This is a genomic window from Pseudoalteromonas sp. MMG033 (assembly GCF_057197785.1).
Map to the genome: position 1 here is coordinate 865074 of NZ_JBXVAL010000002.1, position 115343 is coordinate 980416.

97 protein-coding genes and 1 riboswitch (2 of these 98 cut by a window edge) are annotated in these 115343 nt (G+C 40.9%); of the genes, 42 read left to right on the plus strand and 55 right to left on the minus strand.

Going from position 1 to position 115343, the window contains the following annotated elements:
- The 6 genes from AC2CZC_RS24860 to AC2CZC_RS24885 all read right to left on the minus strand — a co-directional run.
- Nucleotides 1-1232: the 5' portion of a PAS domain-containing hybrid sensor histidine kinase/response regulator gene (locus AC2CZC_RS24860; RefSeq protein ID WP_484585047.1), read on the minus strand. Its footprint begins 1195 nt before the window's first position; only the first 1232 of its 2427 coding nucleotides appear in the window; it begins with the start codon at nucleotides 1230-1232; its stop codon lies off the left edge, out of view.
- A gap of 121 nt (nucleotides 1233-1353) precedes the next feature.
- Nucleotides 1354-2682 carry an ATP-binding protein gene (locus tag AC2CZC_RS24865; RefSeq protein ID WP_484585048.1) on the minus strand — a complete coding sequence of 443 codons (1329 nt, stop codon included), beginning with the start codon at nucleotides 2680-2682 and terminating at the stop codon, nucleotides 1354-1356.
- A gap of 52 nt (nucleotides 2683-2734) precedes the next feature.
- Entirely contained in the window at nucleotides 2735-3316 is a 582-nt protein-coding gene (locus AC2CZC_RS24870; RefSeq protein WP_484585049.1) for a thymidine kinase, read from the minus strand.
- Between the two features lie 63 nt (nucleotides 3317-3379).
- Nucleotides 3380-4102 carry a substrate-binding periplasmic protein gene (locus tag AC2CZC_RS24875; RefSeq protein ID WP_484585050.1) on the minus strand — a complete coding sequence of 241 codons (723 nt, stop codon included), beginning with the start codon at nucleotides 4100-4102 and terminating at the stop codon, nucleotides 3380-3382.
- A 237-nt stretch (nucleotides 4103-4339) separates the two neighbouring features.
- Nucleotides 4340-4948 (minus strand): superoxide dismutase, encoded by a 609-nt coding sequence (locus AC2CZC_RS24880; protein ID WP_484585051.1) that lies wholly within the window; start codon nucleotides 4946-4948, stop codon nucleotides 4340-4342.
- Between the two features lie 18 nt (nucleotides 4949-4966).
- Nucleotides 4967-5473: a hypothetical protein gene (locus AC2CZC_RS24885; RefSeq protein WP_484585052.1), complete on the minus strand. Its 507-nt coding sequence runs from the start codon at nucleotides 5471-5473 to the stop codon at nucleotides 4967-4969.
- A gap of 297 nt (nucleotides 5474-5770) precedes the next feature.
- Between AC2CZC_RS24885 and bfr (AC2CZC_RS24890) the strand changes: the two genes are divergently transcribed.
- Nucleotides 5771-6241, plus strand: a complete 471-nt coding sequence (gene bfr, locus AC2CZC_RS24890) for a bacterioferritin (protein WP_484585053.1) — start codon at nucleotides 5771-5773, stop codon at nucleotides 6239-6241.
- A 12-nt stretch (nucleotides 6242-6253) separates the two neighbouring features.
- Nucleotides 6254-6718 (plus strand): bacterioferritin, encoded by a 465-nt coding sequence (gene bfr, locus AC2CZC_RS24895; protein WP_484585054.1) that lies wholly within the window; start codon nucleotides 6254-6256, stop codon nucleotides 6716-6718.
- A gap of 56 nt (nucleotides 6719-6774) precedes the next feature.
- Here bfr (AC2CZC_RS24895) and AC2CZC_RS24900 read toward each other — a convergent pair whose 3' ends face one another.
- From AC2CZC_RS24900 to AC2CZC_RS24925, 6 genes are all read right to left on the minus strand, one after another.
- On the minus strand, nucleotides 6775-6969 hold the full coding sequence (locus AC2CZC_RS24900; protein WP_023397915.1) for a (2Fe-2S)-binding protein: 195 nt from the start codon (nucleotides 6967-6969) through the stop codon (nucleotides 6775-6777).
- A 470-nt stretch (nucleotides 6970-7439) separates the two neighbouring features.
- Nucleotides 7440-10229: a response regulator gene (locus AC2CZC_RS24905; protein ID WP_484585055.1), complete on the minus strand. Its 2790-nt coding sequence runs from the start codon at nucleotides 10227-10229 to the stop codon at nucleotides 7440-7442.
- 58 nt (nucleotides 10230-10287) lie between these two features.
- Nucleotides 10288-11178, minus strand: a complete 891-nt coding sequence (locus AC2CZC_RS24910) for a cation diffusion facilitator family transporter (RefSeq protein ID WP_484585056.1) — start codon at nucleotides 11176-11178, stop codon at nucleotides 10288-10290.
- A 147-nt stretch (nucleotides 11179-11325) separates the two neighbouring features.
- Entirely contained in the window at nucleotides 11326-12495 is a 1170-nt protein-coding gene (locus AC2CZC_RS24915; RefSeq protein ID WP_484585057.1) for an NERD domain-containing protein, read from the minus strand.
- A gap of 51 nt (nucleotides 12496-12546) precedes the next feature.
- Entirely contained in the window at nucleotides 12547-13536 is a 990-nt protein-coding gene (locus tag AC2CZC_RS24920) for a WD40 repeat domain-containing protein (protein ID WP_484585058.1), read from the minus strand.
- 147 nt (nucleotides 13537-13683) lie between these two features.
- Complete coding sequence (locus AC2CZC_RS24925; RefSeq protein WP_484585059.1) at nucleotides 13684-14682, minus strand: WD40 repeat domain-containing protein; 999 nt, start codon at nucleotides 14680-14682, stop codon at nucleotides 13684-13686.
- Nucleotides 14683-14831: 149 nt separating this feature from the next.
- Here AC2CZC_RS24925 and AC2CZC_RS24930 point away from each other — a divergent pair, with 149 nt between their 5' ends.
- Nucleotides 14832-15188, plus strand: a complete 357-nt coding sequence (locus AC2CZC_RS24930; protein ID WP_484585060.1) for a hypothetical protein — start codon at nucleotides 14832-14834, stop codon at nucleotides 15186-15188.
- Nucleotides 15189-15485: 297 nt separating this feature from the next.
- Entirely contained in the window at nucleotides 15486-16850 is a 1365-nt protein-coding gene (locus AC2CZC_RS24935) for a hypothetical protein (protein WP_484585061.1), read from the plus strand.
- Between the two features lie 234 nt (nucleotides 16851-17084).
- Here AC2CZC_RS24935 and AC2CZC_RS24940 read toward each other — a convergent pair whose 3' ends face one another.
- The 3 genes from AC2CZC_RS24940 to AC2CZC_RS24950 form a co-directional block, all read right to left on the minus strand.
- The gene (locus AC2CZC_RS24940) at nucleotides 17085-18575 is read right to left on the minus strand and encodes a trehalase family glycosidase (RefSeq protein ID WP_484585062.1); all 1491 of its coding nucleotides are present in this window, start codon (nucleotides 18573-18575) and stop codon (nucleotides 17085-17087) included.
- A 14-nt stretch (nucleotides 18576-18589) separates the two neighbouring features.
- Entirely contained in the window at nucleotides 18590-19831 is a 1242-nt protein-coding gene (locus tag AC2CZC_RS24945) for an MFS transporter (protein ID WP_484585063.1), read from the minus strand.
- A gap of 148 nt (nucleotides 19832-19979) precedes the next feature.
- The gene (locus tag AC2CZC_RS24950) at nucleotides 19980-20987 is read right to left on the minus strand and encodes a LacI family DNA-binding transcriptional regulator (RefSeq protein WP_484585064.1); all 1008 of its coding nucleotides are present in this window, start codon (nucleotides 20985-20987) and stop codon (nucleotides 19980-19982) included.
- A gap of 480 nt (nucleotides 20988-21467) precedes the next feature.
- Here AC2CZC_RS24950 and AC2CZC_RS24955 point away from each other — a divergent pair, with 480 nt between their 5' ends.
- Nucleotides 21468-23687 carry a TonB-dependent receptor gene (locus AC2CZC_RS24955; RefSeq protein ID WP_484585776.1) on the plus strand — a complete coding sequence of 740 codons (2220 nt, stop codon included), beginning with the start codon at nucleotides 21468-21470 and terminating at the stop codon, nucleotides 23685-23687.
- 257 nt (nucleotides 23688-23944) lie between these two features.
- On the plus strand, nucleotides 23945-24136 hold the full coding sequence (locus AC2CZC_RS24960) for a hypothetical protein (RefSeq protein WP_284020572.1): 192 nt from the start codon (nucleotides 23945-23947) through the stop codon (nucleotides 24134-24136).
- Nucleotides 24137-24178: 42 nt separating this feature from the next.
- Here the strand turns inward: AC2CZC_RS24960 and AC2CZC_RS24965 are convergent, their stop codons facing one another.
- From AC2CZC_RS24965 to AC2CZC_RS25005, 9 genes are all read right to left on the minus strand, one after another.
- Nucleotides 24179-25873: a hemolysin D gene (locus AC2CZC_RS24965; RefSeq protein ID WP_484585065.1), complete on the minus strand. Its 1695-nt coding sequence runs from the start codon at nucleotides 25871-25873 to the stop codon at nucleotides 24179-24181.
- A 141-nt stretch (nucleotides 25874-26014) separates the two neighbouring features.
- A complete protein-coding gene (locus tag AC2CZC_RS24970) occupies nucleotides 26015-26710 on the minus strand; it encodes an aspartate/glutamate racemase family protein (RefSeq protein ID WP_484585066.1) in 696 nt (231 codons plus the stop codon).
- A gap of 198 nt (nucleotides 26711-26908) precedes the next feature.
- Nucleotides 26909-27379, minus strand: coding sequence for a hypothetical protein (locus AC2CZC_RS24975; protein ID WP_484585067.1), 471 nt, complete (start codon nucleotides 27377-27379; stop codon nucleotides 26909-26911).
- Nucleotides 27355-27501 carry a hypothetical protein gene (locus AC2CZC_RS24980; RefSeq protein WP_484585068.1) on the minus strand — a complete coding sequence of 49 codons (147 nt, stop codon included), beginning with the start codon at nucleotides 27499-27501 and terminating at the stop codon, nucleotides 27355-27357. Before AC2CZC_RS24980 ends, AC2CZC_RS24975 begins: the two co-directional genes overlap by 25 nt.
- A 192-nt stretch (nucleotides 27502-27693) precedes the next feature.
- Nucleotides 27694-28302, minus strand: a complete 609-nt coding sequence (locus AC2CZC_RS24985) for a hypothetical protein (RefSeq protein WP_484585069.1) — start codon at nucleotides 28300-28302, stop codon at nucleotides 27694-27696.
- Nucleotides 28303-28603: 301 nt separating this feature from the next.
- Nucleotides 28604-29623 carry a low-specificity L-threonine aldolase gene (gene ltaE / locus AC2CZC_RS24990; protein WP_484585070.1) on the minus strand — a complete coding sequence of 340 codons (1020 nt, stop codon included), beginning with the start codon at nucleotides 29621-29623 and terminating at the stop codon, nucleotides 28604-28606.
- 126 nt (nucleotides 29624-29749) lie between these two features.
- Entirely contained in the window at nucleotides 29750-30244 is a 495-nt protein-coding gene (locus AC2CZC_RS24995; protein ID WP_484585071.1) for a cupin domain-containing protein, read from the minus strand.
- A gap of 90 nt (nucleotides 30245-30334) precedes the next feature.
- Complete coding sequence (locus AC2CZC_RS25000) at nucleotides 30335-30844, minus strand: DUF2938 family protein (RefSeq protein WP_484585072.1); 510 nt, start codon at nucleotides 30842-30844, stop codon at nucleotides 30335-30337.
- Between the two features lie 153 nt (nucleotides 30845-30997).
- Nucleotides 30998-33238, minus strand: coding sequence for an ATP-binding protein (locus tag AC2CZC_RS25005; RefSeq protein WP_484585073.1), 2241 nt, complete (start codon nucleotides 33236-33238; stop codon nucleotides 30998-31000).
- A gap of 310 nt (nucleotides 33239-33548) precedes the next feature.
- On the opposite strand from AC2CZC_RS25005, the gene AC2CZC_RS25010 reads away from it, so the two are divergent.
- The 3 genes from AC2CZC_RS25010 (at nucleotide 33549) to AC2CZC_RS25020 (ending at nucleotide 36109) form a co-directional block, all read left to right on the plus strand.
- Nucleotides 33549-33983 (plus strand): hypothetical protein, encoded by a 435-nt coding sequence (locus AC2CZC_RS25010; RefSeq protein ID WP_484585074.1) that lies wholly within the window; start codon nucleotides 33549-33551, stop codon nucleotides 33981-33983.
- Nucleotides 33984-34096: 113 nt separating this feature from the next.
- Nucleotides 34097-34528 carry a BLUF domain-containing protein gene (locus AC2CZC_RS25015; protein WP_484585075.1) on the plus strand — a complete coding sequence of 144 codons (432 nt, stop codon included), beginning with the start codon at nucleotides 34097-34099 and terminating at the stop codon, nucleotides 34526-34528.
- Between the two features lie 162 nt (nucleotides 34529-34690).
- Nucleotides 34691-36109, plus strand: coding sequence for an EAL domain-containing protein (locus AC2CZC_RS25020; protein ID WP_484585076.1), 1419 nt, complete (start codon nucleotides 34691-34693; stop codon nucleotides 36107-36109).
- Between the two features lie 63 nt (nucleotides 36110-36172).
- On the opposite strand, the gene AC2CZC_RS25025 is transcribed toward AC2CZC_RS25020, so the two are convergent.
- From AC2CZC_RS25025 to AC2CZC_RS25035, 3 genes are all read right to left on the minus strand, one after another.
- The gene (locus AC2CZC_RS25025; RefSeq protein ID WP_484585077.1) at nucleotides 36173-37333 is read right to left on the minus strand and encodes a hypothetical protein; all 1161 of its coding nucleotides are present in this window, start codon (nucleotides 37331-37333) and stop codon (nucleotides 36173-36175) included.
- A gap of 378 nt (nucleotides 37334-37711) precedes the next feature.
- Nucleotides 37712-40501 carry a tetratricopeptide repeat protein gene (locus tag AC2CZC_RS25030; protein ID WP_484585078.1) on the minus strand — a complete coding sequence of 930 codons (2790 nt, stop codon included), beginning with the start codon at nucleotides 40499-40501 and terminating at the stop codon, nucleotides 37712-37714.
- Nucleotides 40502-40910: 409 nt separating this feature from the next.
- Entirely contained in the window at nucleotides 40911-41801 is an 891-nt protein-coding gene (locus AC2CZC_RS25035; protein ID WP_484585079.1) for a LysR substrate-binding domain-containing protein, read from the minus strand.
- 112 nt (nucleotides 41802-41913) lie between these two features.
- Between AC2CZC_RS25035 and AC2CZC_RS25040 the strand changes: the two genes are divergently transcribed.
- Complete coding sequence (locus AC2CZC_RS25040) at nucleotides 41914-42219, plus strand: hypothetical protein (protein WP_484585080.1); 306 nt, start codon at nucleotides 41914-41916, stop codon at nucleotides 42217-42219.
- Nucleotides 42220-42345: 126 nt separating this feature from the next.
- Here the strand turns inward: AC2CZC_RS25040 and AC2CZC_RS25045 are convergent, their stop codons facing one another.
- Nucleotides 42346-43464: a DUF1570 domain-containing protein gene (locus AC2CZC_RS25045; protein WP_484585081.1), complete on the minus strand. Its 1119-nt coding sequence runs from the start codon at nucleotides 43462-43464 to the stop codon at nucleotides 42346-42348.
- 319 nt (nucleotides 43465-43783) lie between these two features.
- Between AC2CZC_RS25045 and AC2CZC_RS25050 the strand changes: the two genes are divergently transcribed.
- On the plus strand, nucleotides 43784-43933 hold the full coding sequence (locus AC2CZC_RS25050; protein ID WP_155731811.1) for a hypothetical protein: 150 nt from the start codon (nucleotides 43784-43786) through the stop codon (nucleotides 43931-43933).
- A gap of 128 nt (nucleotides 43934-44061) precedes the next feature.
- The gene (locus AC2CZC_RS25055) at nucleotides 44062-44208 is read left to right on the plus strand and encodes a hypothetical protein (RefSeq protein WP_155731810.1); all 147 of its coding nucleotides are present in this window, start codon (nucleotides 44062-44064) and stop codon (nucleotides 44206-44208) included.
- Between the two features lie 331 nt (nucleotides 44209-44539).
- Here the strand turns inward: AC2CZC_RS25055 and AC2CZC_RS25060 are convergent, their stop codons facing one another.
- Entirely contained in the window at nucleotides 44540-44908 is a 369-nt protein-coding gene (locus tag AC2CZC_RS25060; RefSeq protein ID WP_484585082.1) for a hypothetical protein, read from the minus strand.
- 352 nt (nucleotides 44909-45260) lie between these two features.
- Here AC2CZC_RS25060 and AC2CZC_RS25065 point away from each other — a divergent pair, with 352 nt between their 5' ends.
- The 3 genes from AC2CZC_RS25065 (at nucleotide 45261) to AC2CZC_RS25075 (ending at nucleotide 52265) form a co-directional block, all read left to right on the plus strand.
- Nucleotides 45261-47171: a S9 family peptidase gene (locus AC2CZC_RS25065; protein WP_484585083.1), complete on the plus strand. Its 1911-nt coding sequence runs from the start codon at nucleotides 45261-45263 to the stop codon at nucleotides 47169-47171.
- A gap of 738 nt (nucleotides 47172-47909) precedes the next feature.
- Nucleotides 47910-48191, plus strand: coding sequence for a GIY-YIG nuclease family protein (locus tag AC2CZC_RS25070; RefSeq protein ID WP_484585084.1), 282 nt, complete (start codon nucleotides 47910-47912; stop codon nucleotides 48189-48191).
- Nucleotides 48192-49094: 903 nt separating this feature from the next.
- Nucleotides 49095-52265, plus strand: a complete 3171-nt coding sequence (locus AC2CZC_RS25075; protein WP_484585085.1) for a DUF3427 domain-containing protein — start codon at nucleotides 49095-49097, stop codon at nucleotides 52263-52265.
- A gap of 21 nt (nucleotides 52266-52286) precedes the next feature.
- Here the strand turns inward: AC2CZC_RS25075 and AC2CZC_RS25080 are convergent, their stop codons facing one another.
- From AC2CZC_RS25080 to AC2CZC_RS25100, 5 genes are all read right to left on the minus strand, one after another.
- Nucleotides 52287-54062, minus strand: a complete 1776-nt coding sequence (locus AC2CZC_RS25080) for an ORC-CDC6 family AAA ATPase (protein WP_484585086.1) — start codon at nucleotides 54060-54062, stop codon at nucleotides 52287-52289.
- Complete coding sequence (locus AC2CZC_RS25085) at nucleotides 54063-54758, minus strand: hypothetical protein (RefSeq protein ID WP_484585087.1); 696 nt, start codon at nucleotides 54756-54758, stop codon at nucleotides 54063-54065.
- 31 nt (nucleotides 54759-54789) lie between these two features.
- Nucleotides 54790-57837 carry a DEAD/DEAH box helicase family protein gene (locus tag AC2CZC_RS25090; RefSeq protein WP_484585088.1) on the minus strand — a complete coding sequence of 1016 codons (3048 nt, stop codon included), beginning with the start codon at nucleotides 57835-57837 and terminating at the stop codon, nucleotides 54790-54792.
- Nucleotides 57838-57841: 4 nt separating this feature from the next.
- Complete coding sequence (locus tag AC2CZC_RS25095; RefSeq protein WP_484585089.1) at nucleotides 57842-58444, minus strand: class I SAM-dependent DNA methyltransferase; 603 nt, start codon at nucleotides 58442-58444, stop codon at nucleotides 57842-57844.
- 622 nt (nucleotides 58445-59066) lie between these two features.
- Nucleotides 59067-60569: a calcium-binding protein gene (locus AC2CZC_RS25100; protein WP_484585090.1), complete on the minus strand. Its 1503-nt coding sequence runs from the start codon at nucleotides 60567-60569 to the stop codon at nucleotides 59067-59069.
- Between the two features lie 418 nt (nucleotides 60570-60987).
- Between AC2CZC_RS25100 and AC2CZC_RS25105 the strand changes: the two genes are divergently transcribed.
- The 5 genes from AC2CZC_RS25105 to AC2CZC_RS25125 all read left to right on the plus strand — a co-directional run bounded on the left by AC2CZC_RS25105 (nucleotide 60988) and on the right by AC2CZC_RS25125 (nucleotide 64625).
- Nucleotides 60988-61932, plus strand: coding sequence for a sensor histidine kinase (locus AC2CZC_RS25105; protein WP_063360454.1), 945 nt, complete (start codon nucleotides 60988-60990; stop codon nucleotides 61930-61932).
- Nucleotides 61932-62489, plus strand: a complete 558-nt coding sequence (locus tag AC2CZC_RS25110; RefSeq protein ID WP_484585091.1) for a heme NO-binding domain-containing protein — start codon at nucleotides 61932-61934, stop codon at nucleotides 62487-62489. The genes AC2CZC_RS25105 and AC2CZC_RS25110 overlap by 1 nt, the downstream gene beginning before the upstream one ends.
- Before the next feature lie 1136 nt (nucleotides 62490-63625).
- Nucleotides 63626-64030 carry a MerR family transcriptional regulator gene (locus AC2CZC_RS25115; RefSeq protein WP_484585092.1) on the plus strand — a complete coding sequence of 135 codons (405 nt, stop codon included), beginning with the start codon at nucleotides 63626-63628 and terminating at the stop codon, nucleotides 64028-64030.
- 50 nt (nucleotides 64031-64080) lie between these two features.
- Nucleotides 64081-64260: a hypothetical protein gene (locus AC2CZC_RS25120; protein ID WP_063360458.1), complete on the plus strand. Its 180-nt coding sequence runs from the start codon at nucleotides 64081-64083 to the stop codon at nucleotides 64258-64260.
- A 188-nt stretch (nucleotides 64261-64448) separates the two neighbouring features.
- Nucleotides 64449-64625: a hypothetical protein gene (locus AC2CZC_RS25125; protein WP_155731808.1), complete on the plus strand. Its 177-nt coding sequence runs from the start codon at nucleotides 64449-64451 to the stop codon at nucleotides 64623-64625.
- A 274-nt stretch (nucleotides 64626-64899) separates the two neighbouring features.
- Here the strand turns inward: AC2CZC_RS25125 and AC2CZC_RS25130 are convergent, their stop codons facing one another.
- The 9 genes from AC2CZC_RS25130 to AC2CZC_RS25170 all read right to left on the minus strand — a co-directional run bounded on the left by AC2CZC_RS25130 (nucleotide 64900) and on the right by AC2CZC_RS25170 (nucleotide 77271).
- Nucleotides 64900-67995 carry an efflux RND transporter permease subunit gene (locus AC2CZC_RS25130; RefSeq protein ID WP_211035437.1) on the minus strand — a complete coding sequence of 1032 codons (3096 nt, stop codon included), beginning with the start codon at nucleotides 67993-67995 and terminating at the stop codon, nucleotides 64900-64902.
- Nucleotides 67992-69062, minus strand: coding sequence for an efflux RND transporter periplasmic adaptor subunit (locus AC2CZC_RS25135; protein WP_484585093.1), 1071 nt, complete (start codon nucleotides 69060-69062; stop codon nucleotides 67992-67994). The genes AC2CZC_RS25130 and AC2CZC_RS25135 overlap by 4 nt, the downstream gene beginning before the upstream one ends.
- 266 nt (nucleotides 69063-69328) lie before the next feature.
- The gene (locus AC2CZC_RS25140) at nucleotides 69329-70153 is read right to left on the minus strand and encodes a formyltransferase family protein (protein WP_484585094.1); all 825 of its coding nucleotides are present in this window, start codon (nucleotides 70151-70153) and stop codon (nucleotides 69329-69331) included.
- Nucleotides 70153-71268, minus strand: coding sequence for a hypothetical protein (locus tag AC2CZC_RS25145; RefSeq protein WP_484585095.1), 1116 nt, complete (start codon nucleotides 71266-71268; stop codon nucleotides 70153-70155). The genes AC2CZC_RS25140 and AC2CZC_RS25145 overlap by 1 nt, the downstream gene beginning before the upstream one ends.
- Nucleotides 71265-71711, minus strand: coding sequence for a type II toxin-antitoxin system RatA family toxin (locus AC2CZC_RS25150; protein WP_484585096.1), 447 nt, complete (start codon nucleotides 71709-71711; stop codon nucleotides 71265-71267). The genes AC2CZC_RS25145 and AC2CZC_RS25150 overlap by 4 nt, the downstream gene beginning before the upstream one ends.
- A gap of 9 nt (nucleotides 71712-71720) precedes the next feature.
- Complete coding sequence (locus AC2CZC_RS25155) at nucleotides 71721-72944, minus strand: aspartate aminotransferase family protein (protein WP_484585097.1); 1224 nt, start codon at nucleotides 72942-72944, stop codon at nucleotides 71721-71723.
- Between the two features lies 1 nt (nucleotide 72945).
- On the minus strand, nucleotides 72946-73959 hold the full coding sequence (locus AC2CZC_RS25160; protein ID WP_484585098.1) for an SDR family oxidoreductase: 1014 nt from the start codon (nucleotides 73957-73959) through the stop codon (nucleotides 72946-72948).
- A 304-nt stretch (nucleotides 73960-74263) separates the two neighbouring features.
- Nucleotides 74264-76150: a M6 family metalloprotease domain-containing protein gene (locus tag AC2CZC_RS25165; RefSeq protein ID WP_484585099.1), complete on the minus strand. Its 1887-nt coding sequence runs from the start codon at nucleotides 76148-76150 to the stop codon at nucleotides 74264-74266.
- A 74-nt stretch (nucleotides 76151-76224) separates the two neighbouring features.
- Nucleotides 76225-77271 carry a tetratricopeptide repeat protein gene (locus AC2CZC_RS25170; RefSeq protein WP_484585100.1) on the minus strand — a complete coding sequence of 349 codons (1047 nt, stop codon included), beginning with the start codon at nucleotides 77269-77271 and terminating at the stop codon, nucleotides 76225-76227.
- 686 nt (nucleotides 77272-77957) lie between these two features.
- Between AC2CZC_RS25170 and nudB the strand changes: the two genes are divergently transcribed.
- Nucleotides 77958-78404, plus strand: coding sequence for a dihydroneopterin triphosphate diphosphatase (nudB, locus tag AC2CZC_RS25175; RefSeq protein ID WP_484585101.1), 447 nt, complete (start codon nucleotides 77958-77960; stop codon nucleotides 78402-78404).
- Between the two features lie 6 nt (nucleotides 78405-78410).
- Here nudB and AC2CZC_RS25180 read toward each other — a convergent pair whose 3' ends face one another.
- Nucleotides 78411-79031, minus strand: a complete 621-nt coding sequence (locus tag AC2CZC_RS25180; RefSeq protein ID WP_484585102.1) for a class I SAM-dependent methyltransferase — start codon at nucleotides 79029-79031, stop codon at nucleotides 78411-78413.
- Between the two features lie 200 nt (nucleotides 79032-79231).
- On the opposite strand from AC2CZC_RS25180, the gene AC2CZC_RS25185 reads away from it, so the two are divergent.
- Together AC2CZC_RS25185 and AC2CZC_RS25190 are read left to right on the plus strand one after the other, a co-directional pair.
- Complete coding sequence (locus AC2CZC_RS25185; RefSeq protein WP_063360469.1) at nucleotides 79232-80185, plus strand: SPFH domain-containing protein; 954 nt, start codon at nucleotides 79232-79234, stop codon at nucleotides 80183-80185.
- Nucleotides 80186-80188: 3 nt separating this feature from the next.
- A complete protein-coding gene (locus tag AC2CZC_RS25190; protein ID WP_484585103.1) occupies nucleotides 80189-80644 on the plus strand; it encodes an NfeD family protein in 456 nt (151 codons plus the stop codon).
- Nucleotides 80645-80873: 229 nt separating this feature from the next.
- Here AC2CZC_RS25190 and AC2CZC_RS25195 read toward each other — a convergent pair whose 3' ends face one another.
- Nucleotides 80874-81194 (minus strand): helix-turn-helix transcriptional regulator, encoded by a 321-nt coding sequence (locus AC2CZC_RS25195; RefSeq protein WP_247686792.1) that lies wholly within the window; start codon nucleotides 81192-81194, stop codon nucleotides 80874-80876.
- Nucleotides 81195-81359: 165 nt separating this feature from the next.
- On the opposite strand from AC2CZC_RS25195, the gene AC2CZC_RS25200 reads away from it, so the two are divergent.
- Together AC2CZC_RS25200 and AC2CZC_RS25205 are read left to right on the plus strand one after the other, a co-directional pair.
- Nucleotides 81360-81689, plus strand: coding sequence for a helix-turn-helix domain-containing protein (locus AC2CZC_RS25200; RefSeq protein ID WP_211035408.1), 330 nt, complete (start codon nucleotides 81360-81362; stop codon nucleotides 81687-81689).
- Nucleotides 81690-81816: 127 nt separating this feature from the next.
- Entirely contained in the window at nucleotides 81817-82431 is a 615-nt protein-coding gene (locus tag AC2CZC_RS25205; RefSeq protein ID WP_211035406.1) for a hypothetical protein, read from the plus strand.
- Between the two features lie 298 nt (nucleotides 82432-82729).
- On the opposite strand, the gene AC2CZC_RS25210 is transcribed toward AC2CZC_RS25205, so the two are convergent.
- The 4 genes from AC2CZC_RS25210 to AC2CZC_RS25225 all read right to left on the minus strand — a co-directional run bounded on the left by AC2CZC_RS25210 (nucleotide 82730) and on the right by AC2CZC_RS25225 (nucleotide 86406).
- Nucleotides 82730-83647, minus strand: a complete 918-nt coding sequence (locus AC2CZC_RS25210; RefSeq protein WP_484585104.1) for an SDR family NAD(P)-dependent oxidoreductase — start codon at nucleotides 83645-83647, stop codon at nucleotides 82730-82732.
- A 121-nt stretch (nucleotides 83648-83768) separates the two neighbouring features.
- Nucleotides 83769-84623, minus strand: a complete 855-nt coding sequence (locus AC2CZC_RS25215; RefSeq protein ID WP_484585105.1) for an AraC family transcriptional regulator — start codon at nucleotides 84621-84623, stop codon at nucleotides 83769-83771.
- 21 nt (nucleotides 84624-84644) lie between these two features.
- Nucleotides 84645-85142, minus strand: coding sequence for an SRPBCC family protein (locus tag AC2CZC_RS25220; protein WP_484585106.1), 498 nt, complete (start codon nucleotides 85140-85142; stop codon nucleotides 84645-84647).
- A gap of 157 nt (nucleotides 85143-85299) precedes the next feature.
- Nucleotides 85300-86406, minus strand: a complete 1107-nt coding sequence (locus tag AC2CZC_RS25225) for an SGNH/GDSL hydrolase family protein (protein WP_211035384.1) — start codon at nucleotides 86404-86406, stop codon at nucleotides 85300-85302.
- Nucleotides 86407-86647: 241 nt separating this feature from the next.
- On the opposite strand from AC2CZC_RS25225, the gene AC2CZC_RS25230 reads away from it, so the two are divergent.
- The 3 genes from AC2CZC_RS25230 to AC2CZC_RS25240 all read left to right on the plus strand — a co-directional run bounded on the left by AC2CZC_RS25230 (nucleotide 86648) and on the right by AC2CZC_RS25240 (nucleotide 90822).
- The gene (locus tag AC2CZC_RS25230; RefSeq protein ID WP_484585107.1) at nucleotides 86648-87343 is read left to right on the plus strand and encodes a response regulator transcription factor; all 696 of its coding nucleotides are present in this window, start codon (nucleotides 86648-86650) and stop codon (nucleotides 87341-87343) included.
- Nucleotides 87330-88667: a HAMP domain-containing sensor histidine kinase gene (locus AC2CZC_RS25235; RefSeq protein WP_484585108.1), complete on the plus strand. Its 1338-nt coding sequence runs from the start codon at nucleotides 87330-87332 to the stop codon at nucleotides 88665-88667. The genes AC2CZC_RS25230 and AC2CZC_RS25235 overlap by 14 nt, the downstream gene beginning before the upstream one ends.
- 139 nt (nucleotides 88668-88806) lie before the next feature.
- The gene (locus AC2CZC_RS25240; RefSeq protein ID WP_484585109.1) at nucleotides 88807-90822 is read left to right on the plus strand and encodes a TonB-dependent receptor domain-containing protein; all 2016 of its coding nucleotides are present in this window, start codon (nucleotides 88807-88809) and stop codon (nucleotides 90820-90822) included.
- Between the two features lie 70 nt (nucleotides 90823-90892).
- Here AC2CZC_RS25240 and AC2CZC_RS25245 read toward each other — a convergent pair whose 3' ends face one another.
- Nucleotides 90893-92833 (minus strand): RecQ family ATP-dependent DNA helicase, encoded by a 1941-nt coding sequence (locus tag AC2CZC_RS25245; protein ID WP_484585110.1) that lies wholly within the window; start codon nucleotides 92831-92833, stop codon nucleotides 90893-90895.
- A gap of 289 nt (nucleotides 92834-93122) precedes the next feature.
- On the opposite strand from AC2CZC_RS25245, the gene AC2CZC_RS25250 reads away from it, so the two are divergent.
- From AC2CZC_RS25250 to AC2CZC_RS25305, 12 genes are all read left to right on the plus strand, one after another.
- Nucleotides 93123-93548, plus strand: a complete 426-nt coding sequence (locus AC2CZC_RS25250) for a GNAT family N-acetyltransferase (protein WP_484585111.1) — start codon at nucleotides 93123-93125, stop codon at nucleotides 93546-93548.
- A 102-nt stretch (nucleotides 93549-93650) separates the two neighbouring features.
- A complete protein-coding gene (locus AC2CZC_RS25255) occupies nucleotides 93651-94286 on the plus strand; it encodes a hypothetical protein (protein ID WP_484585112.1) in 636 nt (211 codons plus the stop codon).
- Nucleotides 94287-94523: 237 nt separating this feature from the next.
- Nucleotides 94524-94757 (plus strand): hypothetical protein, encoded by a 234-nt coding sequence (locus tag AC2CZC_RS25260; protein ID WP_484585113.1) that lies wholly within the window; start codon nucleotides 94524-94526, stop codon nucleotides 94755-94757.
- 280 nt (nucleotides 94758-95037) lie between these two features.
- The gene (locus AC2CZC_RS25265) at nucleotides 95038-96096 is read left to right on the plus strand and encodes a GGDEF domain-containing protein (RefSeq protein WP_484585114.1); all 1059 of its coding nucleotides are present in this window, start codon (nucleotides 95038-95040) and stop codon (nucleotides 96094-96096) included.
- Between the two features lie 142 nt (nucleotides 96097-96238).
- Nucleotides 96239-96412 (plus strand): hypothetical protein, encoded by a 174-nt coding sequence (locus AC2CZC_RS25270; protein ID WP_155731804.1) that lies wholly within the window; start codon nucleotides 96239-96241, stop codon nucleotides 96410-96412.
- 255 nt (nucleotides 96413-96667) lie between these two features.
- The gene (locus tag AC2CZC_RS25275; protein WP_063360488.1) at nucleotides 96668-96862 is read left to right on the plus strand and encodes a hypothetical protein; all 195 of its coding nucleotides are present in this window, start codon (nucleotides 96668-96670) and stop codon (nucleotides 96860-96862) included.
- A 195-nt stretch (nucleotides 96863-97057) separates the two neighbouring features.
- A complete protein-coding gene (locus AC2CZC_RS25280) occupies nucleotides 97058-100357 on the plus strand; it encodes a sensor histidine kinase (RefSeq protein WP_484585115.1) in 3300 nt (1099 codons plus the stop codon).
- A 215-nt stretch (nucleotides 100358-100572) separates the two neighbouring features.
- Nucleotides 100573-102231 (plus strand): tannase/feruloyl esterase family alpha/beta hydrolase, encoded by a 1659-nt coding sequence (locus tag AC2CZC_RS25285; protein WP_484585116.1) that lies wholly within the window; start codon nucleotides 100573-100575, stop codon nucleotides 102229-102231.
- 404 nt (nucleotides 102232-102635) lie between these two features.
- Nucleotides 102636-103655, plus strand: a complete 1020-nt coding sequence (locus tag AC2CZC_RS25290; protein ID WP_484585117.1) for a fibrinogen-like YCDxxxxGGGW domain-containing protein — start codon at nucleotides 102636-102638, stop codon at nucleotides 103653-103655.
- A 483-nt stretch (nucleotides 103656-104138) separates the two neighbouring features.
- Nucleotides 104139-104294, plus strand: a complete 156-nt coding sequence (locus tag AC2CZC_RS25295; protein WP_155731803.1) for a hypothetical protein — start codon at nucleotides 104139-104141, stop codon at nucleotides 104292-104294.
- A gap of 105 nt (nucleotides 104295-104399) precedes the next feature.
- Nucleotides 104400-104555: a hypothetical protein gene (locus AC2CZC_RS25300; RefSeq protein ID WP_484585118.1), complete on the plus strand. Its 156-nt coding sequence runs from the start codon at nucleotides 104400-104402 to the stop codon at nucleotides 104553-104555.
- A 297-nt stretch (nucleotides 104556-104852) separates the two neighbouring features.
- A complete protein-coding gene (locus tag AC2CZC_RS25305) occupies nucleotides 104853-105209 on the plus strand; it encodes a ribosome recycling factor family protein (protein ID WP_484585119.1) in 357 nt (118 codons plus the stop codon).
- Nucleotides 105210-105288: 79 nt separating this feature from the next.
- Here AC2CZC_RS25305 and AC2CZC_RS25310 read toward each other — a convergent pair whose 3' ends face one another.
- The 5 genes from AC2CZC_RS25310 to AC2CZC_RS25330 all read right to left on the minus strand — a co-directional run bounded on the left by AC2CZC_RS25310 (nucleotide 105289) and on the right by AC2CZC_RS25330 (nucleotide 110117).
- A complete protein-coding gene (locus AC2CZC_RS25310; protein ID WP_484585120.1) occupies nucleotides 105289-105819 on the minus strand; it encodes a GNAT family N-acetyltransferase in 531 nt (176 codons plus the stop codon).
- A gap of 247 nt (nucleotides 105820-106066) precedes the next feature.
- Nucleotides 106067-106888 (minus strand): alpha/beta hydrolase, encoded by an 822-nt coding sequence (locus AC2CZC_RS25315; protein ID WP_484585777.1) that lies wholly within the window; start codon nucleotides 106886-106888, stop codon nucleotides 106067-106069.
- A gap of 212 nt (nucleotides 106889-107100) precedes the next feature.
- On the minus strand, nucleotides 107101-107904 hold the full coding sequence (locus AC2CZC_RS25320) for an alpha/beta hydrolase (RefSeq protein WP_484585121.1): 804 nt from the start codon (nucleotides 107902-107904) through the stop codon (nucleotides 107101-107103).
- Between the two features lie 530 nt (nucleotides 107905-108434).
- Nucleotides 108435-108836: a DUF4177 domain-containing protein gene (locus AC2CZC_RS25325; RefSeq protein WP_484585122.1), complete on the minus strand. Its 402-nt coding sequence runs from the start codon at nucleotides 108834-108836 to the stop codon at nucleotides 108435-108437.
- A 315-nt stretch (nucleotides 108837-109151) separates the two neighbouring features.
- On the minus strand, nucleotides 109152-110117 hold the full coding sequence (locus AC2CZC_RS25330; RefSeq protein ID WP_484585123.1) for a nucleoside hydrolase: 966 nt from the start codon (nucleotides 110115-110117) through the stop codon (nucleotides 109152-109154).
- 559 nt (nucleotides 110118-110676) lie between these two features.
- Nucleotides 110677-110759, plus strand: a riboswitch (cyclic di-GMP riboswitch).
- 231 nt (nucleotides 110760-110990) lie between these two features.
- Between AC2CZC_RS25330 and AC2CZC_RS25335 the strand changes: the two genes are divergently transcribed.
- Nucleotides 110991-112787, plus strand: a complete 1797-nt coding sequence (locus AC2CZC_RS25335) for a cellulose binding domain-containing protein (protein ID WP_484585124.1) — start codon at nucleotides 110991-110993, stop codon at nucleotides 112785-112787.
- Nucleotides 112788-112799: 12 nt separating this feature from the next.
- Nucleotides 112800-115343, plus strand: the 5' portion of a protein-coding gene (locus AC2CZC_RS25340; RefSeq protein ID WP_484585125.1) for a DUF1592 domain-containing protein. 627 nt of this gene lie beyond the right edge of the window; only the first 2544 of its 3171 coding nucleotides appear in the window; the start codon lies at nucleotides 112800-112802; its stop codon lies beyond the right edge, outside the window.

Genomic DNA, 115343 nt, shown 5'->3' on the forward strand with positions numbered 1-115343 from the left:
TTGACAGGATTGCCAGACTCGTCTTTGAGCACTTCCGCGCTCGCTTTCATGGTCCTTATATTGCCATTTGGATGCACAACTCTAAACTCAGGCTCATAAACCCCTTCACCTTTCACTGCCGCCTCTAATTTTGAGCGCGCATATTCAAGGTCTTGTGGGTGAACACTATTTTCCCAAGCTTCATAAACGCCTGAGAACTGCCCTTGGGAAACGCCATACAGTTTAAACATCCAATCATCCCAAATTAACTCATTGGAAATAAGATCCCACTCCCAAACCCCAATCTCTGCGGAGTCGTTAGCAAGTTGCATCCGAATAGCGAATGAATCTGCCTCTTCTTTTGCCCTTTGTATTTGCGCCTCAACCTTTTTTTGCTGTGTCGTGTCTTGAACAACAGACCAGATAAAGTCCTCATCATCACTGTCGGTAATTTTTATCCCTGACAATAGCACCGGAAATACATTTCCTGATTTATGAATATACTCCTTAGCATAAGGGCCGTAGCGCCCTTTCATTTTTAAATCATCAAGCTGTTTATACTCTTGTTGTTCATACTTTTTCGGTGTCAGTTGCCAGTAATCCATTTGGTTTAGCTCCTCCACTGAGTACCCCGTAATGTTACTGAATTCCTGATTTACATAGTCAAAACTGCCATCTTTCATAAAGTTTATGGCAATGCCTACTGGCGCCAAATTAACAAAATGCTCGAATTTTTCTTTTTCTCTTTGATATGCTTTTTTGTACCGCTTGATATCCGAATGGGCAGCATCAAGCTTTTGTTGCACCTGCACAATTTCACTGATATTTCGACCAATCGCCAGAATAAGATCCTCACCATTGAACTGCACTGCCGTGAGAGATACTAAGCATGGGAATGTTGAGCCATCAGGGCGAGAATGGGTCCATTGAAATAATTGCGCGCCTTCATTTTGAGTTTTACTGATATAGTAGTTAACTAAGTGTTCAGATGATTGGCCGCAAGGCTGGTACATGGGTGAAATATCAGCCGGTGTCAGTTGTAAAAACGCATGTTGGCTTCTAATGCCATGCATTTCGATCGCCGCGTCGTTACACTCTACGAATTTTCCTGAATTTAAATTGATAATTGAAAGTGCATCGCCAGATACATCAAACAGCTTTTTATATTTGTCGCGCTCAAACTTAACTTGCTCTAGCTCTTCTCTCAAGCCTTCAAGTTCACTTTCCAAATCTATATAAGTTTTTCCAGACATATCAGCTCCAGATATGCAGTGGCCATGTAAGTTTCCATCCACCAGCTATAAATATAGGAAGAAATAAGATTAAATACACCCGAAAACCCAAGCTGCAAAGTGTATTGTAAGAAGGAAAAACTTAGCTGCTTGTATTGTGAGGCAGTCGAACTTCAAAACAGCTACCAACACCTAACTGCGATGTCGCGATAAGCTCAGCACCTTGATTTTGTACTATCATTAACGCGATGGTTAAACCTAGCCCCACATTTGCTCCAACGGGTTTAGTTGTGTAAAAAGGATCAAAAATTTGGTTCAGCTTTTGCTCAGCGATCCCTGCCCCCTTATCCTCAAAGTAGACACTCATTGACTGCTCATGATTTCGTATACTTATTTTTATGTCACAAACTGCAGAGCCTGATTCTTTCGCATTTAAATATAAACTATTGAACACTTGTAATAATTGCTCACGACAACAGCTTAATTTAGGTAGCGGCTCATGCTTATTTTCAAATACGACTTGGCTATCTATCTCAGTACTGAAGCTCGTAACAATTTCATGTAAGTCATAAAGGTTAGCCTGCTCATCTGAAATACCATTAAAAACCGACAAGGCAGCCACAATGCGCTCAATTCTATTTAAATCAACCGCATTGTCTTCAAGTAATTCAAAAATGTCTTTGAAGTCATTGTCCAAATCTTCATCATGAGCCACATCTACTTTATTCAGTACCGCATTAATGTAATCTTGCAGCACTGAAAAATTACATTTTAGCGCACCAAGCGGATTATTAATCTCATGGGCCATTCCTGCGGCTAAGTAGCCTATTGAGGCCATTTTCTCTGACTGAAGCAAAGATGCCTGCTGAGCTAAGATTTGATCTTGTGCAGCTTGAAGTGAGGTATTTACACTTAATAACTCGGCTGTTCGCTCTGCGACCTTCACTTCTAAATTATCATTTAGGTCTTTTAAAGCACTCGCCAATTCTGACTGCTTCTTAATATCCTGAAAAGCTCTCAGCGCACTGGTCATCGTTATGTATAAACGAGATTTTGTTAGGTCGACTTTGTTCTTATAATCATTAATATCATACTTAAGCATGACCTCGTGTTCAGGTATGGTGCTGGGCTGGCCAGTTCTTAATATTATCCTTACATCATGATCGTTCAATTCATTTCGGATGTGATGAACACATTCAAGCCCAGCCTGATCCGTCTCCATAATTACATCTAGCAAGATCACGCTGATATCTTGCTCTGACTGCATACATTCTATCGCTTGTGCTTTTGAATATGCATGTAAAAAGGACAAGCCTCGATCTTGATAACTGAACTTTGATAAGGCCATTTTTGTCACTTCGTGCACTTCAGGCTCATCATCAACGACGAGTACTTTCCACGGAGGACGTTGTGGTTTTTGTTGTGCTTGCGAAGACTCGCTAGCTAGAAAAGAAAATGTGGAATTTGGCATGGCTACCAATTATGAGTATTGATAGCCTTAAGCATGGCAAAAAACGTTAAATTTACAACCTATTAAGCTCAGTTTTGTAGTGTTTTCTGCACACAGATACGTACCGGTCGTTCCCACCAATTTCTACTTGATCACCATCGGCAATGGCATTGCCCTGTTCGTCTAACCGCAATACGTGATTCGCTTTGCGGCCACAGTGACATACCGTTTTGAGTTCTATCAATTTGTCAGCCCAAGCCAATAAGTATTGCGCACCTTCAAATAGCTCACCTCTAAAGTCAGTTCTGAGCCCATAGCACAACACTGGGACGCCCAACATATCAACGACATCTGTTAATTCAGAGACTTGCTCTTTTGACAAGAACTGACTTTCATCCACTAGAATACAGTCGAGTTTATTCTTTTCGTGCTCAACCTTTACTAATTCAAATACATTTGTAGCCGGCTCGAAAGTGCTTGCATCGGCCTCAAGACCAATACGAGAAGCAACTTTGCCAACACCTGAGCGATTGTCTATGGCAGCGGTTAAAATAAATGGCGTCATACCGCGTTCACGGTAATTAAAAGCTGATTGCAATAACGTAGTCGATTTACCCGCATTCATTGCCGAGTAATAAAAATAAAGTTGTGCCATAGTTGCAAGTGTCTGGTTTCAAGTGCACGTAAGTTTACAGAAACTTGACTGAGCTGACCACAATCAATATCTAGGAATCTTATGATTCACTGGGTTATTTACATAGTCTAAGTAATATTCATGCAAGGGCATGGCGCCTAGCCCCTCCCACAAAGCCCGCGAAACTTCTGGATTTTGCGTCAAGAAATCTTTCGACAAGGCTAAATACCCATAACTAATATCGATCGGTGGAAACACTGGATCAAGTAAATCACTATATGGAAAGCCAGAGATCTGTTCATCGTAAATTTGGCATAAGCCCAGCGCACCATCGACTAAACCCTTCAGAACAAGTTGATAGGCATCATCTTGAGAGTCTGTTTGAATCACACGATACAAATCTTGTTGGAGTGATTTTAACACTGCATAACCTCGTGGCACCGCAAGACTAATTGGAAAGTTGTTGTTTGCGACGTCTTGCCCTAAGCCTTGCTTACCGACTAAGCAAGTACCTAACATGCTAATCGCCAATGTTTCGTCCACCTTGCCCTGCTCATTGATGGGAAAATTCAAAAAATTAGCTCGTTCAGCACGATAAGAGGCAACTACGGCATCCACTTTATTTTTTTGAACTTCATTCAAACATCGCTGCCATGGCTTACGAACAAATTTAAATCTTACATTACGTACCTTACTCTCTAGTCCGCGCAAAATCTCAATGGTCGCACCCGGGCGGTAGTTGGGCACTTCAAAACCGCTACCAAGAAAAAACGGGGGGATGTTTTTATCTTCATAACACAGAGTCATGAAGGTGGTTGCATGTGATAGTGAGGACCATGATATGAAAACAAAAAGTGCTAAAAAACGCATATAGCTCGCAACTAGTTGAAGGATTAAGTAATGCACAGGCATGCCTGACACTCTTTATACTATAGCCTACTCGTAGCGCTCTGCCTTTGGATCAGAAAATTCGTTTTGTATTTACGAGTACATAAACAAGTGCCTTGAGTAAAATGCTCAAGGCACAGAAAACTGAAGCTTAAATTACTTCGCGTCTAAATAACGCTTTTCAACTTCTGCCCAGTTAATAACATTGTAAAACGCCGCGATGTATTCAGGACGACGATTTTGATACTTAAGGTAATATGCATGTTCCCACACATCCAAACCTAAAATTGGTGTCTGATTGCTCATAAGCGGGCTATCTTGGTTTAGTGAGCTTGTCACTTTCAACGCACCATCAGCGTCAACAACTAACCACGCCCAGCCGCTACCAAAACGACTTACAGCAGCGGCTGTGAATAGCTCTTTGAATGCATCAAAACTGCCAAATGTGTCTGTAATTGCTTTAGACAACTCACCTTCATGTAATTCACCACCATCTGGAGACATTATGGTCCAGAAAAGGCTGTGGTTATGGTGACCGCCAACATGATCTCTTACCGCGCCTTTTAAGTTTTCAGGCAGTGATTCAATGTTTACAAGTAAGTCTTCAACACCACGGTCGGCAAACTCTGTCCCCTCTAAAGCAGCATTTGCTTTATTAACATAAGTCTGATGGTGAAGTGTATGGTGAATTTCCATTGTTCTTGTATCAATATGCGGCTCTAGCGCATCATACGCGTACGGTAGTTGTGGCAATGTAAAAGCCATGATTTTTCCTCATTTACTTTAATGGACGATATGTGGACGGTTAAAACCACCTTCCATTGCCATGTTAACTTGTTCAATTAACTCAGGAAGGTGGGGGTGACAGGACGCAAAGTTAATCAACTCCTGCCGTGTTTTATGTAAGTGGTGGCAAGCAATCTCAACGATTTCAATTGACGCGTTTTCGACTAAATGAAGGATCGCACTATGTACTTCTATTAACTGCTGGCACGCTCGCTCAGGCTTAGAAAGTGCTAAAAAGCAGTCAGCTAAATTATGAGCCGCAACGACTAGGGCTGGGCAGCAATGCTCTATCGCCGTCAATTGTTCATCACTCGCTTCGCTTTTTACAAAGCGTTCAAGTAAATGACCTGCCAGATTTAAAGCGCTTTGATATTTGTCTCTAGCTGAATCAAATTGACCATGCTGAAAAGCGTGGTTGCCCGTTTTTATCGCATATTGCCATGGTGCTAAGGCATACTCCAAAGGAGTATCAACTGAAGATTCTGGTTGCTCAATTAGGGCCATTACGCTCCCCTTAGATTGCTTTACACCTGACAACTATAAACAAAACCAACACCTTAATGCAAATTGTTTTTATTTGCATTATTACCATGATTTAATCGTGGTTATTACTTTATTTACAGCGCCTATCACACCCCAGCGATAAGAGTGTATAAATTACAAGCAGAGTTAAAAGCATAAAAGACAACGATAATGAGAATAAGAATCAATTGTTAAACCCATGATTTTAAAGGATTTTTATTGACAAGTAAGAACATATAGATAGAATGCTCCCCATAGTCAGAGTTTGAGGAACGTCCTATGAAGGGTAAACAAAAAATCATCGATGCATTTAATGCACTACTGGCAAATGAATTAGCTGCAATTGACCAGTATTTCATTCACTCTCGTATGTACGAAGACATGGGTCTTGATAAATTGTATGAGCGTTTGAACCACGAAATGGAAGAAGAAACAACGCATGCTGATTGGCTAATTAAACGCATTTTATTCCTTGAAGGCGTGCCAAACATGACCAAACGTCGCGATTTATTAATCGGTCAAGACGTGAAATCGATGATGGAAAACGACCTGACACTTGAGCTTGAAGTGGTTGCATGTGTTAAAAACGCAATCAAAGCCTGCGAAGAAGAGCAGGATTATCAATCTCGTGCAGTACTAGAAAAGCTACTATTCGACACTGAAGAAGATCACGTTTACTGGCTTGAACAGCAAATCGGTCTAATTGATAAGATCGGTATTCAAAACTACCTACAGTCTCAACTTGCATAGGAAGGCTAAAATATGAAAGGTAATAGAGAAGTTATTGTCGCGCTAAATAAGGTGCTTGCAAACGAGTTGGTTGGTATTAACCAGTATTTTCTTCATGCGCGTATGTTTAAAGACTTTGGCTTTATGAAATTAGATAAAGCAGATTACAAAGTATCAATCCAAAAAATGAAAAATGCTGACAGACTTATTGAGCGTATTTTATTTTTGGAAGGCCTACCAAACTTGCAAGATTTAGGTCGACTAAATATTGGTGAGAATGTGCCAGAAATGATTGCTGCCAACCATGCTTTTGAAGAAGTCTCTTTAAAAGATTTACAAGCAGCTATCGCTTTGTGTGAAGAAAAGCAAGACTATATCAGCCGTGAAGCTTTGGGCAACATCCAAAGCGAGCAAGAAGAGCAAATAGACTGGCTAGAGACACAACAGCAACTACTTAAAACAATGGGCCTAGAAAACTACTTACAATCACAAATGTAAGTTACACCCATTAAAAAAGGGCGCTTGATTAAGCGCCCTTTTTCGTATTCAACTCTTTATGCAACTTGCTCTGTCACATCAACAATATCGATAAGCTTTTCATTCAAAATCTTCTTCGTGCAGTTACAGCATTTGCCGCATTGCGTGCCAACACCTAGCTCTTTGCTTAGGTCTCTCATAGAGCGAGCACCGTCATCTATCGTCTGCGCTATTTTTTTGTCTGTTATTCCGTGGCAGATACAAATATACATGAATGAAAACCAATCTCAATTACATCAACTGAAGCTAGTTTAATCTAAACAAAAATAGTTATCAACTCACTTACGCATAAAAATGAGAATAGTTACTAATAGCATTGATCAATAAAGAGTTTTATTTCATTATTTGAAACAGTATAAGCCTACCTCTTCACAGCTTTTGTACAAAACGCAGTCAAAACATCATTTCTAAGATTTGCTCTACTTATTAACTTGATAAAAGCAGACATGTAATTCTCACTCTGATAACTAATAAAACATGCTTTATGTACATACAAAGATGTTGAGCGTTTTAAATTAATGATTCAAAAAGAGCATAATAAAACTAAACTCTAATATAGCCGCACCACAGCGATGGACCACGTCCTAAATTATTTGTCACTTGGGTTAGTCGACTAACTGTGACTGTCTTTAGCCTTCCTCTTCACAACTAATGATACAAAAATATTAAGAGAAGAGATTAGCTAAGCGTTCAGCTTACCCTGGAAATCCTGTGCTTGCCATTTAATCAAGCAATGATACAGCTCAGACGATTCAATAGGCTTAGCGACAAAGTCATCCATGCCCACTTGCAGGCACTTGGCTTTGTCTTCGCTGAATGCATTAGCGGTAATCGCAATGATGTAGGGTCTACCGTATTCTTCAGGCGTTGAACGAATAGCGCGGGTACACTCAAACCCGTCCATATTCGGCATTTGGCAATCCATGAGTACAATCTCATATTTTTGCGCTTTTAACGCTTCCAGTGCCTCTACACCATCCTGTGCTTTTACGACTTCGCCACCTGTTTTAGCCAGCATTTGCATCGCCACAATCTGGTTGATCGGATTATCTTCTACTAGTAAAAGTCGAATGCCTTCTAAATTGGGGATACCCACATTACCTTGCGCAGAGTGCTCTATTCGACCGCCTTGTTTTGCAGGGATCACAACAGAAAACTCACTGCCCTTGTGTTCTTGAGAAGTAAAAGTCAGCTCACCTTCCATCAGTGAGACCAAACGCTTACAAATCGTCAAACCAAGTCCGGTTCCACCGTATTTGCGTGTTGTAGACAAGTCAGCTTGCGTAAACTCATCAAATAAGTCTTTTTGCGCAGCTTCTGAAATGCCAACGCCAGTATCCTTAATACTGCAAGTTAATTGCTCGTTGTGATAATTAAGCTCAAAGCGAATAAAGCCTTCCTCGGTAAATTTACCAGCATTACTCAATAAGTTATTGATAACCTGCCCGACACGCAAGTCATCAATGACAAGTACGTCAGGAACTGTATCCGAAATCACATAAGTAAACTCAACCTTAGGATTTTTTATGGACTGTTCAAACGATGCCGAAAGATCCTTAACAAACTTATTAATATCAGTATCTTGTTTTGAGAGGTGCAATGCCCCTGCTTCAATTTTCGAGTAATCCAAAATGTCGTTCAGTATCAATAACAGTTTATGGGCTGATTGATAAATAATGTCTAATTGCTCTTTTGCTTTGGCATCTTGCTCTGACTGTATGAGAGCCTCTGACATGCCAATAATGCCGTTGAGCGGTGTTCTTATTTCATGGCTCATATTGGCCAGAAACTGGCTTTTTGCCGAGCTTGCTCTGTTAGCACTTTCTAGTGCGCTGATAAGCTCCTCCGTTTTTTGGCGCACTTCCAGCTCTAAAGTTTTATTAAAGTCTTGTAGTTTTCTATTGAGCTGCGCATTTTCATCATTGGCCGTATTTAATTTGGTAAAACTCATCGATAGCTTAAATGCCAACTGTGAAAACTGCTGCTGTAAAATAATGACCTCTAAGCAACTGCCATCGGTACTGTTGTTCACTTCAGACATTTTTTTACTGGGGTCAAATGAGTTAATGCTATGACTTAAATCTACAATAGGTTTAGTAAACACCCGAGTCATTCTATTCACTAAAAAGCTGCTAATCGCTATGATAAATAAAGCCAGAATAAACGATTGTATCCATGCAGACGCAACTGCTAAATTCACGTGCTTGCGCTCAATTAAGCTAATTACACGCCACTGGAAAATATCCGATTGCATACTTTGCTTGTAATACACATCTCGATTGTTGCTGATGAAGATTTGGTCTGTTGTTTCAGTCAGTTCTTGTAGCTGCTGATCTGCAATATTATCTAAAATGTTAAAGTCAGATTTTAAAGAGCTATAAACGATGTTGTTTTCATGATCAACAATCAATAAATGCCCTTTTTGCGCAAGCACTCTGGGAATAAACTGCTCAAAAGACTCAAAATAAAGGGAGCTCTCAACGATCCCTTGAAACTCTCCTTCCTCGTACAAGGGGGCAGATACAGCCACTACAGGGTCATTACCAAACCCTCGACCTTGGAAAATCCCAGACACATAACCATTAGGATAGTAAGGCGCTTGAAGGAAGTATTCACGGTCAGCAACTGATGGGACTTCGCCTATCAAACTGACTTGCAACGCTTTAGGGTAGAAGTGTGTCACCATCGCGCTGTGATCAGCCACAATAGCCGTTCTAAAATTAGGATAAGTCTCTACCAGTCGCCTGATCACCTGCTGTTTATCCACACCCGATTGAATATCCTGAGCCGCGACCATAATCGCGCGCCGATAGCTCTCAAGATAATCATCAATTTGCTTTAATGCACTGCCTGAAGCATCTTGTAGCTGAGCTGTCACTTCATACTCAATCCGCTTGTAATGACTGTTGGTCAGTACAATCGTTGTGATCAGCACCACCAATATAATCAACTGGCTGATCATGTAATTAAGAATTTGATAGAGAGACTTGGCTTGCCATACACGCTTGAATAAAAACAGCGATATTAAATCAACAATCGCAAGGTAGACCGCAGCATTTATCAAATACTTAGCAAGTGCGGTGAAAATAACTAATAACGTCAGCCCCAAGACAAATTTGCCGACAATAAACAAAATGGGCACACCAAATAGCACCCAATAGCCTAGTCCTCGAATGAACAAAGGCTTGTTAGCACGAATACAAAATATTTGTAACCATGCTATTTCGAACAGGAAGACAAGAGAAGCCCAGCAGTGTCCCCACCGATACAACAAAAAAAGTGCACCGATGGCAACAGCGACCATCGCATAGCGCCAGCCTAAAGCAAGTAAGCACAAGATAACAAACAGCTGTCCAAACAAAAACTCAGAGCTGTCTAGAAACCAGATTGGAAGCAAGTTAGCAACGCCGCCAACCACTCCTAAAAAAAGTGCAATAATTACCTTGGGTAATTTAATGAATTGATTAAGCAATACCAGCTCCTCTTTATATTCTATTAAAAAATAAAGGAAAGCTGGTTATTTGCCAAGTTTAATGGTGGGGACAATCGTGACTTTCTATTTGCAGCACACACTTTTCAACTGAAAATAGCTGCTTTAAGCGCGCTTCAACTTGAAAACGACATGCATCATCGTGCATTTCTATGGTGCAATGATGTTTTAAAACAATATGCGCACCCACTATCAACTCATCATCTGTGTTGGATACAGTCACATTATGTACGCTTTCAACATGTTCAGTATCAACAATCGCCTGTTCAAGTTTGTCTACATTAGGCAGTGCACTCTCTTTGCTAAGGAGTCCAATCAAGCATGTTTTAATCACCTTAAAACCGGTAAATAGCACAAAGCTTGAAATCAACATACTTGAAAGCACATCAATAATATTCAAACCCGTCAAATGAATAAGTATCCCTGCAACGAACGTAGAGACTGTTGATAATAAATCAAAAAAGGAGTGTAAAAATACCGCGTAGACATTAATGCTGTCTTTTCTGCCTTTATACAAAACCCAAGCAGCCACACCATGAAACAAGAAACCCACTCCTGCAATGGTCGACATCAAAAATGTATTCACTTCATGAACATGGCCTTGGCTATGTAATTCGATCCGCTCTGTCGCTTCAAGCAGAATAATCACAGCAATAGAAACATACAAAATACCATTGATGAGTCCACCAGTGTATTCTGCTTTTTTGTAACCTTCATTAAAGTTTTTAGCGAGTTTTACCGCAATACTCGATGCGATTAAAGCGATAAGCAACGAGCTGTTGTGGACAAATAGGTGTCCTGCGTCTGCGAGCACGGCTAGAGAATTGGCAAAATATGCACCAATTAGTTGGATAACCATAAACGTGCAAGTCAATGCAAGCGCAATAAGTAAGCGCTTCCGAGAAGCCTCATGAGTTGTAAGATCGGTCATTCGAAACTTGAGAAACCTTTGTAACTATAAATTAGAGGGTGCCTTATGATAAAGGCCGATAATTGTAACTCTATTTCATTTCAGACGCATCAAAAATAACAATATTTAGCAAATAAATAGACTATTTTTTTCATCTAAAAGCATGAGCTAACTAATCACTTCCTGCCCAGAGGTAACTACGTGGCTCGCCGAATACAAACGCTGCTCAAAATAACGAAGCTGTTCATAATTATATAAAAATTGCGTATAGCGCATGACTTCAAGTGCGACTTGCGAATTTTCAAAGCAATTGGCGGGACGACCTGGGTAAAAACGACATCCATTATTAAAAGCAACCATATGCCTCACACCACTTTTAGCGCCAATATATTTTGCAAGTTTACCCGCACGTACTTTTGATGAGTTGAGTGGATTTAAGAAAAATTGAGCACTGCCCTCTTTCGTCGCATGCCACATTTCACTGTGTAAGTTTGCTTCAATATCACCAACATGTTGAGAGCAAACAAACACAAATACTCCAAATGGCGATAGCACCACACCATCAATATCCAGCTCTTCAAGCAATGGACTCATATTTCGGTGCACTATGATGTATTTCTTTTTATCCAACTTACTACTCAGTACGTCATAGGTCTTTCTAAAACTTCTCTTTTTTGCTGAGTAACTGGTGCCATAGTCTTTACTGAGAAACCGTTTTGCAAGCTCTATTAAAATATAACCACACACGACAATACTTAACCAAAAGCCAAATCGGGTAAAGTGATCTGGCTCTTTTACTATTTCGTCGTTAAACCTGTTTTGAAGTGCCTGTACGGGGGGGTCAATAGAATTCGTTGAAGCAACAGATTCACTGATGACAGGCGATTTTGTCGAAATCTGTACTCGTGCAGCTTGCTCACTTAACTTATTTTGTTGCGCTAACTGCGCTTCAAAAGCCTGCTTTTGCTCTGCGACTAGCTCAGCACACCTTACTGCACTTTGAAAAGTCTGCTCCCCATCATGGCAGATAATCGGCCTTTCATAAAAAGCTTGCCACTTTGCATACACTAGAGGGTCACTGAATTGGCTAGCACCAAATACAGGAAGATTGATGTGGTTTTCAGTCACATTGACAATTTGAGTTGGAGACTGACAATACTGCTCTATTCGCTCTGTAAGGCGAAAAATGCGCGCCTGATCTGTATCGGACATTTTCTTAGAGCTTTGCAACAGCGCCAGCTCTGTGGCGTAGCGCTCACATTGACTGGCATCGAGCTGTGCTGGCATACCTTTCGCCCACCCCGAAAGTAAGAGTAAAAACAAAGTCCATCTGTTCATTTGACTGTACCTAATTTAAACCTAATTCAACTGACAAACCTCAAAACAGTGTTATTTTCGGTTTGCCAACATATTCAGCGCCCACTCTTCCAATAAGCCATCACTACTCAAAGTCACCAGCTTTTCTTTACTTGGCGCATACATATCAACAATAGTCGCCCCCGAATTAACCGTATTGATCTGCCATGTTCCCAGCTCATTGCCGCTTTTGGTATCCCAAATCGTCAGTTGAGATTTAGACGAAGATGTTGCCAACAAGCCACTTTTCTCGATAAATAACGCTTTTCTAAATACTTTGAAACGAGCCATATACTTAAGCTCGCTTTTATCCGCGCCATCAATCAAAGACGCTATTACTTGATTATCCAAGGCATCAGATACAAAAAATTCAGAGAAATCTTTTCTAACAGCCAAGCTGGTTACCCTATGATTGAATTCCTTAGTGAACACCGGATCTGGCGACCCAAAGCGCCAAAGCGCTAATTTGCCATCTTGCGCCGCAGTCATAAATAACTCACCTTTGTCATCCCACTCCACATGCATTACAGGTCGGGTGTGTGGCGCAAATTGGTTATTAACTTGAGTATGAAGGTGCGCCATATTGACGGTACCGTCAGACATAGCAACAATAATTTTGTCCATCGAGGGCGATAATGCGACTGACGTGATATGCGCGTACCCACTCACCCCGGAAAAATTCACTTTAGTAACCAGCTTTTTAGTGGCTAAAGACCAAAATTTAAGTTGATTATCCCCTACGACGATCAGCATATTGTTATCTTTAGATAGAACAACTTCTCTAGTGAGATCTGGCATTTTGTCTTGTGGCACAGTAAATAAAGCTTCCATGGAGCGACTGTCCCAAACAGTCAGCGCATTCGTACTATCTATAGTGACTAGTTTGCTGCCATCTTGTGAAAAGTGTCCAATCAGTACCCCTTTATCTCCCAGCTGGCTGATTGTTCCTTGACTGAGTTCTACTTCATCATCACACCCAACTAATAACAGCACAAGAAGCAACGGGATTAGTCTTAACAACATGGTTCTGGTTCTCTAAATTCAAGGGCAATAAATAATCTGTGCAAATAGTATAGCCTTTGTTCTATTTGTACAGTGTATTGTCCCTTATTGTTGATGCAGCATCCTGTGATGCGCAAATTCTAGGCAAAATAAGCAAAGTTTACGCCATCAATCAGGCGAGTCTATTAAGGTGTTGATTTCCCAATATTCAACAATTCCATCACTACTGAGTGTCATAAGTTTGTTTGCTCTATCTATGTGCATATCTAAGATCATTGCCGTAGACGTTACCGCCTGTATAGCAAAAGCGTCAATTTCTTGCCCAGTTTTTACATGCCATAATGTCCACCAAAACTTACTGGAACCGGTCGCCAAATACTGGCCATCTGGGGATATCGCAGAGGCCCGAAACCAGCGAAACCTTTCACGGTAGGAAAGCCTTACCGAATAGTCCTGTGCTGAAAATGGCTTAAGCACCCATTGCTCGTTCAGTGAATCTGAAATAAACATCAAATTTTGCTCTAAGTTATAAGCAAGGCTGGTTACACGCTTTGACAATTTATGCTCAAATTTAGGCTGCAATGTCCTTGCATCAGAAATATTAACCAAACCATCATGTCCAGCACTTAACAAAAGTTGACGTTGTGAACCAAGCGCTAGAAAGCTGACCTTAGCATCATGGTGTTTAACACGCTTAATCAGCTTGTTTTTAAAGTCAATAACATTAACACTGCCGTCAGTCATACCAACGAGCAAAGTCATTGGGTTATCGTAAATGGCCACTTTTGATGTTTTTGCATACTCTGACTCACCGACAACCTTGAATTGACCGAGCTGTTCTTGTTTAACCAAATCCCAAACGACCACGTACGTTGTATAGCTGGCTGCCAATAAACGGTTATCTACTGATAACGCGATATCTGTGACCTGTATATCACTGAGTGCAAACTGCGCCACAGCCCCCCCGCCTTGAGCATCTGCTACGATTATTTGATCTTGAGATACAAAAGCAAGAAAATCCCCCCGAGCTGAGAAGACACCGTGGTCTATTGGTGCTTGACTCACTTGATAAAAATCCGATTGGGGGTTTTTATCCACCTTGTCACACCCAACGAATACAACAAGCAATGCATATGCAACAAATATGTTGATAATATTCTTAAACATAAGTGCTCCCCTTATACTGCTTATTCCTTTTTTCGTCCAAACTCGCATCCTTTCTAAACATTAAGTTTTACCCTACTATTATATTATCGGACATAAATCTTATTTATTTAGAAAAATTAAACGACATTACAAGATGAAAGTACTATAATGTGAAAGTAGTAGTGAGTTGTTCAACCAAAGTGAAATACGGTTGTCATGGTTGTATTTATGGCTTTCAATCAGAGGTAGTCATGTGTAGTGCCCCAAGAGCAAGGGCAGCAAAAGGAAAGGTTGTTGATTATCAAGACTCAATGAATCAGAGTCTAAGCCCAAAGAAACGATCTGAATTTGCCAAAAAAGCGAATGCAGCCTATGAAAAGCGCCACCCCAACGAGGAATTAAATGTGACTTCTAAAGAGCAAAAGAAAAGTAAAAAAACAAAATCAATAGTACATAAAATTGAGGTTGTTCTTGTCATCGTCGTTTTTGTCGCTATTGCAATTAGAGTCCTATTTTTATCTGAATAATTACTTAATTTGGCACACTCGTGCTTTTCTCAACCTCTCTTCACATTAGTACATCCACTTTCACGCAATTTTAAACACTTAAAAAATGACTCTTTTGTCACTTATATCTCCGTTATTCAGCAGTCCATGCTTTAGTACCTCCTAAGGTACAAATTTAAGATTAATGCAAATTCTTCCTTGCGCACAGTTCACGTTATAGTATAACATAATCACAAATTGTTATTTTATAACATTCCATTTGCAGGCGTCTCTATTAAAATTTCCTGCTAATTTACTACTCTAATAATTGAAAGAAATATGAAACACACACACAAATTACTCTCAGTTGCGGTCGCAACAGCATTGCTAGCAGCTTGTGGTGACACAGAAACAACAATCGTAGAACATGCTCCTGTTGTAGAAACAGTCGAGCAAGACAAGGGTCATGACGATCACGGCCATGAAGGACACGATCATGATCATGGTTCAGTAAGTGAAGCCGGTCGCTTATTGATCACTTCTCCTGGCATAAACTCAGTACATGTTTTGGATATTGAGCACAAAGAAGTTGCTGGTGAACTTACATCAAGTAATTATGCAAACAGCGTCTATGCTACTGAAAATAGCCGTTATGCAGTGCTTGTTCAATCTGAGAAAGGCCGTGTGGAGTTCATTGATGGCGGTATTTGGCAAGAAGATCATGGCGACCACATACATCCTTATGAGGAAGAGCCAAAGCTTAGCGATGTTTCTTTCGATCATGTAAAACCTGCTCATGTAACAAATGGCGAAAGCAGCACTGCAATTTTCTTCGATGGTAGTGGTGAAGACGCGGTCAACGCAGAAGTGGTTGTATTTTCTGAGGCCTACATCGGTGGTGACAAAGACAAAGTAGCTGAAATTCACTACGAAACAAACATGCACGGTGCAGCGCAATCACGCGGTGAATATACTTTTAGTACAATTCGTGACCCACAAACAGAGTCAACTTTACCAACGCAAATTGGCCTTTATCATAAACATGATGACCATTTTGATCAGGAAAAAGTATTTGATGTAACGTGCCCTGCACTTCATGGTAGTGCGCAAAATCACGAGCATGTATCTTTTGCATGTGGTGACGGTGTTGTTGTTATCGCAGAAGAAAACGGTGAGTTTGTTGCTTCAAAAATTGCTAACCCAGAAAGCTTCGTTGAAAAACAGCGCATCGGTCGATTAATTGGACATGAGAATAGTCACCAGTTCATTGGTGTTGCGGGTACTGAATTAGTTGCTGTTGATGCAGAACACGGTGAAATTGAAAAGATTGAATGGTCAATCACTGAAAAGCATAAATTTGCCGCTGGTGGCTTCAACTATGACGGCTCTCATGCTGCAGTATTAGACACAGCAGGTGTACTTACAATTTTCGAACAGCATGAAGAAGGTGATGAGCACCATTGGGAAGTGGCACATTCAATAAAAGTACATGAGCATGAGCTTTCAGCTATCCCTGATAATACTGTTTTTAGTATTGCATTCTCAGGTGCAGAAAACATTGCTTATGTATCTGACTCAAATGCACAGCACGTATTAGGTTATGACCTTGAAACAGCTGAAGTAAAAGTTGAAATTGAACTAGATTTCACACCAGAAAAACTAGTTTGGTTAGGTATTGAAAAAGGAGGCGAACACACACACTAATACTCCCGAGTATAATGTGTATGTCTCTTGATTGTGAGCCAAAGCGCCTTTTTTAAGGCGCTTTTTTCTTTTTTGTGACCCATCCTAGCAGTTGGGTTAATCTATGCATATATTTTAGCGATATAAAGTGATGACGAAGCTGGCAGCATTTTCGAAATACAATAACCTAGTTAAGGCTAATGGTATTTTCAGGTAAACCCACAAACGGGGCTTACCTGAAGGAAGGATAAAAAACTACATATCTCCAAACAGCTTATACAATCGACAAGCAACGCCATTAGTCCAGCCAAAGCCTTGCTGTACAATATATTCTCCACCTTGTGCTGTTTTATTCAAATCAATGACATTGTATTTTTCTAGTAAACACTGGTTAATGGCAAAGTTGGATTCAAGCGTATTCAACCACCTTTTCCCAACTTGCTTTGCTTCACTCTCAAAGCCATAGTTTAATAAACCTTTTACACCAAACCACTGAAGCGGCGCCCACCCGTTTGGACTATCCCATTGCTGAGATGTTGCGTTAAGTGTGGTAACCAGCCCGCCAACCTTGCAAAAATCGGACATGATTTTCTTAGACATGCGCTGCGCATGACTTGCATCTTTAACTAAGTTAAAAAATAGTGCCGTAGCGCCAGCCATCGTGTGCACGTCTCGCTGACAGTTGCTGGCAATATCATAATCAGCATACCAGCTTGCTTGCTCATCCCACATATACTGACCAATCAAATCTGCGCGTGATTTCGCTTTTTTGTCCATTCTCTTAAATTCAGTATGGCGATTTAAAGCTAGATAACAACGGGCCAATTGCGACTCTAAAAAATAGAGCAAAGCATTTAAGTCGATCGGTACCATATCTGTTGTGGCGATGGTTTTTAAATCACTTGGCTCTCTCAACCAACGACTACTGAAATCCCATCCAGACTCACAAGCAGCACGTATATTTCGATAAAACGCGACTTTTTGCTCTGCTTTAAGATGTTTGGCATCTTCCAAATCCTCTCGATAAGACTCAGGCCTTGGCAGAGCTTCATTATCCCAATAGCGATTAAGTACACCGCCACAAGGCAACATCACAACACGGGCATGAGTATTCTCTCTAGAAGATAGCTTCTCTTGCCCTTTCATCCAAAATTCATACTCACGGCTCAACGCTGACGTCACTCTATTTAACCACTGTGGATCTGTGTGCTTTGTATCCCAAAGCAAATCAACCATTAATGCTGTCACAGGTGGTTGGGAGCGGGTTGCGTAGTAGCTGCGATTACCATTCGGTACATGCCCCAACGAATTAATTAAACTACAAAAATTATCCAGCATATTCTCAACAAGCGCTTCTCGACCCGAGTCCATCAGCCCAAGTGCTGTAAAATAACTATCCCAATAATATATTTCGTTAAATCGTCCACCTGGCACAACATATGGCTTAGGTAATGCCAGAAGCGAGCTCGCGTCTTTCTCACCAGCTTCCCTCGTTAACCGGCTCCAAAGTTGCTCGATGTAATCAGGGACAGACTCAACCATGTCGAGCATTTCTAGCTCTGGCGCTGGTGCAAACTCGAAATGAAGGTTAACAAAGGCCTTTAGGTCTTTGGGTTGTAACTCTTCATAAAAGTCACATACGGCCTGCCAAGATGGCTTTGGAATAGCATCAGCAAACGTTTTACTGTCAGTAAAAATGCCTGACAATTGTACGTCTTTAAACAAGCGACTATGCTCAAACTTCATTATTAATCCTCGACTTAAACTGCTGACGAGCACGCTACTTGTTGAGCACGCTTTTTAAATAGAAATAAGGTAACTGTGATAATTGCCATTGGAATTAAAGACATATAAAAGGCATGCTGACCGCTCATATATTCAAATACAAAACCTGTAATTAATGAGCCTGTCGTTCCACCAAGGGCTGAGAAAACCACAATAAGCCCTGTCATCGCGGCATGACGGTGTTTTTCAAGGCTACTTAGCATAATTGAATTGATCACCGGGTAAATAGGCGCCATTAGCAATCCTATTAATGGCATTAAATACGCGGCGGTAGGCGCATCAAATACGCTAGTGACTTGGTTTTGTGGCAAATCTTTGGTCATCGGTAAAGTCAATAAAACCAATACAGCCATACCTGCAAGGCAGATATTTAAAAAGAGATACCAATCTACTTTTTTCAGGATTTGGCCCGCAGCCAAACGGCCAATAGCTAAGCTCGCAGCAAAAATACTGCTTAGCTGAACGCTCACATCAACGGGTAAATTGAGTACTTGGTTATTAAAGGTTGGTAGCCATGTGCCCACACCTTGTTCAATCAACACATACAAAAACGCGCTGATCACAAATACCAAGACAAGTGGCTGATAAGTTAAGCGCAACATATCAAAAAAGTCGCTTTTCGCACTGTCTTGATTGAGTTTCAGATTTGTCGGTTTATCAATTTTGGCAAACCATACAAAGCACATAGTGATAATTGATAGCGCACCCAATAAGTAGTAAACATTCAACCAATTATTCGAGGCAATATCCTCACTCAAAAATGCAGCAAATACCCAATAACCACTCAGTACGCCCACCATGAATACACCTTCAATGGTGTTTAATAAACTTGAGTGTGACTTAGTAGAGTCGGTGACTTGGCCAATTAAGGCATAAACAGATACTTTGACAATCGCGAATGCACAGCCAACAGCTGCAAATAATGCTTTGAGCGCCCAGAAGCTACCAGCGATAGGCGTTATCAGGCACATGATAGTGACCAAAGATAAGCCACCTAAAAGTGCAAACTTATAGCCTATTCGAGGAATGAATGAAGCAACCAAAAAGGAGACAATTGCAATGGGTAAATCTTTAAACCCTTCTAAAGACGCCGCTTGCGCTTTAGACACACCAAACGTGTTGATTGCTTGCAAAATAACGGTACCAACGCTATTGAGCAATATTGCAAATAAAAAGTAGCAGGCTCCCATAGCCAAAATAGTTCGCATATTGTGCATTGAAAGACTCATAAATACTGTAAGTTTAAATCAGTCTAGCGCTCATATGCGAACAATGCAATCGTTTGCATTTTAAAATTTAATAACGGCTGTTAATGACCTCGACCACTCTTTATCTAGATTTTCACACTTGATTGACACCAATACACTAGCTAGATTGGCGTTCAATCAATGTGATTTCCAGTTGACTAGAAGCAACCTGCTCACCGTCTAACTGAGCAAGTAACTTGCTCACCAAGAGCTCACCGGCTTGCTTGGTATCCTGTCTAACCGTTGTCAGTGACGGAAAACTAATATCAGCCATTGCAATATCATCAAACCCAACGACGTGTACATCATTGGGAATACTCACGTACCGTTCTTTTAGTGCTTTCATCGCACCTAATGCGACCATATCACTACAAGCAAAAATACCATCAAAATCAAGGCCATCGTTACGTAACTTGTGATTTATCGCCTCATAAGCTGCTTGGCTGGTAATATCTATTTTCAATAGCTGGCTTTGCTCTGTTAGACCCGCACTCTTGATTACAGTACAAAAACCGCTATATCGCTCACCCAATTCAGCATGCTCAGGCTCACCTAAAAACAAAGGCGCTTTGCACCCTTTTGACATCAAATGTTCCGCTGCAATCTTTCCACCAAGGAAGTTATCACTGCCCACAATGACATAATCCGCCTTGGTTTTTGGGTCGCCCCACACAACCAATGGCATACCCGCTTTAGATGCGGCCTCAATTAACGCCTGCTGCTTGCCTTGACCGACCACAATGACTCCGTCTGCTCGGCGTCCGTCGATAAAGTATCCGTGCCAATCTTCTCCAGCCATAAATGAGTTAGACAATAACAGCTCGTACCCTTGACGATTAACCGCCAAATTAATATCACTCACCACTTTGAGTAAAAACGGGTCATCAATGGACTGCTCTGTTTCTGAATCAAGATTAATCAACACCGCGATAACTTTGGTTTTTTGCAATCGGAGCCGGCTCGCTGCGGCATTTAAACTAAAGTTATGCTCTTTTGCGAGCTGCTGAATGCGCTCACGTGTTTCTAACTTAATTAAAGGATTATCATTCAGGGCCCGTGACGCTGTCGACGTTGAAACACCAGCCAACTTAGCCAGATCTGCCAGTTTTAGTTTTTTTTGTTGCATAGCCCACCCACTACATCAAAGCGCATTTTACAATGCTTTGGCATGACTTTATGGGCTGATACCCACAATACTGTTCAAGCCATTAGATTAAACTAACCAAGCGCATTCATCCACAAAGAAAGGCTGGTCGCCTCAGTTATTTTCGTTTAAAGGTGTTTCTTTATTAACCCTTTGTTTTTGTTATCTCCATGTATAGCTCCTAAGTTATAAAAAAGCATGCACATGCGGCATAAGGTAAACCCAAGGTAAAAAAATATCGCAACACCCTATTGCAAACGTTTGCATAAAGTTCTATTTTAGAATAACGCCCAGTGCAAACCAATTAAAAATACGCTGAATTACAAAATAACTTAGTTCAGTTTTGTGGCGAAAAGCGATGCCGGCGCGCAAGTCGGCCATTATGACAACACATATGACACAACCAAGGGAGCAGCTCCTGTGAACTTAGGCAAGAAGTATTCTGCACTTGCAGCAGCGGTTATGGCCGCAATTACATATTCAAATGTAGCCAACGCTGAGCAACAAAATAAAGCCAAAGACAAGGTCGAGACCATTGTTATTTCTGGTACACCAGGTGGTATGGGGATCCGTAAAGTAGATGCCGCATATGCCGTTACTAATGTTGATGAATCTCTCATTGAGCGACTCGCTCCAAAAAGTACAGCTGATTTGTTCAAAGCCATCCCAGGTGTTTGGGTAGAAAGCTCTGGTGGTGAGTCTGGTGCTAACATCAATGTTCGAGGATTCACTTCAAGTGGAGACGCTCCATTTTTAACAGTCAGCCTTGATGGTTCACCGGTTTACCCAGCTCCAACGCTGTCATTTTTAGAAAACTCGTCTATTTTCCGCCTTGATGAAACCATCTCAATGATGGAAGGGCTTAGAGGCGGACCAAACCCAGTATTGTCTAACGGACAACCGGGATTAACCACTAACTTCCGACTTAAGCGTGGTCAAGCAGACACTGAAGGCACCTTCAAATACACCACTTCAGATTATGGCCTGCAGCGTATCGATGGCGTCTTAAGTGGCGAAGTCAGCGAAGACTTATACTACATGGTGGGCGGCTATATCAAACGCTCATCAGGGATCCGCGACGCGGGCTTCACTTCTGAAAAAGGCCACCAATTTACCATTAAACTCACCAAAGAGTTAGAGAATGGTGAAATCAACGTCTACACTCGACAAACAGATGATACGGGAGCTTGGTATCTTCCTACACCACTCAATGAAGCTGGAGTTGATGCTGAATATACGCAGCTAGGCACATTTAATCGTCAAGCTACTGTTTCTGCAGGAAACGGCCAAGTTGATATTGATTTAGCCGAAGGTCGAGGCTGGGACGGTCATGTCTCAGGCGGTAGTATTTCTCTTGAGCTTGGTAATGACTGGCTCTTTATCGACCGCTTTAGTTTAACCCAAGGTAAAGCAAATACTTATGGTCTAGTTCCTGCTGGTAATGCTATGAATTTATCAGAAGTTGCTGACAATGGCGTAAGCGCAATAGGTGTTGCAACGGGTAAAGAATATGGCGCCGACACGCGTATTCAGGACTATGGCCGTTGGGTGGTACTCAAAGATATTGAAGCCTTTACCAATGACTTAGCACTGAGCAAAGATTTTGGCGTCATTAGCAGTGCCTTTGGTATTTACACCGCAACGACCTCAGCCAAAGATTGGTGGAGCCTAGGCAATACCGCATACCATGTTTTAGAACAAGGCGGTGAAATGCTGACAGGCATTGCATGTAACGATTCATTTGAAGGGTGTGGTTTTAACTACGACATTAACAGCAATGGCGATGCAACGACCCTTGCCTTTTATACGACCCATAGTTACGAAGCCACTGATAGCTTAACTTTTGATTTAGGCCTTCGTAATGAACGCCACCAAGTAGATTATACCGTTGATGAAGGTCTTGACGGCATGATCACTAAATCGGTTGACTACAGCGCACGCAAAACATCATGGACTGTCGGTACTGATTACAAATTAGATGATCAAAGTGGCGTTTTTGTGCGTTTCAACAAAGGCTTTAAAATGCCTTACTTTGACGATTTCAGAGACAACTTTGATGATTATTCCGCAGGTGATGAGCTGATAAAAGAAGTGGCACAAAGTGAAGTCGGCTACAAGTTCATGGGTGAAAACATGGACTTCTTCGCAACGCTTTTTGCAAATGAAGTGAAGGGCGAGTCGTTCTCGATTCGTCCAGATTTACCTGCACAGCGCTTTACCACTGAAGCACATGGTATTGAAATAGATTTTAACTACAATCATGAGTCAGGTTTCAGCGTTAACTTAAATGGTACCTTGCAAAACAGTGAAGTCGCACAAAGCCCAGATGCCACACTGACGGGCAACAAGTCACAACGTATCCCTGATTGGCAATTGCGTATTACACCAAGTTATGAATTTGAACTTGGCGATATGTTCGCAACAGTTTACAGCACTATCTCAGCAGTTGAATCACGTTACAGCGACATTCAAAACACGCCAAGTGCTGTGTTAGATGGCTATGAAAAGATCGATATAGGTTTAACACTTGAGCCAATGGAACAAGTGCAGGTGCAAGTTGCCATCGATAACTTAACTGATGAACAAGGCCTAACTGAAGGTGATCCGCGTAACCCAGCGGCTGCCAATGGGCGTTATATTCTACCTCGCAGCATAAAGCTCAGCGTTGCCTATAACTTCTAATCCCAAATTAAGTCCATGTTGAGTGGACACACAGAAAACTAACGACCAAAGCCCAACGAGGATCACCTTTATGTTGGGCTTTTTTCTTTCTACTAACTACACTTAAAAGTACTTAATGCACTTTTTTACATAATGCATTCATTCATCTTGTAACAAAGTGGTAAGTAATACTCTTTGCAAATTTTAATGATGTTCACTTGTTAGCAATATTATAAAGATGCTCAATACTATGCTTCGCAAGTGCTGGAGTGAAATTAATGAATATTGAAGACATACAAAAAGGTGAATGGTTAGAATATCAAGACCACCCTGTTGAGGTTTTAATTGTCGATAGACGTAATCAAGTCGTGACGGTTTGGGATGAACGAAGTCAAAGGAAGATAGATTTACATGCTGATTTACTCAAAGACGATCCACAGTGCCACTGTGATTCATTTCTCTACTATTAATTAAATGCCCAAAGCTTAATCACTGCTTTGGGCTTACTCAAATTATTGTTTAACTAACAACCACTGCGCATTTTCGTCGCTTGCATTTCCCTTACGAGATAAATGCACTTGACCAGACTCAATATCGGCCCAGACATATTGCTGCCAAAAATCATTCTTCAAATTTACGCGGGAGCCATACGTTTCAATATTAAAAGAGGCTTTGTCAGGGGACGTCCAAAGCTTAGCATCACCGGTAAAGTTGTTTTTATAACTTAAAAACAACTCTGCATTTTGCCTTGTCCTAAAATAGGACTCATCTCCTTCACCTTTAACCAAAATAAAGTCAATTGGCGTTGCCTGCTCAACATATAAAAGCGCATTTTTCACTTCACTGCTTTGAGAACCGATGGCTTTACCGTTTCTGGCATTATGGATATGAACAACCTCACCAGTATCTGCGTCAAGCTGATTTGGCTGCCAATCCGCTGGTGGCGTTTTCCATGTTAAAGATTTCCACTTCCAATTATATGGCATATTAATCAATGGATCGTTGACATCACCGTAACCCGCTTCAGCTTCAATATTATACAAGCAGTGTCTTCGTTCTTCTTCGAGTTGTGCGACGCGGGCCAGCTGATCTGTGGTACCGACTTTAAGCTCAGTCATGCAGTCAATTAGAGACTTTCCTTTGCCCTGCTCGCCCGGTGCCAATACATAAGTATGGTCACGCTTTGCTTCATCATCATACCAATTAAGCATGGCTTGCTCATCAAATGATAGCCAATTGTCCACCAGCTGCTGCGCCTCCAACTGAGCTTTTGCTTTGCGCTCTTCTTGCGGTAAGGCCATGGTGCGGATAAATGCAGCCCAAAGATCTTTACTGGCTTCTAAAGACACCAAAGCAACCGGCTTTATATTGCTTGGCTTATAGACCTGCCAGCCGCTTTGCCCTCTTGACTCAGGCTTCCAGATTACATCACCGCTTTGGTAGTTAATTGCTTCTTTTGTATCATGAGTATGCTGTTCAGCCCCTTCAGAGCAAAGGTATGCTTTGACTTGCCAAATTTTTTCATAATTATCAACCGCTAAACGTACCGTATGCTCTGGACTGAATGAGTCTTGAAACAAGTGAACGGCTCGGCCGAATAAAAAGTAGTTGTGATCAACTTCAACCGCTTTAGCATAACCGCCGCCATCCCACACTCTGATATTTTTAGACTCGGCAGTAGCGGCATTAACAAAATGATTTATAAACCGGATTTGCGCGCGCTTTGCTGCGTTTACTCCACCAATACCACCAATGTCGTCATAACGGCGCATAAAGTGGTCTTGCTGCAAATCCGCAGGCTCTTGCGCGACGGCATTGAAGCAGTTTGGCCCTGTCGGATCAGCGCTGGCATTCGTGACATTAAAACCAGCAATATCAACCCATCTTTCACCCACAATGGCTGCAAAGATAGCATCATAACCAGACCAATAAGTCCCGTCATCGTTTGTGTTAGATAAGATCCTTTCAACTTCGTGTTGTGCTACGTTTAGCTCAATAGATTTCGCTAAGCCATTATCCCAATTTAACCTTGGATCTTGGCTATCGCTGACTCGCGTATCTTGCCCCATCAGCTCTAATGCAGAGGTGCGTGTTAGCCATTCATGACCAATTGGCATCGCGCCAGCACCACCTAATTGAGTAAATGCCAACGCTGAAGAACTCGTGACCATAGCAGCCACAACACATGAAAGATATTTTAATTTCATAATTACTCCTTTTAAAACGAGTAAATTTTTACACAAAATTAAAATAAAAGCTCTAATTTTTGAATTTTATATTGCTTAAAATTAATAGAGAAATATAAAACATTCCATATCGCACAGTGAATTTATATAAAGCAAGTATATTCATGATGTTAGTGAAGCAGAGACGGCACTACTTGCATGCAATATAGCCGTATCATAGAGTGGGATCTCTGTATCATTTTCGTTAACAAGCAAGGCAATTTCTGTACATCCCAAGATGATTGCCTCAGCCCCTTGTGACTGAAGTTTTGCAATAACATCTAAATACACTCGTTTAGAATCTGGCTTTATGTCACCTAAGCACAGTTCGTTATAAATGATATCGTGAACCACTTGTTGGTCATCCTCATCGGGCACAATCACATCAATATCAAATATATTTTTAAGCCTGTCCCTATAAAATGGCTCAGACATGGTAAATTGCGTGCCGAGCAGCCCAACCTTGCGCTTTCCATCTTGTTTTAATTGTTCTCCAGTTGGGTCCGCAATATGGATGAGGGGAATATTAATTCCAGACTGTACTTCATCAAAAATTAAATGCATTGTGTTTGTGCAAATAAGGATGAAATCAGCCCCTGCACGTTCAATGTCTTGGGCATCTTGGGTGAGCAATTCAGCCATCACGCTCCACTCATTAGCTTTTTGCAGCTCTGCGATAGGGGCAAAATCAATGCTTTTCATCACAATTTTAGCCGAATGCAAACCACCCAACTTTGATTTAATACTTTGATTAATATACTTATAATAGTTAGCTGTTGACTCCCAGCTCATACCACCCAGTAAACCAATTGTTTTCATGTTTTATCCTTCTGCATATGGCATATTGCGTACTTAGAAAAGCACATTAAAAATGCTAGTGCCATATGTATACATTGGATGGCAAACATTTCAACTATGAATAAAAAAACATAAATCAATGTTCAGAGTTTTATAGCGACCTTAGTTATACTAAAAAGCCGCATTCATGGAACACAGCTTCACCGCTGAACTGCTTTACTAAAAAGAATAGCGATATGTAACACCCAATTGATCCATATCCGCACTATCAAAATAGCTCAGCACAATACTTGAATCGCCATAATGTGCTTGCACACCAAGTTCAGCCCATGCACCGTCATTACTTTTTGCTCCTTTAGGGTCAAAGTACTCATACCCTAAACGGGCGTATCCAGAAAAATGTTGATTAAAGCGGTGCTCATACTCAGTAAAAAGGCGATAAAAATCACCTTCTAATTTCCTATGGCGCATATCCCAATCCATTTCTCCGATACCTGCACCGAACGAGAACCTACCCTTGTTTGTTTCATAGGCAATATAGCCAAGCTCAAATAAATTTTCGTCTAGGTCAAGATCAAACTTACTGACGCCCCCTTCTAACGTATCTCCTTGGCGTTTTACTGTGAGACTTGTGTATATACCATTCTCAAATTCATAGCCAAAACCTAACTGGATCCCATCAGGCTCCACTTTCGATTTATCTCCAAAGTCACTTTGTGTGTAACCAAACTCGATGAATGTCTGTTGAGTTCAGCCGCTTGTACATTTAACCCAACAACTGACAACACCATTATAAATAGCTTACTTTTCATTACTTTATTCCTTCATCTAACACTTGCAAAAATGGTATAGGAGATAAAGCAAAGGGTCTGTATCAAAATGTCTCAATCATTATCAAGCTATAGAATTGAACATCTTCTCGAATTGACGACAAGTACCGAAGTTGTTGAAATAGGAAATGGACCAGCTTTTTACACCAGTCCCAGAGAGAATCATTTTATTAATTAAAAAGAATAACGGTAGACAAAAGCGACTTGCTCAACAACTTCACCCTGAGAAAACTCCCATGAGAAGCTTGATGACTCCCAATGTGCTCTAATACCTATTTCTGTCCAAAGACCATTTTCACTGCTTGCGCCTTCACCATCGACAGACTCATAACCAAGCTTGGCAAAAGCAGAAAAATACTGGTTAAAACGGTGGTCATACTCAGTATAAACACGATACAGTTCTGCATCATTACTGTTATCTTCAACACTCAAGTCTAAAGCACCAATAAAAGCACCTATAGAGAAGCGACCACTTTGAGCTTCGTGCGCAACGTAACCCAGTTCAATTAGATTTTCATCAAGCTCTACGTCTTGGTCAAACAAGTCAACTAGAAATGTTTCTCGGTGTCTTTTAGTATGAAGTCCTGCATATATACCGTTTTCAAACTCATAGCTTAAACCCAGCTGATGACCCACTAAGTCGTAGTCAGTTTTATCAAAGTATTTTTCTTCTTTAAAATCTGACTTTGAGTATCCGATTTCTAGGTACGTTTTACTTAAATCTGTCGCTTGAACATTGAGACTCAAAGCCGCCAGTGCTGACAAGATAAATGCCTTTTTCATTATGTATGCCTCCATAAAACAATATGGAAATTTTAATTAAGCGCATACCGAAAAGCCGTTTTAAACTGTTGTAAAGCACATCAATATTCAGACAAAGATTGGCATTTTTCAGACACTGCATTTACATTCATTTACATAGCAATGAGGAGATAAAAGTCTAACAACACACAGAACTCTCAAACTTAATTTTAAGTATCATATGGTTAGCGAGATTTAAGAATAAAAAGCCTTATCAATTTACTAGACAAGGCTATGGAAGACACTTGAATATACGCAGCCTCACAGCCATTAACGCTGTAGATTAGCGTGCTAAAAGGTAGGTTTTTGCTGCATCAATAAAGACGTCTATTTTATCTTTATTGATGCCAGAGTGAGTCACAAAGCGCATACCTTGATAGCCTGGGGTAATATTAATTCCTTTACTGAACATCATCTCAGCAAACGCCTGCATATCCACACTGCTGTCTACGTCTAAAAATACAAGGTTAGTTTGCACCTCATATCCAGAGCTATTAAAGCCTGGTAGTTCGTTAATACGCTGTGCTAAATATCGCGCGTTTTCATGATCCTCTGCTAATCTAGCTACATTATTTTTAAGTGCAAAGATCGCCGCAGCAGCCAAGATCCCCGCTTGGCGCATCCCTCCACCTAACATTTTTCGCAAACGCCTCGCTTTTTCAATAAACTCTCTATCACCCAATAATAATGACCCAACAGGCGCCCCCAGCCCTTTTGATAAGCACACCGTCATAGAGTCAAAGTGCTGACTGATTTCTTTCACATCAACATCTAATGCAACTGCTGCGTTATACACTCTGGCACCATCTAGATGCAGTTTTAATGCGTACTTTTTCGTTAATGCTCTGGCTTCTTTTAGATAATCAAGGCTTAAAACTTTACCGCCTATGGTGTTTTCCAAGCTCAGCATTTTTGTCCGAGCAAAGTGGAAATCATTTGGCTTAATTGCAGCGACTACTTTATCTAAGCAAATACTCCCATCCGGCAAATTCTCAATAGGTTGAGGCTGTACCGAGCCAAGTACAGCAGCCCCACCCGCCTCATATTTATAGTTGTGTGCATTTTGGCCGCACACATATTCATCGCCTCTGTCACAATGCGCAAGAATTGCCAATAAATTCGCCTGCGTCCCCGAGCTTACAAATAAAGATGCTTCAAAACCATGTTTGACACAACTATATTGTTCCAACTCATTCACCGTGGGATCATCACCATATACATCATCACCAACCATGGCATTACTCATTAATCGCCTCATATCTTTACAAGGCTGTGTCACTGTATCTGAGCGAAAATCAATCATGCAGCTTCCTTAATTAGGGTCTAAGATTTGTGATATATTCAATGACGAATATACCACGCTAAGCTGACAAATAAATCGCAAAAAGACCTAACTGCCCAATAAGTAAAGCCATGTAACCTGTATCGTTTACATTGGACTTGGAAGTGGCTGTTTGTCTTCTACAATACCAAATTCTTGATTAAGAACTGGACAGGAAAGTGGCCCTTCTCTATTCGTCTGATAATCTTCAACCTGCTCTAACTCTTCCCCTTCAATCTTTATCATTTTTTCAATACCTGCAGGGGTGTATAAGATCAATACTTTTACTTCCTCCTCGGTATCATTTCTAAAACCCCGTGTCGTACCTGCAGGACATAAAACGAATGTACCAGGCGTTGCTTGATAACTTTGCTCGGCGTCAAATATAGTTAAAGTCCCACTGATCACTAAAAATGATTCCTGTTCATTGGCGTGCGTATGAAATGGGCCGCCTTGTCCCGGCTGTATCAGCGACTCAATTAGAGAAAACCGTCCCTCAGTTTGCTCTGCATCAATCATTATCCGATACAAATTACCCGCAGACGCAAGATAACGTCCGCTATGAGGGTAATTCACGATAATGTGATTTTTTTCTTTTTTCATTATGTAATCCTTTTTACTAAAAACGTATTTAAAAACAGATATGTATCGCCAAGCAGATTTACTATCTGCCCAATAAGCACCGCTTAACCGCTATTGATAGATCACGGTGATAAAAAATAACGAGAGGCTTAAACCAACACCAAATGACACATGAGCCATAAGACTTTTCAGGCGCACGCTATTTGGCTGTGGCGTTTTACTTGCCGCGATCCCCATGCCAAAGCAAGGCTGCATGATAAAATATGGAAAAATAACAGTGAGTGCCCCAAACAGAATAGCGCCTACAGAGCTGAGCAGGGACACGTGTATCCACAATGAAGAGAGAATGAAGATAAGCGAAAAAACGACACCAATTACATAATGTGCGGTCCATCCAATTACGCTTTCATGTTGCTTTGGCATGGCTTTTACGATATTCACATGCACCGCTTGACCGTATAACAAGTGCCCCAGCCACCGCCCTACCAATGCATAATTTAATGGTTGCACGTTAAAAACATGCTTTACAAACACACTCCAAATATCCATAAATAAAGTCGCGCCAACTCCCAAAAACAACGACAAACCAATAAGATGAAGTGCACTTTCTCCCATGTACATATGTATCTCCAAATAAACACAAAAATCAAAATGATTGGAAAACTATGCCACTTAAAGTCGACTTGAGGTCAAGAGGGAAAATTGAAAAATAATGAGAAATAAAAACAACTGTAGATTGTTAATAAAATAGATTGAAAGAAGTCAAAATATAATTCAAAGTGCCTTTTCAGGAGAGAGAAACTGAGACAATGACTGAGTTAAATCTTCAAGCAGTATGGGTTTGGTAATATAGTCATTCATACCTGCCTCAATACAGGCCTCTCTGTCCCCTTTCATGGCATTTGCCGTTAATGCCAAAACAGGGATTGCTCTAAATTTATTGCCTGCCTCTCCTTCTCTAATCAGCTTTGTTGCCTCAAACCCATCCATGTAAGGCATCTGACAATCCATCAAAACCAATTTATATGGGTTTTCACACACTACCAGCTTATCAATCGCTTCTTGACCATTATTTGCCATCTCCACTTTCAGCCCCAAAGTGGTCAGCATTTTTTTGGCAACTAGCTGATTAACTGGATTATCTTCAACAAGCAACACCCACTCACCCGAAAAAGCAGTGAGTGCCTCCTCCATACTTTGAACACTATCTTGCCCCTTCCTCAAAGACTGCAAAAAGTGCTCATAGTCATTTTGTGTAAAAGGCTTAGTGAAACGACGTGTAAACCCAAGGTCTTGATAGTGCTGACTACTTTTTAAATCATTGAGTAAAGTTAAAATAATTGCAGTGATCGGCCTATCAATTTTAAGCTTTTTCAGCCAGCGCTCAGCTTTTTTACCCGCTACTAAATGGCTGATCACAACAAGATCTGTCTCATCATTTACACTCAATTTTAGATCTTCAAAACTCGTTACCACTTCAACCGACTTTGCTTGTTTGCTCATCATGCTTTTCAAAATGTTGGCAGTCGTAACACAACTTTCAGCAATAATGACTGAATTAAATTGCACAGGCAGTGGCGTCGATTCACGCGGAGTCGGCTGTAATAGGACTTCAAAATGAAAAGTGCTTCCCACCCCTAGCTTGCTTTGGACTGAAACATTTCCTCCCATTAGCTGGCATAAGGTTTTAACAATCGCTAAACCAAGGCCTGTGCCACCAAAACGTCTGGTTGTAGTCGCATCAACCTGTGAAAATGACTGAAATAACTTCTGTTGCTTTTCTTGTTCAATACCTATGCCGGTGTCTGTCACTTCGCCTATCAACCTAACTTGCTCAGCTTTTGGCTCAGTTCTGAGCGTAACAACGACTTCACCTTCACTCGTAAACTTTAAAGCATTACCGATCAAATTGCCCAGCACTTGTTTAAATCTAACAGGGTCACCAACCAGCCAGCGATTATTGACATGCTCGGTCTCGAGAACCAATTCTATGCCTTTACTATGTGCCGCATGTGCATGCGTTTGCACTAAGGCAGCACTTTGCGTCACCACATCAAATTCGACCTTTTCAATCTCGAGTCGACCAGCTTCTATCTTAGAAAAGTCTAAAATATCGTTGATAACAACCATTAATGAATCTGCGCTCGACTTTGCTGTGATTACGTAGTTATGTTGAACTTCGCTAAGCCCCTCTTTTTCTATTAGGTCCAACATACCTATCACACCATTCATTGGTGTACGGATCTCATGGCTCATATTCGCTAAAAATTCAGACTTATGACGAGATGCCTCCTCTGCTCTTTTTTTCGCTATTGCCAATTCATGATTTGTATTTAACAGCGCTTGCTGCGCCTGCTTGTTTGCAAAGTTATGTAATTCACCGACCATAATCGCAAAGCCAAAATTAAATATTAATTGCGCCACCATGATCGTGATAAAAAACAACTGTATATAAACGCTAGTGTCCGTCAGAATATTCATCGCACCATCACTAATTGGCGCACTAATTCTAAATATCCCAGCGGTGTTTAAACAGCCTAACCCCAAAACAACGAGTGCCCCAGATACTTCAAACCTATTCCTGCGGTGCTCAAGCATCACCTTAACCATCCAAATAGATGTGCATAAAATAGTGAAAACAGCCAGCTTTAAACGGTATACATAAGAGTCGTGCCAAAAAGTAAAAATCGTTATCAACACAACAAAACCAAATAAATATGCGGCCAGTCTCTCCCATGGCGGTCGCTTATCAACAGCGTAATACAAACCAACTAGCATCATTATCAGCGAAAGCTGGCCACATAAATTGGAGGCTATATGTTTAAAAAAGTAAGGCAAGGCATTTTGCGCCGCAAACAAACCAAAATTAGCAACAAGCAACCATGGGCCAACAGCCCAAAATACGGTTGCTTTGATATCTCGGTTTGCCATCCATAAAAAGGTCAGCGCAGTCGCAGAGGCAACAATCCCCACAGCACACATCAATAGTATTGTCTGGGTAGATAGCACTAGCATTAACGCCCCACCTTTATATTTAGTCGAAGTTGTTACTACTCAAAAAGTAGGAGAAAGGCTTGTTAAAGTAAAGATGGAATACTATAAACTTCAATAAATTACTGCTTTATTCCGTCATGAAACTGATAACGCATTTATCCACTTAGACTACAGTTGTCGTCAAATATACCCACCTTAAAATGAAAACAAAAAGTTAAAATTAATTTAATGTAAAATAAATACATCCATGCTAGCCTAGCTTCTGTTTTTGGGAAAATTAATAAAATCATATTCACCATCCAAAAACATAAAACTAAAAGGAAATTTAATAATGAAATTTACAAAAATCATGCTGGTCATTGCTGCGTTTTCAGCAGCCTCTACTGCTTATGCAGACTCAAATTTGGGTGTTAGTGTTACCGAAAAGCCTCGCCCGGGTGTACCGCAAGCAAGGTGGACATACATTAATATCACTGATAGTTACGGACAAAACCGAAACGCTAAGTTTAATTACAGTATTTCAAACTACAACATCAATTTTGATTGGGTAACAAATGATGGATTAACAGGTGGTTGTCGCATCTATTATGATGTAAATAAAGACGCTTCAACTGTATGGGATGATCAAGTTGCGAAACGCCGCTATGACACTACTAAGTTAATATTATCTAACTTAAAACCTGGTGATCAACTATTCGTACAATCAGCATTTGGCCAAAACTCTGCACCGTGTGAAGTCACTGTTTCACACAAAATAGGCCTTTAGATAAAGTTGAGGGTTCGCCCTCAATTTTTTAAAACAATAAATCTCCCCAATTTTAGTGCGAACCGAGCAGTTTGTGACTATCTTTCAAATACCGCAACAAACTCAATCGTCTTATGGAATTAATTGAGCTTATCTATATTAGTACTGTTACAACTCCAATGAGTGAGCAAGAGTTGGAGTCTCTCAGAAAACAGTGCGCTTGTGCGAATCAGTTAAAAAGTATCTCTGGTATGCTGCTTTACGACACGCATCATTTTATGCAGGTCATTGAAGGTGAGAAGCTAAAAGTAGAACAGCTATTTGAGCATATAAAACAAGATAAAAGACACACAGCAGTAGAAGCACTTATTTGCAACCCAATTGAAAAGCGCAACTTTAGAAAATGGGCGATGGGGCTGATAGATCTAGACAAAAGCCCATCATATCGTAAGGTGAGAGAATCTCGCCCCCACCGCCGGCTGCCTTTGAGCTATAAGCTCCTAAAATCATTTCGCAACCACGAATTTGAAATAGAAGAGCACATCAAGCGTTCTTTTGGCAGCTAACGCCTTACAATATTGCAGTTTTAGCACAAATTTATCACGTTAAGACAGACCTTGTGTAATTGACTGTAATGTAAAAAGTTGTCAAATACCGGAAAAACACATATTTCGTCCATTTTTCTGTTTTTTAATCCGTAATGTACATTTCTCAACTATTTATCTTTTATGGACAATATATATTTAAGCATCGCAATCGTCATTGCCGTACTGAGCCTTATTGCGCTCACAAGAACAAATCAGCTGCGTAAGAAGGATTTAAAGGTCTTAAATGAACTCAAAAAAGCAAAAGACGCACTGAGCAAATCCGTTTTGTATCATGGCACAAGTGACATACCTAACTACCTATTCTTTATGCAAAAGCTCATGAAGGTAGATAGAAAGTTCTCTAAGTTTCATGTGTCATTAATCAAGCTAGGTAAAACGCCAGTCTTCGACTCCATAGAGAGCAACCAAGAAACTTTGCAGCAGCTATTCAAAGAGGTTGGAAAATCCTGCCAACCTTTTGCTTTGGCACTGCATGACTCAGATTTTATGGTGATGGCGTTTGTTACTCATGATACTGGTTCAGATCAACAAGAAGCTGAAGAAAAGCAAAAAGAGATCCTAGAAAAACTGCCAAAACAGGTATGGGTCAATAACACCCAAGTCCCCATTGATTACGCGATTTCTTCAATGAGCCTAACTGGGCAATCATCGCTATATGGTATAGATAAGGTGCAAAGAAGATTAACTTTTTCAATGAAGTACGCACTGGAGTCGCCAACAGGCACTTTTTTCCATAATGAGAAACTTTATCAAGCAGAAATGTACAGAAAACATGTGCTGTTAAAGCTTATGAACAGCATTTCTTTTAATCCGGATGACTTTTACCTTGTATTTCAGCCTATATTCAAAACAACAAACATAGATCAGCCAAGACGCTACGAAGCACTTGTTCGCTGGAGAAATACAAAAAATTTAGGCCCTAAAGCTTTCATGCCGATGATTGAAGACAAACCTGAATTACACAGTGAGCTTACAAAAATTGTAATTAACCAAATCTATACCATGCTCAAAATAAAGCTGGATGCCCATGAGAAGCTAAAGCCAATACATATGAATATTTCGGCCCAGCTTTTAGAAGATGACAGTTTGCTAGACTATTTAAAAACAGTGATTAGAGATACCCCTTCAATTGCAGCATTTATCACATTTGAGTTAATTGAGGGTGGGGAATTAAAACTCGGTCAAAACGCATTAAACACATTAAGAAAAATGTCAAATCTTGGCTTTAGTTTCGCGATAGATGACTTTGGCAAAGGGGAAAGTAGCCATGAACTATTAACAAGTCGCTATTTTAACTCTGTGAAAGTTGATAAAAACTTCATTGCTAATGTAAAAGACAAAACAGCTCAAGCACCAAGACTAGATGCCATTATAAAAACAGCTCAAGAAAGTAGAAAAACAGTGATTGTAGAAGGCGTAGAAAACCGCTTTCAATATGAATATATGAAAAGATTTCCGAATGTGTATATTCAAGGGTATTTTGCATCTGTTCCGCTCACAATGAACGAATTTTTATCACAAGAACAAGACGCTGCGTAAATTACAAGAATAAGTCCTAAAACAAAGCCAGTCGCCATCTCATGTTATGAGCGTATACTGGCTTTATTTTTCATCTGCCTTAAGCCAAAACAAGCTGCCCTCCACAGAGCGCCAAGCCTTTAAACCACCTTTATTGATATATTCTTTAAAAGCACCTGAACCATGGCTGCTATCACTAAGCGTACTACTCACCGCAAGATTTATGATTTCTGGAAATAACCTTTTTGTGTCTTGCTTTAAAGCAATCGAAACCGGGTTATTACCATGTTGAGCATAGTTACATAATAGACGCGTAGCACTAGCAGCGAAATCATCTTTGCCAAATTTAGATAAAACTCGATTTACGGCTTCCCAGTCTTTTTGCCTGATATAACAATTACATAATTGGTAGCGATTGTTATAATAATCACTTGGTGCCAATTGCAGTAGAGTCTCAAGCTCAATTTTTGCAGATTCAAAGTCATCTAAATTATAATGGACCTGTGCTTTTCTAGCTTTCAATATGAGATAAGGCTGTACTTCATCTAGGCACTCTAATTCACTCGCATATTGCTCGATAAAGCTAGCAGTGATTAATTCACGTTCAATTACAGTGATCAATTCATGAATGAATTTAAGTGTTGAAGGACTATCACTACTTAAAATATCATTAAGATGAGTCTCAATTTTCTTGCGGTCAAAATTAGGCTGCGTACTTATTTCATCGGCTTCAGCTATGCATTCCTCAGAGAAGCGCATTTCATATGCCGTCTTACTAATACAGGACTCTAAATTCTGAAAAGCAAATATAACCGAGTCAGCGAAATCATCACAGGTGTTGAATACACTCTGTGCGCTTAAGTAGCTTTTAAAGCCCATAAGTTTTTTGGTTAGCTCACTTAATTGATGACTTTGCTTATCACTTAATGCAATGTTTTCGATAAAACTGAGCGCTTGTAGCATACCCGAACAATAATTTGGCAACGGCTTGTCCGCGAGTAGATCCTGCCCAAGCCTGCCCTTTGTGAGGTTACACTCCTCAGGTAAAGAAAAATCCCCACGCAATACCCTGTCCATGCAGGCATGATAAAACCGCAATAAAGCACTATAGCGTAAAGTTAGATCGGTGTTTTCTTCACCTAAAAGTTTTGTGATCCATAAGCTGGGTAATACGGTTTGTGGCGTTAGACCCAAGCCAATAATATATCCCTCGATATAAAATGGGTCATGCTGTTCATCTGACAAAAAAGACAGCTCATCTATAACTTTATTAATGCTTTACAATCCTTAAAGCCACGTAACTTTATGTTTTTTTTAATATGATACATGACTGAATATCTTATTTACACAAAAAAATAACGCACCGTTACCAAAACGACAAAAAAAAGAAATATTTAACGAAAAAAAGTACAGTAAATGCATAATACGATATATTTATGAGATGCAAAAAAGTAATAGTTCAAGCTAATATAATTAACATGATAATTGCTGGTTCCGGTATTATCAGAAAGTGAAATTTGTCTATAGGCTTATATTTATAAACCAAATAAAAATAGCATCGTAATAAAAACCTTCGTGCCTATTTACAGCATTACCCTAATGTATTTTCGTATAGCCATATACTTACTTTATGTTACTTTCAAATGCTTTTAGCTCAGATGCAGCGCCTTGATGACCGGCTGATGCTGCTGCCCTTAGCCACTTTTTAGCTTCTGGTGAGTATATGTTCCTGTTCTGCTTTTTTAGTAACATTGCTAACTTATACATTCCATCAAGCTCAGATTCATTAGCAGCCAGCTTTAACCATTTAACCGCTAAACGAACTGACTCAACATTGCTTTCTCTTTTTGCATAATAGTCGCCAAGCAATAAATAACTTTTTACATACTGTTTATCCGCAGCACGCTGCAACCAAACAAGTCCTCGTTTTTCATGGTTTAATTGCAAGTTTAAAGCACCTAAATTATACATGGCATCTGCCAACCCAAGCATGGCGGAGCGTTTAAAATATCCAAGTGCTAAATCTGTATTGACCTCAACATCTAAACCATCTCGATAAATGACGCCTAATGCGTTCAGAGCAATATCGTCGTTTTGTTCAGCTGCCTGTGTAAAGTAATACCGAGCTTTACTAAAGTCATTACTCACATTCACGCCGTAGTAGAAATGCTCGCCTAAAAAGGATGCGACATTAAACTTTTTCGCTTTGGCTAAGCGAGATATTGCTTCTATGGCTTTGTGTTGACTTTTATCAACGCCTTTTCCCAGCCAATAGAATTCGGCAATTTTATTAAGTGCATCAATTTCTCCTAACATGACTGCCGTTTTATACCAATCAAAGGCTAGCAACATATTGGGAGGTTCGATAGTGCCATTTTCATAGAGTCTCGCTATTTCAAATGCAGCAACAGCATTACCATTCTTTACTGCTTTTTGTAACAAGGTGAGTGCATCTGACAAAGTCTTATCAGTTACTTTCTTAGTCAAAATCATCTCAGCTTGTTTGATCACACACAAATTACACGCGAGTCCTCTGTGTTCATCTAATAAATTATATGCGGCGTCAACATCTCCTTTTTGCTTAAGAATGCAGCGGCTATATTGTAATGCAGCCCTATCAGCACCAGATTCAACTGCACTTTTATACAAACTACACGCGTCATTGATAGCCTCATTTGTGCCTTGAGCAAAATATATGTCTCCAAGATTTATCATTGCCGATACATTGTTGTCTTTTGCAGCTTGCTCATACAGCTGTATCGCTTTATTTAGATCTTTTTTAACCACCACGCCATTTAAAAAAAATGTTGCTAGGTTATTTTTCCCCTCTCCTGATCCTATCTTAGCGGCCTGCTTGTATAGCGACATTGCCATACCTAAATCCTGCTCAGTAAGTTCGCCTTCTTCATATAAAAAGCCTAATTTTGCGAGGGCGTCACCAAGGCCGAGTCCACCCGCTTTTAAATAATACAACTTTGCTTTTTCAAAGCTCGCGGGCTCACCAAAATCACCATTTCGAGCAATATCCCCTAGCTGCTCATACGCAGCTTTGTTTCCTTTATATGCCAGCTTTTGGAGCATCGAAACAATAGGCAGGTCTTGCTCTTTATTGATACGCATACCGCGCACTAAGTTTGTGATACAACTGGCTTGACCAAGCTGCGCGCCCTGATAAAAATAAGGCTTAGCTACCGTCCAACTTTCATTAAGTGCAACTTCTGCAGCCTGACAAAATCCGGGCGCAAATCCTGCCTGCGCGGATTTTAAATAGAATTCAAAAGCCAGCTCGTTACTTTGCGTTTTTTGATCACCATAAAAATAGGCATTCGCAAGCTTATATGCCGAAAATCGATTCCCTAAATTGGCGGCCTGTTCAAATAAAGAGATTGCAAGGTCTCTGTTTTTATCAACACCAGTGCCCGACTCATACAAAGTGCCTAAATTATGCATAGACTGAGCATCCTGATGCTCGGCACCTTGTTGATACAAAGAGATAGCTTTAGAATAATCTTGTTTAACGCCATTACCCGATTCGTACAGACTTCCTAAGTTGCCAAAACTTAATTTACTTCCCAATTCGATAGCTTGTTCAAAATAAGAACGCGCCAGTACATAATCAACAGCGACACCGTCACCATTGTTGTACATCATGCCCAAATTGTTGAGCGCATCAGCTGAGCCCTGCTTGGCAGCAATACCATACCAATACTTTGCCAGTTCTGTTTGAAGCTTGGTTCGATGATGTAAATAGCCCAATTCAAAAGCACAATCTTTGTAGCCTCGAGAGTAACTTACCTGAAAGTACTCAGCGGCTTTTTCTAGATTTTTAAGTTGCTCTGACTCACGGTATACGATGCCCAACCCACACAGCGCTTTAACATCTCCGTGATAAGCTGCACTCGCAAATAACTGCTGCGCGGTTTCATAACCCTTTTCTTCTCGCCAATGTCGAACAAAAATGTATCCCAACTCGGTTGCTGCAAATAGTTCACCTAATTCAATCGCCTTAGCATATAAATCCATTGCTTTTTTCAGATCAACTTTTACACCTTGACCGCCAAAACGATACCATTTTGCCAAAAATAAGATGGCCGGAGAGTAATCCCTAGCAGCAGCCTTAGTGGCCCACTCTAATGCAGTCCCGTCGACATAATCCTTGCCTCGCCCCTGTAGAAGGCTTTTAGCGATCGCTAACTGAGCTGGGCCATACTGATATTCTGCCAGTTCATTAAGTAATTCGAACTGGTACTCAAAATCTTTTAACCTAGCCGCTTCTTGTGACAACAAAAGATAGCTTTGCGCTCTGAGCACATCACTCGATATTTCATCCGGTTGAAAAAGCAAAAGATGGGCATTTGTGCTTTTTTGTGAAGATTTACACCCAATTAAAAGCGTGAGAAAAACAAATATCATTAATAGCTTCATAGAGAATCTGATCTTGAAGAGTGTATTCAAAGGCTGTAATGAATCAGCCGCAATTAATAATTTTAGACAAGGTTCATATTATTGGTATTAAATTGTAACTTAATGCCTTGTCACTTGCAGGCTTGCAATCAGCCGTGCGCTCGCTTCGAAGTTCATCCTGCACACAACTCCCCAATGTGAGACAAGCCCAAAGTGATGAAAACGCTATTAGCTAAACGGCTATAAACAACAAGCAGTGATACGAACTCAAAACGTCCAACCCCGCTCTGTTCCACCAAAACAATAGTACCGCCCCTCCATTTCAGCTCCAATCGTAAGAGCCACGCACTCGTAACTCTGAACTTGAGTCAGAGCCTACTCCCATCAAACTTTAAACAGTATTTTCCACCTATATTACTCAGCCCGGTGCGATATCATTCAATTCAGTAATGATCCAATTACGAAAAGCTTGTAGTTTTGGCCATTCAAAATGATTTGCGGGCGCCACAAGGTAGTAACTATATTCACAGGGAAAAGCAAAGTCGGGGAAGATCTCCAGCTGCCCCATTTCTACCGATTGGGCCACCATGCGTTTTCGCAACAATGAAAACCCTTGCCCTGCCACTGTCGCTTGCTGCACCAATGCGGCATTATCAATTTTCAAATTGCTCAAGGTATGCCCTTCAAGCCCCAATTGATTGCTTAGCTTCTGCCAAGCCAGCTTATTGTCACGTCCTTCATCATAAATAAAGTTGAGCTTAGCTAATTGCGGTTGGATAGGTTGGTTAGGGTCAATCACGCCTGGGCGGTACGCAATAACCAACTCATCTTGCGCAATCAATTCACTTTTCAATCCAGGATACTCACCCAGCCCAAAGCGGATCCCAATATCTATACCCTCATGTTTAAAGTCAGCAAGTTGCTCTGTTGGATCTATACGCAATTGATAATCAGGTAAAGCCGAGTTAAAACTGGTCAACCTCGGTAATAGCCAGCATGTGGCAAATGAAGGTAAGACCGATAAATTAATGGTACTTGGATTCGGATCAGACTTGAGAGTTGATAAACCCACTTCTATCTGCCCAAAACCTTTATGTAAAAATGGCAACAAGTCTTGCCCTTGTTGCGTCAATAAAACACGTCGAGTTTGTCTTTCAAATAATGTACAGCCTAGCTGCTGCTCCAAAATTCTGATCTGCTGACTAACAGCGGCTTGTGTTACAAATAAAGCTTCTGCAGCTTGTTTAAAACTGCCTAATTGAGCCGCTGTTTTAAAATACCAAAGACCTTTTAATGGGGGGACTTTCATTATCTTTTATGCTTAAGAAAAACTTAACTATGGTTCACAATTTCTCATTTGTCAGTTTTATGAATGCACTTAATACTTAACTCGAAAATCAGAGACAAAGGGAGTCTTTATCATGAAATACGCAATTATACTGACATTTTTATTGGTAACATTTTCATCAAGTGCTGAACAGCTAGAAGTAGAGAGGATATTTACAGATGCGGGTTACCCCTATAAAAACTTAATTATGAAAGCCGAAAGAGTGGAGCTCATTTATTCAGAAGAGCAAAACAAAATGACCTGTCGAGTACAGGTGTATGATAAGGGTCAACTACATCAAAGCGAGCAATTAGAAGTCAGCGCATACTCATTTTCAAAACAGCCAGTAACAAGCTGCCTTGGAAGAAAACGTGCCAGACATATTTTAAGTTTGCTTTGAAGCATGCCAACAGCTAACCCATAACCTATTAAACGAACGGCTTTTGAATCCCAACCAAGATTTAAAAGCCTTTGACCTTTTTGAGCCACATAAAAATCTATTAATTTACTTTCTCGACTTTTGTCATCAAAGCCGGTGAGGCTTGATGTCAAGGTTAATAAACGAAGAGAATGTTTGGTTCAGAGTTGGATAATGATTATTAAAAATAGAACGAACCTGTGCGCTATCAAGAACACCACAAGGCTCTGACTGCTCGAGCAACATCAGCTGTTTTAAGCTCGCTTTTCCATGATTAGAAGACATTAAAAAATACACAAATGCCCAGCTACTCCTGTATAATATATCAGGTTTTAATGAGCGCCATTTCGTTTCAGCCTCCATCAATTGATGAGGACTCATCACTTGTCCTTGCAAAGACCCATTTCGAGATACATGGTCGAAAGATGAAACTTTACCAACCTGCATAGAGACATCTATAGACTCAAAATACTCCGCAAGTCCCTCATTCAACCAACGTGGTGAATAGCCGATAACTGCTTGGTTAATTGCATGCACAGCTTCATGGACCGCTGTACGCATAGTCGCTTCATACGACCGTTGCTCTAATAACGCTGTATTTCTGATACCAAAATAAACACCGACATTGCCAGTCGGATCTCCCCCGAAATTTCTAACAACACGTTCATAGGCCCCTCTTGTCGGCAACACAATAATCTTGAGCTTTACTTTGCGCATCGCACTTAAACCCAAAAGACTGGTATAACCCCTAAATACTGACTTGAGTTTAGATCTGAGTTTATTTCTAAATTGATTTGATATTGCCCCACCTGAAATTTCTAACTCAAAGTAATCAAGTGCAACACCACTTTGGGGTTGATAAGCAGTCGCACCTTGACTTGGCTTTTTATCGGAATAATTTCGGACCCCTTTACTATCCACCCAAGTATAAATCCCATTTTCTACCCGGTATTTGACTGCCCTGCCGATATCAGTTTGACAAGAACCAAAGCGCCTTAAATTATCCAAATGTGCCACAGGACTGTGGCGTGTAATGTGTGGTTTAGGATTAGCTGTTTGTTTTAACTCAGCACTTGTTGTTTGCAAAGTACTGTCAACGGCAATATCTTGTGAAGCGTTTGAAAGGAAGTCGGTAAGCCAGAATTGACGACCATCGAAAAATAAATATAACAGTACAGGCAAACAGACAGCACTGGCTTTCAAAATGACGCCCATCCATGTATTCATCGTATTTTTCATTCCTTTAGATTTTATGCTTACATGCACACTCAATGTTAAGTGATTTAAACCATCAAAGCCAAGGGCCAACCTTATTATTGAGCTTGGCATTATCAAAAATATAAAAATAACTCTCTGCTCAAAAGACAATTATGCCCACTAGATGGTCTGTTTATATAAATGGATTTCAAGAGTTGAGATAGATTAGCTGCAAGTTAAAAGTTACCCTTCCACGCCTTAAAAAACAAAAAATTAACCTATTGAATATTTTTTAAACCTTTGTTATTTTCACATGGCTACAATAAAAACATAAATAAAGGAATTAAAAATGAAAGTTAAGTTAAACAAAAAGCCGCTAAAACAACTATCACAAAACAAAGCAGCATTACCAGCAGAAGCAACACCTCAAGTAGCAGGTGGTACTTCCTATAATACGTTTTGGGGCACTTCATGTACCACTTGCCCTATCTTAGTATAGTAATAGGGCTATAGATTAAGGCTAAGTCAATCATACTTGGCCTTTAAAATAAGCGTAAAGCTTTTTCATTTTTTAAGCTTTACTATTTTCACCTAGCTACAATAAAAACATTAATAAAGGAATTAAAAATGAAAGTTAAGTTAAACAAAAAGCCGCTAAAACAACTATCACAAAACAAGGCAGCATTACCGGCAGAAGCAACACCTCTAGTAGCAGGTGGTACTTCTGAATCTTACAGAGGTAACTCATGTGAAACTTGCCCTATCATAGTATAATTACAAAACTATGTATTTAGGCTAAGTGGTTCGCACTTGGCCTTTTAAATAAGAATAAAGCCCCACTTACTCAGCTTACCTTTTAAATTTTTTTGTAAATCCCCTCATAGCAGCACCTAGTTAAATTTTAAGCACATAAACGACTAGGATACGGGTTAGTAATTTAAAGCTAAAGAAATAACTAGATAAGACTATATTGGAATAAAACTGAATAAGGTGTTATACACCACAAAACCATTAAGTAAACTTAAGCAAGAAGCCAAGCTAAATACACAATCCTTTATTGAATTTAGTAAGCTCTAAACCGGAATACATTTTTAACTATAAATGCTCATTTCATCAGGGCTTGCTGCTTTTGTCTTTTATGCCAAACTCGGCATGTCATTAAGCTAAACGTTCCGCTTGCATAGGTGATTAATAACGGAACCTGAGTCGCTGCATCTTCAGCATACATAAACACACTAGATAAAACCCATGCCGCAACAGCACCTACGGCTAACCAAATAGCTGCACAGATCAATTTGTATTGAGGCGCAGTGACATAACCCGTAAACACCACACAAGCCGCCGACATAGCACCAATTATTGGCTTTTTCCACAAACCAAAAAATTCAGCAACAAGCCCAGCCGCTGTCGCTGAGACCACAAACACTGTGATCACTATAAATATAGACAGGCAAAAGCGCACTATCAGGTTCATAGTTTCTCCATAAGACTTAGATAAACACCTGTATTATTTAACTAAAAATAGTTATTAATGCTTGTTATTACAAACTTCACCGTTGAAGTACTCGTTGAACCACACATTCCTTTGCCTCAAAAGATAAACAACTTAAACAACTTTTAACCAAACTACATGTTCACTAACCAACATCACAGGTATAAAGCCTCTGCCATTGACAAGATCACCCAATGATCTCCCTTTAAACATGATTTTTTTTATATTTTTACAGATATATGAAGCCTTTTTGTCGTATTTCATCAAAAAGACGTGTTATATAAGGACAACCTCTCGTGATTGAGCGCGTTGAAAAACTAAAATAAGGAAAATTATGCTAAAAAGATCACTCATCGCATGTGCGTTGGTTGCAGGCTTAACTGCATGTAACCAGACAGGCCAACAATCAAGTGCACCAGTAGCCACACAAGCAGTCGCAAACTTTAATACCTATTCGGCAGAAACATTTTTTGATACGACCCGTATAATGGGCAGTGCTTTTAGGGCTGATGCTCAGAAAGTCCTTATCAGCTCTGACAAGCCCGGGGTGTTAAACCTATACGAGGTTGACGTTAAATCAGGCAACAAAACCCAATTAACTCAGTCTTCTGAAACAACGTATCCAATTAGATACTTCCCTAATGATAATCGCATTTTATTCACCCGAGACAATCAGGGGAATGAGCGCTTTCATTTGTTTGTTAGACATGAGGATGGTCAAATTAAAGACCTCACCCCAGGTGAGAAAGTCAAAGCAAACTTCGTTGGGTTTTCTCAAGACGGCAAGCAGTTTTATGTGCTCAGTAATAAGCGCGACGAGCGATTTATGGATTTGTATCGCTACGATTCCAAAACCTATGAGAGTGAACTCGTATATAGAAATGAGCAGAACTTAAATGTACAAAGCTTAAGTAAAACCGAACGCTATCTCGCGCTTTGGAAGAATCAAGGCAACAAAGACACAGATCTATTCCTACTCGATTTGAAAAAGCCAGACGCGCCACTGATTGAAATCTCAAATGTGCCTCATGAGGCACAGTTTTCAGCCTCTGGTTTCTCTAAAGATGATAAATATCTGTACTACGGCACCAATGCTCATGGTGAGTTTTACCAAATGTGGCGCTATGAAATTGCCACACAAAAGCATACGCCCTACATTGAAAAAGAGTGGGATGTCAGGTTTTTATACTTCTCTGACTCAGATAGATACCGTGTTGTCGGCGTTAACGAAGACTCAAGCATGAAGGTGACAGTCACAGATTTAAAAACGGGTAAAGATATCAAACTGCCTAAGCTACCTGCCGGCAGTATTAAGGCAGTAAACTTTTCAGCCGATGAAAAGCTTATGTCTTTTCACTTAAACTCAGATACAGCGCCAAACAACTTATTTGTTTGGCAAGTAGGCAGTGACTCAGTTAAACAGCTGACATCTACACTCAGTGATAAAATTAATCCAGATCACCTAGTCGAGAGCACCATTGCCAGATTTAATAGCTTTGATGGCCTTGAAGTCCCGGGCGTGCTTTATAAGCCCAAACTAGCCAGTGCGACAAACAAAGTCCCAGCCATGATTTTTGTCCACGGCGGTCCAGGCGGGCAAAGTCGAACAGGTTACAGTGCACGTACACAGCACTTGGTAAACCAAGGCTATGCCGTATTTGCCGTTAACAACAGAGGCAGCTCTGGGTATGGTAAAACCTTCTTCCACCTAGATGACAAACGCCATGGTGAAGACGACCTACAAGACATCGTCTGGGGTAAAAAGTATTTACAAGAACTTGACTGGGTAGACCCTGAACGCATCGGGATCATGGGAGGCAGCTACGGCGGATACATGACAGCCGCTGCGCTGGCATTTGAGCCAGAAGAATTTAAGGTTGGGATTAACATTTTTGGTGTAACCAACTGGGTAAGAACACTAGAGTCTATTCCGCCTTGGTGGGAGTCTTTTAGAAAATCACTTTACGAAGAACTTGGTGACCCTGCAGTGGACGGCGAAAGACTGCGCCGCATCTCGCCTTTATTTCACGCTAAAAACATCACTAAACCACTTCTAGTCGTACAAGGTGCAAACGACCCTCGCGTACTGCAAGTAGAAAGTGATGAGTTAGTAGAAGCCGTGCGCAGTAATAATGTGCCTGTGGAATACGTGTTATTTGAAGACGAAGGCCACGGTTTTACTAAAAAGCAAAACCGTATTGAAGCATCTCAAGCCTATCTCGATTTCTTAAAACAACACCTGTAGTTTTGATAGACTGCTTGTAATTACTCAAGCAGTTAAGAAAGCAAAGCCCGCGTATTAATACGGGCTTTGCTGTTTTGGATATGTAGTACTGATTTAGGCCCAGTCACCCTTACTTAACCAAGCTACGTCACCCTGAGCTCGCTTCAAGGCCCATAACCCTCTCAAACATGGATTACGGGGCAAGCCCGCAATGACGAGGGTGAGCTAAGTGCAACTTGTTATAACCAGCAACACTATCCCAACCACGTCACCCTGAACTCGCTTCAGGGCCCATAACTCCCTCTAACATGGATTGCGGGGCAAGCCCGCAACGACGAGAGTGAGCTAAGCGCAACTTGTTATAACCAGCAACACTATCCCCAACCCCGTCACCCTGAACTCGCTTCAGGGCCCATAACTCCCTCTAACATGGATTGCGGGGCAAGCCCGCAACGACGAGAGTGAGCAAAGAGCTGATTCATTAAACTCTCTAAGCACAATCAAGCAGCAACTCCCTTAAACCAACAACACTATCCCCAACCACGTCACCCTGAACTCGCTTCAGGGCCCATACTCCCTCAAACATGGATTGCGGGGCTAGCTCGCAACGACAAGGGTGAGAAAGTGCAACTTGTTCTAACCAACAACACTAACCCCAAATCCGTCACCCTGAACTCGCTTCAGCGTCAATTTCTCATTCAAATAGAAAGAAATTTATACACACAAACAAGTATGCTCAACATTTTCAAGGAGCGAAATATGCAACCAAGTGTATACATACTTGCATCGAAACCATATGGAACCATTTATATCGGAGTGACAAGGGATTTAAAAACGCGTGTATATCAGCATAAAAATAATTTAACCAAAAGCTTTACGAGCCAATACAATGTGCATAATTTGGTTTATTTTGAATGCTACGATTCAATCACAACAGCCATTGCACGCGAAAAGCAACTTAAAAACTGGAAAAGAGCATGGAAAATTCAATTGATCGAGTCGTTTAACCCTAAGTGGCAAGACCTATATCACAAAATATAACCGACTATATTTCCGTTTCTACTCACTAAAACCAACAACACTAACCCCAACCCCGTCACCCTGAACTCGCTTCAGGGCCCATAACCCTCTCAAACATGGATTACGGGGCAAGCCCGCAACGACGAGGATAAGTAAAGCACCGATTCTTTAAACTCTCTAAGTACAGCCAAATAGAAGCAATTCACTAAAACCAACAACACGCTCCCCAATCCCGTCACCCTGAACTCGCTTCAGGGCCCATAATCCCCTCAAACATGGATTGCGGGGCAAGCCCGCAACGACGAGGGTGAGCTAAGCGCAGCTTGTTACACTACCTAAACATGCAGCGACTCACTAAAACCCAAAAAACCGCACTCAACCCCGTCACCCTGAACTCGCTTCAGGGCCCATAACCCCCTCAAACATGGATTACGGGGCAAGCCCGCAACGACGAGGTTAAGTAAAGCGCCGATTCTTTAAACTCTCTAAACACAACTAAACATGCAGCAACTCACTAAAACCAACAACACTACCCCCAACCCCGTCACCCTGAACTCGCTTCAGGGTCCATAACCCTCTCAAACATGGATTGCGGGGCAAGCCCGCAATGACGAGGGTAAGTAAAGCGCCAATTCTTTAAACTCTCTAAGTACAGCCAGATAGAAGCAATTCACTAAAACCAAAAACACTATCCTCAACCCTGTCACCCTGAACTCGCTTCAGGGCCCATAACAACCTCAAACATGGATTGCGGGCAAACCCGCAATGACGAGGGTGAGAAAGTGCAAAGCATTAACCTCATCTGAGCGACAAGCGAAAAACAATCAGCGCAACCTCACAAACACTCTCCTGGTCCAACACATCAAAAAACGATAAGATAATCGCGCTATCAATTAGTTAGAATAAAAACAACAGGATTTGGCCGTGCAGCAAATTGGCATTTATGAGCAGCTTATTACCCAAGTGGTAGAGCAAAACTTAAACCGCGAACAGTTTTATATTGGTGAACGTCAGCTTGAATCAGGCGAAGCCTCTGTGTGGCTATCACGCTTTCTCTCAAAACTGGTCGCCCATGCCATTGATGCCATCCCAAATAGTGATGACAACCGCATCACCAAGCAAATTGAACTGGCCAACAAACTGGTATTTTGGTTAAAAGATCACATCAGAGACGATCAATTGATCAGCGAAAACCTCATTGATTCGCAAGGTCGTATCCTCACCGCCCTGTTTGATAAGCAAAACCCTATTTCTAGCGACCTACCAAGTTATAGCAAAGACATCTTTCCACAAACTGGGCTGAGCCAAAGCGAGTTATTTTCAGGAGCAAACGCAGGTATTTCTCTTGAGAGCGAAATCAAAAGAGAAATCTTATCCAGCGACACCATTTACTGGTTGGTGTCATTTATACGCTGGACAGGCCTACGTATTTTTAAAGAAGAACTAAAGCGATATGTTGAAAGCGGCAAACTGTTAAAAGTAATCACCACTTCATACATGGGCGCCACTGAACAGCGAGCCATCGACTTTTTAGCCAGCTTGCCAAACACCCAAGTAAAAATCAGCTACAACAATGATAGCCAACGCTTACATGCTAAATCCTATCTGTTTTTGCGAGATAACGGTTTTCACACCGGCTATATTGGCTCCTCCAACTTATCAAAAGCCGCATTATCTAACGGCTTAGAGTGGAACTTAAAAGTCACCAATCAAGAGATCCCGCATATTATTCAAAAAGCATTGAGCACCTTTGAAACCTATTGGGAGTCTGATGAATTTGAGCTCTATACAGGTAAAGCGCCTTGCCAAAACAAATTAACGCAAGCACTTAATGTCGCAAAGAATCATCAAACTGATACCTCACACTTTTATTTAGATATTCAGCCAAAATCACATCAAAAAGCCATGCTTGAAAAGCTCAGTGCTGAACGAAGCGTACACGGTCGATATAAAAACCTAGTCGTTGCAGCTACAGGCACTGGAAAAACCTTGATCTCAGCGTTTGACTTTGCGCGATTTTTAAAGCAGAAACCACAAGCTAAATTACTCTTTGTTGCCCATCGAGAAGAGATACTAAAACAAGCGCGCTCAGCATATCGTGCTGTGCTCAAAAACAACCAATTTGGTGAGCTATGGGTCGGACAACACAAGCCAAGTAGCTTTAATAACCTGTTTGCGTCAATCCAAACGCTCAATAATCAATTAGAGTCACTTAACCTCACCGCCAATTTTTATGATTACATTGTCATTGATGAAGTACATCATATCGCAGCAAACAGCTACCGAGGTGTGATCAATCATTTTGCACCCAGCATCTTACTTGGTTTAACTGCTACGCCCGAAAGGCAAGACGGCGGCAACATTCTAAGTGATTTTGATGATGTCATCGCCGCAGAGCTACGATTACCTGAAGCCATAGACAATCGCTATTTGATCCCATTTCAATACTTTGCCATTGATGATGACACGGATCTCAGCCGTGTTTCTTGGCAACGTGGCCGCTACGATATTGGTGCGCTTACACACGTATTCACGCAAAACGACCATCGCGCCTTAAAAATCATGCAAAGCCTAGCGGATATCGTCGCAAATGTGCACGCTATCAAGGCATTGGCATTTTGTGTTAGTAAGCAGCATGCCAAATTTATGGCCGAGCAATTTAACTTAAAAGGCATTAGCAGTGATGTACTGATCAGTGACAATGCCAGTGCCAGTGACAGACACAATAAACAGCAAGCCCTCAGGCAAGGTCATATTCAAATATTGTGTGTGGTGGATATTTTTAACGAGGGTGTGGATATTCCTGAGGTCGATACCCTACTCTTTTTACGCCCAACAGAAAGCTTAACTTTGTTTTTGCAACAGCTGGGCCGTGGCCTGCGTCTAACCCAAGACAAAGAATGCTGCACCGTTTTAGATTTTGTGGGTAATGCACGGCCTGAATATGACTTTGCCAGCAAGTTTAGAGCCCTGGTCGGTAAAACCAATACGTCAATCAGCCAAGAGATTGAAAGCGGGTTTGCACATCTGCCTTTAGGTTGTCGCATTGAGTTACAAAAACAAAGTAAAGACATCATTCTTAACAATATTAAAGGTGCCATAAACAACAAGCGTCGACTACAAGCACTGCTCAACCGATACCATCAAGACACCAACTTACCGCTTACACTCGCTAACTTCTTAAAAGTTAACCCAAGTGTGACCTTAGAAGATATATATAAGCTCTCTCAAAGTAAATTAGGGGGATGGCATTGGCTCACCAATCAAAGCGCCTCAACGTCGGAACTTGAACAAGCTCAAATACAAGCCTATTATCGCGCTATCAATACCCAGTTAATTACATGCAACTCACTCAGTTACTTGCAGTTTTTACAGTCTTTATGTAACCATGACTTTGATTTTACTGAGCTTAAAAATATCCCTAATAGCGCTGCATTTGCTTTAATGACGCACTACAACTTTTGGGAAAAATCAGGTAAGCAAACAGGGCACCAAGACATTGCCACCAGCTTAAAAGCACTTGCCAATAAGCAACTACAAGCTGAGCTCAGCGACGTGCTCAACATTTTAATAACCCGTATTCACCACCAAGAGCAATCACTGTCGGGCTTACCCAATACCGCCTTACAGTTACATAGCCGATATTCTCGTGAGCAAATACTCGCGGCGATTGGCGCAAGCACCTTTGAGAAAAAATCACCTGCGCGTGAAGGCGTGTTAGAGCTCAAAAGCCACAATATCGAGCTGTTATTTGTGACCCTCACTAAATGCGAGAAAACCTACTCCCCAACCACGCTATACAAAGACTTTGCCATCAGCCCCACCCGCTTTCATTGGCAGTCACAAAACAGTGCAAGGCCGGAGCGAGGAAAAGGCTTGAGCTATATTACCCACCAAAAAGTTGGCAAGCGCATCTTTTTATTTGTACGAGAGCAAAATAAAGACGAAAACGGTCGCACTATGGGCTTCGTCAATTTCGGTGAAGTGCAATATGTGACGCATACAGGCAGTCAGCCAATGGATATTACGTGGGACTTGCTTCACCCCATGCCAAGTGAGTTATGGCATGAGGCTGGGAAGTTGGCGGTTGGGTGAGCTAGTACTTTATATAATCGATTAGCCCGCCATATATTCAATGGCCGCATTTTTTATTTTTGAAGCTCTAACTTCCTTTATATACTTTATTTCTTTAACTTCCTCAATATCAGCATCGTACACATCACCAACCGACTCATATTTCTCGCTTAATCTATCAACCATTGGCTCTGATAAAGGTAAGTTATCTATAGCGTGAGATCTCAAAATTTTATACAACGATTGAACCTCGGATTTTGCTATCTTAGAACCACACTTTGGGCAAAAAGCAAAACTTTCTTCTGAAGTAATAAAATTGCAAGATGTATTTGAGCATTTATGCTCTTCTGAGTTTTTAATTTTACCTGACATCTGTTCAATAAATGTACTACTTAAAGAGTATGATTGGTTATGTTCAATTGCGATAGAAACTTCATTGAATTCAATTACATCTTTAATGATTAAGTCTGAAAAAATTGCACTGGGATTTATACCAATATAATAGCTATGCACACCATGACCTGAAGACTTTCTCGAGTAATCAACCTTTATTATATTGGCATAATCCAGAACAGAAAAAACCCCAGCCAACCTTTCAAAGGCATTTGTCGCAATTATAAACCCTGTCGATAGTTTTTTCCCTTCATCCCTTCTTCTTTTATTCCATTGTTTTAAGTTAGGTATTATATGGTTTTGCATTATATCCACAGCAACATCAATATGGCTTTCATATTTGATAAGTCTCTTTCTAAGCGACGTGAACTCATTCCACTTATTGTGATATACCTTCCTTACAGCATTAAATACAGACTGTTTTTTAACCGAGTTTTTAAACCCCCCAGATGTCTCTATTTCATCTAAAATATGAAAAGCAAAGCGAGGATTACCATTGCTACATATTGATATTATTTTTAAAGCTTCCTTATCCACATTTATTTTTGCCCAATAAGACTCATCAAAGTCCATGAATCGTATTTTAATTACGTCTTCTATGAACTTTATATCATCTCGACTCTTTGGACTCCAATCGAGCTTAATTTCTTTAGCATCCTGGCCTCTTTCAAAATGTTTACCATAGCTAGTTATTCCAGGGTATACCGCTGCTTTACAAGCAATTTTTGGATCTCTCAGCGCTTTAAAAAAAGTAAAGAACTTTTCTTGTTGACTCTGGGAAAATACATGTGCGGCCTCATCAAATAAAAATACAATTCTCTCTAAGCAAAATTCATCACATAGACCCTTTAAAAAAGTTTTAAAACTACTAGGGTTATCAAGTATATTAATTAACTTTTTAGACGGAGCACTGTCTATCATCTCTTGGCTCGAACCAATATCACCCCGCTCAAGGACATCAACATACTCGTCAAGTTGTGATAATAATTCACCACATTCAGAACGAGAATCGGCTCCATACATAGCAGCTAATCTTCTCTCTAGCTTGCCTTCTTTGTCAGGTTCAAGTGAAACTAGCTTTTTAATTGTTTCTGATAAAATTTTCCCCATCGTCCATTGAAGGAACGGGTCTACAGATTTACTTAGTGTCTCTATCCTTTCTAGCCTTATAGATTCTTCAAAACTCACCCAAATTGGTAAAATGCTTTTTCGTTGAAAGTCTTTAAGCGCAAGAAGCATAGCTGCTTTCATAAGCATTGTTTTACCAACGCCTCGGCTTCCCTCTAGCAAATATTGTTCACTATCAAGTAAGCGTGATATTTTATCATCATTACGACCTACAAAATATTTCAGTATTAAATTCTCATCCAGGCTTTCAGTTCGGTCTAGTAACTGGTCTCCCAGAGATTTTGTATACACTCCCATTTAAGCCACCTCTTTTATAATTTGCTTAAGATATGCTGATTCACTTATATATTTTTTAATTTTTATATTACCTGAAAATCTAACTTCAAACATGAAAGCAATCAATGAAGCCACATTATTAAAGTGCTTTTCAAACTGTACATACTTTGCTTTTTCAAATTTAATTACTGCACCATCTCTTTTTGTGAGGTGCTTATATTTACCATGCACATGCTCACATAAATCTCTATACTCTTTAGCTAAAAAATCAGAGAAAACATCTTTCCTTTTTTCAGCCAGAAGAGTGCCAGAGTCAATTGCAGATATATATTTAGACTTATAGAAAAAGTCGTTGCTAATTAAATGAGAAACATAACGGTCTGCTTTTTCATCATTTTCAATATACATCTTATATTCAATAGGATGGTCAATGAAATAAAAAGCATGACACGCCAATTCAAGCACACCTCGCAAACCACATATAGCAAGCCGATAGTTTCCACTTAAGCTAGCCTGTAATACTGAAAGCATATCTGAATTAATTTCATCAAAATATCCTACCAATGAGCTTTCCTTTAACTCAACACTGTCTTTTAACTCTAAAATAAGTTCTAACGAGCTTAATGCTCTAGTTAAATCAAATTCTTTTAGTGTCTGCTCCCTTATTGCTTTTTCATAATCAAATACTTTGCTCATTTGTTTTTTTTGATACGACATATAATACTCTCTAACTAAACTATAATTACCTTCATTTATTAAACATAAAAGCACTATTCAACCGCGCAAACGTTACAAACTCATCACTGGCTTCCATGACTGCATACTCTGGGTTTCTTGCCACAAGCAGGTAAGTTACTTCGCCTTGCGCATTTATCTGTTTTTGTACATCGCGTAATAAAAATTGCTCATCGCCTGCACTATCAAAGCGCTCTATGGCAATGGTGGTATTGGTGATCGAGCCTGCGTTATCGGGTGTGATGCGCTCAAGTAGGAGTAGATCACCGTCTAAAATCGGGTGCTTTCCGCCGTTCATGGAATTGCCGCTGGCGTGTGCCAAAAAGTGTTTGTTAGGGTCGACTTTACCGCAGCCTTCAGGGGCTGGCATGGTTGTCATATCACTGGTGTCGCCCGTTTTAAAATGACCGCACGCGATTTTTAAATTTGGGAAATATGGCAGCTGAATAATATCGGCTTCATCCGCTGAATTATCATGAGGAGGGGCACTTTCCACTGAGGTTAATTCAACGCCTATTAAGCTATCGTTCTTACCCTCTACCACTTGATGACTGGTGCTGTTAGCTTGCTGCTGTTCAATGGCGGCTAACTTCTCACTTTTACTTTTGAGATAATGAGCTAGTCGATATTGGCTTAGCTCAAGTATGCAGTCATAAAGCTGCGCTACATCTTGCTCATTAACCTCGATATTGAGCTTAAACAACGCATCCTCAGTGGGTGTATTTGCAGGTTGCTCAACCACAAACCAATTATGGCCTTTGCGCTTGTGCGCTGGTTTAGCAATGTCGGTAAACGCATTTACCGGATTGATGAACCAATACTTAAACCAAGCTGCACTGCCTTTGGTTTTACTTTGATCTTTTTTTGCAATGTCTAAAGCACGCAGCTGCGGGTAGTGCATCAACACATCATAACTTTTATCGGCCAAAGCCTTTAAACTGGGGGGATTTGAAACCCCGTCTAATGCAACAAACGCTTCCAGCAAAATAGCTTTAAAGCATTTGGTCATGGATGTTTGCTCAACGCCTTTATGTAAGAATGCTTGGAAAGGTGCAAGCGAATGTGAGGTAATGGTTTTGCTGAGTCCTGCGTTTGCTACCAGCTCAAACCAACTGCCCTGCTGTTTGGCTTTTTTAATATCGCCATATTCATGGAAAAACTCACTGGCACTGGGGCCATGACCGAGTAGTTCGGCTAGGTTTTGATAGTCTTCAAGTGCTGTGGTGCGCTGTGCTTTAGCAAGCTTTTGCCAAAAGTCGGTAATGGCCAAATCGTAATTAATAAAACAGCCACCCGGTAATGTGCTGTTGTGCTCGTTGTGCTTTAGTTTTGTCACTAATTCTTTGGGTGAATGTGCGCCTAGCAAAGCATAGGGTTTGTTTAAAAAGCTGTGGTGATTACCAATAAAATCCATTACCACCAAATGGGTTTTATCCGTATGCGTTCTCAACCCTCTGCCAAGCTGTTGCAAAAACAAAATTTTGGACTCACTGGGTCTGAGCATCATCACTGTATCAATGCTCGGCATATCGGTGCCTTCGTTGAATAGATCGACACTAAATATGACCTGTAGCTTGCCAGATTCCAACTGTGCGATCGCTTCACAACGTTTTACTTTTGAGTCACCGTGTACGGACGCTGCACGAATACCCGCCTGATTAAAGTACTCTGCCATATGATCGGCATGCACTCTTGAAATACAAAACGCCAGCGTGCGCGTTTGTGCAAGCTTGTGATAATGCTGAAGCGCATGTTTGGCTCTTTGCTCTGTGGCAAAGTGATTATCTAAGCTTTTTGGGTCAAACTTGCCATTTCGCCATGGTATGGTGGTGTAGTCTACGCTTTTATCCCAAATACCGTAGTAATGGAATGGCGCAAGCGTTTCCGCATCTATACCTTGCACCATGTTACGCTCATACACGAGGTTATTGTCACACAAGCCCAAAATATCAGCTTGGTCGGTGCGCTCAGGCGTTGCGGTTAAGCCCAACAAAAACTGCGGGGTAAAATACGACAAGACATTGCGATACATTTTACTGCTCGCATGATGAAATTCATCAATGATGATGTAATCAAAATGCGCCGCAGAGAAGTTAGCTAAATTACTGGTTTTACCAAGTGTTTGTACTGATGCAAACAAGCAATCTGACTCGATGTTTTTAGACTTTGCGTTGTAAAAACCAACTGTGCAGCCAAGTAGATGAGTAAAGGTTTTAGCGGCTTGTGTAAGGATCTCGTCACGATGTGCAACAAACAAGATTTTTTTAGCTTTTATCTTCTGTGCATCCAGTGCCGCGAGCCAAGTTTTTCCCATGCCTGTTGCCAGTACCACAAGGCCGCGTTTATAGCCATTGGCTCTGGTTTGGGTGAGCTTTTTCAATGCAGCTTCCTGCTCTGGCCTTGGTGGGAACACCTCAGGTGGCTCTTCATTGGTACCTACACTCACAGAGCGAAACTCAGGTTTAACTCTGCGCTTTTGATACGCTTCAATCCACTGATCAGTTAGGTTGCTCACTTGTGGATGGTTAAATACGGCCTCAAACGCCCGTTTAAATTCAAAAAAGGCATCATCGTTGCTGTTTGGTGACATAGGTAAATAGTCATGCCGAAAAGCCCATTCGAATCCGCTTGTCAGTGCCACTTTACTAATATTATTCGAGCCAACAAACGCGCTGCCCTCATATATTTGACCACCTTCCCCCTGTGTTTTGGTGAAAATATATGACTTCATATGAAAACTATCTTGAGGTTTAGTCTCAAATACCCTGAGCTCAGCCCCCAAACTTTGTAGAGATATAAGCGCTTTTAGTGCCTGCGGACAGGTATACCCTAAATAATCAGAGGTAAGTAGTTTTAGGCTGGTGTCATTGTTTAACGCGGTATACAGGGCATCAAACAGTAAATTAAGCCCTGAACGCTGAATAAAAGAGACAGAAATCTCTATTTCATCAGCGTGTTCAATGGCTTGCAGCAGCGCAGGAAGGAGCGGATCATCTCCTCCGGTATAGAGTTGTTTTTGGGTGTTTAGTTGATGTGTTCTTCCTTGGTTAAAACTATTCACTTGATTAATCCTTCCTAAGTAAACAATTTAACCAAAGTTCGTTCTCTCGCCCGGGCCGCCTATCTTCAGTCACCCATACTTTTATGGCATCAAGTGAAGGTAGACCCTCAAGTAACTGAGCTAGACCTTTTTCATCTAGATCTGAAAAGTGCCGCTCACCGTGCATTCGTTCACCTTGCCCATGTTTAAATGAGGCATACATTACCCCCTTGGGCTTGAGTGCTTGTTCTAGGTTTTGCATAACGCTTGGTAAGTTGCGATGTTCAACATGCAATAAACTGGCACACGCCCAAATACCATCGAACTCTGCAACGTGATTGAATGATTCAAAGCGTGCGTGTTGCACTGGTTGGTTTAACAGGTTGGAAGCAATTTCAACGAACTCAGGACAAGCATCCATCGCGCTTACCTGAAAACCTTGCTTTTTGAATGCCAATGCATCACGGCCACTGCCACATCCTGCATCAAGAATATGCAGCTGCGAATTGGGTTTATCTTGCAGTGCTTGTAAAAAAGGCGTGTACAGTGGCTGCATATCTACATTCAGAGTAGCATCTGCAAATTCTTGGGCATGTTGGCTGTAATAGTGGAAAGTAGACTCAGACATCGCTCACCTTAAAAAATAATACTCTGCGGTGACACGTATAGACAATGACTGACTTTGATAGGTCCTGCTATACGCGATTCAAAAGTCCTTTAACCGCTTACTTCTAACTCATTGCTATTAACAAATAACTTTGTATTAATTAATTTATAGCTTGCCATCATTTAACACGATTTCCCACACTATTTATAGTGTTTTAGCTCGGTTATTCGGGATTTTTTTGAATTTAATGTGGCAAGAGCAAAATTTAAAATTTAGAAAACTTTTTAATATAACCTTTTTATTCTGGCGACATCCATTACATGCAATTACATCTATTTTGTTATTTGCATTTATGGTTTGTTTGATGTGTTGAGTTTTTGGGTGAGAATCACAGATATGGGCCCTGAATAGATTTCGAGTGACGTAGGGTTAGAAATAAGTGATAAATTTTGGGAATATATAACTCCCAACCTCGTCATTGCGGGCTTGCCCCGCAATCCATTTGCTTTATAAAACTAAGTTAATACACAACCCCACGTACTCAACATAGCTCCTACACTCAGACTCAATCCAGCAGCCCCCCCCACCACCAAAACAGCCCACAAACGTGGGCTTGGGTTGATAACCTAATTACCAGATCAGGTTAGTCACATGAAATTATATTGCCGTCTTTATTGTAGCATTGCTGGCTTTGGCCGATTTGCCATACACAGTTGTAAGCCACATTGTCTTCCATACAGTGGGTGTATGTGCCATACATGCCATTGCCAGGGTTGAAAGACACTTTCCACTCGTAATATGACCAAGGCGTGGTCGCGCGATTATCTAACCAGCGGTAAAACACCGATGATGAAACTATGTCGTACAAGGCATGGGGCTTTTGGTTTTCTTTATAACTGCGCCAACCGTTTTTAAAGCCTGAGTGCGAGTTATCCATTTCTACTACGGCATCAGCGGCATCAAAATATGGATTATCAAAGTTACTGCGCTTATCCACTTTTGACAGCAAGCCTTGATAATCATCTACCCAAGTCGTGCCTTCGCATTTGTCTAGGAAGACCATACCTTTGTCATTGCCCTGACCGCACGAACCTTGTGGAGCACTGTCGCCAGTCCAAATGTAGTCGCCGTTTTTGCCGCCTTCAATTTTGGCATCATACCCCGTTGAAAGCGCGATGATCACATCGTTTCCTTTACCCCCTTCTTGATCAGAAAACTCACCGTTAGTCACAAGGATATCGTCGCCGTGATTACCCCATGCTTTGTGCCAGCGCTTATTGTTCGAATTGCCGTCGCCATCTTCAAATAACGCATCATCGCCGTCGCCACCATGCAAGCGGTCTTCACGGCCTTCGTTACCCGCAAGGTAATCGTCGCCATCATCACCATATAAGGTATCGCTGCCTCTGCCGCCGCTTAGCACATCATGGCCATTGCCGCCGTACAGCTTATCTGCACCATCTTTACTGTGGTCACAGTGCGGTGCATCGTAAATATCACCGCCATTGGCGTTTTCAAGCACACACCCGCCGCCGATGTAATCATTATCATTGCCGCCGTAAAGCCTATCTTCGCCTTGACCACCCATGATGAGGTCACCGCCGTTGTCACCTAAAATCGTATCGTTGTTGTACGAGCCCAATAATTTGTCATGGCCGCTACCGCCGCGGATAGAGTCATTACCATAACCGCCATCCACTTCATCATCGCCATTGTCACCTAAAATGGTGTCGTTGCCGCTGTTCCCAAAAATCTTATCGTTATTATTTCCACCGCGAATATAGTCGTTCTGACGACCAGTAGTGATGTGATCGTTACCATCGCCGCCATACACCTTTTGAATGACATTAACATCCTTGCCGTTGTAGGTGTCATTACCCCTGTTAAGCACGGCATAAACCTCGTCGATTTGGCTCAAATAAAAGTTATCGCAACTGCTACTGTTACCTACTATTCGAGTTACTTTTAAGTTGTCGCCAGACACGCTCAGTGTGAACTTTTCACTGCTGTTAGTGCCATGAATTTTTAGTGTATCGCCGTCAATGTAAGCGATTGCGCCGTCGCTTAAACCGCCGCAGCCTGCCACCGCATAATTTGACAAACCCAATGCCAAAGCTGCGCAGAGTGTACTTTTTTTAAACATCATTTTATTTCCTCAATATGATTGATATAGAGGCATTTTTAATCCTTTACCTGCCTACTCAAGAGGAAGCTAAAAAGCAAATAAGTAAGAAAAGTGAAGACAGTCGCTCCCAGCATTTATTGGCACAAACGGCATGTATTTTGGCGGTATTTGCTAGTACCAGTTTGCAAAACAGCTTTGCTTTTCGCAAATTGAGACTCATCACCTTAGTATCGTGAAATTTCGCATTTTGAGAAATAATTTAGCCTTTCTAGGTCTTTGCAATATGCAAAAAACGCTTTTACATTCGCCATCAAACTGAGGCTAGCATTTTCTTACTCACTGTTTTTTATACATATAAATTACAAAATGGCTATTTATAGCTAAATTGGAGCTATTCTTGCTTTGATGTTAGTAAATGTAACGACTAGATTGGATTTGCATGACAACATTAGAAGCAAGTAAAACCATTGCGCTACTTGAGAAAAAGCTGCAACGTGCGCTAGCAGGCAAAGCACACGCTGAAGATTTACTCGAGTCCAGAGCTCGCAGCTTATACAAAGCAAATGAAGAACTTTGCGAAGCACTTGAGGCGCTTAAAAAGCAAGAGGTGCAGCTTATCCAACAAGAGAAGATGGCCTCTCTAGGGCAGCTTTCTGCGGGTGTTGCACACGAGCTTAACACCCCTACTGGCTATGCCAAATCGAATATTGAGACGCTTAAAATGTATCTCATTACTTTGTTGGCGTATCAAGACGACCTTGAAAAAATGGCACCCAACGAGCAAGCAATGTTAGCGCTCAAATCCAGCTATGATGTGGCCATTATTCAGGATGACATCCCAGACTTGATGGATGAATCCTTGTGCGGCCTCAACAAAATTGCGTCAATTGTTACTGAGCTGCGTAACTACACGCATATCGACAACGAAGAGATGGTGCCGGAGGACCTTAACCTAGTCCTTGACCAAGCCATCAATTTAGCTCAGAGCAGCTTTAAACATCACGCGACCTTGAACACTCAACTAGGCAAATTACCCAAGCTTGTGTGTAGCGGTAACAAGCTGTGCCAAGTGTTTTTAAACTTATTGATCAATGCTGGTCAAGCAATTGAGAAGCTGGGCAAAATTGACATCATCAGCAGCTTTGATGAGCGTAATGTTTACGTCACTATTGCCGATGACGGCATGGGGATCTCCGCACAAAATCTACGTAATATATTCGACCCATTTTTTACCACCAAACCGGTCGGTAAAGGCACAGGGTTAGGCCTCTCGATTTCTTATAAAATCATTCAGCAACATAAAGGAAAAATCGCCGTTGAAAGCACAGAGGGTAAAGGCACGCGCTTTACCATTAGTCTGCCATTCAAACCGGAGCTTGCATAATGAAAGGCCATATTTTTATGTTACTTGAAGAGTTTGTCACTGAAGTCGCCAGTGAAGAAGTGTTATACGACGCTTTTGAAGATTGCTCATTTGATACCAACACCGCTTTTGTGCGAACAGAGAATTACCCTGACGAGCACCTTATTGAACTGGTTAATATCGTTATCAATAAGATAGGCATTACACTCGCACAAGCACATTTCAGTTTTGGTAAATGGCTTTACCCAAGACTATCGGGGTTACTGCCTAAGCACTTCACCGATTACACACACCCCGCGTATGTATTACAACAATTGGATGATTTACATCATATCGAACTTAAAAAGCTCTACCCAGATGCACTGCCGCCAAAATTTCAATACAACACGCTGTCCTTATTTGAAGCGCAGCTTATTTATACTTCGTCACGTAGAATGTTCGATCTGGTCGAAGGCGTATTGGCTGGTATGGCAGAATACTATGGCGTACAAATCACCGTCACCAAACAGCTAAATTGGCACGAAAACCCAAATAGTGCAAAGTATTTAATTACTTACGCTAACGGCGTTGAGTTGTAACGGTTAAATTTAAATAACGACTAGTCAGTTTACACACTCATATTCAGTAGTAAGGCTGGCTATAAACGGCCATTTAAAATTGAAATGTATAGGCCTGAATTAAATGTACTCACTGCTGATATGTGACAGCTGAGTGTATTAGCCAAACAACTTGGGATGTTTAATTCAAAATTAAGAAAATAAACAAATTATCATCAGGGGAAAGCCCTTTTAAAGCTATAAAATAGTCGTCTATCACTGTCTAAAACTAGGCGAATAAAGTGTGATACTTAATGATCAACTGGCAGTTAATTACATCTAAAGTACTGAGTTTTTTAACTGTTCTTTATGTTTGATCCTGCTGGCTTTTCGTAACAGCAAAAGCCGGTAAATTGGAAAGGCATTAAGTGCGAACATAAGAAACACGTAGTGAAAAATTCCGATAAAACGATATATTGGAATAAAGCTATTCACGTCTAAATACCCTCTTGAAACAAGCTCTACAAAATTGATGGTCATCGTTGGAATGATGACGTAGATACAATTTCTGGCAGTTGATGAGAACGGGCAGCCACGGAGGTGATGAAAAACATAAATGCATACAATGCTGGTAAAACTAAAACACATTTTCAAAAAATAAAAAAGCCGCCTTCTTAGTGTTTGATCCATATCGGCATCAAGAATTGCATCATTCACAGGCATATCTGTAAAATGCAAAATAGCGATTACAATAAATGTTAAGCTCCAAGATACAAAGCGTATATCAAAGTCACTATTTAGCTCATATGACTTATCATAGAGTTTTGAAAACCCAGTACGATTTAGTTCATATAGAAAGTACAACAAAGTGATGAACAAAGATATTTGAAACCCATAAAAAACAATCAAATTTATTAACACTGGGCCAGTTGAATACGTCAAACAGTTACTCTCTATATCTCTTTAGCTTTTATTAAATACAAAACGAGCCAGACAATTCGCTTTTTCGCAATATAATTACTTTATATTATATTGCATCTCACTTGAAGGTATGTTTGTTTATAACCTTATTCAAACACCCACCACTGAGTTACCTTATCCATGTAACTATACTTAACAATGAGCACCAAATGTGACAAAGTAACAAAATAGACGCAACAGTCAATAGAGGGTTAGTTATGTTAGATATAGGGAAAGTAACTGAAAAAACAGGTGTTAATGCCTCTGCACTGAGGTTTTATGAGTCAAAAGGCCTTATCAAACCTGCGGGTAGAAAAGGCTTAAGAAGGTATTACACAGATAATATTATCGAGCAACTATCCATTATTGCGCTTGGCCAAACTGCAGGGTTTACTTTGGATGAAATTGCCTCGTTTTTTAATGGCAAAAGCATCGAGATAGATAGAGATATGCTGCTCCAAAAGTCAAAAGATATAGCAATAAAAATCAAACAATTACAAGCAATTGAAGCGGAGCTCATTAAAGTAGCTAACTGTCCGAATTCAAACCACTTTGACTGTCACAATTTTAACAAATTACTAAATAATTCATTTAATACATCAAAGGTCTTTAACAAACCTTAAAGTTCTGATAACTTAAATAATGAACTATATATTCAACAAGGAATAATGCAGTGAAATTAAAAATAAATAAAAAAGCAATTAAATCACTTTCTACTGACAGCAAAGCTATCCCAGTAATGCAAACACCAAATATTGCAGGTGGTAATCACCCATTCCCACCAACAGCATTTGATAAAGGCTGTCGCTGGTTTACTCACATGCAAGTACATACATGTAACAACCCGTACTAATCAATTTTTTTGATTTAAAAGCTCAAACTAAAAATAGTTTGGGCTTTTTTATGGCATAAACAATAGCTTTCTAAGCCTTTTAATCACAAAATTATAAGATAATTATATAGCTTTTATCATTTCATCATATTTACCCTTCCTGTTATTTTTTTGAGTGAAATTAAACTCAAACTTAAAAGGAAGAAGCTATGAAGCTAGTCATTTCTAAAAAGCCACTCAAACGTTTGTTAAACGAACAAGCACTCAGTAATAAACTAACACCTCAAATAGGTGGCGGTTATCCACACTACCCTCCAACTAAGGTAGATGTTGGCTGTAGATGGCACACCAGGCAGTATGCTGAGACATGTCATAATCCAAAATAAACTTTGTTTTATAGTCATCTTGATGCAGCTTTAAACTAAAAATAATAGCTGCATTTTTTAAACCAGAATACATGGAGAGAATATAACTAACGATAATAAAAAGTCACATCCATGTGACTCTGCTTGCTTGGAAGGTATTATTCAAGGTCGTAACTTGAATACAGCAAGTTTAGTCAGAGAATATGCAAATAAAATGGAGGAAGAATTTTTAATTCTAAAATACAAGGAGATATGACCAGTATAAATACTGGCCATATAAGATTAATCTTATTACCTAGGTCGTTAAACGTTTAAGTTTTGCAATAAACGAAGTCGTACGCTTTTTTTGCATCAACCAATAACAACTCGGCACAAAGAAAAACGATAAAACGGTCGTTAACACGGTTCCACCCGCTATCGCAATGGCAAACGGTGGCCAGAAACTCCCTCCCGCTAAGATTAACGGTAAAAACCCGCCAACCGTTGTGATGGTGGTTGAAGTAATATGTCGAGCACACGTCATCACACCCGTTACAATTTCATCTACGCTGCTTGCTTCATTGGCCCTGAGCTCAGATAAAATCACAATAGCTGCATTAATCGCTAGCCCCATTAGACCGAGCAAGCCGATGATCACGGTAAATCCAAATGGGAAGCCCGCGATGTACACACTTAAAATTCCTAACATGGCGGATTGAAAGGCAGTGACGAGGATCAGTCCTGTTGTTGTAAAAGAATTAAAAGTCAGTACCAACACAGTGATCAGTACAACAAAAATCACCCCAACTTTACCCAGCAGACTGCCCACTGCTTGATCTCGCTGCTGAGATTCACCACCGATCTCTAAACGATAGCCAACAGGTAAAGTAAACTGCTCTTTTTCAAGTTGAAGTTGAAGATCTTTCAGTACCTTCGCGGGTAGTACATCCGCTTGTAAAAATGCTTCAACCACATTTAAACGCTCGCCATTACGACGGTGAATGGTACTTTGCTCAGGCACAATATGACTTGTTGCAAATGCCGACAATAATAAAGACTGGTTGCCCATTATCTCCACATTAGCAAGGCCATCCAGCCCATCGCGATATTGATTATCAAATCTTAAGTTAACTGGTACAGTTTCAGTATCCTCTAATACACTTGCGACCGTCACGCCTTGAGACTGAGCTTGCAATTGCGCAGCAACACGTTGAGCTTGCGCACCTGCGTGAATAAGTTGCGACTCTTGAGCCAATAACTCGACCTTTGCGGCACCCGACTGCAATGTCGTGCGCGTATGTGTCACTTCAGGGTGTGCAATAACGGTTTGCTTAACCCGCTGGCCTAATTCCGCCAAGTTATCGAGATCTGGGCCAAATATCCTAATTTCAATCGGTGCATTGAATGGCGGGCCTTGCTCTAGCTTCCTAACCAAGGTTTGCGCTTCAGGAAATGCGCGATCAAGTTCAACTTGTAAGGTTCGGATCAGTTCATTGGCACGCTCAAAGTCTGTCACTTTGACCATGGCCTGAGCGTAATTTCGCGCGCCTTTGTCTCTTTGCATCAAGTTGTAATAAAAAATTGGAATATTACGTCCGACCATCCAATCTAAACGCTCGATCCCCTCGTGCTTTAAAATATGCGCATCCATTCTTTTCACCAGAGCTTTGGTCGCATGTATGCTGGCATTGTCGGACAAGCGAACTTCAATATGGAACATATCTCTATCCGCTGGCGGGAAAAACTGCTCAGTCAATTTACCAGCAGAAATAAAACCAATCACAGGAAGCACCATAACACACAGGGCTGTTAACACGGGCCTATTCAAAGATCGGCTCAGCAACTGTTCAAAGATCTGACTAAGCCGTTTTAATCTGATCCCTTGTGTTAAAAAGCCTGAACTATTTTGCGCATCAACTTGTACATATTTACCTGCAAATACGGCAATCAAGGTATGTGAAATAAGATATGAACCTATCAGCGCGAAGATAACACTCAGTGCAATACCGCCCACAAATTCACCAGATGGACCTGGCATGAGAACAATTGGCATAAATGCCAAAATGGTGGTCAGTGTTGAGCTTAATAGTGGTAACCAAAAATGGTGCACCGCTTTTGACACCGCTTTAATCACAGCCAAACCTTGCTGGCGGTATCTCTGTATGGCATCTGTGATCACAATGGCGTTATCAACCATAATACCCAGCGCAACCACTAACCCAGTTACCGAGATCTGATGAATAGGCAGGCCATATATATTCATACAGGCCAAAGTAAACATCACGGTCAGAGGTAGCGCCATACCAACAATAATAGCGGCTCTGAGGCCCAGTGTGACAAATAGTACTGCCAAAATCAGCACAAAACCGAGCAAGATGTTATCTAATAAACTGCCTAACCTATCCTCTGTGTAACCTTTTTGGTCGAACAGGCTATGCAATTGAATATTGTTGGGCAATGTTTTACTAAATTCGTTTAACAACGCATCAATCTGATCAGAAAACTTATCAATGCGCACATCAGGGAGCATACGAATACCTAAGTACGCGCCCGGCAACCCATCCACCCAAGCAATTTCTTGCTGCGGTTCAACCAAGATACGCTCAACGGTAGCGATATCACTCAACTGTACTTGTCCATAGCGACTATCACTTTGAATAGGAATAGACGCAATGCGTGGAATGGACTTGAACTCGCCACTCAACTCAACCTGCATTTGAATTTGCGCATTGCTTATCATCCCCGCAGAGACTTTCGCATCCGCATTTTTTACCGCATGCGCTACTTGCTCGAATGATAAGCCAGCTAATTTTAATTTAGCCGGGTCAAGTGTGACTCTCACTTCCTCATTTGCCACACCAAATAAATGAACCACCTCAACACCGCTTTGATTTCGTAGTTGATTACGCAGCTCTTTGGTGTAGCGATTCACCGCGATTTGTTTGGCCTGCTGCAAAGATAAAGACTCGGTTTCATCCGGCTCTATGGTCAGTGCAACGATTTTGGTATAGGCATAGCCCCTATCGTCTTCGAGCAAAGGTGACGAGGCCTCTTCTGGCAATTCTATTTGCACATCAGCAAGCAAGTCTCGCATTCTCGACCACACCGGCGTGCTGTCTGTCACGGCATCCTCAAGTTCAATACTTAATACACTGATCCCCGCGCGTGACATTGCAATTAGGTTTTTAATCTCGGACTGTTGCTTTAACTTTTGCTCAATTTTTTCAGTGACTTGGGCCTCAACACGGGCAGCAGACGCGCCTGGTAAATACGTCGTGACAAAGGCAAATCGATTGATAATACGGGGATCTTCTGTTCGTGGTAAGCTGCTTAGTGCGGCGAAACCAGATACCAGCAACAACGCAATGAGTAACACCTGAAATCGAACGTTTTTGAGCAAAAATGCTATCATTGCTGCTCACCTCGAGTCGCAACCGACTGGACGATATCTACTTTTATATTTGCAGCAACTTTATGTGTACCGTTGGCTAAAATCTTAGTCCCATTTTCCAAGTCGCCATCTATAAACGCATATTGCCCATCGCTATGTAGCACCTCAACCGCTGTCGGTTGTAAATGCCCTTGCTCAATTTGATATATCTGCCAAGTACCACGCGTCCCGTTGGTTAGCGCACTCATTGGTACCCAATAGCCTAATTTTTCGCGCTTTTTCGCAATGATCATAGAAGCCATCTGACCGGAAAAAACAACGGCGTCGCTTGGTAAAGAAAAACGCAGTTGTACGGTTCTTGAAATTGGATCTAAATTGGTGCCGCCGGATCGCTTTTGCGCTTGATACACACTACCACCAATGGTAATAGGCATCATTGGCTGTATATTAGACAACAAATTTTGCGGCACGCCGATGCGCACTTCTGAATTGCTCTGCTCTAATACTCGCAACGCAATTTGACCGGGCCCCACAACCTCACCTATCGACACTTCACGCAAAGCAATCACACCATCAAAGGGCGCCTTGAGGTGCGCTTTATCTAACCTTACATCCATGCCTTTCAGCTTGACATTAAGTACCTGAATTTCGGCTTTTAATACCGCAATTTGAGAACGGTTTTGATCTAGTTGCTGCTGGGCGGAGTAGTTCGACTTACTTAGCTTTAGTAATCGTTCGCTGTCTTGCTGTGCCAGTGTGAGCTGGGCTTTGATCTTGTCTAGGTTGGCAAGTAACTCTAACTTTTCAATTTCAAGTAACTGGGTGTCTTGTTTAGCAAGTATCTGCCCTTTTTTGATAATATCGCCTTGATCTGTATACAAAGCCTCTAAAACACCACTAAATTCAAAGCCTATCTCAGCTTCTTGATGTTTAACGACTTGTCCTGTTACCTGACGAAATTGATGAAAGCCAGTTGCTTGCTGCAAACTATAGGCTGCGACAGGCAGCCCTTTTTTCTCAGCGCCTTGGTTATCTGCCCATGCCCAATGCGCATTCATCAACAGCATTAAGCCCAATAAAACTCTCATAATGGTTCCTTGCGAATTTCTATACTTTATATACTTGCTGAGCCAGCCTAGAGTTTAGTGCATTGTGTCATATGTTTGTAAACTCAAATATAAAGCGTTTAAAACACCTAGAGCGGACTATAAGGCCCGCTCATCCAATGTTGTCGTACAACAGAAATTAGAATAAATTATCTAAAGCCGTATTCATTGTACCCTTGTTTGATTTTTATACTAGGCATACTAAAAAAATTTCAACTTTATTTTCATATAAGTCTCTGTAAACCCACTCATTGTGTACTTTTCTTACCCATATTGCGAAGAACCCATCGCCACTTTATCAAAGGCAAAGTCGTTTTCAGCTCTCGCAAATGTATTCGTGTCGGATATGAAAAGTAACTACTTTGCTGAGATTGAACCTTCGCCTCCATTTGTTGGCACTTCAACAACTCTAATACTTGCGCGTATAAAGCCGGAAAGCTGTTACTCACTTGTCTATCTATCTCCAATAAACATGTCGCACCATTCACCTTTATCGCACTTTGAGCGATCACAGGCCCGGCATCAATCTCTTTATTTTCAACCCAATGTGCAGAAATACCATAATTTTCTTCGTTATAAAGATAGCTAAACATGATCGGGAACAAACCTCGGCATTTTGGCAAATATGCAGGGTGAAAATTAACCACACCTTGTGTTGCAGAATTAATGACCTCGTCATGTAAAATTTGGTCAAAATAGTAAATACTCAGCAAATCAATATGTTGGTTTTTAACAAGCTCAACCACACCAGCTGAGTTAATATCTTTCACCTTGATATACTTAATACCCAACTCATTACAGCGCTGTTCAATACTGGGCAACACATCCACACCAAAGCATTTCAACAACGGGCGTATCAGGGATAAAAATACCATTTTTACAAAAAGATACTCTGTGAATCCATACCCTCTAAAGCGCATATTTTTATACGCTTGCGCTAAAAATCCGCCATTTTTTTTAGAGTACGGATCACTGGTGATGACCAGTTTTATCTCATCCTTGTGCCTCTCTAACACCTGCAGAATGGCTGGTTGTGTTGCCATATTTTCAATATTGCACAGCGCTATACGCATTACACCATCTCCAACTCTTGACCATCGAAGTACTGATTCAAAGGTCCATACATGGCATGCTTGGCAGGTGGGTGAAAATTGAATGCATGTACTACCTGCGCAATCGTCGCAAAGTATCCATTGTTAATGTAGTTAATTCCCCCAACTAAACTCAGCGTACTTTGCGTTACATTCGCTAATACGTCCTGCAAGTGATAGCGCACACTTAATACTTGTGCCAACGTGTCTTGCGTTTGCTCATTCATGTCTGCAGCGATTGCTTTTAACGATAATGCACATGCTTCTAATTGAATATGAGCCTGTGCCTTATCTGTACCTTGCAATCTGCCAAGCTCACAAGCACGCTCAACTAAACCACACACCATGCCTAAATATGACGCGCAGGTGATGAGTTCAAACCACACAAAACCGGCAACATGTGACTGATAAGCAGACTTTTCATCTACATTCACTAACATTGAATGCGGCACAAACACGTTTTCTAAAACGACAGCTTCACTTTGGCTCGCTTGTAAAAAAGGTGCTTGCCAAAACTTTTCAACCGAGATCCCCTCGCATGCTTTGTGGATCATGGCAACGGCAAAGTAAGGCTCACCGTCTTTAGGTTCAACTTGCACACTGGCAGTCAATAAATCCATGCAGTGAGCTAAACTACACGGTTTTTTTACGCCTGAAATCACATAACCTTTGTCCACTTCTTTGGCGACAATTGAGCTTTTTAATATACTTTTACCTATTTGCCCTTCACTAAAAGCAGAAGACACCAGTAAGTTTGAACGAGAGATCCCTTCTAACATCAAAGACTCCAATCCATTACCCACTTTCGCCATTTCTTGCAAAGTCGCAATCGAAAACTGATGCATGCCAACAGCAATTGCTAACGATGGTGATGCGCCACCAATGGCCATTTGCAATTGCACGGCTTGCCAAGCATCCAGACCTTTTCCACCATACTTTTGCTTCACCAAAGTAGGTGCACCACCTGTGTCTCTGAATATATTGATGGCTTGGCTTTTCTCATCTTCTAGCGCTTCAAAGGGAGTTTCGGCCAAATAATTTGCCAATTCTGGCAACGTATCGCGCAGCAAATGCTGCGCGTTTTGGAATGTACTCATGCAACGGCCTCTTGCTGGCTGGCGAATAACTCGCTCAACATTTGCTCAACATTTTGCTTGATAGCAGATTCCGCAATTGGCTCTAAAATATCCGCAAGCGTCGGGATCCCCATGCAAAAACGCGCATCAAATGTTACTGTGCATTGACCTTCTGAAAGGGCTTCAATAGACCAGAACCCTTCAAAGATATCTGCATCCCCTTCTATTTGCGTAAATTCAATCTTTAAGTCACTTTTGTTGAAAATATCGCGTTCGCGCCACGACATTTTTCCATCGTGAAAATGCACCAACCAAGTTGACTCAGACTCAGTCTCGTTAATCTCAGTCACATCAACAGAGATCACCGCCTGACAATGACTTTCAAATGATTTGAAGTCAGCAATTTTCTCAAATGCTTCTACCGCCGATGCATTAACTGTTTGGGTATATCTTACGTCTCTCATGGTATTTCCTTAAATCTTGTCAATTGCGTTTTCAAACGCGGTATATAGCTGTGTTAACTGCTCGTCAGTTAAAAAAGCACACGGGGTTAAGCGCACCGTAGACGCATTACTTAATGAGTGGCTCGTCAGGATGTTGTGATGTAAAAGTGACAAAGTGAGCTGGCCTGCACGAGCAGGACTACCAACATCAATCCCGATCAAAAGCCCCTCACCGCGCACAATGATTTGCTGCGAATCACTGTGGTTGTGTGCCGCCGCAATGCTTTTTAATTTGGTTACAATGTTTTGACCTATCTTGGATGCTCGTTCTGCAATTTGATCTTTAAGCAACACATCAATCGTCGCTTCGGCCGCAGCCAACGCAATCGGAGAGCCGCCAAAGGTACTTGAATGCAGCATAAAATCTTTGTTTAACGGTGCAAAAGCAGCTTCTGTAGCAACCACAGCTGCGCACGGCACGACGCCACCACTGAGGCCTTTGCCAACCAGCATGACATCCGGCACTATGTTGTGTTTATCAATAGCCCACATACTGCCAGTGCGAGCGAGCCCAGACTGGATTTCATCACAGATAAATAGACCTTTTGATTGATCACATAACTGCTTGGCAGTATGCAAAAATTCATAACTCAGGGCATAAACACCGCCTTCACCTTGAACAGGCTCAGCAATAAAAGCAACAGGCTCTTTGTGTTTAGCAAACGCCGCTTTTAGTGCCGCAACATTGTCTCGCTCGACAAACTCAACATTGTCAAACAATGGCGCAAATGGCGTGCGAAATTCATCGCGGTGTGTTACCGACAAAGCACCTAGTGACTTTCCATGATAACTGCCCGTTACGGCAATAATATGTTTACACCCATTCGCTCTGGCGAGCTTCAGTCCCAGCTCTGTGGATTCCGCACCAGAGTTAGTGAAAAAGGCATATTGGATAGGCTCAGGACAAATATCTACCAGTTTTTTACTGGCTGAAGCCAAATTTGGGCTCACAAGCGTGCGTGAACTCATTGGCATAACATCTATTTGCGATTTGACCGCCGCCACGACTTGAGGATGTTTGTGTCCCAAAATAAAGACCCCAAACCCACCAAAGTCTAAATAAGTTTTGCCATTTTCATCGATAATTTCAGCACAATGAGCACTTTGCTCTATGGGCAAGCTCATCATGCTAGATAAACGTGCTTTTGAGCGGTTACTGTGCGCCTTAAGTAGTTCGAGTGTTTCCTCTCTCACGTCACTGCGCTCCCGAAAGCTCAGTGATCAAAGGGTGTTGATGATCATATGCAACCAAGTTTTTAGCCAGTGTATGGCGTACATCATAGTTGTAACACTCGCCTGCAACCTCAGCTAGATGCGGTACATCAGATTGAAAACCTTCTGACATATCAAGATATTTTAAATAAATGGAGGTTTCTTCAAACATACGTTTGAAGCGTTTTGGCAGTGCCGGCATAAATACGGGTTTAACCAACCTCTCAAAGGTGGTTGGGCTCATTAGCTTAGGCGCTTTGAAACGCACATCATAACGTGATGTGATATCATCATCCTCACCTAGTGTAAGCAAGTCGCCTAATGTTTTAGCCAAGGTGCCCGCAGTTAACCAAAACTCACCCGATAACTTTTTATCCACTATCGTCAAAATACATTTAGCAACAATATCGCGGGGGATCACATCAACCAATGTGTTCGCATCTCCAGGGACTATCGGGATAACTTCCTTGGTGGCAAGTTTAAGCATGTTATGTAGCCCTTGCTTTTTAGGCATCAAACCCTGTGCGCTGTCGCCAATGATCACAGATGGACGAACAACCGTGATGTTGTCACTGAGGCAAGCTTCTGCTTCGCGTTTGCTTTGCTCATAATTATTAAAATCATGACCATTTCGACCTTTTACAAAAGCAGTGCTTATATGGATAAGCGGTACGTTTAACTGCTCAGACAGCTGGATGGCGTGTTTAAGACCCGCCACATTTATCCCAGCTAACACATCTGGATCGGCGGTAAAGTCTGTTAGTGCCGCGCTGTGCACGATACAATCTATACCTTCAAGTTGAGCTATTTGCTCATCATTTAAGCCAAAATTGGCTTTACGGATATCACCCTGAATTTGCTGACTTACCCCTTGAGGCAATTCATTAAAAGATCGTTGATTTACTAGAATAACAATCTCATCATTTGGTGATAAAAGCTCTATCATTGAGAGCCCCACGACCCCAGTCGCGCCAGTCAATAAAAATCTACGAGACATAATTACTCCTTAATCATTTTGTGTGTAAAAAGCACGCTATATACTGCAAAGTCCCCTTTACAGGTAATAATGATAATGATTTTCAATTTCAGATCAAACAAATATTTTACTAAATTTTAACTTGCGAGATTCGTTTATATCTATCACTGCAAATAAAACAGCGCGTTGCGGTGATGTAAGAGAGATTTAACAGGGAAATGTGCACAAAATATTGATGAAAAGTTTTTGTTGATGAGGATTTACAAAGTGGACCCCATGCTAAGCATCTGATCCACTTGTGATTGTGAGCTTTTACACTAAGGCATTACTTATTAACAATTAAAGTGTAATCACCTGCACCTGAATATGAATACACGACTATGCGATAATATCCATTTGCAGCATTATACGAAATTGACTCAACTGATGTAGGCGTTTCTGAAATGGATACTTGTGTCCATCCCCCACCTTGCCAGCGCTCAAGTTTCAAGTCAAAATCAGCATTGCTTGGGCCTGTTAAATCAAGGGATATAGTGCCACCAGCATATTGAAACCAACTACCATTAGGTTGAATTTGCTGTGCTTTATTGCTAAGCGTCCCGCGATAAGTTTCACCTTTAGGCGGCTCAACAACAGACGATTCAACGGTAAACGAAATGGTTTTAGCTGGATCTGAGATACCAGAAATAGAGAGCCCTGAATCAGAGCCATTCCACCAAAGTGAATTAGTCCCTTTTGAAGATAAACTGTTTGGATATAATTTACTAAACTCCCCATTTGCTATAAATAGGTCGGTACCGTCACCTCTATTGCGCTTATTCTCAGGGTCACGATTGCCATCAGCATGTTCCATTTGGATATAAGGGTACCACTCATTAGAGTTGCTTCCTCTCGAATCGACATGCCATATCGCTAATCCCTGACCGGGCTGTTCAGAGTTTTGACCTGATTGGTGGATAGCTTCGATATAAAATGCCTCGTTACGATTACTTGGATTGGTCCATTTATAGGATGTATGCGCACCTGAGGTATGCGTAAGCACCCCTTTTGGCGCATACTGATCGACCGCAGGGTTTAACTCAGTCACTGTATCCCATCCAGCTATTGCTCTGAAATGTGCAACAGGCGGGGTCGGTTTAAATTTATTCGTTGTGCCAATGGCACCAAATCCCATAACACCATAACTAGCAACAGAGCCATGCGAGCTGCCATCATAATCGTATAGATCAGGCCAATTAGTGATCAAGTGCCCTGACTCATGCACAAATGTACCTATTGATAAACTGGCACGCATATCCGTAATTTGGTATCGGTCAGTACACACGCCATCGGCACAAAATCTTGGACTCAACCTAGCCATATGCGGCCAAAGCCCTTTTGACCACGAGCTATCTGAATTACCCGCGTAAAAAATATTGAGGCCGCGGATCTGATTACTGCTATTGGTAGACAAGGTTGAAAAATCAAACCCCTGTTGATATTCAAGCCAATCTAGCGCTTCTTTAATCAACTCTTGAGAGCGTACAGTCGAACTTAAACTTGAGTCTGCATAATAGGCTTTATTTTTTTTCGCAGTGTAATATGCAGTAACTGTATTAGTGTAATCTAACTTGTTGTCAGATACCTCAAGAAAGTAACCTCGAACAGATTGGGCATTGCCAAATTCGGTGTAGTTTTGATCATTCAAAAAGCGTTCAACCTGAGATTTCGTGATGCTTCCGCGCTCATCAGGAAAATCAATAATAATGGTTAACCCTTTGATCTGACCAGTTACTTGAGTTTCAACGTTGGCACTTTGTGTACTCAATAAAAGCGGGCTTTCAATCGCGGGTAATAACTCACCTTGCTTTTGAATAACCAAATTTTGAATGGCTTGTGTAGATAAGCCAGCCTGTGTGGTGATGTCAAAGTGTGCAACCTGTTCACCAATATGTCCTTTATCAGATACAAGAATACCGAGTGACTCAATATCAGTGCCTGCTTTATTTACTAACGCATACGACAAACCACCTAAGCTTTTATCGTAAACAACTAACCTACCATCATGTGCTCTTTGCTCTGCATAGTAGGTGTTGCCATGTAGAGTAATGGATACAACCTCTCCATTTGGTTGAGTATATTGATATGTCTCATTGTGGTATGGAATCGCGGCGTAAGATAAGGTGGGAGCGATTAAAGATGACAATATCGCTACGTGTTTAATTAACTTCATTATAGTTTCCTTTACATATTTTCCGAAATAGGAAACTAAATTATTAATCAAAATTTAACCAATGACAATTTATATTAACGATTGAAATAGTGATTTTTTGCAATTATTCTAGTCGTGCAAAGTCTTTCCAGCTTAACTCGAGTGCCATTGGGCTCTTGTACTGACTTGATATCTGGTGTTTTTTCAAGTTGATTTAGAAGTGTGCCGTGCAATCTGTCGTTTTGAAATAAACTCGAATAATAAGCTAAAGACGTCCCTAGTTCACTCTTAAGCAATAGTGGGATTGTATCAATTAACGTTGAGACTTTCTTTTCAGATAAAGGAGTATCATAATTCAGGTGCTCATTGAGATAAGTTTGCCACATGAAAAAAAACTTAAACATATCTTGCCCGCTCTGCTTCACTTCTAACGCAACAGATGCGCGGTAGCGTTCAAAGCTCGGCCAGTCGCCTAAAAATATTTGGGTATTTAACAAGTTAAGCCCGGTACCAGCCGCATAACCCGATTGCCCGACTTCTGAATGATAACGAAATGCTCGAATATACATAAGTTGAGCATGACGATATTTCTTTTGATCAAAATAAATATTGCCCAAGTTATTTTTTATGTTGGCAACAATTTCCCTATCTTCAGCGAGCATCAGGGATTCATTCAAAATATTTTGCGCTTTTTCTGGCTGCCCACTGTATCGATACACCACAGCCATGTTATTCGCCACTCTGGCAAACTCTTTTGGATCAGCAGCATAAGATATAGCACACTCGTTTAAGATCTCTGCATAGGCATAATCGTGAATTCGCCTGTGATAAATGGCGACAGCGGTTGCAATATCAAGTTCAGCCCCCTCAACCGTCTCTTTCCACTGGTCACTTTCAAGCACAGTCACAATATGCTGGACAATATCAGCATCTTCCACTCGGACTCCCGCCTCTAAGCCAACAAGGTATAATTCGAGTAGTCCTCGGCTTGGCTTTTTAGGCAACCTTGATTTTACAGTACTAAAAACTTGTGCGGCGTGCTGCGGATTCTTGCTATTGAGTTCTTTTAATTGATTGAGGGTCATGAACATTTCGCTCGGCGACATCACAACAACCACAGATAACCAAAATGCTATAAACATAATGCCAGTATTTTATTTCAGTCCCGTCTAAGCATGGTATAGAACATAACGAAATCCAAGTTAAGTTAAAAATTTACCCAGTTATGCAGCGCTTCTCTGAATGCCAGTCAAGATCCAATAAGTTAGATATTCAAACCAGCAGAACCAGGTTGTAAAAACAATTATTTAACAAATCAAAACTAAAAAACAAACTACACTTGTATGGAAAAAATAAAAACATCTAGAAATCATAGCTTTAATAAAATGCAAAATTTACCTATTGAAGGGAAAAATACAATAGCTCTTCAGCCTTAATATATACTCGCCTGTAATTATTGGCTTTTTAATGACCATATGAATAAACGCATAAAAGTGCAAAATTTATAAACAAAATATACAAAATTAACACAAATACGATTTTTAACGCCAAAACAGTTTACATTTTAAATACATCCATGTAGGATGAAGTTGTTCCTTTGGAGACACCACTTAATTAAGTGGCTCCTAGAACTCCCGAGAAGTAGAGCTTACTGATAAGGATGTTGGTTTATTGGGTATTTCCTTGGCAAAGTTTATTGCTATTGGAGATTGGGCAGGCGTTTGGCCTGCCTTTTTTTTGTCTTTTTTATAGGTAAGATGCCCGAAAGTTCACGCTTGTACGTATCACTTGGTATAATAAATTGGTACTTACACCTATGGAAAATATAATGTTACGTCAACCGTTATCTGTCCTTGTCGTTATTTACAATCAAAGTAAGCAATTTTTAATTTTACAAAGAAAAGATGACCCTGATTTTTGGCAGTCTGTAACAGGCGGTATAGACAGAGGGGAAGAGCCGCTCACAACAGCATATCGAGAATTAAAAGAAGAAACCGGCATAGACGCGCATGCTTTGGGCATCAAAATTAAGCAACATAACACGATTAATCAGTATGAGATCAGGCCTCAATGGCGACACCGCTATGAAAGTAACGCCAAAATAAACTCAGAACATGTGTTTAGTGTTTGCGTCCCGAATGATGTACAAGTCACCTTGTGTGATGAAGAGCACACTGACTATATTTGGCTAAACCAACAAAGCGCAGCCAACAAGGTATGGTCGGCGAGTAACAAAAAAGAAATCCTTGCTATCAAAAATGCTTTATCAGCCTAATCATCATTAAATAGGCTTAAATAGTAGAGTTTGCCACCTTGTATGCACACGACCTTGCGCATCCGCCTCTTGATCGGTGGTGAGCTCTAACTCGAGATCTGCACTGTGCGCCATGATAGATAATGTGTCGATGTCTATATTCGTCAACCCACGCTCTTTCAGATGCGCACTGTCATTACAGTGCCTTAGTTTCACTATCAATAACCCTTGAGGTTTAAGCAACTGTCGAATTGTTAAAAGTGCTTGAACACAAGCGCTATCATCTAAATAGTTAAAAACTGAGCTGACCAAAATCACATCAAATGCTTCAAATTTCTTTTTTACCTCGTATAGGCATGGCAACTCATCTCTAAGCCATACAATGGGTAAATCTCTCGTGTAAGCTTGACCTAACCTATTGATTGAACTGACGGGTTCTACTGCAACAACTTCGGCGCCTTGGCTCTGTTCGACTATGAATTTTGCATCCCTGCCCGCACCAGCGCCAATATCCAGAAATTGTAACTTTTGCTGGTTAAGATAAGGCGTTAGATGAGTTAACCAATTTGCATGCAATGATTCGAAACTGTCTGACTGATAGAGTTTGGCTAACTTAAGTGCATTCTGCTCGTAGTACTGCGCGGTCAATGTCGATACCTCAAAATAATGTTCTACTGTAGTATCTAGGATAGGTAATTTTTATAACAAAATAATGACAAAAAAGCGCGTACACTTGTTATTTTCTGCAGAAAAATAAGTATAACTACATCAGCCTAAACAGTTAAATTTAACTCTTACCGACATCGTGTTATGGTATAGATAAGACTATTAATAAGGAATGTAACTTTATGGATCCAGTCACGACAATACTGAACTTTTTGTTCACCATCGAAGCAGTACTGCTGATTTTTGTCATTTTTATCTTAAAAGGTTCAATTAAATTTGTACCGCAAAATCGCGCTTGGATAATTGAGCGTTTTGGTAAATATCAATCAACCAAAGAAGCCGGTTTAAATTTTATTATCCCTTTTATCGATCAAGTTGCTGCCGATAGAAGCTTGAAAGAGCAAGCGACCGATGTACCTTCTCAATCAGCGATCACCCGCGACAACATCTCACTCGTAGTGGATGGGGTACTTTACTTCAGAGTGCTTGATCCATATAAAGCAACGTACGGCGTTGATGATTATGTTTTTGCGGTGACGCAATTAGCACAAACAACCATGCGTAGTGAGCTAGGTAAAATGGAACTGGATAAAACGTTTGAAGAACGTGACATGCTCAATACCAATATTGTAACAGCCATCAATGCGGCCTCAGAACCCTGGGGTATTCAAGTCCTTCGTTATGAAATCAAAGATATTGTGCCGCCAAATTCAGTGATGGAAGCCATGGAAGCGCAAATGAAAGCAGAGCGTGTTAAGCGCGCGCAGATTTTAGAGTCTGAAGGCGACCGTCAAGCCGAAATCAATGTTGCTGAGGGTAAAAAACAAGCACAAGTATTAGCCGCAGAAGCTGAAAAAGCCGAGCAAATTCTCAAAGCAGAAGGTGAAGCCAAAGCCATCATTGCCGTCGCAGAAGCACAAGCCGATGCACTTAAAAAAGTCGGTGAGGCAGCCAATACTGAAGAAGGCCAAAAAGCGATTCAACTCGACTTAGCCACCAAAGCAATCTCTGCGAAAGAAGCCATCGCAAAAGAGTCTTCAGTTGTACTGCTCCCTGACAACGGCACTGACGCAAGCTCTCTTGTAGCGCAGGGAATGTCTATAATTAACACATTAAATAGCAAGAAAAATGGGTAAGTTATGACGTTTATAACCGACAATCTGCCCCAAGCACTGATAATATTTGGCCTAGTTGCACTTTGCATTGAAGTCATTGTATTGGGGTTTGCAACCTTTGTGCTGTTTTTCTTAGGTTTGTCCCTCATCACCAGTGGCGTATTCATGTACTTTGGCCTCGTTGAGCCCAGTTTATTAAACGCCGCATGGATCAATGGTGTGCTGACAGCCTTGCTTGCTGGTGTGTTATGGAAACCACTCAAAGCAATGCAGTCACAACAAGATAGCAAAAAAGTAGACAGTGATTTTGCAGATATTAGTTTTACGCTAGAGCAAGACCTGAATAATGAAAGCCCAGTCTTTTATCAATACTCAGGCATTCAATGGCAATTAAAAAGTAAAACGGAAATCGAAAAAGGCGTACAAGTAAAAGTCGTCGAAAAATCTGTAGGTGTTCTTTGGGTCGCACCTGCTGAATGATACGACTCTACTGAATAACGCTAAACACATCGCCCACTCATTGTGGGCGTTCTATTTAACAGTAAAGCGTTCAATCGCCAGTAGCGCATTGTCTTTAAACTCTGGGTTATCTAAATCCGTAAACACATGATGCTCTAGCCACAACAAGACGCCGACCATTAATTATCTCAAGCACTTATTCTTTATAAATTATTTTCACAGTTCTATTTAGACATGATTTAATATATTGCTAACTCGCTTTGGGTAAACTCATAATCCCAGATAAATCACACTCAATATAAAAATCACAGCCAAAAACGAGAATAAGCTCATATGCAAGATCTAATGTCATAACCGTTTTGCCACTCTCAAAATTGCTGATAGTCGCCTGATCAACACCCAAAATATTACCTAACTGCCTTTGCGTTAATTTTTTACTTTTTCTCAATCGGCGAATTGACTTTTGCATGTTGTTTTTAAACTGTGAAACACGCATTTGCCTAACAGGTCTATTGTGTACAAAGCTTTTATTCGTTTTGGTGTTAGATTCAATAACATATTCAAGGGTCATGATGATTTCCTTTCAAACCTTATAAAATAATGAATAAACATAATTTAACAGAACCCGTGTTCCAGAATCTGGACAACTTACTCGTAAGTACCACACCCAACACTTGTTGATAAAACAAATACATAAAGTTAATATGTATTTAATTATTAAAGTGGCGTTTAAGTTATGGATGAAATTGACCCGTTTAAATTCGGGGAAAAGCTGAGGCACTTTGTAAGGAAAGAACTCATTGCAAAACAAGGCTCTGTTTCAAAAGGCTGTAAAAAAGCGGGCGTGTCACGCAGTACAATGAATAACTACCTTAATGGGACGTCTGAGTTTCCTCAAAGCGTGTTAACTAAATTACACAATGGGTGTAAGATAGATGTGTACGGTTTTTTGGCCTCCATGGCTGGAGTTGCTGGAAAATACAATAACGCTTGTATCGAAAAAAAACCCGAACTAGAGGCCTCTGATGAAAAACATGAAAATAAAACACAAACACCTGATCAATAATAAAAGTCAGCTAAAACAGGTTTGTGCTGGAAGAAACCCAGGTATAGGCTCTGGGCCTAGACAGCAAAGCGTACCCATTGACTACCCGTCAGTAACGATTATTCCAGATGATTTCCAAGGGGGTTGAGTGAAACCATTTACCAAGTTATTGCTTATCTTTATCGTGGTTGCTTTTGCAATTTACAATATGAAATCGCCAACTTATGAAGCAATCATATTTATAGCCTGTTTGGCTTTTGCTTTTTTCAAAACGACCCATTTGCCAAAAATGAGTGTATTCATTCTGTATATTTTAATATTTACGCTAATGGAGCTTATAGCAGCTAGCCTGCTGGATAACTTTGTTTACGGGCAGTATACAGGCTTTACGGAAAACATCTGGTATTTGTCCACTTCAATCTTATTCGATATATGCCTCTGTTTATACTGTAGAAATTCTGCTATTTATTTTTCAAGAGAAGAGCCAAAGCTATTTGATATGGCAAACAGCTTATTTTATGTGTTTATGCTTTACCTCTTTGTAGACTTATACGCATTAGGTGAAAACTTCATACGTAATTTAGATAGGCTGGGCTTTCCTGAAGAGCAAGTAAAGCACCTTTGGGATATTACACATATGTATTACAACATAGGAGTGTACAAATCTATTTTAATTGGCTTGGCTGGTATCTGTTTGTTCGCCAGTGTATATGCTCACCGCTCAGAAGGAGCACCCTCGGTTGAAAAGAATGAAGCTAACTAAAACACGATTAGCTCTTATTTTATTTCTTAGTCGATGATTATTTTAATAGAGAATGGCATCACATTAAGTTTACCGAATAATCCACTTCAAAGGCGCAGCTTTTGCGCCTTCATAAAAGACTAACTATGCAAGACGCCAAAATAAAGCTAAAAAACAGCTAATTAATGACAAAAAGCTACTTACACAGATCTGTGCAGGTACATACCTCGGCAAAGGCTCTAGCCCTAAACAGCAGCGCATTGGCAAATACTCCCAGCCAAATAATCACCAGCACATCGCCCGCTTATTGTGGGCGTTTTTATTTAATAGCAAAGCGCTCTATCGCCAGTAGCGTATTGTCTTGAAACTGTGGGTTATCTAAATCTGCAAACATATGATGCTGAGCACTGAGCGCGCCGGTTAGTCCTTTTTTACTGGCGTAAAACCGGCCTGACTCTAAATTCTCATCAAATAAGGCCGTCAAGTACCGCGCAGCGCCTGTCTCAACTCGGTGTACTTTGCCAAGCCACAACATGACTTGCATCATGCCTTTCATTGCATACTGTTTAAAAAACGGGAGTGTGTTAAACCCTTCAGTGCCTTTGGTCGCACCTGGGCTCATGGTTACAAACCTAACATGAGGATGGCGCCTCGCTATTGCCGACATCCACAGCGCGCCCATGTATTTGATTGGGCCATAATGGGCTGTGGCATCTTGGTTTTTTGCAAATGCAGAGCCATCACAGATACGCATAAACTCTTCAACAGATGAAGTGCTTAAGTTAGGTCTGGGCATGCCCATTTCGGGGACTCCTCTCGCAGCCTCAGAGCCTGCATAAACGGCGACTTGTGTCAGCTTGCCACACTTTAAAAGTTTTTCTGTTAGTACGCTATGACCGAGTAAATTCACCGCGAAGATCTCTGTCACGCCAGCACTATTAATTGCTGAAAAACGCTTACCCCCTGTGCCACCAGCGTTCATGATAAGCGCATCTACACTTTGCGGTAAATCGTGTACAGCACGCTCAACAGAAGCGATATCACTAACGTCTATTTCGAGCAACTCAAAGATATTCCGCCCTGTGATTTGCTCAAGTTCTTGTTGCGCAGCAGCAGCTTTGTGTTTATTTCGACAGCCTAAATAAACCACTTCGACCTCTGGGCGTGCTGCAAGCTGTAAAGCCGCTTCTTTACCTAAGCCTGCGTTTGCACCTGTAATTAAAACACGCTTAATCATAATAAACCCTTTTCATTTAAGAACGTCAAAATTCAATGTGGCTAGATTAAATGAAGTGCGAAAAGCACTTTTGATATTTTTTGCTGTATTTAAAATTCAGGCATAAAAAAAGCCTGATAAATCAGGCTTTGGGTTTTATTGGAATATTCAAGTAAATCTTGTTGTTTGGATCTGCATCATTGAAATTTGCTGGCAGTAATTCAAAGTCGGGCTTATCGGCATACTCATACTTACTTTTAGGCAACCAACTGCCCCAAATATAACGCAAGGTTTCTTCCAATTTTGCAATCGGCCCTATGTGAGTGAAGCGCGCGTAGGTTTGTGCTGCAAGCTCTCGGGTTATCAATCCCTCAGGGACATCATCAAAGTTTTCAACTTGTGCTGAGCAAATATAAACAAACCGAGTTACCTCTTCCGACTCTTCATAATTTTCATAAATACCAAAAAAGTCACTGCCAACACGATTAGGGATTTTATCCCGATAGGGTCTAAACCCTGACCATAGCTTAGGTAGGCTTAAGTCTCCATCATCATATTGAGTGGCAATACCGACAATTTTCATCGCAGCTTGCTCGATTATCTCAGGCTCCATACTTAAGTTGTTTTGTAAAAAAGCGAGGTCATCTTGGCTTACCGGCTTTTTATACAACAATCTAAACGGCTCATTTATTTTGCGATACTGCGCTGGCGTCATATTAAATAAGGCCTTAAACGCACGGGTAAATGCCTCTTGTGATTCAAACTGGCACTCTATTGCCAAGTCTAAAATACCGACATCGTCTGTGAGTAATCGTTTTGCAGCAAGCGTTAAACGCCTTTTACGTAAATACTCTTTTGGTGTATCTCCAACCAAAGCTTTAAACACCCTACTGTAATGGTAAGTTGAATAATGAGCGGACGTCGCTATTTCATGCACACTGATCTTGTCATATAGATGTGCTTCTATGTACTCAATACTTTTAAAAAATCGGTCCATCTCATACCTCGTTAATAATAATTACGCTTGTGCCGTATTTGCTTTGAGCACATGTGACTCAGCATACGCTTTAAGACCTTTGAGTAGTTTGCCAAACGCCACCGGAAATACCAGCCTTAACAACGGATAAAATGGATAAGCAAATAATTTAAGCTCAGGGGAAGCAACCCAAATTACTTCTGCTTGGTTCGGACCAAGTGCACGCACAGTCATGGATACATGGTTTTGCTTAATTGGCACAACTTTAGGGTTGTTTACGGGCAACACATCAAATGCCAATTGCTTATTTTGCTCATTAAAGTCGGTGATAACTTCTTTCACTTTCGCGCCATTAGGATCGGCGTTTAAATCACATATACGCCCTTCCATCGGTGCACCTGTTTTACTATTGCCACGACCCATTGCCACAGAGTTAGGAATAGGTCCCATCCATAAGTGGGCTTTATCAAACTCATGGGCAATCAAATGCCAAACTTGCTCTGCGGATTTATTAATGATGATTTTTTTAGTTACTTTCATAAGTGCACCTGTGTGTTGCGTTGATAGGTGTACTTTAAAAAATACCGACTGTGTTTTTTTGATATTTCTTGCTGTATCGACTCGCTAAAATAGCAAAAACAAAAAACCTACCCGCTATGCAACAGGTAGGCTTATGTAAAATTGCATTAAATCGTCTTTAATCTAACAAGTCATTCGAGTTGATAAACGCAGACAGTTTATTCGCGATATCAGTGTGCTCAGCCTCAGTCGGATGCCAAATACACCCCTCTAATGGCGATGAAAAAGTGTGCGAATACAACTTATCAATCCCCTGCTCTTCAAGCTTGGCTTTTGCCTCTAATGTCGCAGGAATGATGAAGTCATAGGGATAAGCGGGTCTTGGCATAAATATAATGGGTGCGTTCGGATAGCGATAACGTACCTTATTGACGAACTCGACCATGGTAGAGATCCAGTCGGCTTTGACTTCCTCAATAGTTGCCCACGGTTCATGAGGCTGGGGATCTGTACTGAAATCGTTCGTGCCCACCTCAATTACAACCAAATCAGGATGTGTATCTTCATAAGCCTTATTATCACCAAATACCGCAGAGGCTTTGTCTAGATAAGTACGTAGGTCATGGTGTGGGTCGTTACCGCTCCAATTGCGAATTAAGCCCAACCCTGAGTATGATACTTGTGTGAAGCTGGCTTCAAGCATGGATGCAGTCAAATAAGGAAAAGCCACTCTGGCATTGCTGCTATCAACTATCTCCTGCCAAGTACACTGGCGTTTTGTGGATTCACTGCCAAAACCAGCACTGATAGAGTCTCCGACAAATAAAATATGCGGTTGCTGCTGCCAAATTCCCTCTAAACGGCCATCCGTTGAAAAGCTGAGTATTTTGGTATTGTTACCATAATTTTCCCAGCGTTTGACGATTTCAATCTCGACCTTGTTGGCTTCTTGCTGCGTAAAAACAACATGCTCTTCAAAATTGCCATTTGCATTGGTCACAATTTTTTTATGTAGCTGACCATCCACCAATACATCAAACTGGTCGCCATAACCTGCTAATGTCACCTTCAGTGATTTGCCGACTAACTTGGTTTTGAGTTGCGTGCCCGGCCAGTTAAACTCAACCTGACCTTTACTATAATGCTTGCTTACTCGCCCTTCATAAACAATGGCATGGTGCGTCGCTTGATAGCTTTTTGCAAACGCGGTGCTAGACAGCAGCGCGCTGCTACAACTGAGAAAAGCCACCAACAGTGATAACTTAATAGATATTAACCTTAACATGTGTCATTCCTTAATTTAGTTTGTATCCGAGACTGTATTTCAACACTACATATCAACATGCAATGCACACAGTGCCCGCCAAATTAGTCACGCATTAAGTACCACCCTCAAATACAGCCTATTTCATTTGAAAAAAACTCATACAGCAAACATCTGTTCACAATTCGACCTAGTCACTATTGTATGCACAAGTGCAATAATCTTAAAATACAATCATTCTCATTTTAGAAGACACAGATCTGTGAACAACCGTATTTTAGTCGTAGAAGACGACATTACTCTCAACCAGCAAGTTTGCGCCCTACTTAATAACCGAGGATATCAGGTCGACTGTCTTCATGATGGAGAACAAGGACTTAGCCAAGCACTCGCGGTGGATTACGACCTCATTATCTTAGATATTCGCTTGCCGAGCATGGAAGGCTATGAAATTTTGGCCCAGTTAAGAAAAATTAAACACACGCCTGTCTTGATTTTATCCGCCTGTGGTGCTGAGCAAGAGCGTATAAAAGGCTTAAGCCTAGGAGCGGATGATTATTTATCTAAGCCCTTTAACCTTGATGAGCTAGTATTGCGTATTGAAGCGATTTTACGACGTGTTCATGCTAGCCACACACAAGCACAAACGCCCTTTGAAATTACGTTGTCTGACCTACATTTAGACAGACAAAAACAGCTTGCTGCGTATAACACAGAGCCCCTAGACATCACCACTATTCAATTTAAATTGTTATGGCAGTTAGCACACAACCATAAAGAGACACTCAGTAAAGCATTTTTATATCAAAGCGTGCTTGAACGTCAGTTCAGCCGATATGACCGCAGTTTAGATATGCACTTAAGCCGCTTGCGTAAAAAGCTCGTTGCAGTTGGGCTCAGCCCAGAGTCTATCACCACAGTGCATGGCAAAGGGTATCGTTTGCATGTTCAACCTTAGAGCTTCTTACTTTTTACGCCTGTGTGCGTTGGTTATTGCAGGATCTTTATTGCTCTTTGCCGTGATTGATTACTTGGTCAACCACACTGAATTTAGAATGAGCCAAATTAAAGTCGAGCATCAGCAAGAACTTATCGCACTGGGCAAGCAAGCTGAGCAATTGTATTTGTCAGGTGACATGGCTGCACTCAGTACCTATGTAAAAAGCATAGAGCGAGACCATGATACTTGGGCGGCGGTAGTACAGCGCGAACTGACGCCACTGGCAGGCACACAGCTTCAGCAGTACTACCTAGACGAGTTTACCCTTGGTCGTGACGTAAGATGGAAAATCCACTTATACTTTGCCCGTAACCCTGTCATGGACATTCCATTTGCTGATGACAAAACCCACTTTTTGATCCAGTTACCCAGTCATATGCGCCCAGGTAATTATTGGCAAATTGCCTATATTTTACTGCAATTTTGCGTGCCATTTTTAGTTTTAACGGGCATTTGCTGGTTGCTATATCGCGCCATTATGAAGCCACTCAAGCAACTTGAGCAAAGTACCCGCGCTTTTGCCGATGGAGACTTAGATAGCCGTATTGGCGACAAAATCTCTAGTCGCGATGCCGAATTTAAGCAAATTGCAGCCACTTTTGACAAAATGGCCAACTGCACCGCCAACACTATTCGCGCACAAAGGCAGTTTATTGCGGATTTTTCTCATGAAATTCGCACGCCCATAGCCCGAATTGAAACCGCGCTGGAATGCCATAAATCAGGATTAGATCAACAAGATATGCTCAGTCGCGTGACCAAAAACACCCATACCATGCGAGAACTTGCGGAGAACACCTTAACACTCACTTGGCTCGAAAATGAACGCTTCTGCCCACATACAGATACAGAAAACACCCCTTTTGATTTGGTCGACTTAATTGACTGTATTGCTGAAGAGGTGAAGTTCGAAGCCCCTCATTTACTAATTAACCTCGACTTACCTGACTCCAAAACACTCAATAGTGATGCCAGAGTGCTTGGTCAAGTCATTGAAAATGTATTAAGAAATGCCAGCCGCTTCGCCAAGAGCAGCATTTTAGTGACCCTCGAAAGCACCACCATTCAAATCATTGATGATGGACCTGGCGTGTCAGACGGTGAACTGACAGATATTTTCAAACCCTTCTATCGTAGCCACGGCTATTCACATACGCAGCCCGATAGCGATTCTTTCGGTTTGGGGCTTGCGCTTTGCAAACGCCAAATGGAGCGGCTCAATGGGCAGATATACGCGCAAAACAATTCAGATTCAGGGCTGTGTATCGTCATAGCGCTTTAACGCTGGTTTTTTAGTCCCAATTACATGCCAATTGTCACTGTAAATGTAACAGTTGTAAAAGTGCTTTGTTTTGGGACAGAACCATGAATAATACACGCGTATTGATAACTATTTTCATTTAAGATAAAGGAACACACCAATGCAGTTTGGTTTTTCTCGCACATCTATCGCCCTTGCTGTCGCTGCAGCAACTTTCGCGTCTCCCGCTACTTTGGCAGACAATCAACAGCAAAAGATTGAAATCATCGAAGTTCATGGAAAAGTCTCTGACGCCGATATGATCATTGACCAAACTGATCTAACCCAGTTACAAGCCAACGACTTATCTGACATTTTTAGATCTTTACCACAAGTGTCTGTAGGTGGATCAAACCCAATCGCACAGAAAATTTACGTGCGTGGTCTTGAAGACACCATGCTTAATGTCAGTATTGATGGCGCATTACAAGCTGGCTACTTATTTCACCACCAAGGTCGTTTATCTATTGAGCCTGAGCTTTTAAAACAAGTTGATGTTGTCGCTGGTGCGGGTGATGCAACTTCGGGTTCGGGTGCACTTGGTGGCGCATTGAGATTTAAAACAAAAAGTGCTTCAGACTTACTTGCCCCAGACGAACAGTTTGGCGCATTGTTCAAGCTGGGCTATTACGGCAATAGCGAGGGCTTTAAAGCAAGCTCGACACTATATGGCCGTGTAACTGATGACATTGATGCACTTGTGTCACTTATCAAACGCGACACTGAAAACATGGAAGACGGTAATGGCGACGAGATCCCTTACTCACAATCAGAGCAAGAAGTCGGGTTTGCAAAAATCAGTGGTGACTTGACCAGTACACAATCGTTTAGCTTAAGCCATGACGTGCGCCATGATGATGGCACGCGTTTACTTCGTGCTCACTGGCACCCAAGCCGTAAGAACTTTGCATTACCACAAGAAAGTGAGCGTACTACAAGTACATTAAACTACTTCTATGCGCCACAAGATGACCTCATTGATATCGCTTTTTCTGCATATCAAACGAAGAACTCTATCACGCATGCTCATCCTGAAGGTGAAAATAGAGCCGGTGTTGTTGTCCAAAATACCTATTTTGCAGAGTATGACTCACAAGGATTTGATCTAAAAAATACGGCGCTATTTGAAACGCACAAAATTGTTGCAGGCTTCGACTACAGAAGTGATGAGGCAATTTTGGAAGATGTCGGTTCTAACTATGAGCTATCAGGGGTAGAAGAAGGCAAAGTATTGGGTTTATATATCCAAGATTACTTCCAAGTGACGGATCAATTCCAGATCAGTACGGGTGTCAGATACGACAAATATGAACTAACCGATGATAATGGGTTTGACTTTGACTCAAGCGGCTTTAGTCCTAACCTGAACCTAACTTATGAGCTAACGCCTGAATTATCAGTAAACACTGGATATGCTAAGGCTGTTCGTGGTCAAAAAGTAAAAGAGTTATTTGTACTTGGCTACTATGACAACGATGAAAACCTACGTAAAGAAGTGGCTGAAAACATCGAAGTGGGCTTCAAATATCTGGGTGACAACCTTGTTGTCCAAGCTGATGTCTTTATGTCGACCATTGATGACGCTGTATCTACTGCAAAAAACATCGAAAGCCAACCTGCAAACTTCTTAAGCAATGTCGGTGATTTAGAAAACAGAGGCTTAAACATCAATGCGCGTTACAGCTTTGACCGTGTGTCTGTCTCTTTAGCGTTCAACAGCAGCCGCCCAGAGTGGAAAACGCACGTTAATCCGGCACTGGCTGGCTCCGCTATTTCGGATCAAGATTGGTCAATCGGTACCTCTGTCGGTGATACACTGACGTTAGGTGCAGATTACTCACTGACAGATTCACTTGAACTGGCTTGGCAAGCGCGCTTAGTTCAGCGACTGGATGATTCAGGTACCTATGTTTGGGATAACACAGAGCTGCCTGAAAAAGTAGGGTACGGTGTACATGATTTAAAAGCGACTTGGTACATCACGAATGACGAAAACGTAAAGCTTGATATCGCCGTTAAGAACGTCTTTGATAAGTTCTACTACGACCACGCAACTTACGCAGCCATCGGCCCAATTGACACAGGTGTTGCAGAGCCTGGCCGTGATATTCGTGCCACCATCACATGGCAACTATAATAAAATTCTAGTCAGCTGAACAAAGAGGCCCACAAGGCCTCTTTTTTCTTGCTAGGCGATTCTAAACAGATTAAACCAGTCCAAGTTGAGAAAGCTTACTCTCGACCTGCTTATATCTCAAAGCGCTACAACTACCAAAACCAGACCTCTGCCTAAACTTATTGGCTGTCGACATCGGCGTTGTCATACCTGTTAAAAAACGCACCAGTACTGCCGCTGTCGCTTCAATGCCAGCTTGGTTGAGATAATTTTTTAACCCATTGATGTCATCTCTTAATTGCTGATCATCTGGGAAAAGCGGCTCTTGACTAAATTGCAGTGAAGCTGAACTACCACGACACACACTACAGTGCCCACAGCTTTGTGGCACTTGCTGATCGTCAAAATATCTGGCGAGGTTATTAGACAAGCAGTTTTGCAACTCAAAAAAGCGCAGCATGGCTGCAATGCGCTTTACTTCCCCAAGCTCCTTATCAGAAAAATAATCACTTAACTTGTTAGCCAGATCTGGGGCGTTCAAAGCAGTCTCATCCACTTGGTAGACTTGCATCATACGCTTAGATTCAAGCAAGATCATGCCCTGCTCATGCAAATAATCCAGTGCTGCAACCACGCGGCCGCGCTCTAGTCCTTGATTGACCAAAGCGGCCATATCAACTGTTCCCCACACTTTTTTAAAGTCGGTATTTGAAACTATCTGCTGAATAAACGCTTGGCGATTTGCGTCAAAGGAGTTCAGCACTTTGTTTTCTGTGTGCAGCCATTTAAAACGAAAATCAGCATAAAATGCATATTTTGCTTCGAGCACACCAAACAACTCTAGTTGTACGAGCGCCGTTTTTAGCGCAAGCAGGCGAATGTTTGTCGCCTTAGACACACTCAGCTCTTGCATTTCCCAAAGCCCTTGCGACATTGACGTGCGAATTTCATCAAGTAGTGATTCAATATTGCCAAGCTCAGGCGTGTCTGCATACACAAAGTTCTCAAGGGTTGAAACCCCGTCTAAATTTGCCAGTGTGATGCAGGTTGAGGGCTGTCCATCTCGCCCTGCACGACCAATTTCTTGGCTGTAGTTTTCAATAGACTTAGGTAAATCATAATGAATAACAAAGCGAATATCTGATTTATCAATCCCCATACCAAACGCGATAGTGGCCACGATGATACGCTTTTCATTGTGCATAAATTGCTGTTGGATCTGCTGCCTTACGTCATCTTTTAATCCTGCATGGTAGGCAACTGCGTCTTGCCCTGCTGCTTGTAGCTGTTTTGCAACTTCTTCAGCCGTTTGCTGCAATGTGACATAAATTATACCGCTGTCCTGTGTCTGGCTTAAAAACGATAAAATCGTCGGCAGCTTCTCACTCTCGGTGCAGGCCTGAATACTCAAATCTAAATTGGCGCGATAAAACCCGGTTTGCACAATATGCTGCTCATCTATAGCGAATCGATGTGCCATATCTCGTTTTACTTTTTTTGTTGCGGTTGCCGTTAATAGCAGAACCAAAGGGATATTTAGCTCATTGCGAATTTGCGGTAACTTCAAATAATCGGGTCTAAAGTTATGACCCCACTCTGAAATACAGTGCGCCTCATCGACCACCAGCATAGAAATGGGCACTTGCTTTATAAAGCCACGAAAGCGCTCATTTTTAAAACGCTCAACAGAAACCATCAAAATTTTGATGTGGCCATCTCTCACACCCTGCATCACACTTTGTGATTGCTCATAAGTTTGCGTCGAGTCTAAACTTGCAGCTGGGATCCCCTTTTTATTTAAAAACTCAATTTGATCTTGCATCAAAGCAAGCAGTGGAGAAACCACTAACGTGAGATTGGGCAAATGTAATGCTGTTAGCTGATAGCACAAGGATTTGCCCGAACCCGTTGGAAATATTGCCAAGCTAGACTGGCCACCAATTAATTGCTCAATGGTTTGTGCTTGCCCAGCCCTAAAAGCACTAAATCCAAAATACTGTTCTAGCGTCTGGTGTATATCTGCTTGATGCATAAAGTGTCTCGTTGTGATGTGTGAGCATAAGGGTTGGCCATCTTATTTAGCCAAAACAGCAGATCAAATGCTAATTCACGCCCATGAAAATTATGTACTGTATGATACCAGCTATTGGGGCACCTTTGCTTCACATATGACGAGTTTCATTTATTTTGCACTACGTGCAGACAATGAGTGTTATCTATCGCTTTCTATTTGAACAACACTGCTCCAATCGCCTATTATTTTGTGCGCAAAACATCCAAACACGCATTATTAAAGCCCATGTTTTTATAAGGAGTATTTAATGGCACACGTGCGCCAAGCAACCATCACTGACGCTGATAAGATTAATGAACTCTCACGCTTTTTAGGCTACTCAAGTACAACCTCTGACGAAGCTCAGCAGCGGCTGAAATATTTACTTGAATCAACCAATGATGATGTCTGGGTATGTGAGGTAAGTGGAAATATTGCTGGGTGGCTTCACGGCTTTAAAGCGCACCGACTAGCCTCTAATATGTTTTATGAAATAGGCGGTTTAGTCGTTGACCCAAAAATCAGGAAACAAGGGGTGGGTAAACTACTTGTTGAGCAAGCTTATCAATATGCTCAACAACTTAATGTGGAGCTTAGAGTTAGGTGTAACAACAAGCGTGTTGAAACACATGAATTTTATAACAGACTTGGCTTTACCCAAGCAAAACAGCAGAGTGTATTTAGCAAGCGTTAATACCTTGTTTGACCTAATAAATGTTCGTGTAATGCAATGAAAGATACATTTTTATCAATGCACATTAAACTGACGGTATGAAAAGCACAGGGAGCCAATGAAATGTCTTTGCCAAATCAACAACCTCGATACCAATCAACCACAAGTAAATTAAGAAAACTTGCGATACCTTCCAGCTTTTTACTGCTTTTTGGCTGTAATACGACCAGTTTAAAGAGCGAGTCAAACGCACTTGAATCTGCAAAAAATGACTGTATTGGTACGATAGAGCAGCATGCAGGGCTTGCGCTCCTACCAGATGAAAAGCTCCCGTCAGGTGTGGTTATGCCGCAGCAACAAGGTGGCTTATGCAAAGGGCAAGTGTTCGTTACTACCCAAGAGATCACCATATGGCGAGCATGGAATAGTGAATACAATGGTTCTAAACTTGGAAAGTGGTGGACCTTCGACAAACCTCGAGGCTCTATCTCTCAATATCGACGAGACAATGTGATCTGTCCGAGTTACTCCCCTTTAGATATGCTCGTCAGTTGTAAAGTAAAAGTAGGTACGCAGGTCGTCGTTGGCCCCGGGCAAAGTGCAAAATGCAGTGATTATTTCAGCTACCCTGCATCAAAAACAAATCAGATATATTTAGCCGATGCTGAAAATACAACATTAGTTTGCCAATCTTATGATGGCCGATTTTCTTGGCGAGAAGCGCCGCAAAAAGTGGTCAAATCCGCGGATTCTCTATAGCAGATACACAACAAGGTTAGGTTAACTTTTACCAGATAAAATCGGCGACTTCACAGCAGGCACGACTACTAAAGTCTCTGATTTTATTAATAACTGCAAAAAGTTGTGCCTTGTAAAACTAGAGTAAAGCTCAAAGCTTTTAAATATATAGCAGTTTCCACAAATGTAATTGACAGCGGTGTCATTTAATGGCAAATTTAGACTGGACAATTATTAAACAACCAAAAGGAATTACAAATGAAAAAGTTAGCAACTGTAAGTGCAGCACTCCTCATGTCATTCATGGCAGCACCTAGCTTTGATGCACAAGCAGCAGAGCAGTACACTCAATGTACATATAAAAAAGTTGCAGGTGCACCTTGGGCGGGAGAGTATCGCTACACACAACTTTCAGGCCATACAACTTGTCCTGCAAATTTAGCTGTCACTATTGGCTACTATAAGCTTATCAGCCAAAGACACATCAACTAATTGCGATATACATAGTATTGAGGGCGTAACATGCATGGAGATGCCCTCTTGTATGTATGCTCTGAAAGGTACTTTAAATAATCCATCTGAGGCTTTAATGATGGTCAACTAAGCCCCCACATAGCGCTAACATCCTAAAACACAAATTTTTTTCGAGCCAACACAACCCTTACAATACTGCCCGTATTTTAATTCGGTGCAGCGTAAGCGGACTTTTACATTACAAACAAGTCATCGTATGACCGCTTCAAAAAAGGGACACTATTGATGATTTAAAATTGTGATTTACACTTATACCTGTAGATATTTTATTTTTTTTGAAGGTATTTCTATTCTTAAGTTAAAAGAGCGCTTTGGTGCACTGACTAAAGCACAACCAATTCTGATCAATCGATATCCAACATACGCTGCTTATTTACTTATTGTGACGGCTGCGTTTTTACTTTATTACCCAGTGCGTTACGCTATCAGCAATAGTTATGGCTTAGCTGTTGCTGTGGTAATTGTGATTGCTGCGCTCCTGTTTACAGCTGTACGACTATTCCAAGGACGCCTTAGCGTATTAAAATGCATTGTTTTGAGTGCGGTCTTGGCAAGTACACTGATTTATTTTTCCTTTCAATCTCCCATTATTGCCGTGATTTGGTTGCCTGCTTTTCTCGTTGGCGTATTTATGGTCTTTCCGTTTAAAATGGCTTGCTTTACAAATAGTAGCTGCTGGGCTGTTATTACATATTTGACCTTCATGAATTTACATATAGAGATAGCACTAAGGTCAGCAATGTCTTCCGGTCTTGTCATGTTATTAACAGCAGTTATCGTGAGAACGTATAATGAAGCCATTCAAGCAGCTGAAAATGTTGCAACGAAAGATCCATTAACCGGCGCACTCAATCGACGAACGCTTATAGAGAATATTGAGCTTGAATCAGAACGAGTAACAAGATATGGCCAAACCTGCTCTATCATCATGATAGATTTAGATAACTTTAAGACCTTGAATGACAAATTAGGCCATGGGATCGGGGATGAAATGTTAGTCAACTTCGTGAAATTGGTTCAACAATATACCCGTAAGAATGACAAGCTATTTAGGCTAGGAGGAGATGAGTTCATGTTACTCATACCCGGTATGGACGCGCGTACTGCCGAAACTTTTATTGCCCGCATCCAAAACTTAGTTCCATCTCAACTCTCTGTAGACAGTGTTGCACTCGGTATGAGCTTTGGCGTATGCGAAGTTACAGCAGACACCGCGATTGAGCAATTGCTTGAACTTGCAGATCAAGCCCTATATCAAAATAAAGCGCAAAGAAAAGAGCAAAATAATCCAATATGAAACCATATGAAATTCATGCTTTTATTTTATACTTAAACTAAATTTTTAGGCTCAGCTACCTTTTAATAAAACTTTTCATTTACTTTTTTAAATCAAGTTAATAACATAAATTGGCAATTATGTTTAAATAAGGAAAATAATAATGAAAGTGAAACTAATAAAGAAAAATCTAAAAAACCTAAATAAAAGCAATGAATTAAATCACAACGCAACACCACAAGTTGGTGGAGGTGCTGAGCCGTCAATTTACCCAGTTTGTCGTCCTACAAACCCAGTTATCTGCTGGACTGGCAGACGCGGCTGTGTAACTAGATAATAAGGTGATTTGACTGCTGATTTTCAAGCAGCCACCCCATAAAATACCATCTGTGCACATTTTAATGATCGCTACATGATGGTATTTTATTGAAGCGCTTGATATATAAAATGCATTTTCCTGCATTTTTTATGAGGCCCGATTTAAACTATTTAAAAATTTTAGCCGATGGATTTTTTTCATTAAGTTAAAAGTCCATGTAGCTGTGTTCACACTAAATCGAACTTATTGTAAATAGTATTTTAAGGAGAAAATATGAAACTTAAAAAGAAACAAATTAAGTTATTAAACAAAGACCAAAAAACACTGGCAGCAAAACAAACTCAGTACGTTGCAGGCGCATACAATAGCAGGCGCTGTTACACAGAGTTAGTGATGTGTGGCACCACAACCTGTCCATCACAGCATCCTGAATGTGAAACTTTACTTTGTAATACGTATTGGTGCTAAGACCTGTTTTAAACGCGCTTTCAAACGATTGCGTGTTTAACCTCATTCTTAAATTCTTCAACTTTAATACTTTCCAATTCCCTTATCGGCTTAATGTGATAATATCATCCTACTTTCAAAGGATTGCAATGTAGCTAATTATGCTGCTCTAAGCTCAAGGCCATAGCTATAATATGGTCATATTATGAACTCTCTTTGGGAAGTATATTATTGTACCGATTCATCGCTTGCCTGTTGTGTACTATAACTGCTTTTTCTGCAGCTACGCATAATGCCTCTCCACATAACGCGATAAACGAGCTAACTGTAGAGCAATCCCAACCAGTAAAGTGGCAAGACATCGCGAATATAGTCTTACCACAAGGAAAGCCCGTATTAAAAAAATCGACTCAAAAAGATTTAGACAAAAGTATACAAGTAAGTTGGGAAAACTCAGAACATTATACACCTCAACCCATTGAGATATTAACATCGAAAATAATAGAAGCAGCTTTTACGCCTACTAGTAATAACCGCACTCCTCCACTTTGGACACAAGTAAAACCAGCTCAATTTGAGCTAAATACATTATCAGATATCAGGCACTTTTCTACCCGACAAGGCCTACCCACTGGTGCCATTTATACAACTGTTCAAGATCAAACTGGCGCCCTATGGCTCGCCACCAATGGAGAGGGGCTATGCCAATATATTGGTGATCACTTTAGATGCTTTAACGATAGTCACGGCCTAAACAATAACCGAGTTTGGGATATCGCTAAAACCAGCTCCAATAAATTAGTACTTGCTACCGATAAAGGCCTAAATATTTTTGATGGGCACCATTTCCAAGCACTTGAAATTGATAAAAAACCCTTACTAAGTAAAGTGAATAACGTTGAGGTTATCAATGAAAGCATCTTTTTCTCAACGCAAACCGCCTTGTATCAATATGACAATCACACGCTAAAAACACTAAGTAATGATGTCAAAACTGAGCAGTTCTTTGATTTAAGTGTTGATGGCGACTCACTCTGGATTGCATCAAGCTCAGGCGTACTTAAGTTCGAACAAGGTGAATTATCGCAATATCAGTTTGATAGTCAGTGCCAAGGTAGTGCCAATACAGTAACAAGTACAAAGCAGCACATTTACTTTGCGCTTAATAGCGGCCAGGTTTGCCGAGCAAATAAATCAACACGCAGTGTTGCGGTCTTGTCTGGAATACACACGCCAAACGTCACAGCGCTTATGTTCGACAGTGAGCGTGAGACATTGTGGATAGGTGACGATAGTTGGGGGGTATTCAAACTAAGGAACAATCAAGCTTATAACTACAATAAACAAAATGGCCTTAGCGATAAACATATACGCGGTATAACGAAAGATGCTCAGGGCCATATTTGGGTATCTACCTATGGTGGTGGCATCAATAGACTCCGCGAGGCGGGATTCAAGTTGCTCTCAAAACGCAACGGCTTACTCAATGAGCGAGTCAGTGCTTTGGCAAATATCGATAAGCAGTTATGGCTCGGCCAATATGGCACTGGGGTACAAATACTCGAACATGATGAGTGGTTAACGCCTGTCGCCACTCTGTTCAATCGCTACATCCATAGTATTGCAAAAGATGACCAAGACCGTGTTTGGCTGGGCAGCCGCCAAGGCATAATTGTCTTAACCCTTGATAGCAGTACCCATATTTGGCATGACCAAGGCTTAACTGCGGATATTGTGCATCAAATAATTTCTGCTTCTGATGGCTGTATGTATATAGCAACACAAAACGGTCTGTACCGTAGCTGTGACGGGAAGTTGCAATTTCTAAAACTGACCCAATCTGAATATGTAATAGATGTTTTTATTGATAGTATTCAACGTGTATGGTTTGTAACTAATGGCGGTGGCACCTATTTTTTAGAAAATGATATGGTGTATAAATTCACAGAAGCCGGTGGCTTTCCCAGCAACTGGGCATACAGTATCGAACAAGATGACAACCAAATTATCTATCTAGGCACAAGATCTGGTGTACTTGCCCTCAAAGAGGATAATAGCCGTTGGTTTGGGCGTCATATCAGCAAGCAAGAAGGCCTCAGTAGCAATATTGTACTGGGTTTAAAGTACCATCAAGACGCACTTTGGATTGGTACAGAGCGGGGCAATAATCGGCTTAAAACCACCCAACTTTTTAAATCTGATGCCCCATTAGAGTTGGATGCTTTTGTCTATGACAATGGCTACATTGCCGTCGATGCAACCTTGAATACAGCAGCACTGCGTGAAAATACATTCTATTGGGGCTCTGGTAGCGGGCTTACATACTTTGACCCAAATAAATTAGACATAACCCCAAATTTAAAAAGTACATTACTCGAAGTGGCATCATTAGACATAGATGGCAACCACTCCTACCCGTCAATAAGTCAAACACAAGCGAGCAACTTAGCGTTTTCTTCAGACACTTTGCAAATCACCTTTAAGTTTAGTCACAATGACTGGACATCCCCTGAGCGAGTTATGTATCAGACTCGCTTGCGCGGCAGTAGTGAAATATGGAGTGAACCGACAAGTTTAAGCGAAATTACATACAACCATCTTTCTCCCGGAAATTATGAATTTCAAGTGAGAGCCACAACGCGAAGTCAGCATGGCCAACCTGTTAGCTACTCGTTCACATTGCTCGCGCCCTGGTGGCAAACATGGCCAGCCTATTCAATCATGTTAATTACAGCCCTGCTTTGCATGTACCAAGTAATGAAGTGGCGGTTTAACATTTTAGCTACTCAGCAAAGAGTAAAAGACAGAGCCGAGTTTTCTGAAGCACTACTGGCAAGAAAAAAACAGCTCTTAGCTGAAGTTTCCCATGAGATCCGCACCCCATTAAGCGTGTTAAAAATGTCCATCGAAGGACTGGAATATAACCTGTTAGAAGACACTGAAAAGACCTATGAACTGCTGCATAGACGCATAGGAGACATCAATAAACTCGTTGCAGATATTGATCAATTAGCAATGACTGAGCTAGAGGAGCGCCCACTAAATAGAGCTTATCATCCAGTAAAGCCTTGGTTAGTTTCATGGTGCAATGATGCAAAAGACCGGGTAAATCAGCGTCCAGATTCTCAATTTCAGTATGATATTAGGTTATCTGACCAATTATTCATGCACGCCGATTTAGATAGGCTGACACAAGTACTCTCCAATATCTTATCAAACAGCTTAAGATACAGTGCTGCACCGGCAACTATTCAGCTACGAGCCTACTTAAAATCAGGTCAATTAAACATTTCAATCAGAGACAGTGCACCCGGCGTTTCTGATTCCGAGCTTAAAGATATTTTTAAGCGTATGTATCAAAGCGAACAAAATAAGACATTATACAAAGGCGGCACAGGACTCGGTCTTGCTATATGCCAAGACTTAATCACGCGCCATGGCGGTATTATCAACGCCAGTCATAGTGAAATAGGTGGCGTTAGGATCAAGATAACCTTACCTATTTTGGAAGTGTAACCATACTTCCACAAGTATGAGCTCCCAAAACCAAGAAGAAGTTTCAACTACCGAAACAATTGGATCTGGGTGAGTAACACACTTGCAGGCCTTGATAGACTAACTACAACAGCTAAATGGCCACAAATCTCTTGAGTTTCTAAAGTCTATACAAGACAATGGATGTAATTGATAATTATTATCAATTACAGGCCTTTAAAAGGAGATAAATGGGTATGAAGATAAAATTTAGTTTAACCAGTAAGGTGTCTTACCCTCTGGTTTTTGTGTGTGTTAGCAGTGTATCAACTCAATTAATGGCTGCACAAACTGCTCCTCAACTCAGTGCAGAAGAGCGCGCTTGCATGTCACTGCGCTTCGACGATTTCTCGAAACTTGAAAGCGGCGAAGCTGCAACCAATGTGATCGAGTCAAGCTTTGTGAAAGGGTATCAAATGAATGCCACTGAGTCTGAGTGGGCCTACAAACACAGCAGACTTATGGGCGCACCAATTCCTAGATCTCAGACACAACTACCAGATCATTGCTTAGTAAAAGGATACGTATCGCCCACAATTCGATTTGAACTTCGCTTGCCGGCAAGAGCTCTGTGGAACCAAAAATATCTACTCAACGCCTGTATGGGGTTTTGTGGCGATGTTAGCCCCTACCCGCCAATGGCAGGTATAGTAAGACACTACGCAACCATGAGCCATGATGGCGGCCATACCGCATATGGCTTTGACGGTAAATGGGCCAGAAACAACCAGCAATTGAAAATAGACTTTGCTTATCGCGCCAACCATGTGGTCGCTGTTGCAGCAAAAGCCATCATGGAAAAGTTTTATCATACACAGCCACAATATTCGTTCATAACTGGCTGCTCAAAAGGCGGGCACGCCGGTGTCATGGCAGCTAAGCGCTACCCCAATGATTTTGATGGTGTAATAGCACGAGGCCCAACAGTAAACTATACCGATGTAAACTTGGTTAACTGCATGGATAATGCCCGAGCTGTTTTAAATGACAGAGATGAGCCAATTTTGTCATCACAAGAAATTCCTATGATAGCCAGCGCAGTTATGAGCGCATGTGATCACAAGGACGGATTAGTAGATGGTGTGATCAGTGACCCAAGACTTTGTGATTTTGACCCACAAACTCTAGCCTGTGAGGCAGGCCAAGTAAGCAATTGTTTGTCAAATCAGCAAGTCGAAGCGGTTAAAGCCTTATATGCCCCATCTAAAAATGCACAAGGTGAGGTAATTTATGGCGGTTTACCTTACGGCTCAGAGCCTGAATGGGTAGGTTGGGTCACCCCACTGCTCACTCAACTTCAACCATTTGCCTATTATGCCGCAACTGAGTATTTAAAGTATCTCGCATATCCAGAAGCCCTTGATATCGATTACCACTGGCGAGATTTTTCATATCAAGATGAGAAAGAAAACCTGCAAGAAATTAGCAAACTAATAGATGCTGATGACCCAGATTTACGACAGTTCAAAAACAGTGGCGGTAAAATGATTGTGCTTCACGGTTGGTCTGATGCGGCAATTCCGGCACATGCGACGATAGATTGGTATGAGAATGTGGAGTCATTTATGCATAGTCACAATCTGGAAGTTAGAGACTTTGCTCGACTATTTTTACTGCCAGGTGTGATCCACTGTGGCATAGATGGACCGGGCAACTCCACCTATGACGCCATAAGTGCACTTGAAGCTTGGGTGATAGGCGGTGTCGCTCCTGACTCTTTACTCACGCAAAAAGAAAATGATCAAGGCGAGGTCATCAAAGAACAACCTGCTTACCCCTATCCAATGCAAGCTGTTTATAACGGTAAGGGTGACCCAACAAAAGCAACTAGCTTTCATGCAGGGTTTATAAAATAATCAATATACCAAAATAGCGATGCTTAAATATCGCTATTTTCTATGAATAAAATTATAACCAACAACGCCTTCTTTTATAAATCAACCTGGTCATTAATTTAAATCTTATCAATAACCTTTAATTCATAACCTACATATCGATACAAACATTGTAACAACAAAATCCACACTATTAAAAATACTGTTACTAATTTATATTACCACCTTTACCACACTATAGAATGGATAAGGATCGTCAACCTCATGAATATTATAATTTGGTAAATTTTTAATTTATAAAACAAAAAATCAAGAGTATGATTAAACTACTCAATCATTTAGCTTTACGCTTTACTCAAACCATTAATTTTAAATGGTTTTTATTAAGTTAATGGGTAGGACATCAAAGGTATAAAGGAACAAATATGAATAAGTTAGCCATTTCAATAAGTGCTTTATTAGTGAGCAATTTAGCAATTGCTCAAGAGCAAGTGCTTGCTGGTGAATATACACTAACAAAAGACTCATTCTTAGACGGAACAGTAGATTCTAACTTAGTACAAGAGATCACTATCACTGGTGATGAGAAACATTTTTTTTCTGAAACCGCAACCAAGTTTTTATCTGGTTCCACGGTGCAAAATGGCAATGTGATTAACTTCAAAATGTCTGATAAAACACCTTCTAAAACAGAGTACTTTCTAGGCCAAGTAGATGTGCAAGGACACTACAGTGGCACTTGGTTTGCTTCTAACGGAGAAAAAGGTGATTGGACAATGGCACCAGTACTGCCTACAGCTGCCACAAGCTGTAACGATATTCTCAACGCAGGGTTAAGCCGCGGAGATGATGTATATCAACTGCAAGATGGTATGGGCAACACCGTAAGTATGTATTGTGATATGACTACTGACGGAGGCGGTTGGACGCTTGTAGGAAGCTACCCAAAAAACGAACCCGGTGGAAAAAGTTCAATAGCACAATACGGCGATATACCTGAAACAAACCCAAATAATGTCACAAAGCTGTGGATGTACAAAGGTGACTTAGGCGCATTTACAGATGTTAGAGAGCAAATTAGTTGCTCTGGTGATAATTGTGCAGGCGGCTACAGTGTATATGGGCTTAATTTTACAACGCCAGAGCTAGACTTAGTCAGGTATACGTGGGGCTATAATGAACGAGTTGAATATATGCCAATGCGTACTGACAACCCAGCATGTTTGAAAAGCTTAGAGCCTGGCTCTGAACTTGTTTCTGGCTGTGTATTCTCAAACTATCTTTCTATGACAAGTACGCATACTATTGTCGGTTGGCAGGGTGACGTTCACGCAAGTTATTGCTGGGTTGCTAGGGGCTCACATGAGTCTGGTAGAACTGGCTCTGGTCAATGTAATGGCAAAGAACCTAACGGAACACAATGGGCTCTTCTTTGGATGAGATAAACCAAAGTGTTTGAGTCCACCAGAAGCAACGACAAACCAGTGATTGTTGCTTCTGACTTTTTCTGTTATTAAGGTATTAATAAGATATAAGTAGCTTAAAAAACGAATGATGCTTTTTGGATCTGAATTAATAAGTCCATATACTCTTAAAAGCATTTTAAAATTGAGGGTTTTAGGTTAATTACCGTGTATTAGCATCAGTAAAACCTACATAACATAATTATCTTTATGCTAAAAAATGGCAATTAGATATGCGATCCCAAAAGATAGTTAACAGGTTGCCCCAAATAAATTCACCTCCCCCTCTAAATTTTTCACAAACCAGACCGTTTAATTGCAACTTTCACATTAAAAAACTAACTTTCATACTTAAAAAATTAAATTAATTTAATAATAAATACCACATCCAAGCATAAAAACAGCATTGACAACCTCAAAAAATGTGGATAGTTTTAATGATGAAAATAATTAAAAGGATATATTATGAATATTAAAATAAAGAAAAAAGCGCTTAAAACTCTAACTAAAAAACAATCTTTAGCGCTAGAAGCAACGCCTAAAATTGCTGCTGCAGGTACACATAGAACGGCGAATGTATGCTGGCTTTCAATGCATGACGACAAAGTACAATGTGCTTAATAAATAAAGTATCGTTTAGAAAAAGCATCTAATCGTCAATTAAAGCTTGATACTCATAACTAAACACTAAAAATCAATATCAAGCGAAAGTTAAAAGGATAATTTATGAATATTAAAATCAAGAAAAAAGCGCTTAAAACACTAAGTAAAAATCAATCTTTAGCGTTAGAAGCAACGCCTAAAGTTGCTGCCGCAGGTACACATAGAACGGCGAATGTATGCTGGCTTTCAATGCATGATGATAAAGTACAGTGTGCATAAGATCTTACAAATAGGGCCGCTATATGCGGCCTTATTAATTTATTACCCCTAGATTCAGTGCATATCAAATTAATGTTTTAAGAGAAAAAGTTATTCATTTAGCTCAAAGCTGCATATTCAGATAATTAACCAGTAAACATAACGATTAATTTCAATGTCTTCTTAAAAGACAACAGTGCCCCCCTTTAGACCTTACCATTGCGTATGGGCTCATATTGAATGTACAATTAGCATTGCCAGAGCTAACCCCTGCTAATTTTGTTATAATTCCTATTCGTTTTGCCCTAAGATCCCTCTATGTTTGATATCCAACTAAATAGCTTTGTTCGCCGAGTCAATCATGCAAGTGAACTAAAAGACATCATTAAAGCTACCGGTGCGCAACTTAATCGAAAAGGCCGCTCAAGAAACTGGCGGCTACAGGGAAATTGGTCTCAATGTGAGTTAATCATTCAAGGCATACAACAGCAGGACGAGCCTAGCTGGCACTGGGTACTTGAGGCATTAAACAAATTGAAACCCAAACCAAGTATTGCTGATTTAGTAGCTGAAATAAATGCAAATCCTAATATAACGCTACAGCAATTAATTATAAAAACAGATTGCTCCCTTATAGAAGCTAGAAAAGCGTTCGACCTAGTGGCTTGGGAGTAACTATCACTCAATAAACCATCTTCCAAACTAAGTGTCCTTGAAGTAAGCTACCTAATTATTAAACTAAAGCGCTTTACGATTATTTTGCCAATAAGCCATATATAGCGGAGTCAGATACAATACCATCTATTTCCCAGCGCTGCTTTAACAGCCCTTCTTGTTCAAAGCCGAGTCTTTCCAATGCTTTTCCAGATGCAGTATTGTCAGGGTCAATTTCAGCCTCTAGCCTACGTAACTGCAAATCATTAAATGCATATTCAACCAAGGCAGACGAAGCTTCAAAAACAATCCCTTTGCCCCAAGACTCGCGCTTTATGCCAAAACCAAGCTCTGCACGCCTTGACTCTTTATCATAGTTAAACAGCATTACCTTACCCAGAAGTTGCTTTGTTTCTTTGCAGTAAATACCCAAAGTAAGAGCTGACGAATTTCGCATAGCATCTAAACTTGTAGAGATAAACTCACGGGCTTGCTCAATTGAATTCCAAGGCGGTGTATTCCAGTATTTCATGACTTCAGGATCTGAAAAAATCTCTAATAAGCCGGCTGCGTCTTTGTCATCTAAATTTTTTAACTCTAATCGCTCAGTTTTAATGTGCGTATTCAGCATATAACTCTCTATCCTTCGCTTGTATGAAGCTAGTATCTGCATTAGCAGGTGGTCTCGCTTCAATAAATTAAACAAGCTGATTATAAACAATCATATTAAAATTAAATATAAAAGAGATAAAATCCCTTAAAGCACATGAGTAAAAAAATCATTAACACTGAAATATAAAAACCAACCATTAATAAAAAGCCTATTAATAAGCAACAGCAATATCACATCACATTTAAACTTCGATTTTTAACCGAAGTTATAACTTCTCAGATCTAAACTGATAATAACTCTGTAAAGCTAAAGGCACTGAGGTATATGGGTTTTCAACATGTCCAGCTCCCTCACTATAACTGTGCTTGGTGTAGAAGTTTGCTGGCCCATATGAATCTATGGCTTTGAGTAAGCCCTTAAACGAGCCTGTAATAATATCATTCTCAGCACCGCCTAAACTTAGATACAAAAATAACGGGTCACCCTCTACGTTTTTCAGCCCCTTTTGAAACTCTCGAACAACCACTGAATCGTCATACCAAGCTGCTGGGCTAAACGCAAAATAGCCGGAAAACAGTTCAGGCTTGGTAATGAGCGTATATAAAACAAAGCTACCACCAGCAGAAAAACCAGTTAGGACTCGGTTCTCACTCACCTTATAGTTGGCCTCAACATAAGGTAACACCTCTGTTTCAATGAAAGATAAAAACAAGTCAGCTCTACCAAATATTTCAGGTGAATTTTCATTAGGGGGCCTTGCTTCAATTGCCACATCTTTTCTAGCAAATGGAGGGACTAGATCTCTGTTGCGTGAGTCTGTCCAAAATAAATTTGGAATTGCCACGACAATAGAGTCTTCGACTTTACCTGCTTGGGCTAACTGGATGAGAGATTCGTCCCACCGAGATAAATTGAAATTCCCATCAGATTTTATAATTACTGGATACGTTTTATTTTCGTCATAGCTTTTTGGTAATCTAATAAAAATTTTTCTTTGTTCTGATAGCACCTCAGAATAAAGACTATGATCTATAAAATCAGATGTATACTCTTGCGTATAGCGCTGATAGACCATGAAAGCCAACATAACGACTAATACTAGCAAACTTACCAGAAGCAGCTTATTTCTAAATACTGTCAAAATTTATCCTTTTTATCTCTCTTGTTGGAGATTTAGAAAACCTTAGTTGCGCAACGTATAGGCCTACCAGCCTTAATTGTTTGGCTTTGTTGGAAAGTTAGCTTCATATTATTCTAGGCGCAAATGTGTAAACCAAAACCTAAGACCGAATAAGCAGTCTATAAGCCTTGCTTCTGCTGATAATGATATAACCCAGTAAGCGCATTAAACATCCCAGCAGCCATTGTAAAGTCATGAGAATCGTCATTAAACTCATCTTGCCTCAAATACAGATCTAGATTCCGATTTCTAAGAATTGTTTGTGATAATTCGTCATAAACTTCACGCATTTCGCCACCTTCGCTGCCGATATTCATGTAGAGGTAATTTTTAATTGGCTGTTTAGAAGTTACGTATTTTTGCGTCGCCTTAGCTGTTTCTCGAGCTCCCCACCAAACCGCTGGACTAAAGGCTAAATGACTTTGAAAAAGCTTTGGCCGGGACTGAAAACTATGGATAACTAATAAACCAGCGATTGAGTGACCAGCTAAAATATTAAAGTTATTTGTACGATAAGTTTTATTAACCTGTGGAATGAGTTCCTTTTCAATGAAGTCTAAAAATTTATCACCGCCTCCACCCGCTCCCACAGGGCCTCGCGGGTCTCTATTAACCGTGGGTGCGAAATCTGTAATACGATCATGGCTAGTCAAACCGACAATAATATGCTCATTTGTCCCATTGGATAGATGCAACCTATGGAGCATTCCGTTAACTAACTCACCATTGAGCTCGCCATCAAGTACGTACAATACTGGATAGGTTTTTGTTGTATTGGCTTCATAAGATGAAGGGAGTGTGACGGTAATTTTTGGAAGCTCAGTTAAGTATTGCGATTTAGGAAGTGCTACTCCTTTAAAACTAGATGCATCAGCAATCGCCGAAATAAAACAAAAAAACAGTGTCAAAATTATAATTTTCAAAATATAAAATTCCTTTTGAAGATATAGTGAATGTCAGTTTTTTCTCGACCAACTAAAAAGCACTATAGTCATAGCAATAATTACTTGAAAAAATATAATAAAAACCAAAAAAACTCAAGAGCGCACCAAAAACCATATTAATAAATTAATGTCAAAGGCTCGAAGGAATTAATTATCAAACAATAATATTTATATAAAATACCACCAATATCAAGCAACGACCAAGCCAAGAAGGGAAAATAAATAAAACCAATCATTAAAACAGCTTATAGACAAGCTAATATAAAACCAATTAAAAACCGCTTCAAGGTTTATATTGCCAAAAAATAAAGGGGCTAAAAAATTAATTAAAATTCGAAAACACATATAAAAAAAGTAAATCATCAAGGATTGTTACATGTTAAAACAAAGGGCGTTATGATCGTCAACAACGCCATCTGAAGCTTTATATCTCTAAAAATTATAGTGCGTATGAGCAGCCTACAAAGGGAAACAGCCATGTAACGAAGCACGGCTCAGCATATAGTAAGCTATTCAACCAACTCCCTTTCATAAATAGCAATCATTTGCTCCGAGCCACCGGTTGAATCAGTAGGGATTACCATTTGCTTAAAACGCCACCCACCAATTGCCTCTTCATTTAACGCTTGGTCTACATTTGAAATACCTTTTTTAAACCAACCATGATTAAATTTAATTGATACTGTTTTATATTCGTAATTCTTCATTTTTGTCGTCTCCTTATAGTCCAGATCATGAATATCTACTTCTAGCGCAGACGCCAACGATTTTTTAGACTGCAAAGATATAGTCGCTTCCTTTTCTATTCGCTGAATAGTTCTCAAATTTAAGCCTGCAGCAATCGCCAGCTCTTCTTGAGACCAAGACTTTTGATGCCTTAGCTCAATTATCAAATCTGCATTTATTTTCATTAGATACTTATAACCTGAGTGTTTGATACAAGGTAAAACATAAATTAATTTCGTCCCTTCTATTAACGAAATTTATACGACACCATCGTGAAGACTATACGACAGTTTTACAAAGCTGAGATAGTTTTGCGTTACATCTTTTCAGTTATAACAATCGTCTAATTTTGGCCGTTAAGTAACTTTATAAAATAAAACCTATAATTTTATCTATACTTAACAAGCAATTGCTAAATCTTCAACCTTTCATGCACTCTTAGGTTTAATTTACTTAAACCATACAAGCCAGTCTGGCAATGTAATTATCCCCAAATTCAACTAGTCAGTTTCATCACTACAAATAATATCGAAGTAATATTGATTGAATGCTTGAGGTTCAACATTAATTGCGATGGTTTGTTTTGGCCTAGTCGCCCACTCATCAATGGGAAAAATTCTATCTGAGCTTTTAAACAAGGTATGACCTTTTGCAGGCCCGTCAGTAATAACTCGTATACGCCCCTGTTTAGTCGTAAATATTTGAGGTGCTACCAAGTACATGATTGCAGAAGAGTCATGAACATAAAACCCATCTAAACCAAGGTCATCATTGTAAAACTTTGCATAAAAACGTGTGATGTCATATATGAATTGACCATACTGTGCACTGTCTACTCTCAACTTCTCTAAATACGCATTTGACATCAAAGTTTGTTGCGTGACATCTAATCCTATGAGCGTGACTGGCCAGTCAGCATTGATCACAATATCTGCAGCTAGCGGATCGCCATACACATTCGCTTCTGCGAATGGTGTCAAATTTCCGGTATGACCATTGTGTCCAAATGCACCGCCCATAATGATGACTTCTTTCACTAACTTGCCAATTTCAGGCGCTTTTTCAATTGCCATCGCCAAGTTTGTTAGACGACCTACCGCAACTAACGTGATCTCTCCCGGTTGATTTTTAATTGTTTCAATAAGGTAGTCATGTGCAATAAGCGGTGATATCTGCGTGTTTATAATTTTAGGTATTTCGATATTGCCCAGCCCATTCTCACCATGTACGAGAGTGGCGGGCTCTGTTTTCACTTGATCTAGTGGGATGTTAACCCCCTTAGCGACTTCAGCAGACATACCGAACTGTTGTTTTAAATAAAGCGCATTTCGTGTGGTATTTTCTATGCTTGCATTACCAAAAGTAGTCGTAATACCAACCAATTCAATATCCGAACAAGCGTGTGCCAAAAGCAGTGCCATCGCGTCATCAATGCCCGGATCTGTATCAAATATTATTTTTTTCATTTCACCCCTTATAATTTGGAACGATACAAAATAATAATACATCACCAGTAAACATTTAACTAACATTTGATCGCTTTTAAACCGAAAGACAGTTCGGATTGTGCTTTTATTGCAACTTAAGCACTAGTCAATTCGCGCTAATATGCCCCTAGTAAGTAATTAGCTACCGAAGCCAAGCTTTGAAGCCTAACCATGCTCGATGAGTTGATCTTAGATTTGAATATTATTGGAAGATGAGGCAATTGAAGAGTCTTTAACGTTAATGATGCCAAAAAAGACACAATGCTGGCTGTGGGTTGCAAGCAGCTTAACCTCCTCCTGATAACATTACTGAATGTGTCTATTTGCTCTGTAGGTGTGCACAATCCTCCCCTCATTTCAAATTGTGCATTCACAATACTACTTTAGTGCAAGGTACTAATTTATATAAACTTATTAGATAAAATCTGAGGATTTTGTATGACTTTACAAAGCATTTTAAGGTGAAATGTGCAAATACTGTGAAAGTTGCAGTTGATGCTTTGCGGTTATGACGGTTTTAAGCTAAGTTCCTTTGACAGGCTTAAAATAGCAAACCTTTTGAAAGAAAGGGACGCAAAGCTTCCGGTCTAAGGTGAAAACTAAGATAGCGGGGTTGCTGAATGCCAATGCTTAAAATGGTGACAATGTGCATACTGTTGTTTTGTATGCGCATTGCGTAGCCTATCGGTATTCACGTCTTTGACATGTGATGTCATACCTCCAACACTTGGTCTTTCCTCATACCCGATTTTTGCATCAGCTATTGCCGCCTGTAAGTTCTGGTCGAATGCCTGTTCAATGAAGAACAGCAGGGAAATAACATGTCAAATGGCAATGTTTCGGGGAATTTTCATGAGACAACATAGATACAACAGCAAGCAGCACCGATTTTTAAAAATCGGCCTCTGTTTAATGGTTTTGGGGCACCCAATACACAGCTTAGCTGCACAATGCGAGTTCAATGTAAAAAATGAATGGCAAAGTGGCTATACCGCAGAGGTCACCGTGTTTAACAATACTGACTCGGCCATAAACGGCTGGGAAGTTGGATTAGAGTTTAACCAAGGCGAATCGATTAACAATGCTTGGCGCGCCCAATTAAGTGGTAATAGTCCATATCAATTTAGCAACCTTAATTGGAACAGCACCATTCAGCCGGGCTCATCCAAAGCGTTTGGCTTTAACGTCAAAAAGAGCAATGGGCAAGCCGTTACCACACCAAGATTATTTGGTATTTGTGAAGGAGGCTCACAAAATAATGATGTTAAGGTCGTTGCGTCAGCGTCTAACAACCAAGGCACGGCGCCTGCGACAATCAACTTTACCAGCGAGGCGACTAATTTACCGTCAGATAATGTGAGCTACCACTGGGAATTTGGTGATGGACAGACCTCCAATGAAATAAATCCTCAGCATACCTTTGAGCAAGCTGGCGCTTACTCTGTTTTATTGACCATCAAAGACGGAGTGAACGATTACCCTGCGGCGCCCATAGCAGTGACTATTAATGAAGCTCAGCCTGAGTCTGCACAATGTACTTTTGAAGTTGAACAAGAGTGGATCTCAGGATTTCGTGGCAAAGTCACTATCACAAATACAGAAAGTGTTGCTATTTCCAACTGGAAAGTACTCATGGCATTTTCAGACAACACCAAGTTGACAGGCGTTTGGCATGCTAGGCATAGTGGCAATAACCCGTATGAAATCATCAATGAAAATTACAACAGCACCATAAACCCAGGCCAGAGTTTAAATTTTGGCTTCAACGCCCAAAAAGCACAAGAAAATGATACACCAGCAATTCCTTCCCTTGGCGGTTTATGCTCATTAGACGGTGATATTAATCACGCGCCATTAGCAGTTGCATCGGCCTCTACTACATCCGGTGATTACCCACTAACGATAAACTTTAAAGGCGATGAATCTTCTGATTTAGACGATGATGCACTCACATTTAGCTGGGATTTTGGCAGCGGACAGACTTCAAGCGAGCCAAACCCTACTTATATTTATGAAGAAGAAGGCACATTTAGCGTCACGTTAACGGTCAACGACGGTGTTATAAGCACAGTCAGCGATCCAGTCACTATTCAAGTTTCAGAACCTGAGGCGCCACCAATCAGCGCACCATTTGTATTAGACCCACAAAGCTCTCATCTTTACTTTGTATCGACCAAAAAACAGCACCTCGTTGAATCACATACATTTAACAATATCAGTGGCAGTATTACACCTGAAGGGGTAGCAAGATTAGCCATTGACCTGAGCAGTGTAGATACCGATAACGACACCCGTGATGGCAGAATGAAAGAATTTTTATTCGATACCGAGTCATTCCCAACCGCCGAAGCCCTGCTTGCCATTGATTATGCTGCACTCGTTGCACTTCCTATTGGTAGCACTGAAATGCAATCCATCTCAACCACACTCAACCTCACTGGCGTTATAAAAGAAGTGAACGCTGATGTCGTTATTCGACGTCTTGCAAACAATAAAATTATGGTGCAAACCCTAACACCAATTGTGCTAGACGCCACAGATTTTGGTTTAGAGTCTGGTATTGAAACACTCAGAACATTGGCAAATTTATCGGTGATCAGTTACGCAGTGCCCGTGAGTTTTAACCTTGTTTTTGAAGCGCAGCAATAGGAGGGAAAGAAGATGAAACGCAATAATTTAACACGCTTTTTTACCTTGACTGATACTTGGTCTCATACACCTAAAATCGCTAAGTTCGCTGCCTGTTTAAGCCTACTAACCAGTGCCTCTTTTGTTCAAGCTGCACAGTGTTCCTTCACTATTCCAGACAATTGGAACAATGGTTTTAAAACAGAGATTGTCATTGATAACCAGTCAGATCAGGATCTCAATAATTGGTTCATCGAACTTACATGGGATCAAGGTATTTCACTGCAAAATAGCTGGAATGGTGATTTCAACTGCCATGATGCAGGCTGTACCATTTCGTCACAAAGCCATACCATACACGCCAATCAGTCATTTGGTTTAGGCTTTGTCGCCAATAAAAACGGCTTAACTGGTGATGTCACCATGACCTTAAGTGGTGATATTTGCACGAATTCAGAGCCCACCACGCCACCGGATGATGTAACTGAAACGGGATTATGGCAACTTGATAGCACGGCGTCTTTACTGAGTTATGTATCAGTAAAAAAAGATCATGTTGCAGAGTTAAATCAGTTTGTTACACAAAACAATGAAGCCCCCGCCCTGTCTGGCAGTATCGATGCCGAAGGTAACGTAAAACTGGCCGTTGATCTAAGTACCGTTTCGACTGGTGTGGATATCAGAAACAGTCGAATTTTAGACTTACTCTTTGAGACAGATTTACTGCCTGTCGCTTACTTCAGTGCTCAAATAGACAATGCATTGTTAAGTAATTTAGAAATTGGCCAGCCAGTTATTCAAAATGTGATTGGTGAAATGAGCTTACATGGCATCAATCATCAGATGACGCTTGATGTGCAGGTTGTCAAACTTGCTTCCGGTAACGTCAATGTCAGCACGCTTTCACCCATGATCATCGACAGTAAAAGCTTTGAAATGGACTACGGCATAGAAGCTTTGCGTATTGTTGCCAACCTCTCAAGTATTGGTGAATCTGTACCTGTCTATTTCAACCTGACTTATTTGGCTGCCGAGCAAGACAGTTTTGAGCCAGTTGCTATGGCAGAAAAGCCAGCGGCTCCCACAGAGCTCAGTGCAAGTGTGCTGTCAATCGATGCCAAGGCGCAATTGAATTGGCGTGATAACAGCAATAACGAAACCGACTATCTTGTGCGCTTTAAAAGCTTGGATGGACGCTGGCAAACGGCTGCTGAGCTGGCATCAAACTCAAGCTTTTATGAATCAGGGCTACCTGAATCAGGCGAGTTCGATTACAAGGTCATTGCACTCAACAATTCAGTACCTTCAGAACCAAGTAATATTGAGCGTATCGTTGTCACTCAAACAGATCCTGTCGCCCGAGGTATGCAACTATATCAAACGGGATGTGCAGGTTGTCACGGCTCAGAAGCAGGCGGCTTAGGGTCATTCCCAGCGCTTGATACTGAACGAGATATACAAACCATGATTGATACCATTGTCACCACCATGCCTTATGGCACACCAAGTGCGTGTGATGAGCAATGTGCAGCAGATATCGCAGCGTATCTGCAAACTCTTTGGCCTGCACCTTTGACCTGTGATGTCGGTGTTGCCCCCGTGGCATATGGGGCAAGACAGCTGAAGATTTTAACACAAACTGAGTACCAAAATACGGTCGAAGACTTGCTTGGTGTTAATTTTGAGGTATCTGATGGCTTATCCCCAGACTCTCAAATTGGCTTTTTCATCAACAATACCCATGCTAGCGTGCAACCTTCTAACTACAGTAATTACTTGTTAGTAGCTGAAGAGCTTTCACAATGGGCCGCTGAGAATAACTTTTCACCTGCGCTAAACTGCGATGCGGTTAATGAAGACTGTGCAAATCGCTTAGTGGATGAACTTGCACCGCAAATCTTCCGTCGCCCATTGACACAAGATGAAGCACAAAACTACAGATTGATAGCAACGGGCTTTTTCCACAGTGGGGATATTGAAGCAGGTATGAAACTCGCCTTAGAAGGGTTACTGTCTTCACCGCAATTTATTTATCGCCACGAATTAGGTGAACCTAATCCTGATAACTCAGAACTTGATGCAGATGCCTTCGAGTTAACATCATGGGAAATGGCGACTTTCTTGTCATACACATTCACGGGTTCAACACCTGACCAGCAACTCTGGCAAGCCGCTGAGCGTGATGAGCTTCGTGATGAAGCCAACATCATTGCCCACGCTAACCGTCTAGCTGACAGCGCTAAGTCTGTGCTTGGTGACTTTGTTGGCAGTTGGCTTGGCACAGGTAATTTAGAAGTGGCAACCAAAGATCAAACCGTCTACCCGGGTTTTGCACAATTGGTCCCAGCCATGAAAGCAGAAATGAACGAGACCTTCTCGTACATCATGACCCAACCTGATGAGAAGTTCAGCTCGCTTTATACTGCAAACTTCACCTTCGTTAATCAGTTACTTGCAGAGCACTACAATATTGCAGGTGTTACTGGCGAAGAGTTACAAAAAGTCGATACAACTGAACGTGGTGGCATCTTAGCCAATGGGGCATTTATGGCGCGCTGGGCTGAGGTTGCCGAGTCA

Bases quoted from the DNA above. Each gene is read 5' to 3' on its own strand.
- AC2CZC_RS24865 (WP_484585048.1), bottom strand. From the start codon at position 2,682: ATGCCAAATTCCACATTTTCTTTTCTAGCTAGCGAGTCTTCGCAAGCA.
- AC2CZC_RS24870 (WP_484585049.1), bottom strand. From the start codon at position 3,316: ATGGCACAACTTTATTTTTATTACTCGGCAATGAATGCGGGTAAATCG.
- AC2CZC_RS24875 (WP_484585050.1), bottom strand. From the start codon at position 4,102: ATGACTCTGTGTTATGAAGATAAAAACATCCCCCCGTTTTTTCTTGGT.
- AC2CZC_RS24880 (WP_484585051.1), bottom strand. From the start codon at position 4,948: ATGGCTTTTACATTGCCACAACTACCGTACGCGTATGATGCGCTAGAG.
- AC2CZC_RS24885 (WP_484585052.1), bottom strand. From the start codon at position 5,473: ATGGCCCTAATTGAGCAACCAGAATCTTCAGTTGATACTCCTTTGGAG.
- bfr (WP_484585053.1), top strand. From the start codon at position 5,771: ATGAAGGGTAAACAAAAAATCATCGATGCATTTAATGCACTACTGGCA.
- bfr (WP_484585054.1), top strand. From the start codon at position 6,254: ATGAAAGGTAATAGAGAAGTTATTGTCGCGCTAAATAAGGTGCTTGCA.
- AC2CZC_RS24900 (WP_023397915.1), bottom strand. From the start codon at position 6,969: ATGTATATTTGTATCTGCCACGGAATAACAGACAAAAAAATAGCGCAG.
- AC2CZC_RS24910 (WP_484585056.1), bottom strand. From the start codon at position 11,178: ATGACCGATCTTACAACTCATGAGGCTTCTCGGAAGCGCTTACTTATT.
- AC2CZC_RS24915 (WP_484585057.1), bottom strand. From the start codon at position 12,495: ATGAACAGATGGACTTTGTTTTTACTCTTACTTTCGGGGTGGGCGAAA.
- AC2CZC_RS24920 (WP_484585058.1), bottom strand. From the start codon at position 13,536: ATGTTGTTAAGACTAATCCCGTTGCTTCTTGTGCTGTTATTAGTTGGG.
- AC2CZC_RS24925 (WP_484585059.1), bottom strand. From the start codon at position 14,682: ATGTTTAAGAATATTATCAACATATTTGTTGCATATGCATTGCTTGTT.
- AC2CZC_RS24935 (WP_484585061.1), top strand. From the start codon at position 15,486: ATGAAACACACACACAAATTACTCTCAGTTGCGGTCGCAACAGCATTG.
- AC2CZC_RS24940 (WP_484585062.1), bottom strand. From the start codon at position 18,575: ATGAAGTTTGAGCATAGTCGCTTGTTTAAAGACGTACAATTGTCAGGC.
- AC2CZC_RS24945 (WP_484585063.1), bottom strand. From the start codon at position 19,831: ATGCACAATATGCGAACTATTTTGGCTATGGGAGCCTGCTACTTTTTA.
- AC2CZC_RS24950 (WP_484585064.1), bottom strand. From the start codon at position 20,987: ATGCAACAAAAAAAACTAAAACTGGCAGATCTGGCTAAGTTGGCTGGT.
- AC2CZC_RS24955 (WP_484585776.1), top strand. From the start codon at position 21,468: ATGGCCGCAATTACATATTCAAATGTAGCCAACGCTGAGCAACAAAAT.
- AC2CZC_RS24960 (WP_284020572.1), top strand. From the start codon at position 23,945: ATGAATATTGAAGACATACAAAAAGGTGAATGGTTAGAATATCAAGAC.
- AC2CZC_RS24965 (WP_484585065.1), bottom strand. From the start codon at position 25,873: ATGAAATTAAAATATCTTTCATGTGTTGTGGCTGCTATGGTCACGAGT.
- AC2CZC_RS24970 (WP_484585066.1), bottom strand. From the start codon at position 26,710: ATGAAAACAATTGGTTTACTGGGTGGTATGAGCTGGGAGTCAACAGCT.
- AC2CZC_RS24980 (WP_484585068.1), bottom strand. From the start codon at position 27,501: ATGAAAAGTAAGCTATTTATAATGGTGTTGTCAGTTGTTGGGTTAAAT.
- AC2CZC_RS24985 (WP_484585069.1), bottom strand. From the start codon at position 28,302: ATGAAAAAGGCATTTATCTTGTCAGCACTGGCGGCTTTGAGTCTCAAT.
- ltaE (WP_484585070.1), bottom strand. From the start codon at position 29,623: ATGATTGATTTTCGCTCAGATACAGTGACACAGCCTTGTAAAGATATG.
- AC2CZC_RS24995 (WP_484585071.1), bottom strand. From the start codon at position 30,244: ATGAAAAAAGAAAAAAATCACATTATCGTGAATTACCCTCATAGCGGA.
- AC2CZC_RS25000 (WP_484585072.1), bottom strand. From the start codon at position 30,844: ATGTACATGGGAGAAAGTGCACTTCATCTTATTGGTTTGTCGTTGTTT.
- AC2CZC_RS25005 (WP_484585073.1), bottom strand. From the start codon at position 33,238: ATGCTAGTGCTATCTACCCAGACAATACTATTGATGTGTGCTGTGGGG.
- AC2CZC_RS25010 (WP_484585074.1), top strand. From the start codon at position 33,549: ATGAAATTTACAAAAATCATGCTGGTCATTGCTGCGTTTTCAGCAGCC.
- AC2CZC_RS25015 (WP_484585075.1), top strand. From the start codon at position 34,097: ATGGAATTAATTGAGCTTATCTATATTAGTACTGTTACAACTCCAATG.
- AC2CZC_RS25020 (WP_484585076.1), top strand. From the start codon at position 34,691: ATGGACAATATATATTTAAGCATCGCAATCGTCATTGCCGTACTGAGC.
- AC2CZC_RS25030 (WP_484585078.1), bottom strand. From the start codon at position 40,501: ATGATATTTGTTTTTCTCACGCTTTTAATTGGGTGTAAATCTTCACAA.
- AC2CZC_RS25035 (WP_484585079.1), bottom strand. From the start codon at position 41,801: ATGAAAGTCCCCCCATTAAAAGGTCTTTGGTATTTTAAAACAGCGGCT.
- AC2CZC_RS25040 (WP_484585080.1), top strand. From the start codon at position 41,914: ATGAAATACGCAATTATACTGACATTTTTATTGGTAACATTTTCATCA.
- AC2CZC_RS25045 (WP_484585081.1), bottom strand. From the start codon at position 43,464: ATGAATACATGGATGGGCGTCATTTTGAAAGCCAGTGCTGTCTGTTTG.
- AC2CZC_RS25050 (WP_155731811.1), top strand. From the start codon at position 43,784: ATGAAAGTTAAGTTAAACAAAAAGCCGCTAAAACAACTATCACAAAAC.
- AC2CZC_RS25055 (WP_155731810.1), top strand. From the start codon at position 44,062: ATGAAAGTTAAGTTAAACAAAAAGCCGCTAAAACAACTATCACAAAAC.
- AC2CZC_RS25060 (WP_484585082.1), bottom strand. From the start codon at position 44,908: ATGAACCTGATAGTGCGCTTTTGCCTGTCTATATTTATAGTGATCACA.
- AC2CZC_RS25065 (WP_484585083.1), top strand. From the start codon at position 45,261: ATGCTAAAAAGATCACTCATCGCATGTGCGTTGGTTGCAGGCTTAACT.
- AC2CZC_RS25070 (WP_484585084.1), top strand. From the start codon at position 47,910: ATGCAACCAAGTGTATACATACTTGCATCGAAACCATATGGAACCATT.
- AC2CZC_RS25080 (WP_484585086.1), bottom strand. From the start codon at position 54,062: ATGGGAGTGTATACAAAATCTCTGGGAGACCAGTTACTAGACCGAACT.
- AC2CZC_RS25085 (WP_484585087.1), bottom strand. From the start codon at position 54,758: ATGTCGTATCAAAAAAAACAAATGAGCAAAGTATTTGATTATGAAAAA.
- AC2CZC_RS25095 (WP_484585089.1), bottom strand. From the start codon at position 58,444: ATGTCTGAGTCTACTTTCCACTATTACAGCCAACATGCCCAAGAATTT.
- AC2CZC_RS25100 (WP_484585090.1), bottom strand. From the start codon at position 60,569: ATGATGTTTAAAAAAAGTACACTCTGCGCAGCTTTGGCATTGGGTTTG.
- AC2CZC_RS25105 (WP_063360454.1), top strand. From the start codon at position 60,988: ATGACAACATTAGAAGCAAGTAAAACCATTGCGCTACTTGAGAAAAAG.
- AC2CZC_RS25110 (WP_484585091.1), top strand. From the start codon at position 61,932: ATGAAAGGCCATATTTTTATGTTACTTGAAGAGTTTGTCACTGAAGTC.
- AC2CZC_RS25115 (WP_484585092.1), top strand. From the start codon at position 63,626: ATGTTAGATATAGGGAAAGTAACTGAAAAAACAGGTGTTAATGCCTCT.
- AC2CZC_RS25125 (WP_155731808.1), top strand. From the start codon at position 64,449: ATGAAGCTAGTCATTTCTAAAAAGCCACTCAAACGTTTGTTAAACGAA.
- AC2CZC_RS25130 (WP_211035437.1), bottom strand. From the start codon at position 67,995: ATGATAGCATTTTTGCTCAAAAACGTTCGATTTCAGGTGTTACTCATT.
- AC2CZC_RS25135 (WP_484585093.1), bottom strand. From the start codon at position 69,062: ATGAGAGTTTTATTGGGCTTAATGCTGTTGATGAATGCGCATTGGGCA.
- AC2CZC_RS25140 (WP_484585094.1), bottom strand. From the start codon at position 70,153: ATGCGTATAGCGCTGTGCAATATTGAAAATATGGCAACACAACCAGCC.
- AC2CZC_RS25145 (WP_484585095.1), bottom strand. From the start codon at position 71,268: ATGAGTACATTCCAAAACGCGCAGCATTTGCTGCGCGATACGTTGCCA.
- AC2CZC_RS25150 (WP_484585096.1), bottom strand. From the start codon at position 71,711: ATGAGAGACGTAAGATATACCCAAACAGTTAATGCATCGGCGGTAGAA.
- AC2CZC_RS25160 (WP_484585098.1), bottom strand. From the start codon at position 73,959: ATGTCTCGTAGATTTTTATTGACTGGCGCGACTGGGGTCGTGGGGCTC.
- AC2CZC_RS25165 (WP_484585099.1), bottom strand. From the start codon at position 76,150: ATGAAGTTAATTAAACACGTAGCGATATTGTCATCTTTAATCGCTCCC.
- AC2CZC_RS25170 (WP_484585100.1), bottom strand. From the start codon at position 77,271: ATGTTTATAGCATTTTGGTTATCTGTGGTTGTTGTGATGTCGCCGAGC.
- nudB (WP_484585101.1), top strand. From the start codon at position 77,958: ATGTTACGTCAACCGTTATCTGTCCTTGTCGTTATTTACAATCAAAGT.
- AC2CZC_RS25185 (WP_063360469.1), top strand. From the start codon at position 79,232: ATGGATCCAGTCACGACAATACTGAACTTTTTGTTCACCATCGAAGCA.
- AC2CZC_RS25190 (WP_484585103.1), top strand. From the start codon at position 80,189: ATGACGTTTATAACCGACAATCTGCCCCAAGCACTGATAATATTTGGC.
- AC2CZC_RS25195 (WP_247686792.1), bottom strand. From the start codon at position 81,194: ATGACCCTTGAATATGTTATTGAATCTAACACCAAAACGAATAAAAGC.
- AC2CZC_RS25200 (WP_211035408.1), top strand. From the start codon at position 81,360: ATGGATGAAATTGACCCGTTTAAATTCGGGGAAAAGCTGAGGCACTTT.
- AC2CZC_RS25210 (WP_484585104.1), bottom strand. From the start codon at position 83,647: ATGATTAAGCGTGTTTTAATTACAGGTGCAAACGCAGGCTTAGGTAAA.
- AC2CZC_RS25215 (WP_484585105.1), bottom strand. From the start codon at position 84,623: ATGGACCGATTTTTTAAAAGTATTGAGTACATAGAAGCACATCTATAT.
- AC2CZC_RS25220 (WP_484585106.1), bottom strand. From the start codon at position 85,142: ATGAAAGTAACTAAAAAAATCATCATTAATAAATCCGCAGAGCAAGTT.
- AC2CZC_RS25225 (WP_211035384.1), bottom strand. From the start codon at position 86,406: ATGTTAAGGTTAATATCTATTAAGTTATCACTGTTGGTGGCTTTTCTC.
- AC2CZC_RS25235 (WP_484585108.1), top strand. From the start codon at position 87,330: ATGTTCAACCTTAGAGCTTCTTACTTTTTACGCCTGTGTGCGTTGGTT.
- AC2CZC_RS25240 (WP_484585109.1), top strand. From the start codon at position 88,807: ATGCAGTTTGGTTTTTCTCGCACATCTATCGCCCTTGCTGTCGCTGCA.
- AC2CZC_RS25245 (WP_484585110.1), bottom strand. From the start codon at position 92,833: ATGCATCAAGCAGATATACACCAGACGCTAGAACAGTATTTTGGATTT.
- AC2CZC_RS25250 (WP_484585111.1), top strand. From the start codon at position 93,123: ATGGCACACGTGCGCCAAGCAACCATCACTGACGCTGATAAGATTAAT.
- AC2CZC_RS25255 (WP_484585112.1), top strand. From the start codon at position 93,651: ATGTCTTTGCCAAATCAACAACCTCGATACCAATCAACCACAAGTAAA.
- AC2CZC_RS25260 (WP_484585113.1), top strand. From the start codon at position 94,524: ATGAAAAAGTTAGCAACTGTAAGTGCAGCACTCCTCATGTCATTCATG.
- AC2CZC_RS25270 (WP_155731804.1), top strand. From the start codon at position 96,239: ATGAAAGTGAAACTAATAAAGAAAAATCTAAAAAACCTAAATAAAAGC.
- AC2CZC_RS25275 (WP_063360488.1), top strand. From the start codon at position 96,668: ATGAAACTTAAAAAGAAACAAATTAAGTTATTAAACAAAGACCAAAAA.
- AC2CZC_RS25285 (WP_484585116.1), top strand. From the start codon at position 100,573: ATGAAGATAAAATTTAGTTTAACCAGTAAGGTGTCTTACCCTCTGGTT.
- AC2CZC_RS25290 (WP_484585117.1), top strand. From the start codon at position 102,636: ATGAATAAGTTAGCCATTTCAATAAGTGCTTTATTAGTGAGCAATTTA.
- AC2CZC_RS25295 (WP_155731803.1), top strand. From the start codon at position 104,139: ATGAATATTAAAATAAAGAAAAAAGCGCTTAAAACTCTAACTAAAAAA.
- AC2CZC_RS25300 (WP_484585118.1), top strand. From the start codon at position 104,400: ATGAATATTAAAATCAAGAAAAAAGCGCTTAAAACACTAAGTAAAAAT.
- AC2CZC_RS25305 (WP_484585119.1), top strand. From the start codon at position 104,853: ATGTTTGATATCCAACTAAATAGCTTTGTTCGCCGAGTCAATCATGCA.
- AC2CZC_RS25310 (WP_484585120.1), bottom strand. From the start codon at position 105,819: ATGCTGAATACGCACATTAAAACTGAGCGATTAGAGTTAAAAAATTTA.
- AC2CZC_RS25315 (WP_484585777.1), bottom strand. From the start codon at position 106,888: ATGTTGGCTTTCATGGTCTATCAGCGCTATACGCAAGAGTATACATCT.
- AC2CZC_RS25325 (WP_484585122.1), bottom strand. From the start codon at position 108,836: ATGAAAATAAATGCAGATTTGATAATTGAGCTAAGGCATCAAAAGTCT.
- AC2CZC_RS25330 (WP_484585123.1), bottom strand. From the start codon at position 110,117: ATGAAAAAAATAATATTTGATACAGATCCGGGCATTGATGACGCGATG.
- AC2CZC_RS25335 (WP_484585124.1), top strand. From the start codon at position 110,991: ATGAGACAACATAGATACAACAGCAAGCAGCACCGATTTTTAAAAATC.